Annotated in this window: 109 protein-coding genes and 2 pseudogenes (2 of these 111 cut by a window edge); 62 read left to right on the plus strand and 49 right to left on the minus strand. The window is 68.9% G+C overall.

Going from position 1 to position 113,933, the window contains the following annotated elements; genetic code table 11:
• Nucleotides 1-1,325 carry the 3' portion of an EAL domain-containing protein gene (locus tag KY500_RS10825; protein ID WP_219903406.1) on the plus strand. Its footprint begins 214 nt before the window's first position, so only the last 1,325 of its 1,539 coding nucleotides appear in the window; the start codon falls outside the window, past its left edge; the stop codon is at nt 1,323-1,325.
• Nucleotides 1,326-1,334: 9 nt separating this feature from the next.
• On the plus strand, nt 1,335-2,123 hold the full coding sequence (locus tag KY500_RS10830) for a class I SAM-dependent methyltransferase (RefSeq protein WP_219900580.1): 789 nt from the start codon (nt 1,335-1,337) through the stop codon (nt 2,121-2,123).
• Nucleotides 2,124-2,366: 243 nt separating this feature from the next.
• Here KY500_RS10830 and KY500_RS19795 read toward each other — a convergent pair whose 3' ends face one another.
• Both KY500_RS19795 and KY500_RS19310 read right to left on the minus strand, forming a co-directional pair.
• The gene (locus KY500_RS19795; RefSeq protein ID WP_255579187.1) at nt 2,367-2,540 is read right to left on the minus strand and encodes a hypothetical protein; all 174 of its coding nucleotides are present in this window, start codon (nt 2,538-2,540) and stop codon (nt 2,367-2,369) included.
• A gap of 11 nt (nt 2,541-2,551) precedes the next feature.
• Nucleotides 2,552-2,755, minus strand: a complete 204-nt coding sequence (locus tag KY500_RS19310; protein WP_255579189.1) for an HTH domain-containing protein — start codon at nt 2,753-2,755, stop codon at nt 2,552-2,554.
• Between the two features lie 430 nt (nt 2,756-3,185).
• Here KY500_RS19310 and KY500_RS10840 point away from each other — a divergent pair, with 430 nt between their 5' ends.
• The 7 genes from KY500_RS10840 to KY500_RS10870 all read left to right on the plus strand — a co-directional run bounded on the left by KY500_RS10840 (nt 3,186) and on the right by KY500_RS10870 (nt 11,555).
• Nucleotides 3,186-4,031, plus strand: a complete 846-nt coding sequence (locus KY500_RS10840; RefSeq protein WP_219900581.1) for a hypothetical protein — start codon at nt 3,186-3,188, stop codon at nt 4,029-4,031.
• Nucleotides 4,032-4,296: 265 nt separating this feature from the next.
• Nucleotides 4,297-5,364 (plus strand): LacI family DNA-binding transcriptional regulator, encoded by a 1,068-nt coding sequence (locus tag KY500_RS10845; protein ID WP_255579191.1) that lies wholly within the window; start codon nt 4,297-4,299, stop codon nt 5,362-5,364.
• A gap of 153 nt (nt 5,365-5,517) precedes the next feature.
• A complete protein-coding gene (locus KY500_RS10850; protein WP_219900582.1) occupies nt 5,518-6,783 on the plus strand; it encodes an ABC transporter substrate-binding protein in 1,266 nt (421 codons plus the stop codon).
• 11 nt (nt 6,784-6,794) lie between these two features.
• Entirely contained in the window at nt 6,795-7,748 is a 954-nt protein-coding gene (locus KY500_RS10855; RefSeq protein ID WP_219900583.1) for a carbohydrate ABC transporter permease, read from the plus strand.
• Nucleotides 7,745-8,638 (plus strand): carbohydrate ABC transporter permease, encoded by an 894-nt coding sequence (locus tag KY500_RS10860; protein ID WP_219900584.1) that lies wholly within the window; start codon nt 7,745-7,747, stop codon nt 8,636-8,638. Before KY500_RS10855 ends, KY500_RS10860 begins: the two co-directional genes overlap by 4 nt.
• A 46-nt stretch (nt 8,639-8,684) precedes the next feature.
• Nucleotides 8,685-9,977 (plus strand): family 1 glycosylhydrolase, encoded by a 1,293-nt coding sequence (locus KY500_RS10865; protein WP_219900585.1) that lies wholly within the window; start codon nt 8,685-8,687, stop codon nt 9,975-9,977.
• A gap of 54 nt (nt 9,978-10,031) precedes the next feature.
• The gene (locus KY500_RS10870) at nt 10,032-11,555 is read left to right on the plus strand and encodes an alpha-N-arabinofuranosidase (protein ID WP_219900586.1); all 1,524 of its coding nucleotides are present in this window, start codon (nt 10,032-10,034) and stop codon (nt 11,553-11,555) included.
• A gap of 112 nt (nt 11,556-11,667) precedes the next feature.
• Here KY500_RS10870 and KY500_RS10875 read toward each other — a convergent pair whose 3' ends face one another.
• The 8 genes and pseudogenes from KY500_RS10875 to KY500_RS10910 all read right to left on the minus strand — a co-directional run bounded on the left by KY500_RS10875 (nt 11,668) and on the right by KY500_RS10910 (nt 18,878).
• Nucleotides 11,668-12,648 (minus strand): ornithine cyclodeaminase family protein, encoded by a 981-nt coding sequence (locus KY500_RS10875; RefSeq protein ID WP_219900587.1) that lies wholly within the window; start codon nt 12,646-12,648, stop codon nt 11,668-11,670.
• Nucleotides 12,645-13,859: an amidohydrolase family protein gene (locus tag KY500_RS10880; RefSeq protein ID WP_255579192.1), complete on the minus strand. Its 1,215-nt coding sequence runs from the start codon at nt 13,857-13,859 to the stop codon at nt 12,645-12,647. The genes KY500_RS10875 and KY500_RS10880 overlap by 4 nt, the downstream gene beginning before the upstream one ends.
• The gene (locus KY500_RS10885; protein WP_219900588.1) at nt 13,856-15,400 is read right to left on the minus strand and encodes an ABC transporter substrate-binding protein; all 1,545 of its coding nucleotides are present in this window, start codon (nt 15,398-15,400) and stop codon (nt 13,856-13,858) included. Before KY500_RS10885 ends, KY500_RS10880 begins: the two co-directional genes overlap by 4 nt.
• A 65-nt stretch (nt 15,401-15,465) precedes the next feature.
• Nucleotides 15,466-15,606 (minus strand): hypothetical protein, encoded by a 141-nt coding sequence (locus KY500_RS19800; protein ID WP_370626934.1) that lies wholly within the window; start codon nt 15,604-15,606, stop codon nt 15,466-15,468.
• A gap of 195 nt (nt 15,607-15,801) precedes the next feature.
• Nucleotides 15,802-17,093 (minus strand): annotated as a pseudogene (locus KY500_RS10895) (ATP-binding cassette domain-containing protein); the annotation flags it as partial.
• Nucleotides 17,090-17,599 carry an ABC transporter permease gene (locus KY500_RS10900; RefSeq protein ID WP_219900591.1) on the minus strand — a complete coding sequence of 170 codons (510 nt, stop codon included), beginning with the start codon at nt 17,597-17,599 and terminating at the stop codon, nt 17,090-17,092. The pseudogene KY500_RS10895 and the gene KY500_RS10900, both read right to left, overlap by 4 nt.
• Nucleotides 17,596-17,964: a hypothetical protein gene (locus KY500_RS10905; RefSeq protein ID WP_219900592.1), complete on the minus strand. Its 369-nt coding sequence runs from the start codon at nt 17,962-17,964 to the stop codon at nt 17,596-17,598. Before KY500_RS10905 ends, KY500_RS10900 begins: the two co-directional genes overlap by 4 nt.
• Nucleotides 17,961-18,878 carry an ABC transporter permease gene (locus tag KY500_RS10910; protein ID WP_219900593.1) on the minus strand — a complete coding sequence of 306 codons (918 nt, stop codon included), beginning with the start codon at nt 18,876-18,878 and terminating at the stop codon, nt 17,961-17,963. Before KY500_RS10910 ends, KY500_RS10905 begins: the two co-directional genes overlap by 4 nt.
• Nucleotides 18,879-19,055: 177 nt before the next feature.
• Between KY500_RS10910 and KY500_RS10915 the strand changes: the two genes are divergently transcribed.
• Nucleotides 19,056-19,766: a GntR family transcriptional regulator gene (locus tag KY500_RS10915; RefSeq protein ID WP_219900594.1), complete on the plus strand. Its 711-nt coding sequence runs from the start codon at nt 19,056-19,058 to the stop codon at nt 19,764-19,766.
• 64 nt (nt 19,767-19,830) lie between these two features.
• Nucleotides 19,831-21,066, plus strand: coding sequence for an acyl-CoA dehydrogenase family protein (locus KY500_RS10920; protein WP_219900595.1), 1,236 nt, complete (start codon nt 19,831-19,833; stop codon nt 21,064-21,066).
• Between the two features lie 131 nt (nt 21,067-21,197).
• Here the strand turns inward: KY500_RS10920 and KY500_RS10925 are convergent, their stop codons facing one another.
• From KY500_RS10925 to KY500_RS10950, 6 genes are all read right to left on the minus strand, one after another.
• Nucleotides 21,198-23,453, minus strand: a complete 2,256-nt coding sequence (locus KY500_RS10925) for a glycoside hydrolase family 3 N-terminal domain-containing protein (protein WP_219900596.1) — start codon at nt 23,451-23,453, stop codon at nt 21,198-21,200.
• Nucleotides 23,450-24,514, minus strand: coding sequence for an ABC transporter permease (locus KY500_RS10930; RefSeq protein WP_219900597.1), 1,065 nt, complete (start codon nt 24,512-24,514; stop codon nt 23,450-23,452). The genes KY500_RS10925 and KY500_RS10930 overlap by 4 nt, the downstream gene beginning before the upstream one ends.
• 1 nt (nt 24,515) lies before the next feature.
• Nucleotides 24,516-25,511: an ABC transporter permease gene (locus KY500_RS10935; protein WP_219900598.1), complete on the minus strand. Its 996-nt coding sequence runs from the start codon at nt 25,509-25,511 to the stop codon at nt 24,516-24,518.
• Nucleotides 25,508-26,320: an ABC transporter ATP-binding protein gene (locus tag KY500_RS10940; RefSeq protein WP_219900599.1), complete on the minus strand. Its 813-nt coding sequence runs from the start codon at nt 26,318-26,320 to the stop codon at nt 25,508-25,510. Before KY500_RS10940 ends, KY500_RS10935 begins: the two co-directional genes overlap by 4 nt.
• On the minus strand, nt 26,317-27,141 hold the full coding sequence (locus tag KY500_RS10945; RefSeq protein ID WP_219900600.1) for an ABC transporter ATP-binding protein: 825 nt from the start codon (nt 27,139-27,141) through the stop codon (nt 26,317-26,319). Before KY500_RS10945 ends, KY500_RS10940 begins: the two co-directional genes overlap by 4 nt.
• Before the next feature lie 74 nt (nt 27,142-27,215).
• The gene (locus tag KY500_RS10950; RefSeq protein WP_219900601.1) at nt 27,216-28,871 is read right to left on the minus strand and encodes an ABC transporter substrate-binding protein; all 1,656 of its coding nucleotides are present in this window, start codon (nt 28,869-28,871) and stop codon (nt 27,216-27,218) included.
• Nucleotides 28,872-29,022: 151 nt separating this feature from the next.
• On the opposite strand from KY500_RS10950, the gene KY500_RS10955 reads away from it, so the two are divergent.
• Both KY500_RS10955 and KY500_RS10960 read left to right on the plus strand, forming a co-directional pair.
• A complete protein-coding gene (locus KY500_RS10955) occupies nt 29,023-29,673 on the plus strand; it encodes a TetR/AcrR family transcriptional regulator (RefSeq protein WP_219900602.1) in 651 nt (216 codons plus the stop codon).
• A gap of 65 nt (nt 29,674-29,738) precedes the next feature.
• The gene (locus KY500_RS10960; RefSeq protein WP_219900603.1) at nt 29,739-30,113 is read left to right on the plus strand and encodes an HNH endonuclease; all 375 of its coding nucleotides are present in this window, start codon (nt 29,739-29,741) and stop codon (nt 30,111-30,113) included.
• A gap of 21 nt (nt 30,114-30,134) precedes the next feature.
• On the opposite strand, the gene KY500_RS10965 is transcribed toward KY500_RS10960, so the two are convergent.
• Entirely contained in the window at nt 30,135-30,833 is a 699-nt protein-coding gene (locus KY500_RS10965) for a YafY family protein (RefSeq protein WP_219900604.1), read from the minus strand.
• 73 nt (nt 30,834-30,906) lie between these two features.
• On the opposite strand from KY500_RS10965, the pseudogene KY500_RS10970 reads away from it, so the two are divergent.
• Nucleotides 30,907-31,646 (plus strand): annotated as a pseudogene (locus KY500_RS10970) (alpha/beta fold hydrolase).
• A 94-nt stretch (nt 31,647-31,740) separates the two neighbouring features.
• On the opposite strand, the gene KY500_RS10975 reads toward KY500_RS10970, so the two are convergent.
• Together KY500_RS10975 and KY500_RS10980 are read right to left on the minus strand one after the other, a co-directional pair.
• Nucleotides 31,741-32,727 carry a DDE-type integrase/transposase/recombinase gene (locus KY500_RS10975; protein WP_255579195.1) on the minus strand — a complete coding sequence of 329 codons (987 nt, stop codon included), beginning with the start codon at nt 32,725-32,727 and terminating at the stop codon, nt 31,741-31,743.
• Between the two features lie 35 nt (nt 32,728-32,762).
• Complete coding sequence (locus KY500_RS10980) at nt 32,763-33,212, minus strand: hypothetical protein (protein ID WP_219900606.1); 450 nt, start codon at nt 33,210-33,212, stop codon at nt 32,763-32,765.
• A 327-nt stretch (nt 33,213-33,539) separates the two neighbouring features.
• Here KY500_RS10980 and KY500_RS10985 point away from each other — a divergent pair, with 327 nt between their 5' ends.
• From KY500_RS10985 to KY500_RS11010, 6 genes are all read left to right on the plus strand, one after another.
• Nucleotides 33,540-34,022, plus strand: coding sequence for a hypothetical protein (locus tag KY500_RS10985; RefSeq protein ID WP_219900607.1), 483 nt, complete (start codon nt 33,540-33,542; stop codon nt 34,020-34,022).
• 155 nt (nt 34,023-34,177) lie between these two features.
• On the plus strand, nt 34,178-35,221 hold the full coding sequence (locus tag KY500_RS10990; RefSeq protein ID WP_219900608.1) for an iron-containing redox enzyme family protein: 1,044 nt from the start codon (nt 34,178-34,180) through the stop codon (nt 35,219-35,221).
• Nucleotides 35,218-35,514, plus strand: coding sequence for a CDGSH iron-sulfur domain-containing protein (locus KY500_RS10995; protein ID WP_219900609.1), 297 nt, complete (start codon nt 35,218-35,220; stop codon nt 35,512-35,514). Before KY500_RS10990 ends, KY500_RS10995 begins: the two co-directional genes overlap by 4 nt.
• Nucleotides 35,515-35,813: 299 nt before the next feature.
• A complete protein-coding gene (locus KY500_RS11000) occupies nt 35,814-36,164 on the plus strand; it encodes a GntR family transcriptional regulator (RefSeq protein WP_219900610.1) in 351 nt (116 codons plus the stop codon).
• 3 nt (nt 36,165-36,167) lie between these two features.
• The gene (locus KY500_RS11005) at nt 36,168-37,139 is read left to right on the plus strand and encodes a hypothetical protein (RefSeq protein WP_219900611.1); all 972 of its coding nucleotides are present in this window, start codon (nt 36,168-36,170) and stop codon (nt 37,137-37,139) included.
• Between the two features lie 484 nt (nt 37,140-37,623).
• Nucleotides 37,624-38,532 carry a DUF3137 domain-containing protein gene (locus tag KY500_RS11010; RefSeq protein ID WP_219900612.1) on the plus strand — a complete coding sequence of 303 codons (909 nt, stop codon included), beginning with the start codon at nt 37,624-37,626 and terminating at the stop codon, nt 38,530-38,532.
• A gap of 70 nt (nt 38,533-38,602) precedes the next feature.
• Here KY500_RS11010 and KY500_RS11015 read toward each other — a convergent pair whose 3' ends face one another.
• The 3 genes from KY500_RS11015 to KY500_RS11025 are packed head-to-tail and all read right to left on the minus strand — an operon-like array spanning nt 38,603 to nt 41,428.
• Nucleotides 38,603-39,205, minus strand: a complete 603-nt coding sequence (locus KY500_RS11015) for a DNA-binding response regulator (RefSeq protein ID WP_219900613.1) — start codon at nt 39,203-39,205, stop codon at nt 38,603-38,605.
• Nucleotides 39,202-40,479, minus strand: coding sequence for a sensor histidine kinase (locus tag KY500_RS11020; protein WP_219900614.1), 1,278 nt, complete (start codon nt 40,477-40,479; stop codon nt 39,202-39,204). Before KY500_RS11020 ends, KY500_RS11015 begins: the two co-directional genes overlap by 4 nt.
• A 4-nt stretch (nt 40,480-40,483) precedes the next feature.
• Nucleotides 40,484-41,428 carry an alpha/beta fold hydrolase gene (locus KY500_RS11025; RefSeq protein ID WP_219900615.1) on the minus strand — a complete coding sequence of 315 codons (945 nt, stop codon included), beginning with the start codon at nt 41,426-41,428 and terminating at the stop codon, nt 40,484-40,486.
• Between the two features lie 406 nt (nt 41,429-41,834).
• Here KY500_RS11025 and KY500_RS11030 point away from each other — a divergent pair, with 406 nt between their 5' ends.
• Nucleotides 41,835-42,656, plus strand: a complete 822-nt coding sequence (locus KY500_RS11030) for an alpha/beta fold hydrolase (RefSeq protein WP_219900616.1) — start codon at nt 41,835-41,837, stop codon at nt 42,654-42,656.
• A gap of 221 nt (nt 42,657-42,877) precedes the next feature.
• Here KY500_RS11030 and KY500_RS11035 read toward each other — a convergent pair whose 3' ends face one another.
• Together KY500_RS11035 and KY500_RS11040 are read right to left on the minus strand one after the other, a co-directional pair.
• Nucleotides 42,878-43,540 (minus strand): HAD family hydrolase, encoded by a 663-nt coding sequence (locus tag KY500_RS11035; RefSeq protein WP_219900617.1) that lies wholly within the window; start codon nt 43,538-43,540, stop codon nt 42,878-42,880.
• Nucleotides 43,537-44,502, minus strand: a complete 966-nt coding sequence (locus KY500_RS11040; RefSeq protein WP_219900618.1) for a TIGR03557 family F420-dependent LLM class oxidoreductase — start codon at nt 44,500-44,502, stop codon at nt 43,537-43,539. The genes KY500_RS11035 and KY500_RS11040 overlap by 4 nt, the downstream gene beginning before the upstream one ends.
• Nucleotides 44,503-44,851: 349 nt before the next feature.
• Between KY500_RS11040 and KY500_RS11045 the strand changes: the two genes are divergently transcribed.
• The 5 genes from KY500_RS11045 to KY500_RS11065 all read left to right on the plus strand — a co-directional run bounded on the left by KY500_RS11045 (nt 44,852) and on the right by KY500_RS11065 (nt 50,450).
• Nucleotides 44,852-45,880 carry an iron-siderophore ABC transporter substrate-binding protein gene (locus KY500_RS11045; protein WP_219900619.1) on the plus strand — a complete coding sequence of 343 codons (1,029 nt, stop codon included), beginning with the start codon at nt 44,852-44,854 and terminating at the stop codon, nt 45,878-45,880.
• Complete coding sequence (locus tag KY500_RS11050; RefSeq protein ID WP_370626797.1) at nt 45,877-46,926, plus strand: FecCD family ABC transporter permease; 1,050 nt, start codon at nt 45,877-45,879, stop codon at nt 46,924-46,926. Before KY500_RS11045 ends, KY500_RS11050 begins: the two co-directional genes overlap by 4 nt.
• Nucleotides 46,927-47,002: 76 nt before the next feature.
• Nucleotides 47,003-48,064 (plus strand): FecCD family ABC transporter permease, encoded by a 1,062-nt coding sequence (locus KY500_RS11055; protein WP_370626798.1) that lies wholly within the window; start codon nt 47,003-47,005, stop codon nt 48,062-48,064.
• Nucleotides 48,061-48,870 carry an ABC transporter ATP-binding protein gene (locus KY500_RS11060; protein ID WP_219900620.1) on the plus strand — a complete coding sequence of 270 codons (810 nt, stop codon included), beginning with the start codon at nt 48,061-48,063 and terminating at the stop codon, nt 48,868-48,870. Before KY500_RS11055 ends, KY500_RS11060 begins: the two co-directional genes overlap by 4 nt.
• Nucleotides 48,871-49,391: 521 nt before the next feature.
• The gene (locus KY500_RS11065; RefSeq protein ID WP_219900621.1) at nt 49,392-50,450 is read left to right on the plus strand and encodes a magnesium and cobalt transport protein CorA; all 1,059 of its coding nucleotides are present in this window, start codon (nt 49,392-49,394) and stop codon (nt 50,448-50,450) included.
• A gap of 70 nt (nt 50,451-50,520) precedes the next feature.
• Here the strand turns inward: KY500_RS11065 and KY500_RS11070 are convergent, their stop codons facing one another.
• Nucleotides 50,521-50,907 (minus strand): VOC family protein, encoded by a 387-nt coding sequence (locus KY500_RS11070; protein WP_219900622.1) that lies wholly within the window; start codon nt 50,905-50,907, stop codon nt 50,521-50,523.
• Between the two features lie 159 nt (nt 50,908-51,066).
• On the opposite strand from KY500_RS11070, the gene KY500_RS11075 reads away from it, so the two are divergent.
• The 6 genes from KY500_RS11075 to KY500_RS11100 all read left to right on the plus strand — a co-directional run bounded on the left by KY500_RS11075 (nt 51,067) and on the right by KY500_RS11100 (nt 57,956).
• Complete coding sequence (locus tag KY500_RS11075) at nt 51,067-51,369, plus strand: hypothetical protein (protein WP_219900623.1); 303 nt, start codon at nt 51,067-51,069, stop codon at nt 51,367-51,369.
• An 88-nt stretch (nt 51,370-51,457) separates the two neighbouring features.
• Complete coding sequence (locus KY500_RS11080) at nt 51,458-52,735, plus strand: hypothetical protein (RefSeq protein WP_219900624.1); 1,278 nt, start codon at nt 51,458-51,460, stop codon at nt 52,733-52,735.
• Nucleotides 52,736-52,905: 170 nt separating this feature from the next.
• Entirely contained in the window at nt 52,906-53,415 is a 510-nt protein-coding gene (locus tag KY500_RS11085; RefSeq protein WP_219900625.1) for a hypothetical protein, read from the plus strand.
• A gap of 791 nt (nt 53,416-54,206) precedes the next feature.
• Entirely contained in the window at nt 54,207-54,611 is a 405-nt protein-coding gene (locus KY500_RS11090) for a hypothetical protein (RefSeq protein WP_219900626.1), read from the plus strand.
• 85 nt (nt 54,612-54,696) lie between these two features.
• The gene (locus KY500_RS11095) at nt 54,697-55,461 is read left to right on the plus strand and encodes a DUF2510 domain-containing protein (RefSeq protein WP_219900627.1); all 765 of its coding nucleotides are present in this window, start codon (nt 54,697-54,699) and stop codon (nt 55,459-55,461) included.
• A 161-nt stretch (nt 55,462-55,622) separates the two neighbouring features.
• The gene (locus KY500_RS11100) at nt 55,623-57,956 is read left to right on the plus strand and encodes a bifunctional diguanylate cyclase/phosphodiesterase (RefSeq protein WP_219900628.1); all 2,334 of its coding nucleotides are present in this window, start codon (nt 55,623-55,625) and stop codon (nt 57,954-57,956) included.
• 297 nt (nt 57,957-58,253) lie between these two features.
• Here the strand turns inward: KY500_RS11100 and KY500_RS11105 are convergent, their stop codons facing one another.
• Nucleotides 58,254-58,826, minus strand: a complete 573-nt coding sequence (locus KY500_RS11105) for a dihydrofolate reductase family protein (RefSeq protein ID WP_219900629.1) — start codon at nt 58,824-58,826, stop codon at nt 58,254-58,256.
• A gap of 225 nt (nt 58,827-59,051) precedes the next feature.
• Between KY500_RS11105 and KY500_RS19315 the strand changes: the two genes are divergently transcribed.
• The 3 genes from KY500_RS19315 to KY500_RS11115 all read left to right on the plus strand — a co-directional run bounded on the left by KY500_RS19315 (nt 59,052) and on the right by KY500_RS11115 (nt 60,312).
• Entirely contained in the window at nt 59,052-59,288 is a 237-nt protein-coding gene (locus KY500_RS19315) for a hypothetical protein (protein WP_255579201.1), read from the plus strand.
• Between the two features lie 6 nt (nt 59,289-59,294).
• On the plus strand, nt 59,295-59,615 hold the full coding sequence (locus KY500_RS11110) for an LLM class flavin-dependent oxidoreductase (RefSeq protein ID WP_255579937.1): 321 nt from the start codon (nt 59,295-59,297) through the stop codon (nt 59,613-59,615).
• A gap of 208 nt (nt 59,616-59,823) precedes the next feature.
• Nucleotides 59,824-60,312 (plus strand): DUF2809 domain-containing protein, encoded by a 489-nt coding sequence (locus KY500_RS11115; RefSeq protein WP_219900630.1) that lies wholly within the window; start codon nt 59,824-59,826, stop codon nt 60,310-60,312.
• Nucleotide 60,313: 1 nt separating this feature from the next.
• On the opposite strand, the gene KY500_RS11120 is transcribed toward KY500_RS11115, so the two are convergent.
• From KY500_RS11120 to KY500_RS11135, 4 genes are all read right to left on the minus strand, one after another.
• Nucleotides 60,314-61,114, minus strand: coding sequence for a nuclease-related domain-containing protein (locus tag KY500_RS11120; RefSeq protein WP_219900631.1), 801 nt, complete (start codon nt 61,112-61,114; stop codon nt 60,314-60,316).
• 536 nt (nt 61,115-61,650) lie between these two features.
• Nucleotides 61,651-62,373 (minus strand): helix-turn-helix domain-containing protein, encoded by a 723-nt coding sequence (locus tag KY500_RS11125; RefSeq protein WP_219900632.1) that lies wholly within the window; start codon nt 62,371-62,373, stop codon nt 61,651-61,653.
• Nucleotides 62,374-62,378: 5 nt separating this feature from the next.
• A complete protein-coding gene (locus KY500_RS11130; protein WP_219900633.1) occupies nt 62,379-62,825 on the minus strand; it encodes a VOC family protein in 447 nt (148 codons plus the stop codon).
• A gap of 102 nt (nt 62,826-62,927) precedes the next feature.
• On the minus strand, nt 62,928-63,719 hold the full coding sequence (locus KY500_RS11135; RefSeq protein WP_255579203.1) for a GntR family transcriptional regulator: 792 nt from the start codon (nt 63,717-63,719) through the stop codon (nt 62,928-62,930).
• Nucleotides 63,720-63,907: 188 nt separating this feature from the next.
• Here KY500_RS11135 and KY500_RS11140 point away from each other — a divergent pair, with 188 nt between their 5' ends.
• The gene (locus KY500_RS11140) at nt 63,908-65,119 is read left to right on the plus strand and encodes an MFS transporter (RefSeq protein WP_219900634.1); all 1,212 of its coding nucleotides are present in this window, start codon (nt 63,908-63,910) and stop codon (nt 65,117-65,119) included.
• Nucleotides 65,120-65,339: 220 nt separating this feature from the next.
• Here the strand turns inward: KY500_RS11140 and KY500_RS11145 are convergent, their stop codons facing one another.
• Together KY500_RS11145 and KY500_RS11150 are read right to left on the minus strand one after the other, a co-directional pair.
• On the minus strand, nt 65,340-65,924 hold the full coding sequence (locus KY500_RS11145; protein ID WP_219900635.1) for a flavin reductase family protein: 585 nt from the start codon (nt 65,922-65,924) through the stop codon (nt 65,340-65,342).
• Nucleotides 65,921-66,511, minus strand: coding sequence for an NADPH-dependent FMN reductase (locus tag KY500_RS11150; protein ID WP_219900636.1), 591 nt, complete (start codon nt 66,509-66,511; stop codon nt 65,921-65,923). Before KY500_RS11150 ends, KY500_RS11145 begins: the two co-directional genes overlap by 4 nt.
• Nucleotides 66,512-66,828: 317 nt before the next feature.
• On the opposite strand from KY500_RS11150, the gene KY500_RS11155 reads away from it, so the two are divergent.
• The 7 genes from KY500_RS11155 to KY500_RS11180 all read left to right on the plus strand — a co-directional run bounded on the left by KY500_RS11155 (nt 66,829) and on the right by KY500_RS11180 (nt 73,981).
• Complete coding sequence (locus KY500_RS11155) at nt 66,829-67,617, plus strand: alpha/beta fold hydrolase (protein ID WP_219900637.1); 789 nt, start codon at nt 66,829-66,831, stop codon at nt 67,615-67,617.
• Between the two features lie 68 nt (nt 67,618-67,685).
• Nucleotides 67,686-68,699, plus strand: coding sequence for a LacI family DNA-binding transcriptional regulator (locus tag KY500_RS11160; protein WP_219900638.1), 1,014 nt, complete (start codon nt 67,686-67,688; stop codon nt 68,697-68,699).
• Between the two features lie 156 nt (nt 68,700-68,855).
• On the plus strand, nt 68,856-70,562 hold the full coding sequence (locus tag KY500_RS11165; protein ID WP_219900639.1) for a glycoside hydrolase family 13 protein: 1,707 nt from the start codon (nt 68,856-68,858) through the stop codon (nt 70,560-70,562).
• Between the two features lie 42 nt (nt 70,563-70,604).
• On the plus strand, nt 70,605-71,516 hold the full coding sequence (locus KY500_RS11170) for an ABC transporter substrate-binding protein (RefSeq protein ID WP_255579204.1): 912 nt from the start codon (nt 70,605-70,607) through the stop codon (nt 71,514-71,516).
• Nucleotides 71,477-71,974, plus strand: coding sequence for a hypothetical protein (locus tag KY500_RS19320; protein ID WP_255579205.1), 498 nt, complete (start codon nt 71,477-71,479; stop codon nt 71,972-71,974). The genes KY500_RS11170 and KY500_RS19320 overlap by 40 nt, the downstream gene beginning before the upstream one ends.
• A 136-nt stretch (nt 71,975-72,110) precedes the next feature.
• The gene (locus tag KY500_RS11175) at nt 72,111-73,082 is read left to right on the plus strand and encodes a carbohydrate ABC transporter permease (RefSeq protein ID WP_219900640.1); all 972 of its coding nucleotides are present in this window, start codon (nt 72,111-72,113) and stop codon (nt 73,080-73,082) included.
• A complete protein-coding gene (locus KY500_RS11180) occupies nt 73,067-73,981 on the plus strand; it encodes a carbohydrate ABC transporter permease (RefSeq protein ID WP_255579938.1) in 915 nt (304 codons plus the stop codon). The genes KY500_RS11175 and KY500_RS11180 overlap by 16 nt, the downstream gene beginning before the upstream one ends.
• Before the next feature lie 7 nt (nt 73,982-73,988).
• Here the strand turns inward: KY500_RS11180 and KY500_RS11185 are convergent, their stop codons facing one another.
• A complete protein-coding gene (locus KY500_RS11185; protein WP_370626799.1) occupies nt 73,989-74,525 on the minus strand; it encodes a methyltransferase domain-containing protein in 537 nt (178 codons plus the stop codon).
• A gap of 206 nt (nt 74,526-74,731) precedes the next feature.
• Between KY500_RS11185 and KY500_RS11190 the strand changes: the two genes are divergently transcribed.
• Nucleotides 74,732-75,145: a hypothetical protein gene (locus KY500_RS11190; protein WP_219900642.1), complete on the plus strand. Its 414-nt coding sequence runs from the start codon at nt 74,732-74,734 to the stop codon at nt 75,143-75,145.
• A gap of 217 nt (nt 75,146-75,362) precedes the next feature.
• Here the strand turns inward: KY500_RS11190 and KY500_RS11195 are convergent, their stop codons facing one another.
• A complete protein-coding gene (locus KY500_RS11195) occupies nt 75,363-76,205 on the minus strand; it encodes a pyridoxamine 5'-phosphate oxidase family protein (RefSeq protein ID WP_219900643.1) in 843 nt (280 codons plus the stop codon).
• Between the two features lie 99 nt (nt 76,206-76,304).
• Between KY500_RS11195 and KY500_RS11200 the strand changes: the two genes are divergently transcribed.
• The 12 genes from KY500_RS11200 (at nt 76,305) to KY500_RS11255 (ending at nt 90,029) form a co-directional block, all read left to right on the plus strand.
• Nucleotides 76,305-77,807, plus strand: coding sequence for a PLP-dependent aminotransferase family protein (locus KY500_RS11200; protein ID WP_255579209.1), 1,503 nt, complete (start codon nt 76,305-76,307; stop codon nt 77,805-77,807).
• A 278-nt stretch (nt 77,808-78,085) separates the two neighbouring features.
• The gene (locus KY500_RS11205; protein WP_219900644.1) at nt 78,086-78,628 is read left to right on the plus strand and encodes a flavin reductase family protein; all 543 of its coding nucleotides are present in this window, start codon (nt 78,086-78,088) and stop codon (nt 78,626-78,628) included.
• A gap of 3 nt (nt 78,629-78,631) precedes the next feature.
• A complete protein-coding gene (locus tag KY500_RS11210) occupies nt 78,632-79,522 on the plus strand; it encodes an ABC transporter ATP-binding protein (RefSeq protein ID WP_219900645.1) in 891 nt (296 codons plus the stop codon).
• A gap of 5 nt (nt 79,523-79,527) precedes the next feature.
• The gene (locus KY500_RS11215) at nt 79,528-80,394 is read left to right on the plus strand and encodes an ABC transporter permease (RefSeq protein WP_219900646.1); all 867 of its coding nucleotides are present in this window, start codon (nt 79,528-79,530) and stop codon (nt 80,392-80,394) included.
• Between the two features lie 129 nt (nt 80,395-80,523).
• Entirely contained in the window at nt 80,524-81,621 is a 1,098-nt protein-coding gene (locus KY500_RS11220; protein WP_219900647.1) for an ABC transporter substrate-binding protein, read from the plus strand.
• Between the two features lie 200 nt (nt 81,622-81,821).
• Nucleotides 81,822-82,904, plus strand: a complete 1,083-nt coding sequence (locus KY500_RS11225) for an LLM class flavin-dependent oxidoreductase (protein ID WP_219900648.1) — start codon at nt 81,822-81,824, stop codon at nt 82,902-82,904.
• Nucleotides 82,901-83,608: a cysteine hydrolase family protein gene (locus KY500_RS11230; protein ID WP_219900649.1), complete on the plus strand. Its 708-nt coding sequence runs from the start codon at nt 82,901-82,903 to the stop codon at nt 83,606-83,608. Before KY500_RS11225 ends, KY500_RS11230 begins: the two co-directional genes overlap by 4 nt.
• On the plus strand, nt 83,605-84,960 hold the full coding sequence (locus KY500_RS11235; protein ID WP_219900650.1) for an NtaA/DmoA family FMN-dependent monooxygenase: 1,356 nt from the start codon (nt 83,605-83,607) through the stop codon (nt 84,958-84,960). Before KY500_RS11230 ends, KY500_RS11235 begins: the two co-directional genes overlap by 4 nt.
• On the plus strand, nt 84,957-86,636 hold the full coding sequence (locus KY500_RS11240) for an MFS transporter (RefSeq protein WP_219900651.1): 1,680 nt from the start codon (nt 84,957-84,959) through the stop codon (nt 86,634-86,636). Before KY500_RS11235 ends, KY500_RS11240 begins: the two co-directional genes overlap by 4 nt.
• A 569-nt stretch (nt 86,637-87,205) precedes the next feature.
• Nucleotides 87,206-87,883 carry a response regulator transcription factor gene (locus KY500_RS11245; RefSeq protein ID WP_219900652.1) on the plus strand — a complete coding sequence of 226 codons (678 nt, stop codon included), beginning with the start codon at nt 87,206-87,208 and terminating at the stop codon, nt 87,881-87,883.
• Nucleotides 87,876-89,255, plus strand: a complete 1,380-nt coding sequence (locus tag KY500_RS11250; protein WP_219900653.1) for a cell wall metabolism sensor histidine kinase WalK — start codon at nt 87,876-87,878, stop codon at nt 89,253-89,255. Before KY500_RS11245 ends, KY500_RS11250 begins: the two co-directional genes overlap by 8 nt.
• A 183-nt stretch (nt 89,256-89,438) precedes the next feature.
• The gene (locus KY500_RS11255) at nt 89,439-90,029 is read left to right on the plus strand and encodes a PepSY domain-containing protein (RefSeq protein ID WP_219900654.1); all 591 of its coding nucleotides are present in this window, start codon (nt 89,439-89,441) and stop codon (nt 90,027-90,029) included.
• A 51-nt stretch (nt 90,030-90,080) separates the two neighbouring features.
• Here KY500_RS11255 and KY500_RS11260 read toward each other — a convergent pair whose 3' ends face one another.
• The 7 genes from KY500_RS11260 to KY500_RS11290 all read right to left on the minus strand — a co-directional run bounded on the left by KY500_RS11260 (nt 90,081) and on the right by KY500_RS11290 (nt 99,928).
• The gene (locus KY500_RS11260; RefSeq protein ID WP_219900655.1) at nt 90,081-90,620 is read right to left on the minus strand and encodes a hypothetical protein; all 540 of its coding nucleotides are present in this window, start codon (nt 90,618-90,620) and stop codon (nt 90,081-90,083) included.
• A gap of 123 nt (nt 90,621-90,743) precedes the next feature.
• Entirely contained in the window at nt 90,744-91,949 is a 1,206-nt protein-coding gene (locus tag KY500_RS11265; protein ID WP_219900656.1) for an NmrA family NAD(P)-binding protein, read from the minus strand.
• Between the two features lie 118 nt (nt 91,950-92,067).
• Nucleotides 92,068-94,167, minus strand: a complete 2,100-nt coding sequence (locus KY500_RS11270) for an alpha-galactosidase (RefSeq protein WP_219900657.1) — start codon at nt 94,165-94,167, stop codon at nt 92,068-92,070.
• Between the two features lie 411 nt (nt 94,168-94,578).
• Nucleotides 94,579-95,910 (minus strand): ABC transporter substrate-binding protein, encoded by a 1,332-nt coding sequence (locus tag KY500_RS11275; RefSeq protein ID WP_219900658.1) that lies wholly within the window; start codon nt 95,908-95,910, stop codon nt 94,579-94,581.
• Nucleotides 95,911-96,006: 96 nt separating this feature from the next.
• Nucleotides 96,007-96,927, minus strand: coding sequence for a carbohydrate ABC transporter permease (locus tag KY500_RS11280; RefSeq protein ID WP_219900659.1), 921 nt, complete (start codon nt 96,925-96,927; stop codon nt 96,007-96,009).
• Nucleotides 96,924-97,865 (minus strand): carbohydrate ABC transporter permease, encoded by a 942-nt coding sequence (locus tag KY500_RS11285; RefSeq protein WP_219900660.1) that lies wholly within the window; start codon nt 97,863-97,865, stop codon nt 96,924-96,926. Before KY500_RS11285 ends, KY500_RS11280 begins: the two co-directional genes overlap by 4 nt.
• The gene (locus tag KY500_RS11290; protein WP_219900661.1) at nt 97,862-99,928 is read right to left on the minus strand and encodes a beta-galactosidase; all 2,067 of its coding nucleotides are present in this window, start codon (nt 99,926-99,928) and stop codon (nt 97,862-97,864) included. The genes KY500_RS11285 and KY500_RS11290 overlap by 4 nt, the downstream gene beginning before the upstream one ends.
• A 190-nt stretch (nt 99,929-100,118) precedes the next feature.
• Here KY500_RS11290 and KY500_RS11295 point away from each other — a divergent pair, with 190 nt between their 5' ends.
• From KY500_RS11295 to KY500_RS11305, 3 genes are all read left to right on the plus strand, one after another.
• Nucleotides 100,119-101,141 (plus strand): LacI family DNA-binding transcriptional regulator, encoded by a 1,023-nt coding sequence (locus KY500_RS11295; RefSeq protein WP_219900662.1) that lies wholly within the window; start codon nt 100,119-100,121, stop codon nt 101,139-101,141.
• A gap of 346 nt (nt 101,142-101,487) precedes the next feature.
• Nucleotides 101,488-101,757: an acylphosphatase gene (locus tag KY500_RS11300; RefSeq protein ID WP_219900663.1), complete on the plus strand. Its 270-nt coding sequence runs from the start codon at nt 101,488-101,490 to the stop codon at nt 101,755-101,757.
• A gap of 113 nt (nt 101,758-101,870) precedes the next feature.
• Complete coding sequence (locus KY500_RS11305) at nt 101,871-102,641, plus strand: Pr6Pr family membrane protein (RefSeq protein ID WP_219900664.1); 771 nt, start codon at nt 101,871-101,873, stop codon at nt 102,639-102,641.
• Between the two features lie 105 nt (nt 102,642-102,746).
• On the opposite strand, the gene KY500_RS11310 is transcribed toward KY500_RS11305, so the two are convergent.
• From KY500_RS11310 to KY500_RS11340, 7 genes are all read right to left on the minus strand, one after another.
• Nucleotides 102,747-103,016 carry a hypothetical protein gene (locus KY500_RS11310; RefSeq protein WP_219900665.1) on the minus strand — a complete coding sequence of 90 codons (270 nt, stop codon included), beginning with the start codon at nt 103,014-103,016 and terminating at the stop codon, nt 102,747-102,749.
• A 323-nt stretch (nt 103,017-103,339) separates the two neighbouring features.
• Nucleotides 103,340-104,788: an NAD(P)/FAD-dependent oxidoreductase gene (locus KY500_RS11315; protein WP_219900666.1), complete on the minus strand. Its 1,449-nt coding sequence runs from the start codon at nt 104,786-104,788 to the stop codon at nt 103,340-103,342.
• A gap of 199 nt (nt 104,789-104,987) precedes the next feature.
• Nucleotides 104,988-106,640 carry a class I SAM-dependent methyltransferase gene (locus KY500_RS11320; protein WP_370626800.1) on the minus strand — a complete coding sequence of 551 codons (1,653 nt, stop codon included), beginning with the start codon at nt 106,638-106,640 and terminating at the stop codon, nt 104,988-104,990.
• Between the two features lie 332 nt (nt 106,641-106,972).
• Nucleotides 106,973-108,136 carry an NAD(P)/FAD-dependent oxidoreductase gene (locus KY500_RS11325; protein WP_219900668.1) on the minus strand — a complete coding sequence of 388 codons (1,164 nt, stop codon included), beginning with the start codon at nt 108,134-108,136 and terminating at the stop codon, nt 106,973-106,975.
• Nucleotides 108,129-108,869 carry a methyltransferase domain-containing protein gene (locus tag KY500_RS11330; RefSeq protein WP_219900669.1) on the minus strand — a complete coding sequence of 247 codons (741 nt, stop codon included), beginning with the start codon at nt 108,867-108,869 and terminating at the stop codon, nt 108,129-108,131. The genes KY500_RS11325 and KY500_RS11330 overlap by 8 nt, the downstream gene beginning before the upstream one ends.
• 4 nt (nt 108,870-108,873) lie before the next feature.
• Nucleotides 108,874-110,133, minus strand: a complete 1,260-nt coding sequence (locus tag KY500_RS11335) for a type III polyketide synthase (RefSeq protein WP_255579213.1) — start codon at nt 110,131-110,133, stop codon at nt 108,874-108,876.
• 90 nt (nt 110,134-110,223) lie between these two features.
• Entirely contained in the window at nt 110,224-111,060 is an 837-nt protein-coding gene (locus tag KY500_RS11340) for a phosphatase PAP2 family protein (RefSeq protein WP_219900670.1), read from the minus strand.
• A 117-nt stretch (nt 111,061-111,177) separates the two neighbouring features.
• On the opposite strand from KY500_RS11340, the gene KY500_RS11345 reads away from it, so the two are divergent.
• From KY500_RS11345 to KY500_RS11355, 3 genes are all read left to right on the plus strand, one after another.
• Nucleotides 111,178-111,405 carry a hypothetical protein gene (locus KY500_RS11345; protein ID WP_219900671.1) on the plus strand — a complete coding sequence of 76 codons (228 nt, stop codon included), beginning with the start codon at nt 111,178-111,180 and terminating at the stop codon, nt 111,403-111,405.
• A gap of 211 nt (nt 111,406-111,616) precedes the next feature.
• Complete coding sequence (locus KY500_RS11350; protein ID WP_219900672.1) at nt 111,617-112,069, plus strand: Hsp20/alpha crystallin family protein; 453 nt, start codon at nt 111,617-111,619, stop codon at nt 112,067-112,069.
• Between the two features lie 168 nt (nt 112,070-112,237).
• Nucleotides 112,238-113,176: a phosphodiesterase gene (locus KY500_RS11355; RefSeq protein ID WP_219900673.1), complete on the plus strand. Its 939-nt coding sequence runs from the start codon at nt 112,238-112,240 to the stop codon at nt 113,174-113,176.
• On the opposite strand, the gene KY500_RS11360 is transcribed toward KY500_RS11355, so the two are convergent.
• On the minus strand, nt 113,106-113,933 hold the 3' end of the coding sequence (locus KY500_RS11360) for a stealth family protein (protein WP_219903414.1). The gene runs 888 nt beyond the window's last position; the window shows 828 of its 1,716 coding nt (coding positions 889-1,716); its start codon lies off the right edge, out of view — the gene reads right to left on this strand; it ends in the stop codon at nt 113,106-113,108. The genes KY500_RS11355 and KY500_RS11360 overlap by 71 nt on opposite strands.

Below are 113,933 nucleotides of genomic sequence, written 5' to 3' on the forward strand. Positions count from 1 at the left end.
TGCGGCGAACTCAGGCCGAGCTGGAACAGATGGCCAAGTCTGATGACCTCACGGGACTTGCGAACAGGACCCTGCTCAACGAGCGAATCCACGAGGCGATCCAGGCCAGCACGGACAGTGGGAGACCTCCGGCTGTGCTGGTGCTGGACGTGGATTCTTTCAAGGCCGTGAATGACGCTCTGGGCCACGAGGCCGGTGACGCCGTGCTGATCGAGGTTGCCCGACGCCTCCAACGCGCCGTACGGCCCGTCGATACCGTGGCGCGTTTGGGCGGGGATGAGTTTGCCATCCTCGTCACAGACGCCACGGAAGAGGAGGTCTTGACTATCGCGAACCGGGTGTCGGCTGAGCTTCAGGACAGCGTGCGGGTCGGAACCGAAACCGTCTGGGCGATGGCCAGCATCGGGGTGCGCATCGGCACGCCGGGCCATCCAACCGAGTCGCTGATTCGGGATGCGGACATTGCCATGTATCAGGCGAAGGCGCGGGGCCGCAACAACGTCCAGCTGTTCCACCCCGACATGCTCGACAGCGTTCGGGAACGCTCCCGCATCACGGCCGAACTTCGTAACGCCGTTACCGGCGGCGAGCTGGCACTGCGTTACCAGCCGGTGGTCGAATTGGCCTCAGGAACAGTCATCGGTTTCGAAGCCCTCGTTCGGTGGCAGCATCCGGTGCGCGGACTCATCATGCCGGACAGCTTCATTCCCATCGCGGAAGAAACCGGTCTGATCCTGGAATTGGGACGTTGGGTGCTTCATGAAGGCGTCGCCCAGTTGAGGCGCTGGAGCGAAACCGAGCCTGAACTGACTGACTTCTGCCTACACATCAATCTTTCCGCCGCCGAACTGCTTCGCAGCGACCTGCTGGAAGATGTCAAAGAGACGCTCGCGTCGAATCATGTGGCTCCGCCGCGATTGGTTCTAGAGATCACCGAGACCGTCTTGATGTCGAAGGGAACGGCGGAAGAACAAGTCTTGGGCCAGCTGCGAGATCTCGGGGTGGGGCTGCAAATCGATGACTTCGGCACCGGCTATTCGTCCATTAGCTATCTCCGAACGCTTCCAGCAGACACGGTCAAAGTCGACCGTTCCCTGATTCAGGACATGGCATCGGACCCTCAGCAGCAAAAATTCGTTGCTGCCATTCTCCAACTGATTTACTCGGCGGGCCTGAAGGCGATCGTGGAAGGCATTGAGACCGCCGAACAGGCGGTTCTCCTGCAGACCATGGGCTGCCTGTACGGACAAGGCTATTTCTATGACCGCCCGCTACCGCCCGAGACGGTTCTGGGACGGCTCAGGAGTCTCGCGCACCGTCAGTAGAGTGAGAGCATGTCAGAGCTGTGGGAGCGGATGCTACTTGTCCCGTCGGTCGTGCGCCTCACCTCCCGGGCACCGAAGGACCCATCAGCCGCGTGGGACGGCTACTGGCGCGGAATTCACACCACCGGCCGTTCGGGCGACGTGCTGTGGGACTCCGGCTCCCAGACCGAGCACGAGCAGTACACCGACGCCCTTAAGAGCAATTTCGATCCGGCTCTTCCCGTCATCGACGTGGGGTGTGGCAATGGAACCCATACCCGCTGGCTTGCTGGTCTGTTCCCGAGGGCTATCGGCATTGATGTATCCATCGGCGCCATCGAGCTAGCTCGACGGGAAGCCACAGATCTTCCTAACGTTGAGTTCCTGGCCATGGATGCAACGGAAACAGGCGTTGGAAAGCACCTGCTGGAGTTAGTAGGGCCTGCCAACGTTTTTGTGCGCGGAGTTTTCCACGTGCTGAAACCAGACCAGCAAACCAGCATGGCTGCCAACCTACGCACCGTTGTCGGAAACACCGGCCGAGTGTTTCTTGCCGAAACCAACTTTCCCGGAAGCAGTCTTGCCTACCTGCAACAGCTGGGCGCCACGCGGCGACGCATGCCACGGCAGTTGCAAAGGGCCCTGGAGAACCTGCCCCGGCCCGGCCATTTTGGTACGCAGGAACGGCAGAGTACCTTCCCTGACTCGGACTGGCAGTTGATCGCCGACGGGCCGGCACAGATCGAAGTGACTCCCATGAACGCCAGCGGCCGATCGCAGTATGTTCCGGGATATTTCGCTCTACTGGCCGGCGCGTAGGTCGGGTTAGGCGTCGCAGGCGACGGTGACCGCGGATGTGCCCACGTCGATGACGATGAGGCAGACGCCTGGCTGGCGAGCAAGAGGCCGGCCCGGTCAGACCGCAATTCGCGGCAGTGACAGCGCGGGGCACCTAGAGTGAACAACATGGGGCGGAAACGGGGACTTCGCTGGGTTGGCGTGGTCGGGATTCCGCTCGCCACGCTGTTGGGCGGATGCACGATGACCTCGAATCCGGCTCCGTCACCAACGGTCGCCGCTTCCGGCTCTCCGACCGCTTCCGGAGGCGTCGAATCCTCTGAGCATGGCCACCAGCAGCTTGCGGAGGGCCATGCTGCCCGTTTGGTGGAATGGCGTGCCCGACAAACCACGCAGCGCAATCGCGACGGCAACGGCTTCGTCGGGGCTGAAGTTCACCGGCGGTAGGGTCATCGCCGCGTCGAGGCAGTAGCCGCCGGTTCGCCCCGGCTCCGCCCACACCGGCACCCCGGTCTGCTGAGTGCGCTGATATCCCGTTCGACGGTGCGGGTGCTCACCTCGAACCGGTGGGCCAGCCAGGTGGCGCTGCGGGGCCGCGGGGCGATCGCGCGCAGTTCTTCCACGATCGCGTAGATCCGGTCGGTGCGATTCATGTGGTTCGACCATACGGGTAGTGCGGGTGGCGACGGATGACTGCACGCCGGGATCGACCGCCGACACCTCCGCCCGGTGGCACGCCGAACTCGCCGAGGTGGTTGAGCGGGTCGTGGCTGTCGGGACAGGAAGGACCATGGGGCACTCGTCTCCGAGTTGCTCAGGCCGTGAAGGGTAGTTGTCGAAGCGCGGCAGAACCGTGATCGAACACGGCTGATTGGCGTGCACCGAACCGATGACGCGATCCTGAGCACACCCCGCCCTGAGGGATGTGGCCGCCAGTTCACCCCCCGTCATCGAGAGCGACGACGAACCGGCATGGCGCCATTCCGAACTGGCCGCAACTGTGTCATGCTCGGCCAGAGGGGTGCCTCGCCGGCAGCCCCGGCTAACGCAATGCAATGGGGGAAGAACGTGCGTAAAAATTCAATGCTGAAGCTCGGAGCCAGCCTCGTCGCCGTGTCGGTGTTCCTCGGTGGTGCGGGACCCGCCACCGCGGCCCCCGCCGAGGTAACACCGCCTGAACCGGCAGCGACTGCACCGGCAACGACTGCACCGGCAGCACCCGAGGCACCCGAGGCACCCGAGGCACCCGAACCGCTCTACAAGATCGCCTACGAATCGACGATTTACGAGTTCATCCTCGGCGAGAACGGCCGCCGCGAGGCGGTGCCGTTGAGCTACGAGAAGTGGCGAGACGTCTACAAGTTCCAGACCCCGGCCGACTCGCTGACGGACTTCGTGAAGTATCCATGGTCACCCACCGTGTACGCGGTCACGTTCTGGCCCGGCGGCGAAAGCTACTGGATGTGGGACCGGCTCCTCTTCGACCAGTGGGTCACCGCCGGCAAGCCCACTCCGCGTAACGCCGGCTGGATCGCGGACAGCTACTTCTACAAGTGGGGCACCTCCGACGAGCTCTTCGTCGAAGGTCCCGACGGAGTGAACCACAAGCTCACCTATGCGGAGTGGGCGGAATCCGGTCTTCGCGCTTTCGCGGTACGTGGCAACGAGGGGTATCTCAAGTTGACCTGGGCGCCCGAGTTGGCGCGCATGTCCGATCTCGGCACAGGCGCCGGCCGCCCAATGGGTTACGACGAATGGCAGGCCGAAGGCTTTCCGACACCGTCCACACTGCGGCGGATACCCGGAGACACGTTCTATTCCTTCCGAGGCGACCCCACCATCTGGTACGCCGGTCCGGGCATGAACCGCCCGGTAACACTGCGGGAATGGCAGGCGGCCGGCTCGCCCGCCCCGACGGTACGCGGCTAGGGCTCCGGGGAGCGTGTGCGACTGAGCAGCTAGTTCTTCGCCGCGGGCCCCGCGAGCCGCACCATTCAGCAGCTACTGCCCTGGCCTGCGCGAGCCGGCCTGGTCGGCGCACTCAGCTGAGCCGGCACCCCTGGGCGCACAGAAACGTCTATCTACCTAACCTTTCCCATCCAAGAGAAACCAGCGCCCCCGCTCCGCACGGGCCCCCAGCGTGAGGTACGGTCAAGATGAAACCGTGAAACGGCGTGGGGAATGGGGAGCAACGGTGAAAGACAAGAGCTCTTCTGCGACCATGCAAGACGTCGCCCGCCTCGCCGGGGTCTCGGTCAAGACCGTCTCCAACGTGCTGTCGGGCTACGAACACGTCAGCACCCGCATGCACGACAAGGTCATGAGCGCCGTCACCGAGCTGAACTACGAGATCAACATCTCGGCCCGCAACCTGCGGTCGGGGCGCACGAAGGTGATCGGGCTCGCCGTGCCGGAGCTCAGCCAGGCGTACTTCGCCGAACTGGCGGATGCCGTGATCCGGGCCGCGAAGGCGCACGACTACACGGTGCTCATCGAGCAGACCAGCAGCGACGACGACGAGATCGCCACGGTCGCCGCGATGCGCCGGCACGCCATCGACGGCCTCATCTTCAGCCCCCTCGCGCTGGGGCCCGGCGACGTCAGCGGCCTGTCCGTGGACTTTCCCGTGGTGGTCTTGGGCGACTGGGTCGAGGGCAGTCCCGCCGACCACATCACGCTGCCCAACACCGCCGCGATCCGCACGGCCACCGACCACCTCCTCGACCTGGGGCGGCGCCGCATCGCCGTGATCGGGGCGCATCCGGAAGGGCCGGTCGGCACCAGTGCCCTGCGATTCACGGGCTATGCGGAGGCGCTCACCGCCCGCGGGCTCGAGGTGGTGCCGGAGCTGGTCGCCGACGTGCCACTGTGGCACCGCTCCGATGGGGCGGCGGCGGTAACCCAGATGCTGGCGGCCGGCACGCGTTTTGATGCCCTGGTCTGCTTCAACGACGCCCTCGCCCTGGGTGCCATGAGCGCCCTGCAGCAGGCGGGCCTGCGCGTGCCAGAAGATGTGGCCGTGGTGGGCTTTGACGACATCGAAGACTCGCGTTTCTCCACCCCCGCCCTCACCACCATCTCCCCCGGCCGCGACGAACTGGCCCGGCTGGCCGTGGATCGCGTGCTGGCGCGCATCAATACCGGCGATGACACGTCCGACTCCGTGCACGTGGAGGTGGGCTACTCGCTCGAGGTGCGTGCATCCACCGCGCCGACGCCCGCACTGGCCACAACCGCGCCGCCCATGCTCGCCCACAACTGAGCCCACCGACCACGCTCTGTCACAACTTGGCTTTTGGTGTTGACAGGGTGCGCACGGTGCCGTACCTTCAAATTTACATCGATGTAAATTGCATCGAAACCCCCTTACAAGAGCTTCCCGACAACGCCGTGGGAAGCAGATAGCAGGTACCCAGTGAAGAAGCTGATGGCCGCCTTTGCGGTCTCCGCCGTCGTCGTCTCCGGTCTCACCGGATGCGCCGCCCCCGCCCCCGCCGCCAGCGACGGGCCCATCGCCCTGACCTTCTGGCACGGCTACACCGAAGCCGACGGCGACGTGCTCAACGGCATCGTCGACGACTTCAACGCCTCGCAGAGCGACGTGGTGGTCACCCCCCAGACCAAGACCTGGGCCGTCATCGACGACACCCTCCTCACCGCGCTCTCCGCCAGCGAAGGCCCCGAGATCGTGGCCATGCCGGCCGAGCGCCTGCCCGTCTACGCGTCAAAGAAGGCCCTGGTCAACCTGGACAACTTCTACGCCGATGACACCAGCAACACTGCTGAGTTGAACACCGAGGCCGTCGCCATGGAAACCGTCGACGGCTCCAAGTACGGCGTTCCCACCGGCTTCGTGCCGCTGTCGGTCTTCTATGACAAAGACAAGCTCGCCGCCGCCGGCATCACGACCTTCCCCACCACCTGGGACGAGTGGGTTGCCGCGGCCAAGGCCACGACAGTCGACGCCGACGGCGACGGCACTCCCGAGCAGTACGGCATGGCGCTGCCCGACCACGGCACCGTCGGCAACGGCGTCTGGGCCAGCCTCTTCGAAGGCGGCGGCGGATCGATCACGAACGACGACGGCACCACGGCCACCGTGGACTCGGCCGCCAACATCGACACCCTCACCTACTGGGCCGACGCGGTGCAGAAGGACAAGATCTCGCCGACCGGCCTGGACGGCATCGACGCCGACGCCCTCTTCACCTCGGGCAAGGCCGTCATGCACATCGGCGGGCCCTGGATGACAGGACTGGCCACCGACGCGGGCATCAACTACGGCATCGCGGCCATCCCGGCCGGCCCCGACGCCCAAGCGGCCTCAGCGATCGGCGTTTCGATGGCCGTCACCGAGCAGGCCTCCGCGGCCGAGCAGGCCGCCGCGGAGAAGTTCCTGGCCTACTTCAACAAGAAGGACGTCGCCACCGCCTGGTCGCTGGGCTCCGGCTGGCCGGCGCTCCGCACGGATGTGACTCCGGAAGACGTGAACTCGAACGCCACCGTCGCCGCTCTCACGGAGTTCTCCGACACCAGCCGGGCACTCCTGCCCGGCGTCGTCAACAGCACCGATGTGCTGACCGCCGTGGACGAAGCCACCCAGAAGGCCCTCGCCGGCGGCGACCCCGCCGACCTCCTCACGGCCGCCCAGGCAGCCGTGCAGCAGGCGCTCGACAACTAAGCGGGAATCCGATGACGACTTCAACTGTGCAACGGCGCCGCCCCTGGCGCCCGCCCGGCCAGCTCGGCGGCCGGCGACCGCTCAACGACGGCTTCCGCCGCCGGGCCGTCGTCGTCGGATTCCTGGCCCCGGCCCTGATCATCCTCACGGCCTTCGTCGGCTGGCCGATGCTCTCGGCCCTCCGGCTCTCGTTCACCGACGCCAGCGGCTTCGGGCAGGAAACCTGGGTGGGCCTGGCCAACTACGCGCGGGTCTTCACCGATTCGAGCATCCTGCAGTCGATCGGCAACACCGCGTTGTACGCCGTGATGTTCACACCGATGGCCCTGGTGGTGGCACTGGTGCTGGCCCTCGCGATCAACAGCCCGCAGCTGCCGTTCCGCGGGTTCTTTCGCACCACCTTGTTCTTGCCGTTCATCGTGTCGTTGGCTGTGGCTGCGTTCGCCTGGTCGTACCTGCTCGACCCGCAGATCGGCCTGCTGAACTACTGGCTGCAGGCCGTCGGCATCCGCATCGGCAACGTTCTGGAAGACCCGGCGCTGGCCATGCCCACCGTGGTGCTCGTGGCCGTGTGGAAGAGCTTCGGTTTCTACATGGTGATCTTCCTGGCCGGCCTGCAAGACATCCCCAAGAGCCTGTACGAAGCGGCGGCGCTCGACGGCGCGAACGGATGGCGTCGGTTCACGAATGTGACCTTCCCGATGCTCAGCAACACCATGGCGTTCGTGGTGGTGATCGCCTTGATTGCGGCGCTGCAGGCCTTCGACCAGATCTACGTACTCACCGGCGGCGGCCCGTACCGCAGCACCCAAACCATCGTGATGGAGATCTATCAGTCCGGGTTCAAGGACCTCGAACTCGGGTTCGCCTCCGCGCTGTCGTACGTGTTGCTGGTGGCCACGCTGCTGCTCAGTCTCGTGCAGTTCCTGTTCTTCGGTCGGCGTGGAGAGGACACCAGCTCATGACCAGCACCCTCAGCCGCCCGGCACCCCCCGCCCCGGCATCCGCCCCACGCACGGTACGCCGGCGCCCTCCACGGGTCAGCCTCACCCGGGCGCTCTACTTCGTCGGGTTCCTCGTCGTGACCCTGGCCATCATGCTGCCCGTGATCATCATCGTGTTGACGGCGTTCAAACCGGCCTCCGAGGTCAACGCCTACCCGCCCACGCTCGCACCCACGGTGTGGACGCTCGACAACTTTCGGGCGATCTTCTCCGAGCTGCCCTTCGCGCGGCTGATCGGCAACAGCTTCGTGTTCGCCGGCGGGGTCACCCTGTTCGCCCTGGTCTTCGACTCCCTCGCCGCCTACGCGCTGGCCCGCCTCGATTTTCGCGGCAGCAAGGTGCTCCTGATCGTCATCATCGCCAGCCTGATGATCCCGTTCCAGGCGACGCTGATCCCGATCTACCAGCTGGTCTCCGACCTGGGCTGGGTGAACACCTTCGCCGGGCTGATCCTGCCTCGTGCGGCGGATGCGTTCGGCATCTTCTTCCTGCGGCAGTTCTTCCTCTCGCTCCCCCGCGACCTCGACAACGCGGCCCGCATCGACGGGGCCTCCGAGTTCCGGGTGTTTCGGAGCGTGGTGCTGCCCAACGCCATCCCGGCGCTGATGACCCTGGGCATCTTCACCTTCGTCAACAACTGGAACGACCTGCTCTGGCCGCTGGTGTTCACCACCGAGACCGACCACGGCACGATCACGTCGGGCCTGACCCTTCTGACCGGCCCCGGCGGCATCATCCCGCAGGGCGTGATGATGGCCGGCGCCCTCATCGCCGTGCTGCCGCTGGCGATCCTCTTCCTCCTGGTGCAGCGGCGCTTCATCGAAAGCGTCGCCAGCAGCGGCCTGAAATAGTTCACGCCGCCATCCCATCACTTCTCTTCTCACTGAATCGAGCACCATGACCTGGTTTGACGACGGCAGACTGCACTTCGCAGTCGGCATCGAGGACACCTTCGTTCCGCAGTCCCGCCCCGGCGAGCGCGCCATCGACGAATACGAACTCACCGAGCACTACGCGCAGTACGCCGGCGATCTGCAGCTGGCCACCGAGGTGGGCGCCGAGATGGTGCGCTGGGGCGTGCCGTGGCATCGGGTGGCCGCCGACCGGGGCCGCTGGGACTGGTCGTGGGTGGATGGCGTGATGGCCCGCTTCAGCGAACTGGGCCTCCGGCCCGTGGTCGACCTGCTGCACTACGGCACGCCGCTCTGGCTCGATGGCCAGTTCTCACACCCCGACTACCCCGACCACGTCACCGAGTACGCCCAGCGCTTCGCGGAACGCTACGGCGACGTGGCCACCGACTACACCCCGGTGAACGAACCCGTCATCCACGCCCTGTTCTCGGGCGAGTACGCCTACTGGCCGCCGTACCTCTCGGGCCCCACCGGCATGGTGTCGATCGCGACCGCCCTCGCCGAGGGGTTCGTGAAGACCCAACGGGCCATCGCCTCGGTGCTCGGCGACCGGGCGACCTTTGTGCACGTGGATGCGGGCATCCGCTACTCCGGCGACCTGGACGCCCCCGAGCACGCCGACACCGTGGCCCGGCTGCGACACCAGGGGTTTCTCGTGGAAGACCTGGTAACCGGCGCGGTCGGGCCGGGGCATCCGCTGCTCGGCCAGCTCGAGCGCGGAGGCGCCGACGACACCCTGCTCGACTGGTTCCGGGCCAACCCGGTACGGCCCGACGTGATGGGGGTCAACTACTACCCGCTGCACTCCACCGAGGTCTTCGAGGCGGGCATCCACCACAGCGGCGGGTTCGCCGACCCGCGCCCCTACGAAGACACCGGCACCGAGGGACTCAAAGAGGTGCTCACCACCTGGGCCGACCGCTACGGCGCACCGGTCATGCTCACCGAGACCAGCGTCACCGGGTCGGTGGACGAGAGGCGCCGCTGGTTGGACGCCTCCGTGGGCGCGCTGCACGAGCTCAAGGCCGACGGCGTCAACGTTGTCGGTTACACCTGGTGGCCGTTGTTCGACATGTACGAATGGACCTGGCGGCACACCGAGGCTCCCCGCGCCGATCATCTGTTGACGATGGGGCTGCATGACCTGGTCGAAACGCCGTCGGGGCAGCTCGCCCGCCGACGCAATCCGGTGGCCGATTCGTTCCAGCGACACGCGACCGAAGCCCGGCTCGTGGCCGCCGGTTCGTCGATGGATGCGGCCGACGTCGTCGCCTGACACTCCTCCTCTTTCACTCCCCTCTATTCATTGCCCTGACGAAACGGATCTGCGATGCCGCACGCCCATTTGACCCTGAACCCGCGCACCTCCATCGGCGCCATCGACCGGCGTTTGTTCGGTTCGTTCATCGAACACCTCGGCCGCGCCGTCTACGACGGCATCTACGAACCGGGCCACCCCACCGCGGATGAAAACGGGTTTCGCACCGACGTCATCGAGCTGGTGCGGGAGCTCGGCGTCTCCACCATCCGCTACCCCGGCGGCAACTTCGTGTCGGGGTTCCGCTGGGAAGACAGCGTCGGCCCGGTGGAGCAGCGGCCGACCCGGCTCGACCTGGCGTGGCACTCCACCGAGTCGAACGAGGTGGGCCTGCACGAGTTCCAGAGCTGGCTCGACGCCGTGGGCAGTGACCTGATGCTGGCCGTCAACCTGGGCACCCGCGGCACCGCCGAGGCTCTGGACCTGCTGGAGTACGCCAACCTGGCTCGGGGCTCCGCACTAGCCGAGCAGCGGCGGGAGAACGGGCAAGACGCCCCGTTTGATGTGCGGATGTGGTGTCTCGGCAATGAGATGGACGGCCCCTGGCAGATCGGCCACCGCTCGGCGGATGACTACGGCAAGCTCGCCTCGCAGACGGCGAAAGCGATGCACGCCTTCGACCCCGACCTGCAGCTGGTGGTGTGCGGGTCGTCGAGCTCGACAATGCCCACCTTCGGCGAATGGGAGCGGGTGGTGCTCGGGCACACCTACGACGACGTCGACTTCATCTCCTGCCACGCCTACTACGAAGACCTCGGCGACCGGGCCAGCTTCCTGGCCTCCGGCGTGGACATGGACCGCTTCATCGAACAGGTGGTGGCGACCGCCGACCACGTCGGCGCGGTGCGTGGCAGCTCCAAGCGCATCCAGCTCTCCTTCGACGAGTGGAACATCTGGTACAACACCCGCTTCGAGAACGTGGACAAGATCGCCGGCGTCGACAACTGGCCCACGGCACCGCGCCTCCTCGAAGACGTTTACACCGTCACCGACGCCGTGGTCTTCGGCAGCCTGATGATCTCGCTGCTCAAGCACGCCGACCGGGTCACCAGCGCCTCGCTGGCCCAGCTGGTCAATGTGATCGCACCGATCATGACCGAGCCCGGCGGGCCGGCCTGGCGGCAGACCACGTTCTTCCCGTTCGCGGCCACCTCGGCGTCGGCCGTCGGCCGGGCCGTCGACGTGCAACTGGAGAGTCACTCCTACGAGACCGCGCGGTACGGCACGGTGCCCGTGGTCGACGCCGTCGCGGCCTGGAACGACGAGACCGACAGCGGAGCGGTGTACCTCGTGAACAGATCGGAGAACGAGGTCACCGAGGTGACCATCGACCTCACCCACCTCGGCGACGCCGTGTCCGTCAGCGCTCAGACCCTGAGCGACCCGGACCTGAACGCAGCCAACACGCTCACCGACCCCGACCGGGTTCGCCCCACCGCCAACCGGACCGTCGTGCTCTCCGCCGGCATCGCCACGATCACCCTGCCCGCCGTGTCGTGGACCGAGATCCGGGTGAGCACGCTGCCGGGCGAGTAGCGTTCACCAGCTGACCGGCGACCCACCTCGTGGGGGGAGATGAACTGGGTACGGCCTTGCCGAACAGCGACAGCTGCTCGTGCAAGGCCGTACCCGTTACTGCGTCGCGCCCTCAGCCGTTCAGATCGAGCTCCACGCCGACGCCTCGAGCCCGTGCCTCGCGCACCAGCAGGTCGGCGATCGCGAGGTCTTGCGCGCCGATGCCCACCGAGTCGAAGAGGGTGATCTGCTCGGCACTCGTGCGGCCGGGGCGGAGGCCCGCGAGCACCTGGCCGACGGATCCGACCACATCCTGCAGGGTGAGTGCGCCCTCCGCCACGGCCAGCATGAGGTCGCCCGATTTGGTCTCGGCTGTGGCCATGTCGTCGACCCACACCGAAGCCCTGGCCATCGTTGCCGAGTCGACCTCGCGTTCGTCGGGCCGGGGGCGGGCGCCGACGACGTTGAGGTGCTGGCCGGGCCGAAGCCAGTCTCCGCGGATGATCGGGGTGACGGAGGGGGTGAGGGTGCAGATCGCATCCGCCTGGGCGAAGACCGACGCACACTCCTCCACCACCTCGATGGCACCGTCCCATTCGAGAGAGTCGGCGAGGGCCTGCGCGCGCACCGAGGTGCGCGACCAGATGACCAGCCGATTCCAGTCCCGCACTCCCCGCAATGCTTCCACGTGCTCGCGGGCGAGCCCGCCGGCCCCCACCAGGCCAAGCACACGGCTGTCTTCGCGGGCCAGGGCGCGGGTGGCGACAGCGCTGGCCGCGGCGGTGCGCACCCGGGTGGGCACGCCGCCGTGCAGCAGGGCCACCGGGGCGCCATCTTCGCGGTCGAGCACCACGATCATCGAGCGCTGGGTCGGCAGGCCCCGGGCGGAATTGTCGGGCACGTCGGCGAGCAATTTGACCGCGGCGGTACCGGTGGTGTCCGACAGCGCCGCCATGAGAATGTAGCGGCCGGTGGTCGCCTCGGTGGCCATGGAAGTGGGCGGCGGCTGGGTGGCCGCGCCCCGGGCGATGTCGGCGAAGATCTGCGCCACGGCCCGTTCGGTGGCCGGCCGGTCGACCAGGGCTTCGAGCTGGGAGGCGGTGAGCACGATCATGCGGCGGCCGTCAGCTCGAGGCCGTCGGCCACAACCGCGCCGCGGAACAGCACGGTGCGGTCGGGCAGTCGGTCCATCACCGCACTGGTGACGGTCTCGCCGGTGATGAGCTGGAGGTCGGCGGGGTCGCCGACCGAGACTCCGGGCCGGTCGAGGTGCCCCCGCAGGGCCGGGGCGGTACCGAGCACCGAGCGTCCGCCGATGGTGGCCACCGCGACGCAGTGCTCGATGTCTTCGTACCGACGGAAGTTGTTCGTGAACGCCAGCTGCCAGGTGCGGTCGAGCATGTCGGCGTTGCCGTACGGCGACCAGTAGTCGCGCTGGCCGTCCTCGCCGAGTCCCAGCCGGATGCCGTGTTCGGCGAGCAGCAGGGTCGGCAGCGGCGTCGCGGGGGCGATGGTCGCCCAGGCGATGTCGAGTTCGGCGAACTGCTCGAGCAGGGGAACCAGCTGGTCCTGGGGAAGCTCGCCGAGGCCGTAGCCGTGTGAAATGGTGACCCGGCCGGTCATGCCGTGGGCGCGGGTGCGTTCCACGATCAGTTCGGCCGAGAACTTGGCCAGTTGGTCGGGCTCGTGCAGGTGGATGTCGATGGGAGCGTCGAAGCGTTCGGCCAGCGAGAAGACCAGGTCGAGATGCTGTGCGGGGTCACGGTCGAGCAGGCACGGGTCGATGCCCCCGACCACGTCAGCGCCCTGGCGCATGGCCTCTTCGAGCAGTTCGAAGGAGCCCTCCTCGCGCAGCAGACCGGCCTGCGGGAACGCGATCACCTCCACCGTGGCCCGATTGTGGTGCGCCTCCTTGGCCGCGAGCACGCCCTGCAACCGTTCGAGGCCCGCATCCACGTCGACCTGGGCGTAGCTGCGCACGCTGGTGGTGCCGTGCGCGATCATGCGGGCCAGGGTCTCGGTGGTGCGCTCGGAGATCGAGGTCTCGGCGCCGCGCCAGTTGGCCCGGTCGTTGAGCATCATGCCCCAGACGCCCGGCGCACCCGTGTGTTCGCGGAATGGCAAGCCGATGCGGGTGGAGTCGAGGTGCACGTGCACGTCGGCGAAGGACGGGAGCAGGATGCGGCCCCGGCCCTCGATCAGCGTCTCTCCGGTCTGCGGAGCGGTGCCGGGTGGGAGGACCTCGGCGATGACTCCGTCGACCAGTCGGATGTCGGCCGCGGCGCCGCCCCAGGGGCGGGCGTCGGTGATCAGCGCGCGACTCACTTGAAGCTCGTCTGGGTGAAGTCGAACAGGCCGTCGGCGCGGGGCGTCCAGTTGAGGTCGGGGTCGGCGGCATAGTTGTTCATCGGCACGTAGAGCGGCACGTAGTAGCCCTGCTCGTTGCTGTAGCTGAGCAGTTCAGAGAACACGTCGAGACGGCTGGCGCCCTCCACGCCGCGCTGCTCGGCGGCCAGTTCAGCGGTGCGGGGGTCCTGCGCGTAGTTGTTGTTGCCGGCCGGCTCGTACAGGTCAGTGAGCGGCAGGTCGCCGTCCACGGTGGAGGGCGCCCAGGTGTTCAGGTAGATCCCCTGCATCTCCCGGCCGCGCACCTTGAGGGTGTGTGACTGCTGGTCGGCGCCGCGCAGGTCGATCGTGAAGCCAACATCCTCGAGCGAGGCCTGAATGGTCTGGGCCACATCGGCCGAGAGCGGGATACGACCGTCGGTCGCGTAGTCGAACGGAATCGGCTCCCCGGCGTACCCGGCCTCGGCGAGCAGTTCGCGGGCCCGGTCGGGGTCGTAGCCGGAGTCCGTCACCTCGTCACTGTAGCCCTCAACGGCGGGGGCGAGGGTCGTGCTGGCGGGCTCGGCGAGCCCGGAGAGCAGGCCGTCGGTGATGGCCTCCTTGTCGATGGCGAGACCAATGGCTTCGCGGATGCGCACATCCGTCAGCACACCGCTGGTGGAGTTGACGCCAAGGAAGACGACACCGTTGGAGAGTGCGGAGAACACCTGGGCGGAGTCCTGGCTCTCCACCGACTCCACCTGGGTCGGGCCGATGGGAGCCACGTCGAGGCTGCCGGAGAGCACGCCGTTGACCCGGGACTCGTCGGAAGAAACCGGCTGCAGAGAGATCGACTCGATGGCCGGTGCCTTTCCCCAGTAGTCGTCGTTGCGCACGAGGTCGTAGGAGACGCCGGTCTGGATCTTGTCGAAAACGTAGGGGCCCGAGCCGATCGGGGCCTGCGCGAAAGCGTCGGCTCCCATCTCCTGGTAGGTGTCGGCGGGCACGATCGAGATCAACGAGGTGTTGCGGGGAAAGGCCGAGAACGGCGAGTTGAGGGTGAAGCGCACCGTGAGGTCGTCGACGGCTTCGACCGAGGCGACCGAGCTGAGGTAGGCGAAGTTCTCACCGGTGGGGTCGGCGAGGATGGTTTGGTAGGAGAAGGCCACATCCTCGGCAGTGATGGCCTCACCGTTACTGGCGGTGACGCCCTCCTGCAGGGTGAAGTCCCACTGGGTGAGGTCGTCGTTGGGGGTCCACTCGGTGGCGAGTTTGGGGGCGAGCTCACCGTCGGCGGTGATCGTGACGAGCTGGTCGAAGGTGTGGAAGAACACCGACAGCACCACCAGGGCGCCGGACTTGATCGGGTCCATCGAGGTGGGGTCGGTGGGGATGGCGGCGACGATGCGCGTCGGGGTGTCGCCCGAGCCGGCGTCGCCGCTGTCGTCGAACCCGCCGGCGCACCCGGAGAGCATCAGGGTTCCGGTGGCGGCGAGCGCGCCGATGCTGAGCATCCGGCGGCGGAAGGTGGATGTGGGCATGGGGATCCTCATTTCGGTGGGTGACACAAGGGATTCGAAGGGTGGGCTGTGGGCGGTTGTGGGGGTTACGCGGCGGCCGTGCGTGCGGTGCGGCGCGGCCCGTCGAGTCGCGGTACCGCGGCGAGCAGTTGGCGGGTGAACGGATGCTGCGGGTCGCTGAAGATCTGCGCCGTCGGCGCCTCCTCCACGACCCGGCCGTGCTGCATGACGATCACCCGGTCGGCGATGCTGCGCACAACCCCGAGGTCGTGCGAGATAAAGAGGTAGCCCAGGCCGTGCTCGCGCTGCAGGGTGTCGAGCAGGGTGAGCACCTGGGCCTGGATGGAGACGTCGAGCGCGGAGACGGGTTCGTCGAGCACCAGCAGGCGGGGCCGCAGGGCGAGAGCGCGGGCAATACCCACCCGCTGCCGTTGACCGCCGGAGAGCTGACCGGGCAGCCGCTTGGCGTAGGACTCGTCGAGGCCGACGTCGGCGAGCAGCGCCGCGACCGCGACGCGGTTGTAGGCGCGGCGGATGCGCAACGGTTCCGCCACGAGCTCGTGCACGGTCAGTCGCGGGTCGAGCGCCGAGTACGGGTCTTGGAAGACGATCTGGGCGAGCTCGCGCTGTGCAGCCGAACGGCCCGCGAGTTCGGAGCGCACGGGACGCCCCCGACCACGACAGTGCCCGCTGCGGCGGGCTGGATGCCGAGCACGGCTTTGGCGAGCGAGGACTTGCCGCAGCCGGATTCCCCGACCACCGCCACGGTCTCCCCGGCCATGATGCGTACCGAGACGCCGTCGACGGCGCGCACGGGGGTTTTGCGGCCGGACACCCTGTAGTCGACGACGATGTTCTCGGCGACCAGTGCAGCCGCTTCGCCCGTGCGCACCGCGGGGGTCGCCCGTTCCTTCTCGGCGGGCATCGCGGCCATGAGGCGTCGGGTGTAGTCCTCGGCCGGGGCCGCGAGGACCGCGCGGGTGACACCGGTCTCGACGACCCGGCCGTGGTGCATGACGGTGAGTCGGTCGTTGTTCTCGGCGACGAGGCCGAGATCGTGGGTGATCAGCACGAGGGCCGACCCGGTGCGGTCGCGCACCTCGGCGAGGAGGTCCATGACCTGCGCCTGCACGGTCACGTCCAGAGCGGTGGTGGGCTCGTCGGCGATCAGGAGCAGCGGGTCGTGCGCGATGGCCATGGCGATCATGGCGCGTTGACGCATGCCTCCCGACCACTGGTGGGGGCGGGTGGCGGCCCGGTCGGCGGCGTCGCGCACGCCCACCGAGGTGAGCAGGTCGATGGCGCGCTGGCGGGCCGCGCGGCGGCTGAGGCGCGGGGCGTGCACCCGCACGGCCGAGGCCACCTGGGCGCCGACGGCCCGCAGCGGGTCGAGGGAGGACATCGGGTCTTGGAAGACCATGGCGGCGGTGCGTCCGCGGAGGGCGCGGAGTTCGCGCTCGCCAGCCCAGACATCCGCCTCGACGTCGACGAGCACGCGGTCGTCGAGAACGATGCGGCCACCGGTGACGCGGGTGCCGACCGGCAGCAGGCCGAGGGCGGCGAGCACGGTGAGGCTCTTGCCCGACCCGGACTCCCCCACGACGCCGAGGGACTCCCCGCGGTCGACGTGCAGCGAGACGCCGTCGACGAGGGTGCGCGGGTTTTCCCCGTCGGTCTCGATACGCAGGTTGTCGATCCGCAGAACGGCGCTCATCGCATTCCTCCCTTTCGCAGCAGGCCGCCGCGGGTTTCGGCCGTGAATTGCTGGCTCAGAAACTGCACGCCGCCGACGGCGAGCAGCATCATCAGGCCGGGCAGCAGGGCCAGCCAGGGGTCACCGGCGAGGTGACGTTGGCCGTCGAAGATCATCGAGCCCCAGCTGGGCACGGGCGGTTGCACGCCGAGGCCGAGGTATTCCAGTGATGACGTGATGAGCACGATCGTGGCGACGTCGGTCGCCGCGATGATGAGGGTGTGCGGCCACACGTTCGGCACGATGTGCCGGGTGAGCACCCACACGGAGTCGGCGCCCTGGGTGAGCGGGGAGACCACGAAGTCTTGTCGGCGGAGGGCCGCGGCGATGTTGCGGGTGACCCGGGCGTAGCCGACCCACCAGGTGCAGCCGAGCACCAGGATGGTCAGGCCGGCGCTGGGTCGCAGCACCGCGCAGATGGCGATGAGCAGCAGCACGACCGGCATCGCCAGAGTCACGTTGCTCACCAGGGTGATGAGCGCCTCGAGGCGGCCACCGTAGTACCGGCGAGGATGCCGACCAGGCTACCCAGCACGGCATTCATGATCACGATCAGCACGGTCATGCCCAGGGTCACGGCCGAGGCGAGCGCGAGGCGGCTGAGCAGGTCACGGCCGAGCGCGTCGGTGCCGAGCGGATGCGCCGGGTCGGCAAAGGGCGGCAGCAGGGCCGCGCGCAGGTCCTGGCCCATCGGGTCGAAGCCGGGCAGCAGCGGCACGATGGCGGTCAGCAGCAGCACCGTGCCGAGCATCAGCGCGCCGACGATGGCGCCGGGGCGTGGCCGCCACCGTCGCACCACGGGGGCGGTGGCCAGGGTGAGTGAGGTGGTCATGCGGCCGCCGTCCGGGTGTCGATGCGGCGCACGAGCACGTCGACCGCGGTGTTGACGATCACGAAGGCAAGGGCCACGAAGACCAGGCCCGCCTGCACGATCGGGAAGTCACGCTGGCTCACCGCGTCCGTGAGCAACTTGCCGAGTCCGGGCCAGGCGAAGACGACCTCGACGACCACGGTGCCGCCGAGCAGACCGCCGAGGTTGAGGCCGGCCATGCCGAGCACCGGCACGATCGCGTTGGGCAGCATCCGGGTGAACAACACTGTGGAGCGGCGTTGGCCCTGGGCGATGGCGGTGCGCACGTAGTCCTGCCCGGCTTGCTCGCTGAGCGCGGCATCCAGCAGGCGCAGGTACATCACGAACTGGCCGGTGGCCAGGGTGATCACTGGGAGCACCAGGCTGGCGTAGCTGGTGCGACCCAGCGACGGGAGGGCGCCGAGCAGAACCGAGAACACCAGCACCAGCAGAAGGGCGAAGAAGAAGTCGGGCACCGATTGGCGGAGCGCTCCGGCCCAACCGACGATCGCCCGCAATACCCGGCTTCCGGTGAGCTGGATGGTCAGGGCCAGGGCGACCGCGAGGGCGAGGCCGATCAGGAAGGCCCAGAACGCGAGTTCGATGGTGGCGGGCACGCGCTGGAGAACGAGACCGAGGGCGGATTCGCGCAGGCGGTAGGAATCACCGAAGTCGCCGGTGACGAGGCCGACGAGAGTGTCGAGGTACTGCACGAGGAGGGGGCGGTCGAAGCCGAGCGAGGAATTGAGCGCCGCGACATCGGCCTGGGTCGCGTTGTCGGGCAGGAGCAGTGCACCGGGTTCGCCGGTGGCACGGCCGAGCACGAAGGCGATGGTCACCACGGCGAGCACTGTGGCGACGGCGAGGGCCAATCGGCGGGCGATGAATAGGAGCACGTCACCGACGCTAGGTGACGCTCTGCCCGGTATGGGCTGGTGTAACACGCTCGTCACATACTTCTTACGTCAGCGTCACTTTCGCATACCAAATCACCCTTAATTCAGTTTGAGTTGCCTCAAACACCATGTTTGGTATTCCAAATACGACGTTGCGGACGTGCCAGAATGGTGACCATGAGCCTCGAACAGACCCCAGCGCGCATCGCCAACGTGCTGCGTGAGCAGATCATCACGGGCGAGCTGACGATGGGGTCCAAGCTCAACGAGCGCGAGATCGCCGAGCGCCTCCAGGTGTCGCGCATTCCCGTGCGTGAGGCCCTGCCGATCCTCGAATCCGAGGGGTTCATCAGCACCCAACCGCGGCGCGGAGCTGTCGTGCACGCGCTCACGCTCACTGACGCCGTGGAGCTGTTCGATCTGCGCCGTCAACTCGAACCGATGGCGTCGGCCTTCGCCGCACGACGGGCCGCCGAGGGCGCCGATGTCGGACCGATGCTGGCCGCCCTCCGCACCGCCCGTGGCGCCATCACCCCGGTCACGGCGCTGGACGCTCTCGACGAGGGCGCTCCACCCTCAACCCGCAATTCCGACCTGCACGAGGAGATCATCACCCTCGCCGATCACGCCCTGCTGCAGCGCGTGACCAAACTCATGAGCGGGCGCGTTCGCTGGCTCTTCCGGCTCACCCCTCAGCGCGACACCACGGCCATGTGGGTCGAACACCGGGAGATCGTCGACGCCATCGTCGCCGGGCAGGCCGACGTCGCCGAACTCCTCACGGCGGCCCACGTCGAGCGCGGACGCTTCGAGTCGATGCCGCTGCTGGCCGAGCTGCTGCCCTCCGCGGCGCCCGCGGCACTCCGGAGACGGCGGAAGGCGAGCTAGCCAGGCCAGACACGAACCGTCATCTCCGAGCGCGCAGCGGGGCCGCTCACCTAGTGTCCTTCCCATGACCACGCTCACCTCCTCCCCCGTTGCCGCCGTCGATTACGCCAGCTTGGCCCTGCGATTTCGCCCCATCTTCGCCCGGATCGCCGCCGGCGCATCCGCTCGGGAGCAAGACCACCAATTGCCCGACAAGCAGATCAGGGAGCTCACGGCGGCGGGGTTCGGGGCGCTGCGCGTGCCCGTCGCCGACGGCGGCCTGGGCGCGAGCCTGCCGCAGTTGTTTCGGCTGCTGACGGAACTCGCCGCGGCGGACTCGAACATTCCGCAGGCGCTGCGCGGGCATTTCGCGTTCGTCGAGGACCGGCTCGTGGCCTCCGGGCCCCAGAGAGACCGGTGGCTGGCCCGGTTTGTGACCGGCGAGATCGTGGGCAACTCCTGGACCGAGGTGGGCGCCGTCACCATCGGCGACGTCATCACCCGGGTACGCCCGAAGGTGGGCGGCAAGCCCGGCGAGCTGGTCGTGAACGGAACGAAGTACTACTCCACCGGCAGCATCTTCGCGGACTGGATCGACACCTTCGCTCAGGTGGGTGACACCGGGAAGAACGTGATCGCCGTGGTGAACGCGCACCAGCCCGGCGTCACACACAGCGACGATTGGGACGGCTTCGGCCAGCGCACCACCGGCAGCGGCACCAGCACCTTCGTGGATGCCGTGGTGGCAGAGGAGAACGTGATCGACTTCGACACCCGGTTCAGGTACCAGACCGCGTTCTATCAGGCGGTGCTGCTGGCGGTGCTGGCCGGCACGATCAAGGCCGCCGAGGTGGAGATCGCCGCCGAGGTGAAGGCCCGCACCCGCATCTTCTCGCACGGCAACTCGCAATCCTTCGCCACCGACCCGCAGATTCTGCAGGTGGTGGGCGAGGTATCCGCGCAGGCTTTCGCCGCCGAGGCGATCGTGGAGAAGGCGGCCTGGGCGTTGCAGGGGGCCTATGAGGGTGCGCTCCTGGATGATCTGGTCGAGGAGGAACGCCTCAACGACCTGGCCGAGCTCGCAACCGCGCAAGCCCAGGTCGTGCTGGTGGCACTGGCGACCCGAGCCACCTCCGACATCTTCGATGCGCTGGCCGCCTCGGGGGTGTCGACGTCGAAGAACCTCGACCGGCACTGGCGCAACGCCCGCACCGCGGCCAGTCACAACCCGTGGGTGTTCAAGGCGCGCATCGTGGGCGACTACGCCGTAAACGGCACCCCGCCCACCCGGATCTGGTCGATCGGGGCCGCGCCGAAGTAACGCATCCGTTCGGGCCGGTCGGCAGCGGATGGGCGGCGCACGATTATGAGGACATAGTTCGGTTGGGAGGATACTTTTGGCCGCTTCCCTCCTCTTAACCGAACTATGTCCCCCTAACGCTCTGACCCGGGTTACTCCTCGGCCACCGTGAACGCGGCCCCGAGCAAGACGCCGTCGCGGGACGACGGGCCGACCAGGAGGGTGAACTCCCCCGGTTCCACCACACGGTTGCCCGCTGCATCCACGATGCTGCAGTCGGCCACGGGCAGGTCGAGTCGCACCCGCACGCTCTCCCCCGGCGCCACCGACACCTGGCGGTAGGCCTTGAGCTCCTTGTCGGTCCAACTCACCGACGTCACGACATCCCGCACGTAGACCTGCACGGTCTCCAGCACCGGGCGGGTGCCGGTGTTCTGCACCGTCACGTGCGCCACGATCGTGTCGGCCGTGGTCAGCGACGTGTGCTCGAGCTCCAGGTCGGCGTACTGCACCGTGCTGTAGCTGCGGCCCTCGCCGAAGGCCCAGGCGGGCGACTGGGTGAGGTCGGCGTAACGGTCGCCGTGCTGGCCGCGCAGCTGGTTGTAATAGGTGGGCTGCTGGCCCACGTGGCGGGCGAACGAGAGGGGCAGCCGGCCGGAGGGCTCGACAGCGCCCACGAGGATCTCGGCGAGCGCGCGGCCGCCCTGCATACCCGGGTTCGCCGTCCACAGCACGGCGGCGGCGTGCTGAACGGATGCCGGCAGCACCAGTGGCTTGGAGGCCAGCAGCACCACCACGACGGGTGTCCCCGTGGCGATCAGGGCGTCGAGCAGGGCGATCTGCCCGCCGATGAGCTCGAGTGTGGCCGTGGAGCGGCCCTCGCCGACGAGTTCGATCCGGTCGCCGACCACGGCCACCACGACATCCGCGTCTCGGGCCGCGGCCACGCCCTCGTCGATCAGCGCCTGGTCGGGCTCGCACGGCACCACATGCGGCGGGAGGGGCTGCCCGTCGGGGAAGGTGCCCCCGGCCGCCTCGAGGGTGAGGATGTCGGCGCCGCGCGCGTGGGTGACCGTGAAGGTGTCGGGGGCGATCCCACGGATGCCGTCGAGCACCGTGGTGATCATCTCGCGGGGCTGCCCGTCGAGCCAACCCACCTGGCCGGAGCCGCCGGCCCAGTCGCCCAGTTGGGTCTGGGCGTCGTCGGCCAGCGGCCCCACCACGGCGATCCGGGTGCGGGTGGCCGCAGACAGCGGCAGCAGCCCGTCGTTCTCGAGCAGCACGATCGAGCGGCGGGCCATCTCGAGGTTCAGCTCGGCGTGCTCGGCGGTGCCCACGACGCCGGTCAGGTCGGCCTGGGGCCCGCGCGGGTTCTCGAACAGGCCGAGCTCGAACTTGAGGGTGAGGATGCGGCTCACGGCGGCGTCGAAGGCATCCGCCGCCAGAAGCCCCTGTTCAACGGCGGCTTGGGCGCCCTCGTAGAACTTGGGGGTGGTCATGATCATGTCGTTGCCGGCCCGCACGGCCGCGGCCGCCGCGTGGGTGTAATCGGGCTGCACCTTCTGTTCCCACACCATGCGGCCCACGTTGTCCCAGTCCGTGATGAGGGTGCCGGTGTAACCCCACTCGCCGCGCAGCACCTCACTGAGTAGCCAGTCGTTCACGGTGATGGGAACGCCGTCCATGCTCTGGTAGCCGAGCATGAACGAGCGGCAGCCCTCCTTGGCCACCCGTTCGAACGGCGGCAGGAACCAGGAGCGCAGCTTGCGACGGGAGATGTCGGCTTCGGTGGCGTCACGGCCGCCCTGCGTCTCGGAGTAGCCGGCGAAGTGCTTGGCGGTGGCGAGAATGGCCGTGGGGTCGGCCAGGCCGTCGCCCTGGTAGCCGCGCACCATGGCCGAGGCGAGTTCGCCGATGAGGAACGGGTCTTCGCCGAAGGTCTCGTTCACCCGGCCCCAGCGCAGGTCGCGGGCGATGCAGAGCACGGGTGAGAAGGTCCAGTGGATCCCGGTGGCCGCCACCTCGACGGCGGTAGCGCGGGCGACCCGCTCCACCAGGGCGGTATCCCAGGACGCGGCCATGCCGAGCTGGGTCGGGTAGATGGTCGCGCCCTCGTGGAATGAGTGACCGTGGATGGCGTCTTCGGCGATGAGCAGCGGAATGCGCCAGCGGGTCTGGGCGGTGAGGTCGTTCGCACGCCGGATCAGTTCGGGTGAGGTGTGCAAAACCGAGCCGGCGTGCTTCTGCAGCACGTGGTCGTCGAGCTCTTCCCGGGCGTCGAGCTGCAGCATCTGCCCGATCTTCTCCTCGAGGGACAGCCTGCCGAGCAGGTCGGCGACTCGCTCGGGAACCGGGCGGGACGCATCCTGGTAGGGCAGGGTGTCGGTGAGTGTCGGGGAAATCGTCATGGTGTCTGGGGTGCCTTCTTCTGGGGTGCAGTCTCAAGTGTGGGGGTGCGCACGACGGTCATCGCGTCATTGACGTCGAGACCCTTCTTCTTCATGGCGCGGGCGCGCTCGCCGGCCGAGCGCAGGCGGGGGTTGACGTACTCGTCGATGCCGAAGTTGATCAGCGACAGAGCCACGCCGAGGATGGCGATGCACAGCCCGGCCGGGATGTACCACCACCAGAAATCGGGGAAGGCGCCATTCTGCTGAGCCCAGAACAGGATCGTTCCCCAGTTGAGGTTGGAGATGGGGATCACCCCGATGAAGGCCAGCGTGGTCAGGCCCAGCACGGCCGCGGTGACGGTACCGACGAAGCTCGACGCGATGATCGCCATGAGGTTGGGCAGCATCTCCACCAGGATGATGCGGTGCAGCGGTTCACCGTTGGCCCTGGCGGCCTGGATGAAGTCGCGGTTGCGCAGCGACATGGTCTGCGCGCGCAGCACCCGCGCTCCCCAGGCCCATCCGGTGGCGGCCAGCACCGCGGCGATGAGGATCAGCGGCGGGTTCTCGAACTGGGAGGCGACGATGATGATCAGCGGCAGCCCGGGGATGACGAGGAACACGTTCGTGATCGCGGACAGCGATTCGCTGCGCCAACCCCGGGTATACCCGGCGACGACGCCCATCAGCACGGCTATGGCGGTGCCGATGATGCCGGCCAGGAACCCGACGATGAGCACCCCACGGGTGCCGTAGATGAGCTGGCTGAGGATGTCTTCGCCCATGTGGGTGGTGCCCAGCAGATGGGTGAACGACGGCGCCTGCCGAAGCGCCGTGAAGTCCTTCTCGAGCGCGCCATACGGCGCGATGACGTCGCCGAGGAGGGCCACGACGACGAAGACGCCGAGGATGACGATGCCGGTGAGCGACTTGGGGTTGCGGAACATCGCGAAAGACATCAGCAGCTGCGACCAGAAGGTCTTCTTCTGCGGCACCTGGCGGGACACCGGGGCGCGCATGGTGGAGGTCTCGGGGGCGCCGAGACTGGCCGGGCCGGTGGGGATTGTCGGGATAGTCATCTCAGGCCTCCGTCTGGCGTGTGCGGGGATCGAGGATGGCGTAGGCGACGTCGGCAAGGATGTTCGCACACAGCACCGCCATCGTGATGATGAGGAAGACACCCTGCATGAGCGGGTAGTCCTTGGCGTTGGTGGCATCCAGCAGAAGCTTGCCGATCCCGGGGTAGGAGAACACCATCTCCATCACGATGGTGCCGCCCACGATGAAACCGATCGACAGCGCGAAGCTGGACAGCTGCGGCAGCATGGCGTTCCGGGCGGCGTAGTTCCAGAGCACCCGCCGGTTGGGCATGCCCTTGGCCTGCGCCACGGTGATGTAGTCCTCGTCGAGCACTGTGAGCATCATGTTGCGCATGCCCAGGATCCAGCCGCCGAGCGACGCGATCACGATCGTGATCGCGGGCAGCGCGCCGTGGGCGATCACCTGGCCGATGAAGTCGGCGGTGAGCTCGGGCGAGGCGCCCTTGTCGTAGGCGTGCGAGGCGGGGAACCAGCCCAAAGTGGACGAGAAGACGGCGATGGCGATGAGCCCGAGCCAGAAGTAGGGCACGGTGCTGAAGAAGGTGGAGATCGGCACGATCACATCCGCTTTGCTTCCGCGACGCCATCCGATCAGGGCACCCGTGGCCGTGCCGAGCATAAACGACACGATGGTGGCGATGCCGACCAGGCCAAGGGTCCACGGCAGGGCCGAGGAGATGACCTCACCGACCGGGGCGAGCCCGTTGGAGAAGGAGCGCCCGAGGTCACCGCTGAACAGGAGCCCCCAGTAACTCGTGTACTGGTCCCAGACCGAGCTGTTGTCGTCGAGGCCGAAGAGGATGCGCAGGGAGCGTTCGGCCTCGGGGCTGATCTGGCCGGCGTTCCGTTGCATGTACGCGGTGACGGGGTCTCCCGCCATCATGCGCGGCAGGAAGAAGTTGATGGTGATCGCCGCGAACGCCGTGAACAGGTAGAACGCGGTGCGGCTGGCGATGAAACGCACGGGGATCTTCATGCGACACCTCCCTCGGGGCGGCTGGCTGCGGCCGCGAAGTGCTTCTCCGGGTCGGGCGAGGCGCTGCGCAGCTCTCGGGTGTATTCGTGTTGCGGGTTGAGGATCACGTCGTCGGCGGGGCCGTGTTCGACCACACGGCCGTGGTGCAGCACCATGATCTGGTCGCTGAAGTGCCTGGCGGTGGCGAGGTCGTGGGTGATGTAGAGCACGCCCAGTCCTTCTTCGCGCTGCAGGTCCGCGAGCAGGTTGAGCACGCCGAGGCGAATCGAGACGTCGAGCATCGACACCGGCTCATCGGCGACGAGCAGCGCCGGCCGGGAGGCCAGGGCGCGGGCGATGGCGACGCGTTGGCGTTGTCCGCCGGAGAGTTCGTGCGGGCGCCGGTCGATGACCGCACCCGGGTCCAGGCGCACCCGTTCCAGGAGGCGCCGTACCTCGGCCTCGATCTGGGCCTTGGGCACGACGTTGTCGAGCTGCAGGGGACGCTCGAGGTGGTACCGGATGGAGTGGTACGGGTTCAGCGACGCGAACGGGTCTTGGAAGATCATCCGCAGGGTCTGCCGGTAGCGGCGGAGCCCCTTGCCGTGGCGCGGGATGGGCTGGCCGTTCAGCAGAACCTGCCCGCTGGTGGGGGTCTCCAGCTGGGTGAGGATCTTGGCGATGGTGGACTTGCCGCTGCCGGACTGGCCGACCAGGGCGATGGTCTCGCGGTCGTGCAGGGTGAAGCTCACGTCGTCGAGAGCGAGCATCGAGGAGGCCCCGCGCACCCGGTAGCGTTTGGACACGTTCACAAACTCGAGCGTGGTCATCTAACCAGCACTCCCCTCTCGCCGGTGAGGCGGGGAAACGACGCCAGCAGCGTCTTGGTGTACTCGTGTTGCGGGTGTTCCCAGAGCTCGCGCGCCGGGGCCAGCTCGATGATCTCGCCCTCCCGCATCACGGCGATCCGGTCGCTGATCTCCAGGAGCAACGGCAGGTCGTGGGTGATGAAGATCACCGAGAACCCGAATTCGTGCCGGAGCTGGGAGATCTGGCGCAGGATCTCGCGTTGCACCAGCACGTCCAGGGCCGTGGTCGGTTCGTCCATCACCATCAGCTGCGGGCGGAGGGCCAGTGCCATGGCGATCATCACGCGTTGGCGCATGCCGCCGGAGAGCTCGTGCGGGTAGGAGCGGATGCGATCCCGGCCGACGGCGACGAGCTCCAACAGCTGCTCGCAGGCGGCGCGGCGCTCCCGCCGGCTGAGGTCGGGTCGGTGCACCCGGAAGACGTCGTCGAGCTGGGCGCCGATGGTGGTGACGGGGTTGAGGGCGTTCATCGCGCCCTGGAACACCATGGAGATCTTGTCCCAGCGGAATCGGCGCATTTCCTCGACGTCGAGGGCGTTGATGTCGATGTCGACCCCGGAGGCGTCGTGGAAGGTGACGCTGCCCCCGGTGATGACGGCTGGTGCCCGCAGCAGGCGCTGGAGGCCGTAGGCGAGGGTGGTCTTGCCGCATCCGCTCTCGCCGGCGAGGCCAAGGATCTCACCGCGGTGCAGTTCGAGGGTGATGTTCTTGACCGCCTTGACGGGCGGGTCGACGTCGTACTCGATCGAGAAATCGCGCACGGTGAGCAGGGGGTCTGACATGGGGGTCGTCGCTTTCGTGAAGGTCGGCGATTCAGGGGCGGATGCGCGTGCATCCGCCCCGTCGTCGATTCGAGCTACTTGGCCGGTGTCAGTTTGGTGAGGATCAGCGGCACGGTGACCTGCACGGGGTCAGCGGTGGCGTACTGGTCGTCTTCGCTCGGCCAACCCACGTAGTTGCGGGTGTTGTACTCCCCCAGCACCGGGTGGGTGCCCACCGGGATCACCGGGACGTCTTCGACGAAGATGGTCTGGATCTCGTCGAGCGCCGCGGTGCGCTCCTCATCGGTGGCCGCGGTGGCGTAGGTGTTCAGCAGTTCGGTGGCCCGGGGGTTCTCGTAGCGGCCGTAGTTGAAGTCCACGTTCTCGCCCGTGAGCAGCCAGCGGCCGTCCATGCTGTCGGAGTAGAGGTCGTACGGGGTGGTGCCACTGTCGGTCCAGTGCATGATGGCGTCGAAGTTGCCGGAGCGCTTGTTGGCCCACCAGGTGTCGGCGTCGGGGGTGTTCACCTTGGCGTCGGCGCCGAGGGTCTTGGTCACCTGGTCGGCGATGAGGCTGATGCCGGTGACGTAGTCGTTCCAGCCCTGCGGCACCTCGAGGGTGAACGAGACGGGTTCGCCGTCGGGGTCGATCAGGGCGTCTTTGGCCCAGGTGTAGCCGGCGTCTTCGAGGATCGCCCGAGCACCGTCGACGTCGATGGAGAACTCCTCGCCCTCGTACTCGGGAGCGATGTACTTGTCACCGACGGGAGTGGGCATGCCGGTCACCGACGACAGTTCGGGGCCGGCCTTCTCGCGGGCGATCTCGGTGTGCGCCGCACGGTCGAGCACGATGTTGACCGCCTGGCGGAAGGCGACGTTGTTGAACGGCTTCTGCTGGTGGTTGAGGAAGAGCACGTCGGGGGCCAGCACGTTGGCGGCCCAGAACACGTTGTGCTCGGAATCCTTGTCGACGAAGGCGCTCTGCACGTTGGGGATGAAGGCCTGCGCCCAGTCGGCGTCGCCGTTGGCGAGGGCCGTGGTGAGCGCGGTGTTGTCGTTGTAGGAGACGTAGTACAGGGTGGGGACGGCCAGGTCGCCGCCCCAGTAGTCGTCGCGGGCCGTCATGGTGACCGACTGGCTGCTGAAGCTCTCCAGGGTGTACGGGCCGGTGCCCACGGGGTTGGGGTTGGTCTCGGTGGTGGGGTCGGCGATGTCGGCCCAGATGTGCTCGGGGACCATGGGGATGTGCAGCACCTGGGCCTGTTTGACGAACTTCGACTCGGCGAAGGTGAGCACGACGTTCTCGCCGTCCTTCACGATGTCGGTCAGCTGCAGGTTGCCCGTGTCGAGCGCGGGGGTGTTGCGGATGAGGTTGAAGGAGAACACGATGTCGTCGGCGGTGAAGTCCTCGCCGTCGTTCCAGGTGACGCCGGTTCGCGGGGTGACCGTGAGCTGCGTGTAGTCGTCGTTCCACACGACCTTCTCGGCCAGCCAGGGAGTGGTCTCGTTCTCGCCGACGGCGTTCACCATGGCGAGGGGCTCGAAGATCACGTTCTTGTAGCCGAGCTTGTTCGCCGAGGAATCACCAACCCAGGGGTTGTTCGACTCCGTGGGGATGGCGCCGTCCGGCTTCGCGATGGTCAGTGCCGCTCCGGACTCGGGCTGGGACGTATTGCCCGTGTTCGCGCTGCAGCCGGTGAGGGCCAGAGCCGCCACCATGCCGATCCCGATGAATGTGGATTTAAGCCTCATTGCTTCTCCTTTGATGATGCACCGCCATGGTGCCCATTCCGAGTTAACTTACTTGCTGGTAAGTAAGTAATTAGGACAGACGTTACCAACAAGTCAGTAACATGACAAGTGTGTGGTTTCACACAACAAATTCACCGTCGAAGGGAGTGCCGTGACCAACGAAAACACGGGCCATACCCCCCGCCCCAGACCTGCCACCCAGCGCAAACGCACCGAGATTCTCGACGCCGCAATCGACATCTTCGGCAATCGCGGCTACGCGAACGGCACCCTCGCCGACATCGCCGAGCAGGTGGACATCACCCACGCCGGGGTGCTGCACCACTTCGGGTCCAAGCAGAATCTGCTGCTCGAGATGCTCGCCTACCGCGACCAGACCGACGTCGCCGACCTGGACGAACAGCACATCCCGGATGGGCCGGAGCTCTTCCTGCATTTGGTGCGCACCGCTGTCGCGAACTCGCGCCGGGCCGGTATCGTGCAGGTGTACACGGTGCTATCCGCTGAGTCCGTCACCGATGATCACCCGGCACGCTCGTTTTTCGAGGGCCGGTACTCGACGCTGAGAGGCGAGGTCGCGGAGGCGTTCCGCGTGTTGTGCGCGCAGGAGGGCGTCGCGGAGCCGTCGACGATCGACGCCGCCTCGGCGAGCATCCTCGCCGTGATGGACGGACTGCAGCTGCAGTGGCTGCTGCATCCGAAGGAGATCGAGCTGGCCGAGGCCAGCGAGTTCGCCATTCGGGCAATCGTCAACGCCGTGCTGCGGCCGGGCCCGGAGCTGTCCGACTACTCCCGGCACTGACGCCCGTCGCTCGCAGGCGACGGCATCCGCATGGTGGTGGCGCGCGGCCGGAGTACCGTTGAGCCGTGCCCCCTCGCCGCAAGTTCTCCGCTGCTTCACCCGCCGCACGTGCGCGCTACGCGAAGCGACGGAAGGGGCGGCTCGCCCGCGTCGACAACGACCTCACCTCCTCGGAGTGGGCCGACCTCCTCGCCGCCTGGGGAGGATGCGCCTATTGCCACGTCGAGAGCCCAGCCCTGCAGCGGGACTGCATCATGCCGATCTCCCGCGGTGGCCGGTACACCCTCGAGAACGTGGTGCCCGCCTGCCCGTCCTGCAACGCGAGCAAACACAACAACGAGGTCACCGGGTGGCTCCGCCGCAAAAAGCTCGACGAGCGCGCGTTCCTGGTCCGGTACGCGACAATCCTGCCCACTCTTCTGCCGGCAGATCAGGGCTGACCTGGACGCCCGGCCCCCACTTCACTCTCCGCGCGCATGCACCGGTCTGGCATTGGCCGGGGGCTCTCCAACTTCTTGAATGGTGTGGCCGCTACAGGCCGCCGTGGTGACGCTGGCCCGCTCGATGCGCGACACGGTGAACCAGCGCATTGCGGTGCGCAGTCGGCACCACCCGACCAGGTACCACTGGCCGTTCGTTGAGGCGAAGAGCACGGGTTCCACGTCACGCAGGGTGGTGGTCCCGTCTCCCGCTGTGTAGCGAAGACGGAGCACTCGCTGCTCGGCCATCGCCTCCTCCAGTGCCGACCTGATCGCGCGCGACGAGGAGGGAGGCCGGTTGACCCACACCCGGCCGGCCAACTCGTCGGCTCGTGCTCGGGTTCGGGGGTCGAGCACGTCCAGGATCTTCTGGATGCCGGCCGCGGCCAGATCGGCGTAGGGGGCATCCGGCGCCGCAGACACGGCCGCCAGGAGCGCCACGGCCTGGGCTGAGGACAGGCTGACCGGCGGCAGGGATGCGCCGACGGCCAGTCCGTAGCCGCCGCCTGGACCTGGACGGGACCAGAGCGGCGCGCCGCTGCTCTCCAGCGCGGCGAGGTCTCTCTTGACCGTGCGCACGGATATGTCGAACTCTCTCGCCAGCCTCTCGGCCGAGCACCCCCGTGAGCCGTTGCGGCGTAGCATCTCGGACAACGCATGGAGTCGCTCTGTTCGCTTCACCGTTCGGTCCGCAGTAAATTCATGACATAAATAGTGACATACACCTGCCGGTAGCGCCTACAAAGGTAGAGACATGACACCTACAACGAGCAGTCCCACCATCGTTCTCCTCGCCGGCCACTGGCTGGCGCGTGGGCGTGGGATGAGGTCCTTGACCACGTGAAAACCGACCGCACTCGAGCACTCGCGATGACACTGCCCGGCCTCGACGGGGACGATCCCGCTCGGGCGACGAAGACCCTCGACGACCAAGCCGCAGCGATCCTGGACCTGCTCGCGCGACTCGGGGTCTCCGATGATCAGCCCGCGATCCTCGTTGCCCACAGCGGGGCGAACGCCCCCGTCAGCCTCGTGCTAGACCGGCACCCCGAGCTTGTGCGGCGAGTGGTGTGGGTCGACTCCGGACCTGTGGCCCCGGGAAGCGTCTTCGCCCCCGACCTCCCCGAGGAAATGGAGGAGCTTCCGCTGCCTCCCTTTGACGTGCTCGCCCAGCAGGCGAGCCTCGACGGGCTGAGCGCAGAGGTCCTCGAGCGCTTCCGGGCCCGGGCGGTTCCTGAGCCCGGCCGCGTGCTTCGTCAGCCCGTCGAGCTCACGAACGACGCCCGGCGCACAGTGCCGACCACTCTGATCTGCTGCTCGATCCCGAGCGCGCAGATGCTGGAGCTGGCCCGGGCGGGCCATCCCATGTTCGCCGAGATCGCGAACCTCGAGCACCTCGACGTCATCGACCTGCCGACGGGCCACTGGCCGATGTGGAGCCGGGCGGGCGACCTCGCCGAGGCCATTCGGTCGGCGGCGTCTCGCACCGACTGAACCCGGGTGGGGCGGCCGGCCCGCGGGGCGCCGCACATCCGTCGGGGCTTCGCTGCGCCTCGTGTGGCTGGATGCGCCCGCTATACGGTATTTGTCAACCTGTTTGAGACAGGTTGGGTTTGGGTTTTTGGCGGGGGTCGTTGATGCATACCCGGCCCGGTAGGGCCGGGGGCTTGGGGTGTTGGGCGTAGCGTTCTGGATGCGTTCGGAATGCGGTGTTGAGGACTTGGCTTCTGCGGCGGGTCACTCGGTCGGTGCGGCCGTAGTGAACGTCGTTGGGGGTGTTCCAGGCGATGCCGGAGTGGCGGTGGTTCTGGTTGTATTCGTGGAAGAACCAGTCGAAGTAGGCGCGGGCGTCATCGGTCGTGTCGAAGATCTCAGGGAACGCGAGATCGTATTTCGCGGTCTTGAATAACGCTTCGCTGTAGGGGTTGTCGTTGGAGACTTTGGGCCGGGAGAAGGACTTATCGACGCCGAGTTTCTCCAGCAGTAAGGACACCGGTGTGCTCACCATCGCAGCACCGTTATCCGAGTGCAGAGAGTTCGGCGCGACGCCGTGGTTCGCGGTGACCGCTTCTTGGATCAGTTCTTCGGCGAGGTCACCATCCTCGTAGGCCTCCAGCCGCCAGCCCACGACGCGACGGGAGTAGATGTCCATGATCACGTAGAGGTGGAAGTAGCGGCCCCGGATCGTGGTCTTGAGCTTGGTGATGTCCCAGGACCACACCTGTGACGGGGCGGTCGCGACCAGCTCGGGGATCTTCTTCGGCGACCCCTCAGCCTGCCGGCGGCGCTCGTGGACCTGCCCGGCCGCGCGGGCGACGCGGTACCAGGAAGACTTCGACGCCAGGTAAACACCCGCATCCCAGGCCCGGTAAAAGGCTTGGCAGATCGAGAAGCCCTCATACTCAGGGGTGTTGATCAGCGCCAGGATCTGCGCGCTCTCCGCAGTGGAGAGCGTGGCCGGCTGGTGCCGGTCCTTCTGCGGGATCGGCGCGGCCAGGCGGGCGCGGGGGCTGCGGTGCCGATAGAACGATGCCCGCGAGTAGCCGACCAACGCGCAGGCCCGCACCACCGGCATCCCCACCGCAGTCAGGTCGACGACTGTTTCGAACGCTACTCGGTGGGTTTCGGCTTCCGAAACGCGGCCGGGATCGCTGGCTCGTCCGGCAGCGGCGGGGTGCGGATTTGTGAGCTCTTGGCCAGCGCGGACAAGAGCTCTGAGGCTTTTCCCAACACTTCCACCGCGCTCTCGGACTGCTCCAACTGGGCTTTGAGGATCGCGTTTTCCTTCTGCAATCGCAGAAATTCGATCCGTTCCTGTTTCGTCAACACGTACTTAGTCTGCCGCTGTTCCGTCTCGACCAGCAGGCCCTGCCGCTTCTCCTGACTCCACCGCGACAGCGACCTAACGTCGATGCCGACTCGGCGACAGAACGCGGACTTCGCGCCGATCTCCGCGCCCGTCGACGCGTACTGCTCCCACTGCGCAAGAATCGCGAGGCGCTCAGCAGACGTGAAATGATGCTTCCGAGTAAGCCGGGTTTGGACTTCTGACATTTCCATTTGGATGTCCTCTTCCCCGCCCTCAGCCGGCCCGTGATGAAACGATGATTTGTCTCACCACAGGCTGACACTCAGGGTATAGGGGGCGCATCCAGCCACACGGGGCGCACTGAGTAGGCCTGGAAGCACGACCGCCGCAATGGTCGCCCGTTCGAGGCAGCGGTCGCTAACCCGATGCGGTGGTCCGGCAATCTCGCCGCCAAGTGGCCTTGGGGGCGACCTCGGAAGCTGGGAAGGTTGTCAGGGCCGGGGCATCCGAGCGCCGTCATTCGATCGGCAAGCCGATGACCCGCCCGGCACATCGCGCCTCAACCACTGGAGAGTCCCTTGTCGACGAACGACCCGCAGCAGGCACCAACCGACTTCGACTTCATCCTCGGGGACTGGACGGTTCGGCACGAAAAGCTGGACGGCATCTTCAGCAGCGCCGCCACCTGGACCACCTTCGACGGGCGCTCTTCCACGCGCTCCATTCTGGGCGGGTTCGGCAACCTCGAAGACAACATCCTCCAGCATCCGGCGGGTGACTTTCGGGCCGCCGCCCTCCGTTCCTACTCGGCGGCGGATGCCGAGTGGTCGATCTGGTGGCTCGACGGCCGCAATCCGACCGCTCTCGATACGCCCGTGCGCGGGGCGTTCGCCGACGGGATCGGCACCTTCCTGGCCGAGGACGTGCTGCACGGGGTGCCCATCCGTGTGCGCTTCATCTGGGATGCGACCGGAGGAGAGCCCACCTGGCAGCAGGCGTTCTCGAACGATGCCGGGCTGTCGTGGGAGACGAACTGGCGGATGACGTTCCGGCGCGCTTAGGCGGCCATGGCCGGTCGGTAGCGCTCTGACGTCCAGACAATCAGGCACGCGGCGCGCGGTGCGGCGCCAGTGTCGGTGGCCGCGTGTAAAGTCGGCCATCTTGGCGGCGCAGCCACCCGGGCGCGCCCAGCCAGCCGACTAGCGAGGTAACGCACATGCGACTCCCCACTTCCCGAGGCCCGGTCAGCGGCGCCCTGCTCGAGCTCCTCGACGGCTCCCCCACCGCCGCCGACACCGGTCTCACCGCGGCCTTGCGTGAGCGCACATCCGCCGCGCTGGCCGACACGGCCGACATCGTGCAGGACGACGACCTGCAGACCGCCCTGTTCCTGGCCTACGAGCTGCGTTACAGCGGCCTGCACGGCATCGACGACGACTGGGAATGGCACCCCGAGGTGCTCGCCCTCTGCGGCGCGATCGAAGCCCCGTTTGAACAGGCGCTGCGCGAACGCGCATCCGTTACCGACCTGCCCGAACCCGGGGTGGAGAACGTCGCCGCGGCACTGTTCGAGTTGACCGGATCCGACAGCGGCCCGAGCGTCTCTCGTTACCTGGCGAAAAAGGCCACGGACGAGCAGGCGCGGGAGTTCCTTATCCTGCGCTCGATCTACCAGCTCAAGGAGGCCGACCCGCACACCTGGGCGATCCCGCGCCTGCGCCGCCACGCCAAAGCGGCCCTCGTGGAGATCCAGGCCGACGAGTACGGCGGCGGACGATTCGACCGGATGCACGCCGAGCTGTTCGCCCGCACCATGCGCGGCGTGGGCCTGGACGCAACCAACGGCCACTATGTGGACGTGGTGCCGGCGATCACGCTGGCCTCGAGCAACATGATGACCATGTTCGGCAGCCACCGGCGCCTCCGCGGCGCCATCGCCGGGCACCTGGCCGCTTTCGAGATGACCTCGTCGCTGCCCAACCGGCTCTACGGCAACGGGTTCCGGCGGCTGGGCTACGACGCCGACGTCACCTTCTACTTCGACGAGCACGTCGAAGCGGATGCGGTGCACGAGCAGATCGCCGCCCGCGACCTGGCCGGGTCCCTCGCCACCGACGAGCCCGAGTTACTCGTGGACGTCTTCTTCGGTGCCGCGGCCGGACTCTATGTGGACGGCCTGGCCGGGGCGCAGCAGATCGACGCCTGGACGGCCGGCACCTCGGCCCTGCGGGCGCCGCTGAATGCCGCGGTGACCGCATGAGCGAGCCCGACGCCCAGCCGGCGACCCGGTGGGACGACCAGTGGGACGAGTACCCCGACACCGGTGCGACCGAGCCGGTGAGCATCACCGCCTACCCGAACGGTCCGTTGCTGGTGCGCGGACCGTTCGAGATCCTCACGCCCACGGGCGAGGTGATTCCGCCGCGACGGAAGACCGTGGCGCTCTGCCGTTGCGGGGTCTCCTCGCTCAAGCCGTTCTGCGACGGCAGCCACAAGGCGATCGGGTTCCGCACGGAGCAGGAGCCGCCGGCTCCGCAGCCCCCGTTGTCTTGAGCCGCTGGCGTGCCGGCGTCGCGTTCCGGGGATCTGACCGAAGCCCATAGCCTGGCCGACGCTGATCGTTGTCGTGCGCGGCGGGCCCCCTGGTCAGGTCGATTCGACTCGGAGGCGGCGAGGACGAGCCTCCTCCCCCGTCGCTGCCCCTCGTGCGGGCGATCGCGCCCGCTACAGCGGGCGCCATCACCGGCATCAGGTGCAGTCACGGCGCCTGGGCGCTGTTCGCGCGCAACCGGCACCGGCGGCGCGCCGCTCACGTCCGTGGCAGGCGGCATTGTTCTAGTAACATTACAAACATGTTGTTTCGTGTTGACCAGGCGTCGTCGGTGTCCCTTGCCGACCAATTGGCCGTGCAGGTCCGCGCGGCGGTGGCCGACGGTTCACTGCCGCCGGGCACCCGGCTGCCGCCGGCCCGCGAACTGGCCAGCGCCCTCGACATCAACATGCACACCGTGCTGCGCGCCTATAAGCGACTGAGGGACGACGGTCTGTTGGAGATGCGTCAGGGCCGCGGCGCCTGGGTGCGCGCGGATGCGGGCGCCGGCACGGTGCGCCTAGCCGAGCTGGCCGACGCGCTGCTCGCGGAGGCCCGAAAGCTCGGCGTGACCCTGCCGGATGTGTTGACCCTGATCCAAACGAGAGGCTGAGCCATGCCAGACCAGACGACCATCGACGCGGCCCCGGCGCTCGACCCGCGTGCCACCGGGCGCGACAGGCTCGCGGTAGGGTTGCTGTGGCTGCCGGTTGTCACCGTGACAGTGACGGCGCTGCAGTGGTACGACCGACTTCCGGAGGAATTGCCCCGGCAGTGGAACGGCACCGAGGTCACGTCCACGTCGCCGAAGGCACTCATGCTGGCGATCACCGGCGGCATCGCCCTGCTCGCCGCGTTGGCCGGGCTGGCCGCGCTGTCCCGCCGCACCGCCGACATCCGTCGAACGCTGCTGCTCGTCGCGGGTTGTGCTGCCGGACTGGGCACGGGCATTTGGCTGGTGACGGCCGGGCTCGTTCTGGTGACCGGATCGCCGGAACCCGACGCGGGCGGCTGGCCGCTGCTCGGTGTGCTGGCCGGCGCGTTCGGGTTGATTCCCTTCCTGCTGTCGCCGCGGCGCCCGTTTGAGCCGCAAGCGTACTCCCCCGTGTCGGTACCGCTGGGGGCGAGCGAGACCGGCGCTTGGTTCACTACCGTGAACGTGCCGCTGCTGCTCTGGAGCGCCGGCATCCTGGGCCTGCTCACGGTGGGTATCGCGGTGCTCAGTGTGGCGCTCGGTGGGCCGGGATCCGGCGGCGCGGTGACGGTGGGGGTGGTGGCACTGTCGTGCCTGGTCTTCGGCCGGGTGCGAGTGAGCGTGGACCGACGCGGACTGCGGGTGATGTCGGCGCTGCTCGGGCTGCCGTTGCGGCGCTTGCGGCTCGACCAGATCGTGTCGGCGCGCGCCGAGACCATTGCGCCGATGGAGTGGGGCGGCTGGGGCTACCGGATCATGCCCGGCCGGTCTGCCATCGTGGTCGCCCGCGGTCCCGGCCTCGTTGTGGAGCGCACCAACGGCACCCTGTTCGCGGTGACGCTGCCCGAGCCGGAGCTCCCGGCGGCGCTGCTCACGACACTCGCGGCGCGCTGAGCGCATCCGCATCGGGTGCGTGCGCGGCGCCCCGGGCGTCGCCCACAAAACGTTTCCGAGGAAAAAGTGAGTTTAGAAGGACCCTGCGCGCGATTTCGTCCTCTTAAACTCACTTTGTCCTCCTCAACGTGTGCTCGACGAACTTGAGCGGCGCGGCGAGCGCATCCGCTGACCGGGCGTTACGCTCAGACGAAGCCGATTGTCGGCGATCAGCGCACACGTGGGGTGGACGGTTGCAAATACGGAGTACAGCACGGCGAGCCTGCAGACCGCAGCGCTCACCGAGCGGGTGAAGCGCCGGGACGTGCGGGAGTTCTACCGACCGTTCGCAGCTCGATATCCAACGGTGCGAAACCGGTACCTCCGGGTGCAGCGGGGGGCCATGTTGTTCGGTAGCAGTGTGGCGCTCCTCGGGACGCTCCTCATGGCCTTGGGCTCAATCCGTGAAATTTACGTCGGCGGGCTCAACGGTGACGGAGATCTCGTGCCGATGGCACTCAACGGCGTGTGGATACTCGGCCTCGGCATCCTGTTCACGTGGTCCTTCAGGCGCCTGTCGACGCGTCGGGGCACTCCGAGCAGGCACTACAGGCTCGCCCGGTTCGCGGCCGACAATGGCCTGAGTTACGAGTCCGGGCCGGTCATCGTGACGCATGTGAAACCCTGGGCGGACCGCGGCGTCCTCAGGCTCACCCGGGTGATGCGGCCCGTCTCGCAGCGCTCGATCGAATTCGCCAACTATGAGCTGCGTGCTGGAGCGGCCGGCACCGGTGGTGCCCGGTTCGGCGGTTTCTGCGCGGTTAGGCTGAGCACCCGCCTGCCGCACATCCTGCTGCGCGCCCAGGACGGCCCGGCCGACCAATTCACGCTGGCGGCGCTGCCCGATCGCGCGCAGCGGCTCTCCCTGGAGGGCGACTTCGACGACCACTTCACCCTGTATTGCCCCGAGGAGTACGAGCGGGATGCGCTGTACCTCTTCACGCCGGATGTGATGGCGCGCCTGATCGACCGTGTGCACGGGTTCGATGTCGAGATCATCGACGACTGGCTGTTTTTCGTGAGCAGCCGAGACGTGGTCACTCTCGACCCTCTCGCTTGGCAGGGACTCTACGATGCGGTGGCCGCTCTGAGCGACAAGATCGGCCGGTGGGAGCGCTGGCGAGATGACCGACTGCCGTCGGTGCCGAGAGTGCCGGCCAGTGCCGATGCGGTTGCCGAGAATGCCGCCGGGCTGATCGCTCGCGGGGTGAAGCCCAGCGCGGCCGGTTCGCGGCGGGTCGCCAAGCCGGGCCGGCGGCTGAGGATGCGCCTCGCGGCCGGTGACCTCATCGGGATGATCGCATTCGGATTGCTGATGATCGGCGCCGTGGTGACGATCTTCTACTCACTCTGATCCCCACGCCGGTGAGTGGCCTGGTGCTCCTAGTGCACGCGGCCCGGAAGACGGCGTTCGACGGGGATCGCTAGATCCAGCCCTGCTCCCACGCGGCCGCCGCGGCCGCCGTGCGCGAGTCGGCGGCAAGCTTGGCCATGGCCGCGGAAATGTGGTTGCGCACCGTCCCGTGCGCGAGGCCGAGCTGCTTGGCGATGTGCCGGGTGGCCAGGCCGTCCCGGGCCAGCCGGAGCACGTCCACCTCGCGGGGCGTGAGCGGGTTCTCCTCCTCGGTGAGCGCCGCGGTGGCCAGACGCGCGTCGATGTACCGCTCGCCAGCAGCAACCGAACGGATGATCGTGGCCAACTCCGACGCCGGGGTGGACTTGGGCACGAAGCCGCGCACCCGGGCGGCGAGCGCGCGTTTCAGGGTACCGGGCCGGGCATGCCGGGTGACGATGATGACCTGCGTGTCCACCAGGCGCAGCAGCCGGTGGGCGGCATCGATGCCGTCGAGCCGGGGCATTTCCAGGTCGAGCAGCATGATGGTGGGGCGGTGTGCGATCGCCGCCGCCACCGCTGCCTCCCCGTCGGCGACGTCGGCGACGACCTCGAGGTCGGGTTCGAGCGAGAGCAACGCCACGAGGGCTCCGCGGATGAGTTCCTCGTCATCGGCGATCACCACCCGGATCATCGGCCGGCCTCCCGTCCGGTCGGTGCTGCGGCCGGGACTCGGCCGTCGGCGGGCATGCCGTGGTCAGGAGTGCAGGCCTGCGCCGGGTCGGGGGCGGCGGCATCCGTCGTGGGCACCCGCACCACCAGCGTGAAGATATCGTCGGTGCGGGTGGTCTCGACCGTGCCGTGTTGCCCGGCGACGCGATGGGCAAGGCCAGAGAGGCCCGTTCCGCCGGGCCGCACGGCTCCGGCAGCGTTGTTGCTCACCGTCAACCGGTACTCCTCCGTATCCGCGAGCACCAGCTCGATCGTGGCCTCGGTGGCCCGACTGTGCCGGAGCACATTCGTGGCCGCCTCCCGGATCGCGACGGCGAACACGGCACCCATCGCGGTGGGCATGCCGGGCGTTTCGATGCGGGCCTCGCAGCGGATGCCCGCGGAGCGCAGCACCGCCGCGGCGTTCCGCACCTCCACGGCCACGGTGACCGTGCGGTAGTCGTTCACGACCGCGCGGGTGTCGTCGAGGGCCGCTTGCGCGATCACCCGAATGTCGGCGATCTCGCGGGCGGCCTGCTCGGGACGTGCGGTGAGCAGCCGTTCGGCCAGCTCGCTCTTCAAGGCGATCACCTGCAGGTTGTGGCCCTGGATGTCGTGCAGGTCCGTGGCGAACCGGAGTCGCTCCTTCGCCACCGCGAGCTCGGCCGCGGTCTGCCGGGCCTGCTCCAGCCGGAGCACCACCTGCAACGCCCAGACCGCGCTCAATGGCATCAGCGTGAACAGCGCGAGGGTGCCGAGCACGATGAGGTCGGCCGTGTCGTCGGTGCCGGCCGAGGCGACGCGGGCTGGGGAGGCGAGGAGGCCGATCAGACCGCCGCCGACGATGACCGCGTTGGTGCCGAGCACCACCGCAACTTTCCACCATCCGTGCACCAGACAGCTGAGCACCCCGCCGGCCAACGCGAACAGGAACGCCCAGCCCCACCCCGCGAACGGGGCCGGCACCGCCAGCAGCCACGCCACGCCGCTGGCACCGATCAGGGCGAGCACGAGCGGATGCGTGGGCGCGGCCTCGCCCGACACCCGGAGTAGCAGCGGAATGGCGGCAAGCGCGGCGGCGACGGCGGCCAGTGTGAGCGCCGAGAGCAGGATCATCCGCGGCGTCGGGGGCAGGTTGACCCCCAACAGAAGCTGCACGAAGCCGCCGACGAGCACCACGACCCCGAGCGTCAGCACGGTGGAGCGGCGCATCATGCGCAGGTCGGCGGTGGGCGCGGCCTGCGAGGTGGGCGTCATGGTCTCAGCGTATCGACAGCGTCGCGAGGAAGTCCGTGGTGTCGCGGGCGATCTCGGGCGAGAGGGTGTGGTGGAGGTAGTGGTCGCCGGTGAGAGGGATCACCTGGCCGGTGTCGACGCTCGCGGCCTGCTTGTCGTGCAGGGCCACCCAACCGTCCACATCGGTGTCGTTGGAGCGCACGAAGAGCAGCACCGGGAGGTCGGCGGGGAAGGTCTGCCCGCTGACCACGGCGAAGTTGGCGGGGGTGTTGTCCATCTCGTTCACGAGTGTCGGGGCCGCCGAATTCTTGCTGCTGAGCAGCTTCATCTGCGCGATGGTCTGCTCGTCGTAGGGCAGACCCAGGTAGGGGTCGGGCGCCAGGGAGGTGAGGGCCCGGGTGATGCCCAGGGTGCTCAGCGTCGAGATCAGGCCGGCCGGAATCGGCTCGCCGGCGCCGGGCTGGTCGGGCACGCTGCTGTCGATGCCGACGAACGCGACGAGTTCGTCCGCGTAGGCGGCGCTGTAGGTGAGGGCGTAGATGCCGGCGATGGAGTGACCCATCAGCACGTACCGGTCTACGTCGAGGTACTGCAGCGCCTCGTGCACCTCCCGGGTGATGTTCGCGGCGGTGCGCGGGGTGTCGGTTTGGTCGCTGAGACCGGTGCCGAACGGCTCGACCGCCACCACCCGGTAGGTGTCGTCGAGTTCGTCGATCAGGGGCTGGAAGTCGAGTCCGGGAGCGGCGGTGCCGAGTCCGGGCAGCAGCACGACGGTCTGGTCGCCGTCGCCGCTCTGCACCACGTTCATCTCTTTGCCGTCGACGGGAACCCGCTGCCCGTAGTCGGTGATCGCGGAGGCTTCGGAGGCAGTGGCGACGGCGTTGACCACGGCGGTCGTGGCCACGAGCAGCACCGGAATCGCCACGAGCACGCCGAGGGTAGTGAGCGCGATGCGCAGGGGTTTCTTCATGGGGACTCGTCTCGGTTGGCCGGGCGGCGGGGATCGCTGCGGCGGTGTGAGACCAGCCAATCAATCCCGGGTGGCGCCCGGAAGTGCCTGGGTGTCATCGCTGGCCGTGACAGGTGTCACGGTTGGGTGCGCCTGTCTCGTGGGAAAAAGTGAGATGAGAAGGACGGAATCCGGGATTCGGTCCTATTTTGCGAACTATCTCCCGATAAACGTGCGTCACAGGGCAGCTTTCCCGGATGTTGCCCGTCGCGTCGGCATCCATTCACACTCAGGGGGTGTGGAAGCAGCGGACTCCCACGTACGGTGGTTTCACCCGACCCGTGGAGCCACGCGGGCCAGCAGTTCACCGCCTCAGCAACGTTCATCTGACCGATACCGCACGTACTGCCTAAGGAGAACACGAACAATGCCTTACTTCACCACCTCAGACGGAACCGAGATCTACTACACCGAACAGGGCACCGGCCAGCCCGTGCTGCTCAGCCACGGCTGGCCGCTGTCGTCGGACGCCTGGCAGGTCGAGCTCAAGCTGCTGGCGGATGCCGGCTACCGCGCCATCGCGCACGACCGCCGCGGCCACGGGCGCTCGTCGAAGACCTACACGGGCAATGACATGGACACCTACGCCAAGGACCTTGCCGAGCTGGTCGAGTCGCTCGACCTCACCAACCTCGTGGTCGTCGGCCACTCCACCGGCGGCGGCGAGGTGGTGCGCTACGCCGCCCAGCACGGCAAGGGACGGGTGGCCAAGGTCATCACAGCCGGGGCCGTTCCGCCGCTGATGGTGAAGACCGACAGCAACCCAGAGGGCACTCCGATCGAGGCGTTCGACGGCATCCGTGCCGGGGTGCTCAAGGACCGCTCGCAGTTCTACCAGGACCTCAGCGAGGCGTTCTTCGGCGCCAACCGGGACGGGTCGAATGTGTCGCAAGGCGCGAAGGATGACTTCTGGCGCCAGGGGATGCTGGTGAACCTCGCCGCGGCGTTTGACTGCGTGAAGGCGTTCTCGGAGACCGACTTCACCGAGGACCTCAAGGCGCTGGATGTGCCGATCTTCATCGCGCACGGCGACGACGACCAGATCGTGCCGATCGCCGCGGCCGCGCTGAAGTCGGCTGAGCTGGTGAAGCACGGCACCCTGAAGATCTACGGGGGCGCCCCGCACGGTGTGTACGGCGACTACCAGGACGAGTTCGACGAGGACATGCTGGCGTTCATCGCGGAGTAGGCGTTCGGCCGGCTCGCCCCGTCGACCGAGACCGCTGGTCGAGCCTGTCGACACCCGGCGAGGCAGCCGCGTCCGCAGGTCGGCTCACGAGGTCTCCTAAGGAAGTGCGCTTCCGCCGACCACCCGGGCGCGAAGCGCCCCCACAGCTCGACAAGCTCGACCGACTAGGGGCTGGCTCGACCGGCTAGGGGCTGGCCCGGCCGCCGAGGCACGGAGCCGGGTTAGGCGCTCAGGCCCAGCTCCTCGAGGCGGTCGAGGATCTCGTCGGTGCCTCCGAAGACACTCCAGGCACCCGCGTCGGTGAGCAGATCACCGGCGATCCCGCCGGACAGCACTCCGAGCGAGCGCACCCGGGCGCGAGCCGCGGCCTCGATATCCCAGACCGAGTCGCCGATGAACAGTGCCTCGGCGGGCTCGACGCCAGCTCGCTCGAGGGCCAGCTTGACGATGTCGGGGTCGGGCTTGGCCACAGCCACGTCATCGGAGTTGGTGGTCGCGTGGATGGCCTCATCGGAATCGAGCAGATCGAGCAGGATGTTCAGCTCCTCCTCGGGCGCCGAGGCGGCGAGCACCACGATGACACCCCGCTTGGCCAGGGCCGACAGCAGCTCTCGTGCCTGCGGGAAGACGCGCAACCGGGGCGCGAGTTCCTGGTAATTCGCGGCGTGCAACTCCTTCGCCCGGCTCACCCAGTCGTCCGGCCGCTCCCCCACCAGCGACGACAGCAGTTGGCCGGCATCCTGGCCGATCGACCGGTGGATGCGCCACGCCTCGACGTCGGTGTCGAGCGTCTGGAAGGCGCGCTGCCAGGCATCGATGTGCAGGTAATTGGAGTCGACCAGGGTGCCGTCGATGTCGAAGAGCACTGCCTTCGCCGGGCTCATCGGGCACCGCCGTCGAGCAGCCGGGGCCGCAGCTCCTGCTCGAAGAAGTCGAAGAAGCCGTCTTGGTCGGGGCCGGCGTTCATGAGGGCGATGTGGTCGAAGCCGGCATCCGTGAACTGGCCGATCACCTCGAGGTGCCGCTCCACGTCCGGGCCGCAGGCGAACTGCTCACGTATGTCGTTCTCACGCACCGTGGCGGCTGCGGCCTCGAAGTTCACCGGGTTCGGCAGCTCGCTCATCACCTTCCAACCGCCCAGCGCCCACGAGTTGGTGGCGTGCGCGGCTTTCACAGCGGCGTCTTCGGTGGGCGCCCAGGCCAGCGGAGCCTCGGCGAAGAGCGGACCGGTGCCGCCGGCATCGCGGTAGCCGGTGACCAGGTCGGCCTTGGGCTCGGTGGCGAAGAGCCCGTCGCCGTGCTCGGCGGCGAGCGCCACGGACTTCGGGCCGCTGACCGCCACGGCCATGGTGGGCAGCACGTCAGGCAGGTCGAAGATGCGGGCGTCCTCGAGCTTGAGGTAGCGACCGTCGTAGTTCTGATAGCCGCCCTGCCAGAGCAGACGGATGATGTCCAGCGCTTCGTTGAAGGTGGCATGCCTCTCGTGGATGCCGGGGAAGCCGCGGCCCACGATGTGCTCGTTCAGGCGCTCGCCCGAGCCGACGCCGAGGGTGAAACGGCCGTCGGAGAGCAGCGCGAGAGTGGCCGCGGCCTGCGCGATGATCGCCGGGTGGTAGCGCACGCTGGGGCAGGTGACCCCGGTGGCGAGCTCCAGGGTGGTGGTCTTCGCGGCGATGGCGCTGAGCACGTTCCAGACGAAGGGCGAGTGGCCCTGGGCCTCGACCCAGGGGTGGAAGTGGTCGCTCATCTCCACAAAATCAAAGCCGGCCTGCTCGGCGCGTACGGCTTGGCGCACGAGTTCTTGGGGTCCGAATGCCTCGGCGATCAGCTTGTATCCGATTTTCATCCTTAAACGCTACGCAGCCGCACCGACAGGGGCAACCCCGTTGCGCAGAGCGCGGCGGGTGGGGTACGCGCAGCGGGTGCGCGTCGAACGATTATCAGGACAACGGTCGTTCTCTAGGACCAGATGTGCGATCCCGTCCCAGCAAACGCACTATTTCCCCCCACAGTGGCGCTCAGTCACCCCGCTCTGCCGTGCCCGCGGACTTGCGCGCGGACAACAACCCACTGGTAAGGTTAGGCAACCCTTACGGATGCGCCGGGCTGGACCCCTGCGCGCGGCGGAGGGGCGCGGCATCACAGCGCCGTCGGTCCACTCCCTGACCCCCTGCACCACGATCACGAGGAAAACCATGCCCCGCGCATCCGCATTTCTAGCCCTCACGGCCGCCGCCGTTCTCACCCTGGGACTCGCCGCCTGCTCGTCCCCTGCGGCCGACACCGACTCCGCCGCCGCATCCGGCGATTTCACCCCGATCACCATCGAGCACGCCTTCGGCGAGACCGTGATCGAGACCAAGCCCGAGCGCGTGGCCACCGTCAACTGGGCCAACCAAGAGGTGCCGCTGGCGCTCGGCGTCGTGCCCGTGGGCATGGCCGCCGCCACCTGGGGCGACGATGACGACGACGGAATGCTGCCCTGGGTGAAGGCCAAGCTCGACGAGCTCGACGCCGAGACCCCCGTGCTGTTCGACGAGACCGACGGCATCGACTTCGAAGCCGTGGCCGACACCAACCCCGACGTGATCCTCGCCGCCTACTCCGGCCTCACCCAGGAGGACTACGACACCCTCAGCGCCATCGCGCCGGTCGTGGCCTACCCGGAGAACGCCTGGGGCACCTCCTGGCGTGACATGATCTCGCAGAACGCCGCCGGCCTGGGCATGGTCGCCGAGGGCGACGACCTCATCGCCGAACTCGAGACCGAGATCGCCGACACCGCCGCGAAGTACCCGTCGCTCGAGGGCAAGACCGTCATGTTCCTCACCCACGTCGACGAGGCCGACCTCAGCGAGGTCAGCTTCTACACAACGCACGACACCCGCACGATGTTCTTCGACGACCTCGGCATGGTTAGCGCGCCGAGCATCGTCAAGGCCTCCGCCACCACCGACCTGTATTCGCTCACGCAGAGCGCCGAGCAGGCGGATGCGTTCAACGACGTCGACGTGATCGTCACCTACGGCGGCGCCGACCTGGTTGCCACCCTCGAGGGTGACCCGCTGCTCTCGCAGATCCCCGCGGTGGCCAACAAGTCCATCGTCAACCTCTCCGGCGACGGCCCCATGGGCACCGCCGCGAACCCCACCCCGCTGTCGATCTCGTACATCCTCGACGACTACGCGGCGCTGCTCGCCGCTGCGGCCGACAACGCGAAGTGACCCTTCTCTCCCCTGTTTCATCAGCCGCTTCGAGCGTCGCCCGTGTGCGACGCCCGAAGCGGCTGCGGTCGTTGTGGCTGCTCGCCGCGCTCGGCGTGCTCACCCTGCTGATGCTGGCATCGGTCACCATCGGCTCCCGCGAGGTCGGCTGGGGCGACATCTGGGCGGCACTCGGCGGGGCCAGGGATAGCTTCGACCGCGCCGCCGTCGCCACCCGCATCCCCCGCACCCTGCTGGCCGTCGTCGCCGGGGCCGCCCTGGGCATGTCGGGCGCGGTGATGCAGGGGGTGACCCGCAACCCGCTGGCTGACCCGGGCATCCTGGGCGTCAACGTGGGCGCGGCCCTCGCCGTCGTGAGCGGCATGGCTTATTTCGGGCTCAGCAGCGCCACCTCGATGATCTGGGTGGCCATCGTGGGCGCCGGCGCCACCGCCCTGTTCGTTTATACGATCGGCTCGCTCGGCCGCGGCGGCTCCACCCCGCTCAAGCTCGCGCTGGCCGGGGCGGCCACCTCCGCGGCGCTGGCCTCGTTCGTCACCGCCGTGGTGCTGCCCCGCAATGACATCGCCGGCAGCGTGCGCTCCTGGCAGATCGGCGGAGTCGGCGGGGCGACGATGGAGAACATCCGGGTCGTGGCGCCGTTCCTGATCGTGGGTTTCGTGCTCAGTTTCCTCTCCGCCCGGGCGCTCAACGCGCTGGCGCTCGGCGACGACCTCGCTGCCGGCCTGGGCGAACGGGTAGCCGTGGCGCGCGGCGCCGCGGCGATCGGCGCCGTCGTACTCTGTGGCGCGGTCACGGCCGTTGCCGGGCCGATCGGCTTCGTCGGGCTCGTCGTTCCGCACGCCTGCCGGCTGCTCGTGGGCGTCGACCACCGCTGGCTGCTGCCCTTCTCCGCCGTGCTCGGCGCGGCCCTGCTCACCGGCGCCGACGTGATCGGCCGCGTCATCGCCCGACCCGCGGAGATCGACGTGGGCATCCTCACCGCCCTCATCGGAGCCCCCGTGTTCATCTACATCGTGCGCCGCCGCAAGGTGCGTGAACTGTGATCACCTCGCACGGTCGACTGCCCGGTTCTGCAGCGGATGCCCGTTCCCTCGATCGACCGCGTCAGGCGGGTGCGTCGTGAGTACCGTCCTGTCCTCGGCCGGGCTGCCCGGGTCGACGGCGGAGGCCGTGGCCGAGAGCCGCGCGCGCCGCCGCATCCGTCGCCGCAGCGTGATCACCGTGCTCGCGCTGCTCATCGTGGCCGGCTACCTGGTGAGCCTCATGGTGGGGCAGACCAACTACTCCCCCGCCGATGTGCTCGGCGTGGTCTTCGGCCAGGACGTGCCCGGCGCGAGTTTCACCGTGGGCCGGCTGCGGCTGCCCCGCGCGACGCTGGCCGTACTCGCGGGGCTGTGCTTCGGTCTGGGTGGCGTGACCTTCCAGACGATGCTGCGCAACCCCCTGGCCAGCCCCGACATCATCGGCATCAGCTCCGGCGCCAGTGCCGCCGCCGCGTTCGCGATCATCGTGCTGGGCTACGGGTCCACCGCGGTCTCGATCATCGCCATCGTCTCGGGCCTCGTCGTGGCGCTGGCCATCTACGCGCTGGCGTACAAGGGCGGAGTGGCCGGCACCCGGCTCATCCTGATCGGCATCGGTGTGGCCGCGATGCTCGACAGCATGACCGCGTACGTGCTCTCCCAGGCCGCCGAGTGGGACCTGCAGGTGGCCATGCGCTGGCTCACCGGCAGCCTGAACGGCAGCACCTGGACCCAGACCCTGCCCGTGCTTGTGGCCCTGCTGGTGCTCACGCCGGTGCTGCTCGGGCAGTCCCGCAACCTGTCGATGAGCCAGCTCGGCGACGACACCGCATCCGCCCTCGGGGTTCGCGTGGAACGCTCCCGGATGATCATGATCATCGCCGCCGTGGGGCTCATCGCGTTCGCCACCGCCGCGGCCGGGCCGATCGCGTTCGTCGCGTTCCTGGCCGGGCCCATCGCATCCCGCATCGTGGGCCCCGGCGTCTCGCTGCTTGTGCCGGCGGCGCTCGTGGGTGCGATGCTCGTGCTGGTGGGCGACTTCGCCGGCCAGTACGCGTTCGGCACCCGGTTCCCGGTGGGCGTCGTCACCGGCGTGCTCGGGGCGCCGTACCTGCTTTACCTCATCATCCGCACCAACCGCGCCGGAGGCTCCCTGTGACACTCACTCATACCCTTGTGGTGGAGAACCTCACCCTCGGCTACGGCGACCGTACCGTCATCGACGGCCTCGACCTCGTCGTGCCGGCCGGGCGCATCACCGCGATCGTGGGCGCCAACGCCTGCGGCAAGTCCACGCTGCTGCGCTCGATGTCGCGGCTGCTGCCACCCCGGGCCGGGCAGGTGCTGCTCGACGGCAAGCAGGTGCACCGGATGCCCGCCAAGGAGCTGGCCCGCACGCTGGGGTTGCTGCCGCAATCGCCGATCGCGCCCGAGGGCATCACGGTGGCCGACCTGGTGGGCCGTGGACGCAACCCGCACCAGCGGATGTTCTCCCGTTGGAGCGCTGCGGACGACGAGGCCGTGGCGGCGGCACTCGACGCCACCTCCACCGCGGCGCTGGCGGACCGGGCCGTGGACGAGCTCTCCGGCGGGCAACGCCAGCGGGTGTGGATCGCGATGGCGCTGGCCCAGCAGACCGACCTGCTGCTGCTCGACGAACCCACCACGTTCCTCGACGTGAGCCACCAGATCGAGGTGCTCGACCTGCTCACCGACCTCAACCGGGCCCGCGGCACCACCATCGTGATGGTGTTGCACGACCTCAACCTCGCCGCCCGGTACGCCGACCACTTGATCGCCCTGGCGGATGGCCGCGTGCACGCGGTCGGCACCCCGCACGAGGTTCTCACGGAGGAGACCGTGCAGGCGGTGTTCGGTCTCTCGAGCAAGGTGCTCGAGGACCCTACCTCCGGCCGCCCGATGATGCTGCCCATCGGCCGCCACAACGTGGTCACGCCGGTCTAGCGGCGCGCGGGGTCTCGACAGGCTCGACCAACGTGTTGGTGGCGTTGCCCAGACTGGCTCGCGGCGGTGCTGGGCTGGCCGGTGCACCCCCTGTGGCTGAATGCGCCAGCTATAGGTGGCGCATCCAGCCATACGAGGTGCAGCGAAGCGCGGCGGATGCTCACCGCGCCACCTCTCGGCAATAGCGCCCGCTATAGGGGGCGCATCCAGCCACACGAGGTGCAGCGACGCATCCGTCGTTTTCGGGTGGTACGGTGTTCGAGGCCCAGGCAGGGCCACGACACACTTCGATCGAAGGCGGGTGAGCGGCCATGGCTGGTGATAGTCCGCGCTCCATCTCCCCTGCGGGTGTCGTCTTCGTCCTGTCTCTCTGACTTCGTCGGGAGCGGCCCGCGCTGAGATGGTGCGCCTCCTGAACCTCCCTGTGTGGGGTGGCCTCCCGTCTGTCGTCGAGTCCTGACGCGCGGTTCCTCCCCCGGCTTGCTTGCGCGCTCTCGTCGACCGACCGACGGAGTACGACCATGGCACTCATCGACAACGGCATCTATGTGACCGGGCGACGCACCGCGAGCCCGCACAGCCTCGACGAGACCTACGCGCAGTTACACGCGCATGCCGGCATGGCGTGGATCGGCCTGTACCGACCCGATGCGAGCGAGATCCGCAGCGTTGCCGACGAGTTTTCCCTGCATCCGCTGGCCGTGGAGGATGCGCTCAAGGGCCACCAGCGGGCCAAGCTCGAGCGCTTCGGTGAGACGTTGTTCGTGGTGTTGCGTCCGGCCTGGTATCTCGACGCGGAGGAGACCGTGGAGTTCGGCGAGGTGCACGTGTTCATCGGGCCGGGCTTCGTGGTGACCGTGCGGCACGCCGAGAACCCCGACCTGGCGAATGTGCGCCGGCGGATGGAGTCGAACCCGGCGCTGCTGGCCCGTGGACCCGAAGCCGTGCTGCACGCCGTGCTCGACGAGGTGGTGGATGGCTACGGGCCGGTGATCGCGGGCCTGGAGAACGACATCGACGAGATCGAGGATCAGCTCTTCGGCGGCGAACCGAACGTGTCGCGGCGCATCTACCAGCTGCTCAGCGAGGTGATCGCGTTCCAGCGGGCCACGGGGCCGCTTCGCGGCATGCTCGAGGGCCTGCTGCGCGGCTCGGACAAATACCGGGTGGACGAGGAACTGCAGCGGTCGTTCCGCGACGTGCTCGACCACGTGCTGCGTGTGGGTGAGCGGGCGGACTCGTTCCGGGTACTGCTGGAGAACGCGCTGACCGTGCACTCCACCCTGGTGACCCAGCAGCAGAACGACGAGATGCGCCGGCTCTCGGAGGCGAGCCTGGCCCAGAACGAGGAGACCCGGAGGCTCTCCGAGGTGGGTCTGGAGCAGAACGAGGAGGTGAAGAAGATCTCCGCGTGGGCGGCGATCCTGTTCGCTCCCACCCTGGTGGGCACGATCTACGGGATGAACTTCGACACCATGCCCGAGTTGCACTGGCAGTTCGGCTACCCGCTGGCCGTCGCCGCGATGGTGCTGATGGGGTTCGGGCTCTGGGGCATCTTCAAGCAGCGCCGCTGGCTTTAACCCTCCAGGCATCGCTGACCGGGCGGCCGCTGACGGATGCGCGCGCGATGGAGTCCGCCCCGGTTCGGCCTCAGACCGGGCTGACCAGCTGGATCAGGTTGCCGCAGGTGTCGTCGAACACCGCGGTGGTCACCGGGCCCATCTCCGTCGGCGGCTGGGTGAAGCGCACTCCGAGCGCCAGCATCCGTTCGTATTCGGCGGCGACGTCATCGACGGTGAACTGGGTGAACGGGATGCCGTCGGCCACCAGCGCTTCGGTGAACGGCTTCACGGCGGGGTGGCCGTTGGGTTCGAGCAGCAGCTCGGTGCCGTCGGGGTTCTCCGGCGACACCACCGTGAGCCAGCGGTCAGCCCCCAGGGGGATGTCGTGCTTCGTGGTGAATCCGAGCACCTCGGTGTAGAACTGTTGCGCCTTCGCCTGATCGTCGACGAACACGCTGGCCATCTGAATCCTCATGTCGTTCCCTCTTCCTGTTCAGGCCTCACTGGGGCTAAGTGGTGCACTGGTGCACGCGCGGTTCCACTCTGACGGATGCCGGTCCGACTCGGCAAGGCCGCTCGACCCGGCGCTCGGGGCCTGAGCCAGCCGCACGGCCCGCACAGTAGCCTGGGCACCATGACCGTTGAGAACAGCGCACCGGAGGCGACCTCCGCGCCCCGCTACTCCGGCAAGGCGGTCCTCGCGTTTCCGGTCGGACTGGTCGCGGTGTTCCTGCCGGCGCCGTTCAATATGCTCCTCGGCGGTATCGCGGTGCTCATCGCCGGGGCCGCACGGCGGGAGCTGCGGCAAGACGAGACCCTGCGCGGCACGGCGTTCTCGCTGCTGGGCGTGCTGCTCGGCGCGGGCGTGCTTCTCGTGCAGGTCGCCCCTCTGGTGTTGGCGTACGGGATTCTCGCGCTGAGCAACCTGGTTCCCTGAGCCGGCACCCGCCGCTTCAGCCCGACCGCTACCCTCGAGAGGGGGTCGGGTGTCGGTGCCCGAGCACACGGGGGTGGGACGGATGCCGGTGACCGAGCACAGCACAACGACGTTCCGCACCCGGGCGCTCACGGAGCGGGTCACCCGCCGCGCCGTGCGCCGGTGGTACCGTCCGTTCGCCGAGCAGCATCCCTCGGTGCGGAGCCCGCTCACTCCGGCCCGCCGGGTGGCCGCCTTCGTCGGTGGTGGCGCCGCGGTCATCGGCCTGCTCGCCCTGGGCACGGGCGTGGCGCAAGAGGTCGACGCGGGCAGGCCGGACATGGTCGGGCAGCTGCTGGGCATCTCGGTCATCGGCGGCCTGCTGCTGATCGCGGGCATCGTGCTGGCCTGGTTCTACGTCCGCACGACCGCCCGCCGGGGCACCCCGACGAGGCACTATCGGCTGGCTCGGTTCGCGGCCCAGAACGTCCTGACCTATCGGCCCGGACCGGTCTCCGGTGCACACATCACCCCGTGGGCCGACCGCGGGTCCCTCTCGCTCACCCGCGTGATGCGCACGGCGTCACGGCGCCCGCTCGAGTTCGCGAATTACGAGCTGCGCACCAGCCCGGCCGGCAGCCGGAACACGCAGTTCGGTGGTTTCTGCGCTGTGCGACTGAGCACATCCCTGCCGCACATCATTCTGCAGGCGCGGGGTGGCGCCCTATTCTCAGCGGCGACACTGCCCGCCAGTAGCCAGCGCCTCTCGCTGGAGGGCAACTTCGACGACTACTTCACGCTGTACTGCCCCACCGAGTACGAGCGGGATGCGCTGTACCTCTTCACCCCCGACGTGATGGCCCGCCTCATCGACCGGGTGCGTGGCTTCGACGTGGAGATCATCGACGACTGGCTGTTCTTCGTCACCAGCCGCGACGTGGTCACCCTCAATCCGGCGACCTGGCAGGGGTTGGCGGACGCGACATCCGCGCTCAGCGACAAGATCGGCCGGTGGGAGCGTTGGCGGGACGACCGACTGCCGGAGGTTGCGCCCGACTCGACCGTGGGCGCGGATGCCGGCGCACAAGCTGGCGCGGTGGGCGCGGATGCGGGCGCACAGGCTGGCGCGGTGGGCGCGGATGCCGGCGCGCAGGCTGGCGCGGTGGGCGCGAGCTCGACCGTGGGCGCGACTACCGAGGCGCCGATTGGTATCGCTGGCACGGGCTTGGCCGTGGGCGCTGGGGCGCCCGCTGGTGTGACTGCCGCGACGGCCACGGTCGCCAAGCCCGGTCGTCGTTTGCGGATGTCCCTGGGCGCGCGGGCACTGATCTGGGCGGTGCCCGTTGTGGTGCTGCTGGTTCTCGTTGTGCTGGCCAATCTGCTCTAGGCACCGCCTAGCTCAGGCGCCGGACCGCCGGATTATCAGGACTTCGGTCGAAAAATAGGACGCAATTCGCGAGTGCGTCCCATTAATCTCACTTTCTCCCAGGAACCGGACTCGGTTTCGCCCCGGACGGGGTTCTGGTGCGGGCCCGGGCGCGCCGCTAGCCTCGGCGGGTGTCGACCACGCCCCCTGCGCAGACCGCTGCCGAGCACCTGCCGCTGGTCTTTCACGGGCCACCCGGCTGGCCCACGCCCACCCTCGAGTGGGTGAACACCCACCTGGGCTGGCAACCGCCGCCGGGCTGGGTGCCCGTACCCGGCTGCCCGCACTCACCGCCGCGCTGGATCTTCTGGAGCCGCAACGATGTGGCCTGGGGGCGGATGGCGCGCCCCTACCTCCGCCGCGCCCGCTTCAACGCACAGGCCGGCGTGGTGCTCTGCGTGCTCTTGGGCTGGTTCACCGCTGTCGGGCTTGCCGGTGGGAGCACTCCGCTCTGGCCCGTCCTGCTCCACCTGGCCGGCCTGATCACCGTGGGTATCAAGACCTGGCAGGCCCACGCCCGGGTGCGGCAGATCGAGGCCGACCTGCTCATGGGTGTGCGGGAGGCGGCCGAACAGCTCAAGGCCGAGTCGGATCGGGCGCACTACGCGCGGTACCTGCGTTCGGCCGGAGACGCCGGATGACGCGGCTACCGATGTCCCCGACCGCCGCCTCGGCCGTGCTCAACGTGGGTCTCGCGGCGACGCGGCACGAGGTGGACCGGGCCTTTCGGGCGCGGGCGCGCCTCTGTCACCCGGACCGCTTCGTTGGGTCCTCGGCAGCCGAGCAGGCGGCCGCGAGCACCGAGTTCATCCGGGCCTGCGACGCCCGGGACGTGCTGCACAACCGGATGCGCGCCGCCGCCGTGGAGGAAGCGCGACGGACCGCCGGCTCGGGGCGCCATGCCGGCAGCAGCACGACGTCGCCAGGAGCGACACCGCCGGGCACGACACGTCCCCACTCATCGGGAGCGACCTCGTCGGGAGCAACACCGCCAGGAGCGACACCGCCGGGCACGACACGTCCCCACTCATCGGGAGCGACCTCGTCGGGAGCAACACCACCGGGAGCGACGCCGCCCGGAGCGACCCGGCCGTCACAGGCCGGCGCGCGCCCGCGATCTGGCCCGGCGACCCCACCGCCGCTCACCTTCGCCGACTTCGTTCGGGCTCGGGATGCCGCGTCTTGGGCGTACCTGAACCCGGCCCGCCCGCCCCGGGGCTGGCCGGCCCCACCCCAGTCCGGCCCGAAACAGGGTGGCCGGGCAGACGGCGGCCGTGCGCAGAGCACTCAGCCGCCCAGCCCTCGATCGCAGCCGGCCGGAGCACAGAACGGCTGGCCCAGCGGGCCGCGGGACTGGGCTCCCCCGGCTCCGCCCGGAGCCACCGGCGCACCCTGGCGCCCCGCGCCCCGGCGTTCCCGCTCGCCGTGGCTCGTGTTCTTCCTTCTGGTGGGGGTGCTCGGGGTAGGAGCGTACCTGGCGATGCTGCTGAGCAACCAGCTCTCCCCCGGCATCACCCAGGCGCTGGCCCCGCCGGCGGTGGAGAGCGCTGTCGGCACCGACCTGCTACTGGAGGCATCCGTGCTGCCGGTGGTAGACGATGCGACCCTGATGGCAAACTGCACCTCGGAATTCGGCTGTTGGGTCTGGTCGGTCACGACCCGGGCGGACTGCCCCGTCGCGACCGTCACCGTGGGCTTCTCCGACACCCCCGACGGCGTGGCCACCCGCACGACCACCAGGCAAGTGGCAGCACAAGGGGAGGTCCCGTTCCTGATCGTGGAGGAAGGCGTCAGCACGGCGGCGGAGTTCGCGGGCATTCAGACCATCACCTGCTGACCAGCCCCGCCCCGCACTGGGGTGAGCGCCCGGCGCCCGCGGCGGCCACTCTGGAGGGTGGGCAGACGCCCGATCGGGGGATCAGGTGGGCGAGCATCCGGGATACGTGGCTCCGGCCGGTTGGTATGTCGACCCCGGCGACGACGGCCAGCTGCGCTGGTGGAGCGGCCTGGACTGGACCGACCACTGCGCGCCCATGGTCGAGCACCGACCCGAGCCCGACCCCCGGCCATCCGTCGACGCCGACCCGGACCGCCCGCTGACCCGGCGCGAGCGTCGCCAGCTGGACGAACAAGCGGATGCCACGCGGGCGCTGCCGCCGCCGGTGCCGCGGATCGCGCCGATCACCAGCTACGGCTGGGACCGGGAGTCGGACCCGACGGAGGACCGGTTCGGGTACCGCCTGCCCGTGCAGCCGTCCGATCGGGAAATGCCCGCCGACCGTTACCTGGACATCCCCAGCCGCTGGAGCAGCGCATCCGTCTGGCTGATCGCCTTCATGCCCTGGATCTCGGTGCTCTCCGCATTCGCGGCGCTCATGCTGGCGGCGGTGTCGCCGGCCGCCTGGTGGTGGCAGCTGGGCGCCGTGTTACTGCCGTTCCTGCTCACCCTGGCGGCGGCTCAACGGGACGTGCTGCGGCTGCGCATCTGGCGGCATCGCATCGTCGCGCACTGGGCCTGGTCGCTGCTCGGCGCGCCGGCGTACCTCATCGCCCGCACCGTGGTCTTGCGACGGAATGCCGGGCTCGGGTCCGCCCCGCTGTGGGTGTGGCTGGTGAACCTGCTGCTCGCGTCGGGCGCCGTGGTGTTGGTGCTGACGCTCGTGGGGCTTCGCTACCGGGTCTCCTGAGGAACCGCCGACATCCGGCTCGGCGCGTGGGGTCAACGCAGCGCGAAACTGAGCGGCGCGGGACTAAACACTGAGCGCGACTCACTGCTACGTTCAACGAACATGTCGGCGCGCACCCAGCCACTCTTGCCGACAGTCGAGCACGATAAGGACACACTCGAATGGTCGCAGTCGCCCACATCGGCACGGCACACAGAATCCGCCAGGCCGGACCGACCGCCCACGGACTCAGCCTGTGGCGCCGGCCCGCCGGCATCCTGCAGGGCACCCGCTGGCTATTCACCTGGCTGGGGCTGCTGTCGCTGGCGTTCAGCGTGCCGGCGCTGCTGCCCATGGTCACCGTGAGCCCGCTGGCGTTGTTGCTGGCGGCCACATCCGTTCTGGCGTTGGTGGGGTCCTGGGTCTACGGGTTCCTTCGGCAGCAGGTTCCGTTCGCGCTCGAGGTGGTCGACGCCGTCGCGCTCACCGCGTTCGCGTTGGCCGGGCCGGTGCCCTCGGCGGCGGCCCCGCTCATCTTCGCTGCCGCGTGGCTGCGTACCCTCTACGGGTCACCGTGGCGGTCGGTGGCCCGCGGCGTGCTGTACTCCGCGGCGGTGCTGGCCGTCACGGCGCTCTGGCCGACGTTGTCCGCCCACGCCACCCTGCCCGACTGGACCAGGCAGGGCGGCACCCTCTCGATCATGCTGCTGATCATCCTGGTGTCCGGGCAGCTGCGCAGCGGTCTGCAGGCTCATGACTGGGCCATCGAACGCGACAAGGCACTCACCGAGACCGGCGCCCGGCTGCTCGGCATCACCGATGCCGCCCAGATCCGCGCCCTGGCCTGGGCCACCGCCACCGAGCTCGGCCAATGCACCCCGGGGCTCCGCGTGCTCAAGGTCGTGAGCACCGGCGACGCGCTGCAGGTGGAGACCCTCACGGGCGACTTCGCCACTCCGCCATCGACTTTGCCGGCCGCAGTGCTGCGGACCACCGGCTCCGATCAAGCCGTGCAGATCGTGCGCCCCGGCCCGCTCAACGACGCCGTCGGAGCCGCCCTGATCTGGGAGGGCGTGCCGCTGACCGAGCAGGACCAGGACGCATGGCTACTCGTGGGCGCGCCCAAACGCATTCCCGAGGGCACCATCACCTCGGTGCGCAGCCTGGTGAACCAGGTGAACCTCGCTTTGCGCAACAGCCAGTCGCACCACCAGCTCACCGCGCAGGCGCTGCGGGATACCCTGACCGGGCTGGACAACCGGCTCTCGTTCACGAACCAGTTGGGCGTGCAGCTCGCCCGCCACAACGCATCCGGCGGCCTGCACGTTCTGTTTCTCGACCTCGACGACTTCAAGGACGTCAACGACCAGCTGGGACATCGGGCCGGCGACGCCGTGCTCACCGAGGTGGCCGAACGGTTGCGGCACTGCACTCGGCCGGAGGACATCTGCGCCCGGCTCGGCGGCGATGAGTTCGCGGTAGTGCTCACCGGCACCACGGATGCCGCAGCCGCCGCGATCGCGCAGCGCATGGTGGACTCGCTTGCGGCACCGATCGTCGTGAACGGGCGCCCCTGCCGGGTGGGCGCCAGCGTGGGTGTGGCCACCGCCACCCCCGACATCGACCTGGACGAGTTCGTCCACCAGGCCGACGTGGCGATGTATGCCGCGAAGGCGAACGGCAAGGGCCAGGTGCAGCTGTACCAGCCGGGCCTGCTGCAGAACGAGTCGACGCTGGTGTCGTTCGAACGCCAGCTGGGCCGGGCGGCCGGCGGCGGCGAGCTCGTGGTGCACTATCAGCCGATTGTGTCGCTCACCGATCTGCACTGCATCGGCGCCGAGGCGCTCGTGCGCTGGCAGCACCCGGAGCGCGGGCTGTTGCGGCCGGCGGAGTTCATTGGGCTGGCGGAGTCCACCGGCGCGATCCTCGGAGTGGGCGCGTTCGTGCTGCGGCGCGCCTGCACGGATGCGGTGACCTGGCCGGAGTCCCGGCCGGGCGTGCCCATGACGGTGCAGGTGAACGTCTCGGCGCGGGAGCTGGAGTCCGACCACTTCGTGGAGTCGGTGCTCTGGTGCCTCGCCGACAGTGGGCTGCCCGCCGAGCGGTTGGTGCTCGAGCTCACCGAGACGGTGGTGCTGGAATCGATCGCGGCCGTGGAGCGGCTGCGGACCCTCGTCACGCACGGTGTCCAGATCGCCATCGACGATTTCGGCACCGGATACTCGTCGCTGGCAACGCTGCGGTCGCTGCCGATCACCGTGGTCAAGCTCGATACGAGCTTCGTGGCCGGGGCGCTGAGCAACCCGGTGGACCACACCGTGGTGGAGGCGATCGTGCAGATGACCGCGAAGCTGGGCATCAGCACCATCGCCGAAGGTGTGGAGCGGCTTGACCAGCAGGAGCTGCTCGCGCGGATCGGCACGGATGCGGCTCAGGGGCACCTCTACTGCCGGGCGGTGCCGTTGCCCGAGCTGCGGGACTGGCTGGCCCACATGGACCGGGGCCACCTGCGCTAGGCGCACCGTTCAGCGGGGACGTTCGCTGAGCGCACCGCTACTGCCGCTGGTCGAGCATGTCGAGACCCCGAGAGCCGACTTGTGAACACACCTCACCAGGTTTCGACAAGCTCAACCAGCGAAACAGGGCGCCAAGTTTCGACAAGCTCAACCAGCGAGACAGGGTGCCTGGTTTCGACAAGCTCAACCAGCGAGACTCAGGCCAATCCTGCGTCTCAACCATCTCGTCGGTCGAGCCTGTCGAGACCCCGCAAGCCGCCGGTTATCGCGCCACATCGGCTCGACGAACGTGATCAGCTAGTCGGACGGGAGCACCTCGTAGGTGGACTGCATGAATCCGGCGCCGAGTTCCCGGCTGTCCACGTGGCGGAGCGGCACGTCCGCATCCAGCGGGCCAAACAGCGGGATGCCCGACCCGAGCAGTACGGGCGCCCTGGTGATGGTGATCTCGCGGATCAGGCCGGCGCGGAGGAAGCTCTGGATGGTGCGGCCGCCGTCGACATACACCCGGCGGAGCCCCTCATCCTGCAGGGTCGAGATCACCTCGGCGAGGGTGGCGTGCACGGTCGTGTCGGGCTCCTGCTGGGCATCGAGCTGGCGCAGCAGGGTGCGGCTGAGCACGAGCACACGTTTGCCGGCGTAGGGCCACTCGGGAAAACCGCGCACGGTGTCGAAGGTAGCGCGGCCCACCACCATGGCGTCGATCCCGGCGAAGAACTCGTCATAGCCGGTCTCGCCGAGGGCATCTCCGGCCGCGGTGAGCCAATCCACATCCCCGTTCTCGCGGGCGATGAAACCGTCGAGGCTGGTGCCGATGAAGACGCAGCCGATCACGGGCGCGTCGGGGCTGGAGGACTCGGTGTTGCTCATGCCAGCACGGTAGCAGCGGCCGCCGACATGGTCGAGAGGTTCGGCTCGGGGCCGGGGCGTGCCATGAACGCCCGGCGGGGAACCGCACGCGGTGCCGTAGGGATGCCGACGAGGGCGGATGGTTCTCCTGTCGTTCCGAGACGACCGGCCGACCGCCAGCCCGCCCGGCCGCAGGCCTGATCTTGCGGGAAGGAGACCCACCATGGAGGGCGACTCTGGCGACCGTTGAGTTTCGGAACCGTCATCACGCCGTCCGGAGCCGACCCGGCCGGCACGGTGGCGCTGGCCGTGGCCGTGGCCTTGGCCTTGGCCTTGGCCGTGGCCTTAGCCGTGGCCGTGGCCTTGGCCTTGGCCGTGGCCGTGGCCTTCGCCGTAGCCGTAGCCGTGGCCACTGAGCGGGCCGGGCGCGCCCTCGTCACGTCTCAGGGCCATCCCTACCGACCCCGTTTTCTTGACGCCTGAACCCCGCTGACCGGGGTCGCCGCCCACACCACACGCGTGCAGTTGACCAAGGATGTGCACAATCTGCCGCTCCGGCCACCCGCGGTGCTCACCCGGACAGCCGCATCTCTCGACCTGCTCACCGGCGGTCGGCTTGCTCTGGGGCTGGGCACGGGAAGGTGCTGGGACGCCATCGTGGCCATGGGCGCCGACGGGCTGGCACCGCTGGCGCTCGACGACGGCATCGACACGTTCCTCGTCGCTACCGACGACTCGAGCGCCATCGCCCGCCTCGGTGAAACCGTGGCACCGGCCACTCGCGCGCTCGTGGACGCGGCCCGTCTCTGAGCGGCACACAGCGGCCACTCCGGCCGTCAGCGTCGACTTCCGCTCGACCGAGGCTCGACGATGGGGCCTGGAACCCGGGAGCGCGGGGAGCTCGACCCGGGTGCCGCGCGCGTCAGCCGTCCCGGTCGGGGTCTGCCGCCCTCGAGCGCAACACATTCGTAACCCAGAGCGGTGTCTGACGGGCCCCTGCACACGATACGGTGTGGCTATGGGACGCAAGATCGGCCTGTCGGACCTCGGCAGCGTGAGACCGATCTTCGGCATGGGCGACGAGCGCGACAATCCGCTCCTCGAGCCGGCCCCGGTCGAGCCCACCCGGGAGCAGGTCATTCTGCGGCGTCGCCTCACCCTGGCCGCGGCCGCCGTTATGATCCTGGTCACCGGGCTCGTGGTGACCTACGCGACCGTCGGTTTCGCGGGTGATCTGGTCGGCGACGCGCTCTACGCGGTGCTGATTTTCCTGATCGTGTCGTTCATCTTTGTTCGGATGAACAGCTGGCGGGTGGCCGTCATCGCGATCCTGATCTGCACGGGCATCGAGCTGTTCCAGCTCACCGGCCTGCCCGTGGAGATCGCCGCCGTGTTTCCCCCGGCGCGTTTTGTGCTCGGCACCGCTTTCGACCCCGTCGACCTGGTTGCATACATCATCGGGGTTCTCGTGGCGGCCGGCGTGACCACCTGGCGCCGGCTGGACTGAGTCAGCCGCCCAGCATCGCTTGCTCGATCAGCAGGGCCGCGGTCACCGCGCCGCCGCACAACCCCAGCGATGCCACGATCGACCAGCTCACCCGGCGGATGCGCGCGCGCCGCACCTGGCCGTCGAGCGCGGCAAACCGGGCCATGACGTCCTCGGGCGCGGGGCTCGGGTGCTCCCGCCACGTGGCAGGGCTGTCCAGGATCACGACAGCCTCGGCGATCTCGTCATCGCTGAGCACCGGCTGCAGCTTGAGCAGCCACCGGCGAAGCACCCGGGCGTCAAGCACCTTCACCTGCACGGGCCTGTCACGGAAGGTGATCTGCTTGGGGTCCACCAGTGCGATGACGGGTTGCACGGGCGCGAGCAACGGCATCCGTTCACGTAGCACGGTGGTGACCCGCTCGGCCTCGTGTTCGGCGGCGGGCAGGTAGGCCTTCTTGTGGCCGGAGACCATCACGGTGCGCGCGCCCACCCAGATGTGCTTGCCGCAGTGATGTTTGGTGTTGATGGTGAAAATGCCGCCGGGGCCCACCAGGATGTGGTCGATGTCGGTGTCGTTCTTGCCGATCGGCACGGCGTGGAAGGCGGTCCAGTCGGGCGGCAGGGCGGCGAGCACCTTGCCCACGGTGATCTCGCCCTGCGCGCCCAGGTACCAGCTCACGCTCTCGGGGCACAGCGGCGACTTGCCGAAAAGCCGGGCCACCGGGGTGCGCGGCGGCACCGCGCCCTGGCGAGACAGAAGGTGTTCGATGACCAGCTGAGCTGCGATGCGGTTGCGCATGGCGGGGGGATGCAGGGTCACTAGTCTCCTTCGGGCGTGCCCGGACACGGCTGCGCCCGGGAGTATCGCGTGGACGGGGCGGTCGTGCAGGGACTGCCTCCACAGTGTGCGCCGCTTCGGGGCGTGCAAACCATCCGGGGAGCAGTGCGGGCGTAGCGCCCACCGCGTTCGGTGGTCTGAGGTTAGCGAGAGCGAAGGCCCTGGCGGCACCCCCACTTTGGGTGTGCTCGCACACCGGATGGCCGTGGTCGCGGCGTGGGCGCGGCAATCCCGCGCCGCGACGCACGACTGTTGCCCGATCGGACATTTGGTCCCGGTGCGCCGGGTGCAGATGTCCGTTTTAGGACCGGTTACACCGGGCCGGATGAGCGGCTCGGCAGGACTGGCAGGAGGGCGAACCTCAGTCCGGGCGCGGGGCACCGGGCATCCGCGCGCCCGGTCGTGAGCTGCGCGGGTGCGGCGCCGCTTCGCCCCCGGCGCGCCACCCGCACAGCGGCGCTCGGCCCGCGAATCACCCCGCCGGACCGCTCGCGCGCTGGGCGCCGGGCGGGGACCGCTCAGGCGGCCAGGTGGAAGGTGCTCGCGAAGCGTGTGAGCAGGGCGCGGCGGCCGCGCAGCACCTCGACCACGCCGGTTTCGATCGCGCGTTCCGGGTCCAGCTCCCCCAAGATGAGCCGACGGATGCCCGGCCCGGCCGCGAAGGCGAGGTCGACGGGGACGCCCCCGCGTGTCACGTCGAGGGTGGCGCCCCCGCGTGTCACGTCGAGGGTGGCGCCCCCGCGTGTCGCGTCGAGGCTCGCGTCCCCGCGCGTGATGTCGAGGGTGGCGCCGTCGACCCGGATCAGTAGCTTGGCTTCCCCGAATCGGGCCGCGTAGGCGGTGGCCGGCAAGGTCTCCGCCACGTGCGCCCGAAACGCGGTGCGCAGGTCCATCGTCATCGAGTCGGGCGTGATGACCTGCTCGGCGCGCGGATCGCCCAGGGCCTTGAAGCCCCAGGCCCCCAGCGCGAGCACCACCGGCTCGAGCTCGCGGCCGTAGGGGGTGAGTTCGTAGACGATCACACGTGAGTGCGGCACCCGGCGGATGATTCCTGCCGCCTGCAGTTCCTTCAGCCGGGCCGCCAGAACATTGCTCGGGATCCGGGCGAGTCCCGCGGCGAGTTCGCCGTACCGGCGCGGACCGACGAGCAGGTCCCGCACGATGAGCAGCGCCCAGCGCTCACCCACGAGCTCAAGTCCTCGCGTGACACCGCCGTACTGACCGTAGTCGCGTGCAGCCATGGACCTCAGTCCTGCGCAGTCGGCTGCTGGGCCGCGAAAGCTTCGGGGCCCTGTGCGGCGGCCACCGGATCCATCCAACCGAACTCGAGGAGGTTGCCATCGGGATCGGTGAGCTGGCGCTGGTACATGAAGCCGTAGTCCGAGGCCGGCTGGGGTTCGGAGCCACCGGCGGCGATCCCGTCGGTGACGGACTTGTCCACCGCCTCGCGGCTGTCCAGGAAGATCGCGGTCGACGCCGTAGGGTGCACAGCCGGGTCGCCGATGGGCAGCTCGGTGAAAGTCTGGAAGTACTCGCGCACCAGGATCATGAAGTAACTGTGGTCCTCTTCGACGACGACGCACGCCGCATTGTGGTCCGAGAAGGCCGGGTTGATGGTGAAGCCGATAGCCGTGTAGAACGCCTTCGCGCGCTCCAGGTCGGTCACGGGCAGGTTGACGAACATTGAGGGCATGATGAGCTCCTTCGTGGGTGTCCCGGTGGGGTGTCCGTTGCTGCCAGCGATACTTGCAAAAAGCAAGTGACCTGTCAAGGGTCCGCGTCAGGACGCGGGACGTTAGTGCATGACGCCCGCCGGCGCATCCGCCACGATCGCCACACCGTGCCCGCGCAGTCGCCGGCTATCGGCGGCGAGCGCGGCGAGCAACCGGTCGTTGGTGCCACGGATGTGGTCGGTCAGCAACCCGGCGGCGGTGTCGGCATCGCGGGACTCCAGCGCGTCGAGCACCGCGCGGTGCTCCCGCCACGCCTGCTCGCGGGCGGCCGGGGTGCGCACCTCGAGCCACCGGGTGCGGGCCAGCCGGGTCATGGCATTGCGTACGGCGTCGACCATGACGGGGTTGCCGGAGAGCCGGCTGAGCTCCACGTGGAAGTCGCCGCCGGCGCGCACGCCCTCCTCCGCGTCTCCGTGATTGCTCACCCGCACACCCTCCTCGGCGTCGCCGTCCCCGCCGGCCGGCGCATCCCCCACGTCGACGCTCTCGGCCCGCACGGGACGCGCGGCATCAAGCACCGCGGCCAGAACGGCGATGTCATCGTCGGATGCCCGCACGACTGCCAGACGCACGGCGGCGGCCTCCACGGCTTCGCGAAGTTCGGCCAACGCGCCGATCTCGGCGAGGTCGATGGGCGAGACGATCCAGCCGCGGCCGTCGCGCTGCACCAGCCCTTCGGCGTCGAGCCGGCCCAGGGCGGCGCGCACGGGCGTGCGGGACGCGTCGAAGCTGGCCTCCAGGCCGCGCTCGGTGAGCCGCTCCCCCGGCGCGAGCTGCAGCGACAGAATGGCCGCCCGCAACCGGTCGTACAGCTGCACGGTCTGCGAACTGGCCCCGATCGACGTCATCATCATTCCCTTCCTCGACCCCCGTCCCCTCCCGCGAACTGTGACTTAAGCACCGGAAATCCCGAGATTTGGGGGCTTTACTCACGGTTCGCGGATGGGGTGGGCTTGCGCTGGTGGCACCCGGGAGCGTGCGCATCGATTTGGTATACCACCATGGTGTACCAGAAGATTAGCAGGAACCCCGAGGAGCCGCCATGACCGCCAGCCCGACCACCGACACGCAAACCGTCAGCGCTCGCGCCTGGGTCGTGCTCGCTCTCGGGGTGGCAGCGCAGACCGCCGGCACGGTCTTCGTGAGCGCCCCGGCGTTCCTCATCCCGCTGCTGCACACCGAGCGCGGCCTCACCCTGGCCCAGGCCGGGTTGCTCGCCGCGATCCCCACCTTCGGCATGGTGCTCACTCTCATCCTCTGGGGCGCCCTGGCCGACCGCATCGGCGAGAAGTGGGTGATCGCCGGCGGGCTGCTGCTCACGGCGCTCGCGGCCGGCGGCGCCATTGTGTCCGAGGGCTATGTCGCGCTGGGTGTGTTCCTCTTGTTGGGTGGCATGGCGTCAGCGAGCACCAACTCCGCTAGCGGACGCATCGTGGTGGGTTGGTTCCCCAAGCACAAGCGCGGGCTCGCCATGGGCATCCGCCAGATGTCGCAGCCACTCGGTGTCACGGTCGCCGCCGTCACCATCCCGGTGATCGCCGCGGCCTCCGGGGTGGGCGCCGCGCTGGTCGTGCCGTTCGCGCTCACCGCGGTACTGGCTCTCGCCTGCGCCATCGGCCTGGCCAACCCGCCCCGCGTCGCCCAGCCGGTGGGCGCCCCGGTCGCGCCGGCGCGCAACCCGTACCGCACCAGCGGTTTCCTCTGGCGCATTCACGCGGCATCCGTTCTGCTGGTGGTGCCGCAGTTCACCATCTCGACCTTCGGGCTGGTCTGGCTGGTGAGCGATCAGGGCTGGGATGCGCTGGCCGCCGGCGTGCTCGTGGGCGCCGCGCAGTTCGTAGGCGCGATCGGGCGCATCGTAATCGGTGTGGTCAGCGACCGGGTGGGAAGCCGGGTGCGGCCGCTGCGCTGGGTGGCGGTGAGCGTGGCGAGCGTGCTGCTCGTGCTGGCCGCGGTGGATGCCGCGCACTGGGGAGCCGCCGCCGTGGTGTTCGTGCTCGCGACCACGGTGACCGTCGCGCCGAACGGCCTGGCGTTCACCTCGGTGGCTGAGATGGCCGGGCCTGGCTGGTCGGGCAAGGCCCTCGGAGTGCAGAACACCGGCCAGTTCATCGCGGCATCCCTGGTGGGTCCGCTCATGGGTGCCCTGATCGGCGTGGTCGGCTACCCGCTCACCTTTGCGGTCGCAGCGATCTTCCCGGCGCTGGCGGTGCCGGTCGTGCCCCGCGCCCACGCCGAGCACGACCACCTCTAGAGCGGCGGATGTGGCGGCGCGCGGCGGCCGCAGCCGGCCGGATACGCGTTGCCAGCGCGGCGGCAGCATCCACAAGTTGCCGGAAAGCGCCCCGTCAGCGCCCGCGAGGGGCACTATGCGGCGAGTCGGCGCAGCGGCAAGTCGGCGCAGCGGCGCGGAAAAAGAACCGGCGTGGCACGAGGTGTGAGGTGCCACGCCGGCCGTTGGGGGCCGCAGCCGGTTACGCGGCCTTGGGCTCCGCGGGAACCAGGCTGCGGAACGCCGCGGAGTGGTAGATCAGCGGGTCGCGGTCGTCGCTCACCTTGAGCGACTTCACCTCGAGCAGCACGATCGTGTGATCGCCGGCGGGGGTCTCCGAGTAGATCTCGCAGTCGAGCCAGAGCGACGAGCCCTCCACGAACAGCGCACCGAGGTCGGTGGTGCGCGTGTCGATGTTGGCGAACCGGTCACCCGTGCGGGAGGCCAGCTGGTAGCACTCGCGGCCGTGGTCGCTGCCCAGGATCGAGACGCCGATGCGCTCGCCGCGGCGCAGCACGGGCCAGGTGGTGGAGCTGTTCTGCACCGAGAACAGCACCAGTGGCGGCTCGTAAGAGACCCCGACCGAGAAGGATGACGCGACCAGGCCGGTCTTTTCTCCGTCGATCACAGCGCAGAGCGCGGCCACCCCGGAGGGGAACTTACCGAACGCCCCGCGAATGAGGCTCGGGTCGCTGCTGATGACCTCCAGTCCATGCGAGTCGGTCGGTTCGAGCGCCGTGGCCAGATCGAGGTCCGCCGGGCCGTCGGTGCGGTCGCGGGGGCTCATGCGCTCACTCCGTTCGAGACGGGGGCGGATGCGTCGGACGCGGTTTCGACATCCGCTTGAGGATTCTTGCCCAGCATGCCCATCACCAGCGGCTGCAGCAGGCGGAGCACGGCGAGGTTCTCGGCGGCCCAAGCGGCCACGATCTCCTCCATCTTCTCCATCTGCCCGGTGACGAAGTAGAGGCCCTTGGTGGGCACGCTCGCGCCGAGCTCGACGAGCAGCGGACGCAGGTTGACGTCCGGGCCCATCGAGTGGCTGAGGTCGGCGCCGGTCATCACGGGGATCGCGGTGACGCCGCGCAGGCCGTTCGCCGCGTACCGGTCGAGGAAGCCCTTGAGCAGACCCGTGTAGGTGGCCTTGTAGGTAGGGGTGGCGACGACGAGCAGGTCGCTGTCGGCGACGGCCTGGTTGAGCTCGGCCATCTCGGCGGACGGCCACTCGAAGATGTGGCTCGAGTACTCGGCCAGGTCGATGACCCGCAGGTCGTAGGTACCGGCGACGAGCATCTCGTCCACCAGCGTTTCCGCAAGCTTGAGGGTGCGGCTCTGGGGCTTGGGGTTGCCCACCAGAATGGTAATTTTCAGCATCGTGTTCCTCCATCGAACCACTGGATCAGGTCTCGAATACGATGCCGGGCTACCAATCGGATGCGCCTCAGCGTGGGCGACAAACGCCCACCTGGCGGCACGGACCTGCATAGCTACGTCACCGAATTCGATGAGTGAGCCACTGAGGATTGGTGTCTCAGATGGTGAGCAACGGCTTACGTCGCATTCACTAGTGTGCGTTTGCCCCGTTGCCGCTGCGTGTCCCGGCTATTACAACTGTGTTTCGCTGTCCTGGGTATCCGCGGGGGCCGCCCGCGCTCACGAGGGCGGCCGTCGCGTGTGGTCGAATAGAACCGATGCATACTCCCCCAGCCCCGCCCGCCCGCACTGTCATCTCCCCCGACAACGTGCAGATCGCCACCTACGAATTCGGCGACCCCGATGCTCCCACCGTGCTCGCGGTGCACGGCTTCGCCTCGAGTGCGCTGGCCAATTTCCACGCCACCGGCTGGATCCGCGACCTCGTGCGCGAGGGCTATCACGTCATCGCGATCGACCAGCGCGGCCACGGCCAGAGCGACAAGCCGCACTCCTCCGACGCCTACTCGATGGACCTGCTCGTCACCGACGTGCTCACCGTGCTCGACACCTTTATGCTCGACGAGGTCGACTACGTGGGCTACTCGCTCGGCGCCCGGGTCGGCTGGCACGCCGCCCGCTTCATGCCCACCCGCATCAACCGAGCGGTCTTCGGCGGCATCCCCGACGGCGACCCGCTCACCCGGTTCCGGGTCGATGAGGCGCTCGCGTTCGTGCGCGCGGGCACCCCGGTGACGGATGTGCTCACCGGCGCCTATCTGCAGATGGCCGGCGCCATCCGTGACAACGACCTGGAGGCACTCATCGCCCTGGTCGAGGGGATGCGCGACGGCCCGCAGCCGCACGCCGCGAACGCGCCCGCACAACGGGTGCTCTTCGCCACCGGCAGCGAGGACCGCATCCTCGAGGCCTCCCGCGCCCTGGCCGAGGCCACCCCGCGCGCCGAGTTCTTCGAGATCCCCGGCCGCAACCATTTCAATGCGCCCACCTCCCGGGCGTTCCGGGACGCCGCAATTACCTTCCTGGGCCTGCCCGGCTCCGACTGAGCGGCATCTGCAGAGAAGTTGTAAAGAATATGCAAGCTATCTGCAACTAATTGCGTAAGCTCGGGCACATGTCCAGACGACTAGCCGAAGTAGCTCGCAAGGTCGGCGTCAGCGAGGCCACCGTCAGCCGGGTCCTCAACGAGAAACCGGGCGTGTCTGTGGCGACCCGACAGGCCGTGCTGTCCGCCCTCGATGTGCTCGGCTACGAACGTCCCACCAAGCTTCGCGGCGAGCGCGCGCGCCTGGTGGGTCTGGTACTGCCCGAATTGCAGAATCCCATCTTTCCCGCCTTCGCCGAGATCATCGGCGGCGCACTGGCTCAGAACGGGTACACCCCGGTTTTGTGCACCCAGACGGCGGGCGGCATCACCGAAGCAGACTACGTCGAACTCCTCCTGCAGCAGCAGGTATCCGGGGTGATCTTCGTCGGCGGGGCATATATGCAACAGGACGGTTCCCACGAGCACTACGGTCGGCTCCGGGATCTGAACCTGCCCACGGTCCTCGTCAACGCGCCCATCGACGACTTCGGTTTTGCGACGGTGTCCTGCGACGATACGGCCGCCATCGACCAGGCCTTCGCCCACCTGACCGAACTCGGTCACACCCGGATCGGCTTGCTTCTCGGCCCGCGCGACCATGTTCCGTCCCAGCGCAAGTTGGCGGCCGCGCTGGACGCTGTGGCCAGAACCGGCGGTGCGCTGGAAGACTCTCATGTCGTCCATTCCTTGTACTCACTCGAGGCCGGGCAGGCCGGGGCGACCAGGCTGGTTCGGGCCGGCGTGACCGCAATCGTCTGCGCCAGCGACCTGATGGCCCTCGGCGCTATCCGCGCCGTCCGGCGAGCGGGGCTCAGCGTCCCCCGGGATGTGTCGGTCATCGGCTTCGACGACTCGGCATTGATGTCGTGCGTCGAGCCACCCCTCACCACGATTCGTCAACCCATCGAGCACATGGGCCGCATGATCATGGAGCTGCTCATCCGCCAGATCAAGGGCGATTCCGCGTCCACTGAGGAGTTCTTCTTCGAACCCGAACTCGTGGTGCGGGCGTCGACGAGTAGGCCTCACCTGCAGGGATGACGACAGCTCAGGCGCGCAACCGGCGCAAATCTACGCAAGCGGCTTGCTTCTTGTAGAAAAATTGCATCATCCTGTCAATAAAGCTACGTTTCAGTTGTTGCCACCGTAGGTAACGAAGGTTGCCGCAGAGTCGGCCGATTGAGACGAGTACGAGCAGTGACGCTTCCCGCCGCATCCACCTACCGCACCCTCGCGGACTCCGACGACCTCTGGTGGCGAAGCGCTGTCATCTATCAGGTCTACGTGCGCAGCTTCAGCGACGACAACGGAGACGGCACCGGCGACCTCGCCGGCGTTCGCAGCCGACTCGGCTATCTCAAGCAGCTCGGCGTCGATGCGCTCTGGTTCAACCCCTGGTATCCGTCGCCCCTGGCCGACGGTGGTTACGATGTCTCGGACTACCGGAGCATCCACCCGTCTTTCGGCACCCTGGGTGAAGCCGAAGCGCTCATTCAGGATGCGCTCGCGCTCGGCATCCGCACGATCATCGACGTCGTCCCCAACCACGTCTCCGACCAGCACCCGTGGTTCCAGGCCGCCCTGGCCGCCGGGCCGGGCTCCCCGGAGCGCGAACGTTTCTGGTTCCGTCCCGGCCGCGGCCCCGACGGAGACGAACCGCCCACCCGTTGGCCCTCGAACTTCGCCGGCGACACCTGGACCCGAACCGTCAACCCCGACGGCAGCCCCGGCGAGTGGTACCTGCACCTGTTCACCCCCGAACAACCCGATCTCAACTGGACCCACCCGGACGTGCACCGCGAGCACGAGGACATCCTCAAATTCTGGTTCGATCGAGGCGTTGCCGGGGTCCGCATCGACTCGGCCGCCCTTCTGGTGAAGGATGCGAACCTGCCCGAGGTTCCGCTGACTCCCGCTCCCGGTGAGCACCCCAACACCGACCGCGACGAACTCCACGACATCTACCGCAGTTGGCGTGCCATCGCGGACTCCTATGAGGGCACCAGGGTGCTCGTCGGCGAAATCTGGTTGCCCGACGTGGAGCGCTTCGCCCGCTACCTGCGTCCGGACGAGCTGCACACCGCCTTCAACTTCGATTTCCTGGCCCGCCCCTGGAACGCGGCCGAGCTTCACGAATCGATCGAGACCACCCTCTCCGCTCACGCCCCCGTCGGTGCTCCGAGCACATGGGTGCTCTCCAACCACGACGTCACCCGGCCGGTCACCCGCTATGGACGTGAGGACACCACGTTCGCCTTCGCCAGCAAACGGGCCGGCACCCCGACGGACCTGGCGCTGGGGCTCCGCCGATCCCGAGCCGCGGCGTTGATCACCGCAGCGCTGCCCGGCTCGCTCTACATCTACCAAGGCGATGAGCTCGGCCTGCCGGAGGTGGAGGACATCCCCGCTGAACTCCTGCAGGACCCGATGCATTTCCGGTCTCTCGGCATCGATCCCGGCCGTGACGGATGCCGGGTACCGCTCCCCTGGTCCGGCACCGCGCCGCCCTTCGGCTTCAGCCCCGCCAACGCGTCGACCTCGCCCTGGCTCCCGCAGCCGATCGGGTGGCGGGAGCTGACGGCCGAGGCCCAGCAGTCCGATCCGACGTCCATGCTGCGGCTGTACCAGAGCGCCCTGCGCATCCGGGCCGAGGAGCCCGACCTCGGCGACGGCCGGTTCGCCTGGCTGAGCGGAGCCCCCGACGTGCTCACCTTCACCCGCGGCGACACCTTCCTCCTGGTAGCCAACCTGTCGGCGCACCCGGTCGACCTCCCCGACCACCAGCGTGTCCTGCTCACGAGCGAGACGCTCGTCAACGGAATGCTGCCCTCTGACTCCACGGCCTGGCTCGAGGTCCTTCCCAGCGCCACCGAGAACTCCGACCGTCCTCATCACTCGGCCTGAGCCACCTGCACATCCTCACTCACATTACGAAAGGCACGGACAATGAAGTCACCAGCAAAGATCGTCACCCTTGTTGCGGTCACACTCGCGGGAGTCGGGCTGCTGTCCAGCTGCGCCGCCGACGCGGCCGATAGCGACGGCACGACCACCATCAAGGTGGTCAGCCTCATCCCCGGCACCGAGCAGGCCGCGTTCGATGCGTTCGACGCCCAGGTCGCCCAGTTCGAAAAAGCCAACCCCGACATCAACGTCGAGGGCGTCGAGTATGAGTGGAGCGCGCCGACGTTTGCCGCACAGCTGGCCGGCGGCACCCTTCCCGACGTGTTCCGCATCCCGCTCACCGACGCCAAGACCCTGATCGCCAACGGTCAACTCGCCGACATGACCGAGCAGGTGGAAGCGCTCCCCTACTTCGACACCTTCAACCCCAGCGTGCTCAGCAACGCACAGGATGCCGACGGCAACATCTTCGGCGTGCCGCGCGAGGCGTACGGAATGGGTCTGCAGTACAACCGGGCACTCTTCGAAGAGGCCGGTCTGGACCCGAACGCCCCGCCCACCACCTGGGAGGAAGTGCGGGAGGACGCCAAGATCATCTCCGAGAAGACCGGCCAGGCCGGCTACATGCAGATGACCCAGAGCAACACCGGCGGCTGGCAGCTGACCGCGGCCACGGTGGCCCGCGGCGGCAGCATGGAAGAGGTCGCTTCCGACGGCACGGTCACGGTGACGGCCGACAACTCGGCCACCAAGGAAGCCCTGGAGTACCTGAAGGACCTGCGCTGGACCGACAACTCTATGGGCAGCAACTTCCTCTACGACTGGGGCACCATCAACCAGGCGTTCGCCGCCGGCCAGATCGGCATGTACACCGGCGGATCGGACCTGTTCACCTCGCTCACCGGGAGAGCAACATGGATGCGGCCGACTACGGCCTCACCGCAATTCCGCTGACGGATGCGAAAGGCGCGGGCGTACTCGGCGGCGGAACACTCAATGTTGTCAACGTGAAGGCCGACGACGCTGTGAAGGACGCGGCCATGAAGTGGATCGCCTTCTATGACCTCAACAAGCTGGTCGACAAGGACGCCGCTCTCCAAGATGCCAAGACCCTGGCCGACACCGACCAGGCCGTGGGAACCCCCGCGCTGCCCGTTTTTGATCAGGCCACCCTTGACCAGTCCCGTGAATGGGTGAAGGACTACATCAACGTGCCCCAGGACCAGGTGGCGTACTTCGCCGAAGGCAACGTGGGCCGCACCATCGTGGGCGAGCCGTCCTCGCACACGCAGGAACTCTACGGCGCTCTCGACACCGCCGTGCAGTCCGTGCTGACCGACAAGAACGCTGACATCGACGCCCTGCTGGAGACCGTCAACAAGACCATCCAGCCCCTGGTCGACGCCGATTGACCCGCATTCTCTGAAAGATCCGATTTGACCGGCGGGGATGCCGCATCCCCGCCGGTCGCACCGGCAACGCTCCTCTCTCCGGAGCATTCGCACGCTCCCCACCTTCTTCGGCCCACCCCGCTCACGAAAGACGACCATGACCACACTGGATGAACGCCCCTCGGTAGTGGATCCGCCCCGACCGTCTGCGCCCGTGCGCCAACGACGCCGACCGTCCAATCCGCGCACCTGGCTGCGCAATGGCGGACTCAGCAACTTCCTGTTCCTGGTGCCCATGTTGCTGATCTTCGGCATCTTCTCCTGGTACCCCATCGTGCAGTCCTTCGTGATGAGCTTCCAGAAGACCAATCTCGTCACCGCGCCGAGCTTCGTGGGGCTGGACAACTTCGTCAAGGTGTTGCACGACCCGCTTTTCTTCACGGCGGTGCAGAACACGGCCTGGTTCGCTGTTCTCGCCCTCCTCTTCGGCTATCCGATCCCGCTCATCGCCGCAGTTCTCATGAGCGAGGTGCGCCGGGCCAAAGGCCTGTTCAGCGCCTTGGCGTATTTGCCTGTCGTGGTGCCGCCGGTCGTGGCCGTACTGCTCTGGAAATTCTTCTACGACGCCAGCCCCACCGGGGTCTTCAACAGCCTTCTCGCCATCGTGGGCATCGGCCCGCAGCCGTGGATCCAAAGCATCACCGCGGCCATGCCCTCCCTGGTGCTCGAGGCCACCTGGGCCGGTGCCGGCGGCACCATCATCATCTACCTCGCCGCACTCACCGGCGTGGCACCGGAGCTCTACGACGCGGCCGAGGTGGACGGCGCCTCCATCTGGCAGAAGATCTGGCACATCACCCTGCCGCAGCTGCGCGGCATCCTGCTCATCACCCTGATTCTGCAGGTCATCGGCACGGCCCAGGTGTTCCTCGAACCGTTCCTCTTCACGGCGGGCGGGCCGGCGAACTCGACCATCACCGTGTTACTCCTGATTTACCGTTACGCCTTCCAAAACAGTCTCGGCGGTGACTACGGCGCCGCCACAGCACTGAGCCTCATGCTCGCGCTCTTCCTCGCCGTCCTGTCCGTGGTGTACTTCCGCCTCACCAAGTCCTGGAGCCAGAATTGAGAAAGCCAAAGATCCAGGATCCCGAAGACCGCGGGATCGTCTCCGTCGCCGACTGGACCAAGCCGCGCATCCGCCGTACCATGCGCGCCAGTCACGCCGTACTCCTTGTCGTGCTGGCGGTGTCAGGGTTGGGCCCGTTGCTCTGGCTCGGCAAAGCCGCACTCACGCCCACGCAAGACACTCTGCGCACACCGTTGGCCATCTTCCCCAACGGCATCGAGTGGCAGAATGTGGTCACCGCGTGGTCCACCATCCACCTCGACGTGCAGTTCGCCAACACGCTGTGGGTGGCGGCCGGCTCATGGGCCGTGCAGATCGTCGTGGCGACCACGGCCGGCTATGCCCTCTCGATCCTGCGGCCCAAGTACGCCGGCGTGCTCAATGCCCTCGTGCTCGGCACCCTGTTCGTGCCGAGCGTCGTGCTGCTGGTGCCGCTGTACCTGACGGTGCTCGACGTGCCCTTCCTGGGGATCTCGCTCATCAACACGTTCTGGGCCGTGTGGCTGCCCGCCGGCGCCAGCGCGTTCAACGTGCTGCTCGTCAAGCGATTCTTCGACAATCTGCCGCGAGAGGTCTTCGAGGCCGCACGAACTGACGGCGCGACCTCATTCCGGTTGTTCTGGTCGATCGTGCTCCCCATGTCCAAGCCGATCGTGGGAGTCGTCTCGGTGTTCGCGATCATCGCGGCCTGGAAGGATTTCCTCTGGCCGTCGCTCGTTCTGATCGACCCGATGGTTCAACCGCTCTCGGTACGGCTCCCCGCGCTGCAGCAGAGTATCGAACTCGGGGTGTACCTCGCGGCTCTCGCAATCTCCAGCATCATCCCGATCCTGTTGTTCCTGGTCTTCCAACGCATGTTCCTGCGCGGCGCCGGGCTGGGCGGAGCTGTCAAGGGGTAGCAGCCGGCTAGCTCGGCTTGACGGCCTTGATGATGGCGCCGTGCATCTGCGGCGCCACCTCGTGGGTGAACTCCACGCCGACGTCGGTGAAACCCGCCGTTCCCAGCGCCACCCGGTACTCCTGATCGGAAAGCGCTCCGGCGATGCAGCCCGCATACGAGCCCCGCTCAATGCGCTCGGCCTCGCTGAGCTGGTTCTCGGCCACCACATCGGAGAGACCGAGGCGTCCGCCCGGTGCGAGCACCCGGAACATCTCGCGGGCGACGGCGTTCTTGTCGGCCGAGAGGTTGATCACGCAGTTGGAGATGATCACGTTCACCGTCGCATCCGGCAGCGGGATCTCTTCGATGAAGCCCTTGAGGAACTCGACGTTCGTGGCGCCGGCCTTGGCGGCGTTCGCGCGAGCCAGGGCCAGCATCTCGTCGGTCATGTCGAGGCCGTAGGCGAATCCGGTTGGGCCCACCCTACGGGCCGAGAGCAGCACATCGATGCCGCCGCCGGAGCCGAGGTCGAGCACCGTCTCGCCGGGCAGCAGGTCGGCCACGGCGGTGGGGTTGCAGCAGCCGCCCCCTCCGGACAAATGGTCCCGGTGCGCCGGGACCTTTTGTCCGCAGCGGGACCTGTTGCGGCAACCCTTCGCGTGCGAACGCCAGCGCCCCGTCCGCCCGGCACCATCCCGGCGGCGAGAGCGCACCGCAGTGGGCCGTACACTGAGCCATCGAGACCAGCAGCAGCGAGAGGACCAGCGGTATGACGGACATCGGAGCCACCGGGCGCATCCAGCCCGAGTCGACCGAGCACGCCATGCTGCGCGCCCTCGGCGAGCGCCTCGGCGTCGGCGTCGAGTCGCGTACCCTCACGGTTCCGGGCGGACTGCGCGTCGAGGTGGAGGGAATCGACCCCGCCGCGAGCGTGCTCGTACAGCTCGTGGCCAACACGGGCACCCCTAAGTCCTCGCATCGCAACAAGGCCATCGCCGACATGCTCAAGCTGGTCTGGCTGCGGGGCGTGCTACCGACGCGGCCGCGCCTGGTCATCTGCATCAGCGAGCCGCTGGCGCGCTTCTTCACCCCGGCGTCATGGCCGAGCGCCGCCGCGGCCGATATGCACGTGGATGTCTACATCTTCCGGCCGGATGCACCGCTGGAGCTCCTCACCCGGTGAGCCCTGGCCTCCGGAACACCGCCCGGGCGCTCAGTGGGGAACTTCGCACGGTTGACGGGCCGCCGCACTGTGCAAAGTTCCGAACTGAGGGGACAACGCACGTTCGGAGACGCTCAGCGGGGCGGGATCCGGCGATGACCGTCCGTGACGGTGGCCCTGACCGTGCAGACGACCCCGACAGCAGCCAGGGCGACCAGGCCCGCGAAGAAGAAGACGATCATCCGGCCGCGTTCCTTGGCTCGGTCTGCCCGGACTCGATGCGGGCCACATCCCCTGATTCGGACGATACAGAAAAGAGCTGAGCTGCGTACGCCAACGCCGCGCCCGACACCGGGGTGCCAGCCGGGGTGAGCTCCGAGGTCTCCGGCGCCGCGGCCGTCACCCGCAGCGGCAGCACCCCGGCCCAGATCGATCGGTCGTCTCCGTCATCCACCGACTCGGAGGCGCCGTGGGCGCGCACCTTCACACTGGCCTCGTCCAGCGGCAGCCGCAGCACGAGCGTCGCGGCGAGCTCGCGCTTGGTCATCTCGCGCACCTCGGCCCAGCGCCCGGGCATCAAGTGCTCGGACACGACGCGCATGGCCTCCTCTTTGTCGGCGGCAGCGACCACCGTCGGCACGCCGAACACGACGGCGCTGCGGTAGTTCATCGAGCTCTCGAACAGCGAGCGGGCGTAGACGCGGCCGTCGAGGTGGGTCACCGTGACCGAGATCGGGGTGCCGGATGCCATCGCCCGGAAGATGCCGCTGCCGGTGGAGCCGTGCAGATAAATGGCGTCATCCCCGCGGCCGAATCCCATCGGCAGCACGAGAGGCAGGCCGTCGCGCACGATCGCGACGTGAGCGACAAGCGCGTCGTCCAGGATGCCGTAGAGCTCGGCCCGGTCGGTGCGCTGGCGCTCGGGGGCACGGGTAATGCGGGTGCGGTCGGTGACGGACAGCGTGGCGGGTGCGGTGGCGGGTGCGGCGGCGGGCGCGTCGGTTCGGGGCTGAACGACGTGCGCTTCGCTCGCGTTCGAGGCGCCGAGTTCATTGGTTCGGGGCTGTGTGGAGTGGGGCATCCTACTAGGATCAAGCGCGGAGTGGATCGGCAACAGGGCCAGTTCTGACCGCTTCGACTAGACCGGTTAACGAATGTGCCGACCGCGGGAGGAACCACGATGAACGCCCACGAGCTGCCGATCCTGCTCGACCGGGCGTCGGAGCTGCCCCTCGCCGCCCAGCTCGCCACGGCCCTGCGCCGGGCGATCCTCGACGGAGTGCTGCGCCACGACGAGGCCCTGCCGTCCACACGGACGCTCGCCACGTCGGTGCGGGTGTCGCGCGGAACGGTGGTCGCCGCCTACGACCAGCTCTCCGGCGAGGGCTACCTGCTGGCACGCCCGGGCTCGGCGACGCGGGTGATGGTGGAGCCGCCCGACGCTCTCGCCGCCGGCGTCATCGGCATGCGCGGCCCGCTCTCCTACGACCTGGCCCGGGCGCCCGGCGTTGGGGTGCCGCACACCCCGGCTTCCCCTTCCACTCCCCCGCCGATGATCGATCTGGCCCCCGGGCATCCGTCGACCCAGACCCTCGTCGACCCGGCCTGGACCGCGGCCTGGCGGTGGGCCGTTGCCGCATCGGGGCGCAGCGACTCACCGTCGCCCAGTGGAACGCTCGAGCTGCGCGCCGCGATCGCCGAGCACGTGCGGCGCGCGCGGGGCCTGGCCTGCCACCCCGAAGACGTGATCATCACGGCCGGCACCAGCGACGCCCTGGCGAGCATCGGGCTTGCCGTCGCGGCCCTGGCCGGCGACAACCAGCCCCACCGCACTCCGCGGATCGCGGTGGAGGACCCCGGTTACCCCACCGCCCGTCGGGTACTGCGCCGGGTGGGCGCTCGCCTGCAGCCGGTGCGCACCGGCGAGAACGGCCTCGACCTGGCCGCGCTCGCGGCGCTCACCCCGGCGCCGCACGCGGTGCTCGTCACACCGAGCCACCAGTACCCGCTCGGCAGCAGCCTCTCGGTGCAGGCGCGGCTCGACCTGCTCGATTGGGCCCGGGCATCCGGCGCCGTGGTCATCGAGGACGACTACGACAGCGAATTCCGCTTCGGCACCTCGCCGCTGCCGGCCCTGGCCACCCTCGATACGTCGGGCCGGGTCGCCCTCGTGGGCAGCTTCTCCAAGACGGTCACCCCGTGGATCCGGTGCGGCTACATCGTGGCCACCGGCGGGCTCGGGGCGGCACTGCACGAGGTGCGGGACGACCTCGGCCCGTCGGTGTCCGGCGTGCAGCAGGCGGCGCTCGCGCACTACCTCGGCAGCGGCGGCCTGTCCCGCAACGTTACCCGGGTGCGCCGCGAGTACGCCCACCGTCGCGCTCTGGTGATCGGCGCCCTCGGCGCGCTGCCCGGAGTGAGGCTGTCCGGCCTCGACGGCGGGCTGCACGTTGTGGTGCACCTCTCGCCGGCCATCGGGGCGGGCATCACCGGTACGGATGCATCCGCTCTTGTCGCGCACGCCGCGGCGCGCGGGGTGCGGGTCGCGTCGCTGGCCCACTACGCGGTCGTCGACCGGGGGCAGCAGGGCCTCGTGCTCGGCTACGGCGCACCGACCGACCTGGAGCTCGGGCGCGCCCTCGAGGTGCTCGCCCAGCTCCTCACGAACCCCGCCGAGAACTGAATTGCGGACATCCCGCAGGCACCTCACCTGGTCTCGACAAGCTCGACCAGCGGGATGGGTGCGCCCCGCCCGCACCTCACGAGACCTCGCTGGCCGACCCGGCGCGGGAGTTTACCTGCGCGTAACAGCAGACGGACTTTCGCGAAATCTGCGCCGCCTACTGTGAAACCCAACGGACCTCCGCGGGCCATTTGCCACTCGACTCACTCAGTCGGCTGATCACTTCACCCGCTCGCTCTCCTCCTCTCGATCTCTCGAAACGTGCCTTGGAGGCCAGCGTGCAGCAAACCGATCCCCGACCCGCCACGACGGATGTCCCAGTCCCCGTGCCCGCCGACGCCCCGGGCCCGGCCCTCTTCGACCCGGCCGAACTCCGCCGGGCCCTCGCCGGCATGGCCACCTCGGTCACCCTCGTCACCACGAACGTGAACGGCACCGCCTACGGCTTCACCGCCAACAGCTTCACCAGCGTCTCGGTGACTCCTCCGCTCGTGGCCGTGTTCCTGGCCGAGACCGCCGAGAGCTACCCGGCCTTCGCCCGCACCGACCACGTGGCCATCAACATCCTCGCCGACGACCAGGGCGACGTGGCCCGGCACTTCGCCACCAAGGGCATCGACAAGTTCTCCGCCGTCACCCTGCACGGCGACTACGACCGCGTTCCCGTCGTCACCGGCGCCCAGGCCTCACTCCTGGGCCAGGTGCACGAACGCTGGACCGTGGGCGACCACCTCATGATCATCGTGCAGGTCGACGAGGTCATCCGCACCGAGCGCATCCCGCTCGTCTATCAGAACCGCGAGTTCAGGAAGCTGGTCTGAGCAATGACCCTCACCTCCCCGACCCTGGCAACCGCACCCGCCAGCACCGCCGACTCGATCTCGATCCGCGGCGCCGTCAAGATCTACGGCTCCGGGCCCAGCCAGCACGTGGCGCTGCAGAACGTGGACGTCGACATCAAGCGCGGCCAGTTCGTGAGCATCATCGGCCCGTCCGGCTGCGGCAAGTCCACCCTGCTGCGCCTCATCGCCGGCCTCGAAACCGCCGACTCCGGCACCGCCGAGGTCTTCGGGGTCACCCCCGAGCGTGCCTGCGCCGCCAAGATGATCGGCCTGGTTCCCCAGGCTCCCGCCCTGCTGCCGTGGAAGGACGTGCTGGGCAACGTGAGCATGCCCGCCAAGGTCAACCGCCGCGCGGACAAGCTGCGCAGCCGCATCCACGGGCACCTCGCCCGCCCGGCGCCCGACATGCTCGACCTGCTGGGCAAGGCGGGGCTGACGGATGCGGTGCACAAGCTGCCCGCGCAGCTCAGCGGCGGCATGCAGCAGCGCACCGCCATCGTGCGGGCGTTCGGCGTGCAACCCGACGTGCTGCTCATGGACGAACCGTTCTCCGCGCTCGACGAATTCACCCGCGAGTCGATCCAGGAGCAACTGCTGGACATCTGGGACGAGAACAAGACCACGGTCGTCTTCGTCACCCACTCGGTCTCCGAGGCGGTGCGGCTCTCCGACAAGGTGCTCGTGATGTCGGCCCGCCCGGGCCGGATCACCGCATCCGTGGACATCACCCTGCCGCGCCCGCGCAGCCAGGCGATGCTCAAGACCGCCGAGTTCCACCACTTCGAAGACGTCATCCGCGATCACCTGCAGACCGCCTGGCAGGAGAACCCGATCACCGGGTCCACCCCGATCCCGGCAGGAGCCGTCCAGTGAGCGTCATGACCGAACCCGCAACGATCCAGGAGAGCCCCGTGACGGCACCCGTGGCCGCGCCTGCCGAGAAGTCCGCCAAGAAGCCCGGCCTGCCCAAACAGCTCGGCTTCCTGCGCCCGGCCTACTGGCTGCCGCTCGCGGTGCTGCTGGTCGCTCTGGGTTTCCTGTGGACCATCACCGCCGCCGACAGCCCCTACCTGCTGCCGCCGCTGGCATCGGTGGGCGAGGCGCTGGCCGCCAACCCCGGTTTCTATCTCAGCAACGCCTGGGCCACCCTGGCTGTGGCGCTGGTGGGACTGGCCATCGGCTTCGTCGCCTCGTTCGTTCTCGCGGTGCTGGTCTCCGAACTACCCATCGCCCGCCGGGCCATCATGCCCATCGCCGTGGTGCTCAGCGTCACCCCGCTCGTGGCCATCGCCCCGGCCCTGGTCGTGGCGTTCGGTTTCGGCCCGGAGCCCAAGCTCATCGTGACCGCGCTGATCTGCTTCTTCCCCATCCTCATCAACGTGGCCACCGGCCTCCGCTCGGTCTCGCCCGCGGTGCTGCAGGTCTTCACCACCCTGCACGCGTCCCGCCTCGAAATGCTCTGGCACGTGCGGATGCCCAGCGCCCTGCCCTACCTCTTCACCGCCCTGCGCGTCGTGTTCCCGCTCTCGATCATCGGCGCCGTGGTCGCTGAGCTCTCCGCCCCGGGCGCCGCCGAGGGCCTGGGCACCGTGATCAGCGTCGCCTCCTCCAACAACCGCCTCGCCGTGGTCTACGCGGCCATCCTGTGCCTGGCGATCATGGGATCGCTGCTGCTGCTCATCATCACCGCCATCGAGGACCGCGTGCTGCACTGGCACGAGTCCCGCCAAGGCGCCACGAGCTGACGCCCCCGAACCTTCCCTGCCGCCACACCCGCAGCATCCGCACCACAGCCCCGTTTCACGCGTACCCGTTTCACGCACCACCTCCCGCATCACCCGTCCCCTCTTCCCCCACCGCACCAGGAGACCGCTATGCCCATTCGCCCCACCCACGCGTTGGCCGCCGTTGCCATCGCCGCCCTCGCCCTCGGCCTCGCCGCCTGCAGCCCGGCCGACGACGACGCCGCGTCCACCGACACGGCCGCCGCCGGCAGCGCCATCTCGGCCGACCGCTGCGAGCTGAACAAGGCCGCCGGCACCATCAACTTCCTCACCGGGTACCAGTACCAGGCGTCGGTGTCGATCCTCAACATCATCGCCGCCGACCAGCTGGGCTACTTCGACGCCCTCTGCCTCGACGTGGACATCCAGCCCGGCACCGGAGACACCAGCCAGAACGCCCAGCTGCTCGCCTCCGGCCAGGTCACCATCACAAGCGTCGACGAGCAGAACCTCATCACCGCGCAGGACAACGGCATCGACGTCACCGGCATCGCCACCTACTCCAACGTGGGCCTGGAGATCCTGATGACCGGCACGGACGTGACCGACCTCACGCAACTGGACGGCACCATCCTGGGCCAGAAGGGCAACCTGCCGCCGGCCGTCGGCGCCATGCTCACCAACGCCGGAGCCGACCTGTCCAGCATCCAGCAGGTCGTCGTGGGCTACGACCCGTCGATCCTGCCGCGCGGCCAGGTGGACTCCCTCACCGGCTTCATCTCCAACGAGCCCAACCTGCTCGAGGCTGCCGGCGAAGACGTAACCGTCTGGCGCCCCTACGACTTCGGTGTCGCCGGGTCGCTGGGCAGCCTGGCCGTGAACAACGAATTCGCCGCCGATAACCCCACCGCCGTCGAGGACTTCCTGCGCGCCAGCCAGCACGCCTTCGACTACTGCGGCAAGAACGGCGAGGAGTGCGTCGGCTTCGCTGCCGACCTCTCCGGTGAGGGCTTCGACGCCGCGCACAACCTCAAGGTCTGGACCACCGAGTACAACATCGTCACCGAGAACCAGGCCACGGATGCCCCGATCGGCCTGATCGACGTCGACAACGTCACTGCCGAGTCCGGGTTCCTCGTGGACAGCGGCCAGATCGCCACGGCGCCGGCCGACCCCACCGCCTACTTCGACAACAGCTTCATCGAGGCGATCTACGACGGCACCACCCTGATCTGGCCGGCCCCGTAACCCGGCTGACCGCAGCGCCGCGCTGAGACGCGGCCCGGCAGCACTGGTTTGCGGACATCCCCCTTCGTTTTCGCGAACGATGGCGGGATGTCCGCAAACGGCGCAATCACCATCCCCGCACCACGTCCGTCTCGGCCCTCGCCGTCTCCGTCGCAGCCTCCCGAACGGTGCTCCACCACAGCAGAGAAAGAGTGTTCCCCATGTCAGCACGCGAGTACGGCGTTTTCCTCCCGATCGGCAACGGCGGCTGGCTGGTGTCCACCACCGCGCCGCATCCAGACGGCAGCTACGAGTACAACAAGACCACCGCGGTGCTCGCCGAGCAGGCCGGCCTCGACTTCGTCATGTCGATGGCCAAGTGGCGCGGCTTCGGCGGCTCGACCGACCACTGGGGCAACACCCTCGAGTCGATGACCATGATGGCGGGCCTGGCCGAAGCCACCGAGAAGGTGAAGATCTGGGCCACCGTGCACGCCAACATCCACAGCCCCGCCATCGCCGCCAAGATGTTCGTGACGCTCGACCAGATCTCGAACGGCCGCGCCGGCATGAACATCGTCTCCGGCTCGTACGCCGACGAGTTCGAGCAGATGGGGCTCTGGGACGCCACCATGTCGAAGGAGGCCCGCTACCAGATGGTGGAGGACTGGACCCGGGCCGTCACCCGGCTCTGGACCGAGGACTCTGTGACCATGCAGAGCGAGACGTTCACTCTCACCGACTGCGTCTCCCGGCCGCACCCGCGCGTGCAGCCCACCCTGATCAGCGCCGGCCGCTCGCCGCGGGGACGCAAGTTCCAGGCCGAACTCTGCGACGGAGCGTTCCTCTCCGGCGACACCATGGAGGAGCTGCGCGAGTCCTCCCGTGACGTGCACGACCAGGCCGCGGCGCTCAATCGTTCCGTGAAGACCTACGCCATGCTCACCGTGGTGATGGGCGACACTGATGCCGCCGCCCAGCGACGCGTCGACGTGATCGGCGCCGGCGTCGACGTTCAGGCCCTCGCCAATATGCGGGTCTCCTGGGGCATGCCGCGCGATCGCGCGACCTCGTGGACCGAGTCCGCCACCGGGCAGGACGCGTTCCAGACCCCCTACGTCGTCGGCTCGCCCGACACGGTCCTCAACCACATCAACACCGTTGTCGAGGGCGCCGAACTCGACGGCCTGATGCTGATCTTCCCCGATTACCACGCCGATCTGCCCGCCTTCGGTGAGGCCGTGCTGCCCACCCTCCGCGCTCAGGATGCCGCGCGCCGCTCGAACGGACTGGTCGCCTCGTGACCCCCGACGACGCCTTCGCGGGCCTGTCCAACCGGGCCGGCGCGCTGCTCGTCGTCGACGTGCAGCGTTCGTTCGCCGACCTGGGCTACCTCGCCGACTACGGCCTCGACGCAGCGGCCGAGGACTCTATCGCCGCAGCGATCCGCGGCACCGCGGGCCTCGTCGACGCCGCCCGCGCGGCCGGCGTGCCCGTGGTCTGGATCGAGCTGGCCTCGGACCCGGACCGCCTCTGGGGCGCCAGCAACTGGTTGCGCGGCCGCGGCTTCGACGAGCCGATGGACCACACCGAACCCTGCGTGATCGGCACCCCGGGTGCCGACTGGTACGGCCTGGAGCCGGCGGCCGGGGAACCGCGCGTGCAGAAACGGCACTACAGCGGTTTCCAGGGCACCGAGTTGCACGCCCTGCTGCAGGACCTCGGCGTGGTGTGGGTAGCCGTGGCCGGTCTCACCACCGAGTGCTGCATCGCCGCGACCGCGACCGACGCATTCCAGCTCGACTACCCGGTGCTGATCCCCAGCGATGCCACCGCCGCCTACGAGGTGCGGGTGCACGAGAACGCCCTCGAGATCCTGGCCCTGACCACGGCGCACGTGGTGACGAGTGACGAGCTGGCCGGCTTCTTCCCCGCGCCGGCCCCGGATGCGACGGCGACCGGCGTGCCCGCGGCATCCGTTCTGACCGGCTCGGCGGTGTCGGCATGACCGGCCCCGAGCAGGACCCGAAGCACCTGCACCTGGCCTTCGACCTGTCGTTCACGCACTCGGAGGGCCGCTGGGCCCGGCCGGGCTCGTGGACCGGTCGCACCTTCCCCGACGTGAAGATGTTCCAGGAGCTCGCGATCACCGCCGAGCGTGGCGGCATCGACATGCTCTTCTTCGGCGACGGCACGGGCCTGCCCGATACCTGGCGCGGCTCCCCCGACGCCGCCGTCGAGTGGGGCGTGCAGTGGCCGCGGCACGACATGAGCCCGTTCATTGCCGCGATGAGCGCGGTGACCCAGAACATCGGCTTCGGCCTGACGTATTCCTCCACGTTCATGCATCCGTTCTATGTGGCCCGGTTGCTCAATTCGCTCGACCACGTCACCGGCGGACGCATCGCGTTCAACGTCGTGGCGTCGACCCGGCGAGCGGATGCGGCCAACTACGGCTTCGACGAGCTGCTCGAACACAGCAAGCGCTACGAGCGCATGGACGAGTTCATCTCGGTGTGCCAGCAGCTCTGGGACTCGGTGGAGCCCGACGCGATTGTGATGGACCGGGCGACCGGGCGGTTCGCCGACCCGAGCAAAGTGCACGCCATCGGGCACCACGGCAACTTCTTCGACGTGCAGGGGCCGCTCACCAGCGTGCCCAGCCCACAGGGACACCCGGTGTTGGTGCAGGCCGGCAACTCACCGCAGGGCATCGCCACGAGCGCCAAGTTCGCCGATCTGATCTTCGGGTTCGGCGGCAACCTGGCCGGCCAGCAGCGGCACCGGTCGCAGCTCGACCTGCAGCTCGCCGCCAACGGGCGCAACCCGTCCGACGTCGGCATCCTGTGGGCCACCCAGCTGGTGATCGGCCGGAGCGTTGACGAGGCCACCGCGCGGAAGAAGGAGATGCTTTCCTATTGGGGTGACGAGGCGGTGGGCGCGTACCTGTCGTACAACGCCGGCTACGACTTCTCCACCGTGGGCGACACCATCGTGCTCGGGGAGCTGCAGGCCGAGATCGTGGCCGGCCACGCGTCCCCGTCGGGGTTCGTGGGGCAACTGGTGCAGGAGCTCGGCGCCGACCACTCGCTCTCCCGCACCGAGTTCTTCGAGCGCGGCTGGGAGCACGCGGTGGGCTACAACCAGACTCTCAGCGGCACGGCGTCGCAGCTGGCCGACCAGCTCGAGGAGAACTTCGCGGCCACGGGCTCCCGCGGCGGCTACATGATCGGCAACCCGCTGAGCATGCCGGCCTCCTACACCGACATCATCGACCTGTTGGTGCCGGAGCTCCGCCGCCGCGGCACCATGGGTGCGCCCTACCCGGGTTCGACGCTCCGCGCCAACCTGGCGTCGTGAGCGGCCGCGCGGGCCGGGGCCGCTCGGGCCCCGGCCCGGCCGGTGGTGGTGTTCACATCGGTGCCAACCCGGTCGGCGACGATGCTGCCATCGGCGCCGGTTCGACGGCTGCGGCGAGCGCGCCGGCCACCCGCCGCGGCCCCTCCCTCGGCGAGCAGACCCTACTGCTGTGCTGCCTGATCGGCGCCACCCAGATGACCTGGGGCACCATCGTGCCCGCGCTGCCGCTCTACGTGGACCGCTTCGGCGCGACCGCCCTGGTGCTCGGCCCGATCATCGCCGCGTTCGGTTTCGGACGGGTGCTGGCCAACATTCCCGCGGGCATCCTGCTGCGGTGGTGGAAGCCACGGCCCTATCTCTGGGCGGTGAGCCTGCTGCTCGTGGTGGTGACCGGCCTCACCGGGTTGGCCCCTACCGCCGATTGGCTGATCGGCGCCCGGGTGCTCGCCGGGGTGCTCGGCGGCGCCGCGATCACCATCGGCTTCGCGATCCTCGTCGCCGGCGCCCCGCCCGCCCGGCGCGGCCGGGTGATGGCCACGGTTACCGCGGTGCAAATGTCCGCGGGCGCGATCGGGTCGTTCCTCGGCGGTCTGGTGCTCACCTGGTTCTCGCTCGAGGTGGTGTTCCTGGTCGCCAGTGTGCCCCTCGCCCTGGTGCTCGTCTGGGATGCCGTGCGCCCCGCCGCGCACTACTGGATCCCCCGCGGCCGGTCCGCGCAGCCGGCGGAGGCGCCTCGCACGGCGGTCGAGCCTCTCGAGACCCCGACCCGCACGGTGGTCGAGCCTTCAGAGACACCTCACCAGGTCCACTTCGACAAGCTCAGTACGGCGTCGACAAGCTCGACCGACGAGATGGTCGCGACCCACACGCGGGCTGCGCCTCTCGAGACCCCGCGAGCCAACCTCCCGTCGCGCCCCACCACGCAGGCCGCGCCTGTCGAAACCCCGCGAGCCAACCTCCCGTCGCGCCCCACCACGCAGGCCGCGCCTCTCGAGACCGGCGCGACCCCGACGCTGGTCGAGCCTGTCGAGACCCCGCGAGCCAACCTCCCGTCGCGCCCCGCGGCATCCGAAACCAGCCCCTCAGCGCCCAACTACGCCGGGGTGGGCGTCGCCGCGATCGTCATCGCGCTGGCGCTGAGCTCCTTCGCCACCTTCTTCGCCCGGTTCGGCGGCGAACAAGGCCTCGTGCCCGTGGCGGCCTACGACACCGGGGGTCTCACCCCGCTCACCCTCGGCGTCGCACTGGCAGCGGCCACGCTGCTCTCCCTGGCCGCGCTGCCCGTGGTGGGCTCGCTCATCGACCGCGGCTACCGGCTCGCGGTGCTCGTGCCCGGGGTAGTCGCCTCCGCGGCCGCGCTGCTGATCTTCCCGATCGCCAACGGACCGTGGCTGTTCGCCCTGGCGATCGTGCTCTACGGGCTGGCCACCAGCGTCGCCGGCATCGTGCCCACGGTGCTCATGAGCGAGGCGGTGCCGGCCCGGCAGAGCGGACTGGTGGTGGGCATCACCCGCACAGCCGGCGACCTCGGCGCGGTCGCGGGGCCTCTCGTGGCCCTGGCGATGTACGACTCAAACGGGCTCTGGCCGGCGATCCTCGTGATTGTGGCGCTGCTCCTGCTGGCCAACCTGTCGCTGGCCCGGCTGCTCGTGCATACCCGCGGGCGCCAGAAGTAGAGCCGATTCAGCGGCGCGGCCGGGCCGCATCTGCCCGGTGCACACTCATTTCTGGAAAAAGCACGGTGGCAGAGCCCGCCAACCGTGCTTTCTCCCGGAATGGAACCCGGCCGCGCCGTGACGACGAAGGTCGATGCCGGTGCGCACCCAGCGAGGTCTCCTAAGGAAGTGCACTTCCGCCGACACCCGGGCGCGAAGCGCCCCCACAGCTCGACAGGCTCGACCACCGCGCGGGGCACAACACACAAACAGGTCACGAGGCCTCGACAAGCTCGACCAGCGATCGGGGCACGACACACAAACACGTCACGAGGCCTCGACAGGCTCGACCAACGAGCGGGGCACGACACGAAGACACGTCGCGGGATCTCGACAGGCTCGACCGACGATCGCGCGGCACACAAGCAAGTGCCGCCGCGCGCTGCCGCACAGGGCAGGGCGGTTTCAGCTTGCCTTCAGCGGCATCCGCCAGACTGAGCCGCATGCCCGCGGCAACAGCGGCGAACCAACACGACAATACCGACACGACAATACCGACACGACAATACCGACACGACGATGGGGGCCGGATGCGAGTGCTGGTGGTGGAAGACGAGGTGCGGCTGGCGACCGGGCTCAAGCGTGGCCTCGAGGCCGAAGGCTTCGCGGTCGACGTGGCCGGCACTGGGCCCGATGGGCTCTGGCTGGCCCGCGAGACCGAGTACGCGGTGATCCTGCTCGACATCATGCTCCCGGGCCTCAGCGGCTACCGTGTCTGCGAGACCCTGCGCGCCGAGCAGAACTGGACCCCGATCCTCATGCTCACCGCCAAGGACGGCGAGTGGGACCAGATCGAAGCGCTCGACACCGGCGCCGACGACTACCTCACCAAACCGTTCTCCTCCGCGGTGCTGCTGGCCCGGATGCGCGCGCTGATCCGTCGCGGCGCCACCGCCAGGCCCACCGTGCTGCGGGCCGGCGACCTGCACCTCGACCCGGCCACTCGCCGGGTCAGCCGCGGCGAGACCGTCGTCGACATCACCTCCCGCGAGTTCGCCGTGCTCGAGTACCTGATGCGCAACCGGGGCTCCGTCGTGAGCAAACGCGATGTGCTCGACAACGTCTGGGACTTCGATTTCGAGGGCGACCCCAACATCGTGGAGGTCTACGTGCGGCACCTGCGCAACAAGGTGGACCGCCCGTTCGACCGGGCCGCGATCGAGACCCTCCGCGGCGCCGGCTACCGGTTGGCGGCCGACGGTGGCTGAGCGCCGCGACCCCCGCGGCCGGTCGCTCCGCGGCCGCATCACCCTGGTCTCCACCGCGATCGTGGCCGCCACCCTTGTGGTCGGGGCGCTCCTGTTCGTGCTGGTGCTGCGCACCGTGCTGCTCGACGAGGTGAACAACGCGGTCGACCGGGACCTCTCCCAGCTGCAGACCACCCTGGAGGACACCGGCACGACAACGGGCTTCGACGTCGATGACGACGAGATCTTCGTACAGGTCACCGACGCATCCGGCGCCCTGGTGACCGGCAGCGAGACGCTGGACGGCACGCCCATCGCGCTGGAGAAAGACAGTGACGCCCAGGTCGTGCGGCTGCCCGGCGAGGATGCCGCCTACCTCGTGGCGGTCGATGAAGACAACAACGTCACCATCGCCGCCGGTCGCAGCCTCGAGACCATCGACGAATCGGTGAGCACGGTCGCCTGGCTACTCGCCGCTGCGGTGCCGCTGCTGCTCGGCGTCGTGGCCCTGCTCACCTGGATCGTGGTGGGCCGCGCCCTGGCGCCGGTCGAACGGATGCGCCGCGAGGTCGACGCCGTCACCGCCACGAACCTCGACCGGCGGGTGGCCGATCCGGGCCGCGGCGACGAGATCGGCCGGCTCGCCCGAACGATGAACAGCATGCTCGACAGGCTCGACACCTCGCAGCGAACGCAGCGCCAGTTCGTGTCGGATGCCTCGCACGAGCTGCGCTCCCCGCTCGCGTCCCTGCGCCAATACGCCGAGGTGGCCCAGGCCCACCCCGACCGGATGAGCCTGGGCGACCTCTCGGAGGCGGTGCTCGACGAGGGCGCCCGGTTGGAACGCCTGGTGCGTGGGATGCTGTTGCTCGCGCAGGTCACCGAACGCTCTCTGCAGGCCACCGGCCGAGCCGTGGACCTGGACGACCTCGTGCTCGCCGAGGCGCGCCGGCTGCGCGACACCATGGCGCTCACGATCGACGCCACGGCCGTCGGCGCGGCCCGGGTGCACGGCGACGAGAACCTGCTCGGGCAGGTGGTGCGGAACCTCGTGGACAACGCCGCCCAGCACGCAGTGGGCCGGGTGAACCTGTCCGTCGGGGTCGCGGCCGGCCAGGTCGTGCTTGTGGTGGAGGACGACGGGCACGGGATACCGGCCGAGGAACGGGACCGGGTGTTCGAGAGGTTCGTGCGGCTGGACGAGTCGCGCGCGCGCGCCTCCGGCGGCACCGGCCTGGGGCTGGCAATCGTGCGGGAGACCGTGCAGGCACACGGCGGTACCGTGCTGGTCACCGCGGGTGACCTCGGCGGCGCCCGGTTCGAGGTGCGGCTGCCCTCGGCCGACGACGGCTCCCAGGCTGGCCCCGACGTCCACGCCCCGCGCCCGGAGTGACGGGCAGCACGCCCGACGGCGGCCCGGCGGCCGGCGGCGACGCATCCGGCGGACTCGGCTGACACCCCTCTGGTCGCTTTCTGAAACCGGCTTCAGCGGGCTTCAGCCTGGCTTCAGCACCGCCCCGCCAGAGTAGGGACACAGCCGCGCACCGCGTGGACACACTCGACCAAGGGACACCTCGTGAAGAAGAAGACCATCTGGATCACCTCCGCCGCCGTCGCCGCCGTAGTCGTGGCCGGGGGCGCCGGGCTGGCTATCGCCGACCCGTTCGACTCCGACGCCCCGCTCACCGGAAGCGCCCTCGTCACAGCCAGCGCCGCCGCGCTCGACGCTGTGGGCAGCGGCACGGTCACCGATGCCGAGACCACCGATGACAACACCGTGCAGGCCTACGAGGTCGAGGTGACCTTCGCCGACGGCACCGACGTCGACGTGGCCCTGGACAAGTCGTTCGCCGTGCTCTGGGTCGACGGCCGGCCCACGGCCGGCGCCACCGCGGTCCCGACCGACGGCTCCCCCAGCACCGGAACCGACGGCAACGGCGGCTCCGAGCTCGCCCCGCTCACCGAGGCCGACCGGTCGTCCGCGTCGGAGGCTGCCCTGGCCGCGCTGACGCCCGGCATGGTGGGTACCGTCACCGAGGTTGAGCGCAGCGACGACTTCGATCACGCCTACGAGGTGGAGATCACCCTCGACAACGGCCAGGACATCGACGTCGAACTCGGCGCGGACTTCGCGGTCGTCAAGATCGACGACGCACCGGCTGCCTAGTCGCGTACCCGCGGCCGGCTGGGCCGCGCAGCATCGGGGTCTGCTGGCGGTTCAGGCCACGTGGTCGGCGAAGCGGGCCAGCATCGTGGTGCCGCGGCGCGACGGTTGCGGGCTTGTCAAGGCACCGGGCAAGGTTCCCGCCAGGCTGGGTAACGCACCCGGCAGTGTTCCCGGCGCGCTTCCCGGCTTGGCCTCCGGCAGGCTGCCTTCCCCATCGGCAGACCGGCGGTCCAGGGCCCGAGCGCGGAGCAACGAGATGAACAGGCGTGCCACGGCGGCCACCAGGGCCAGCGGAGAACAGACGAGCAGCAGCCCGACGCCCACCGAGGCCAGCCGGGCCAGCACCGCCGCATCCGAACCGATGCCGACCAGTCCCAGCTGCAGGAGCAGGAACCCGGTGGCGGCCACGACGAAGGAGAGCACGAGTGCGGTGACGAGGGCGGGGACCGCGGAGCGCTCCCGGCGCAGCATCAGGTTCACCGCGTCGATCACGAACGAGACGGCGAACGGCAGCACAGCGCAAAGCAGAACGACGGCCGGGTAGGCGGCGAGTTCGCCGAACATTTCCGCGCCCGTAGTCAAACCAGCCATGTGGCCCCATCCCCTCAGCACCTGCTGCGCGGGTCAGCGACCCAGTGATGACCGTACCAATCGAGGGCCCCCCGGACGGGCATCCGCTGTCCCCCACTTCGGGTCCCCCGCGTTCGGGGAGCGCTACAGCCAGGAGTCGCGGTGGTCCTCGATGAAGCGGCGCACGGTGGTGGCCGGCCGGCCGGTCAGCCGGCGGATGCTGCGGTTGGGCAGCCGCAGCGCGCGCAGCCGCACCGACCGGAAAAGTGCCGCCTGCCGGGCAATCTCGACGGCTGAGCCGCCGAGCCCGGCCAGCCGCTGCTCGAAGTCGGCCTCGGTCGTGGGCGCGTAGCGGATCGGCCGGTCGAGCACCTCGGCGAGCAGCTCCGCGAGTTGCGTGTACCCGAGAGCCTGCTCACCGGAGAGCGCGTAGGTCTTGCGCAGATGGCCGGGCTCACCGAGCACCCGGGCGGCTACGCGGGCCACGTCCCGCGCGTCCACGAAGGCCACGTGGGCCCCAGCGGCCGGCAGGGCGATCTCACGGCGCCGGCGGATGTCGTCCCGGTAGGTGGTGTTCAGAGTCTGCAACACCACGTTGGGCCGCAGCACCGTGTAGGGCGTGCGAGTGCGTTTGAGGTAGCGCTCCACATCGTGCTGGGGCGACCGGGCCTGTAGCGGCACACCCTGCTGCGACAGGAACACGATCTGTCGCACCCCGCTCTCCATCGCCGTGTCGATGAAGGGGATCAGGGTGCGGCCCACGTCGCCGACGGTCGGCGGCAGCACTAGGAACACCCGGTCCGCCCCGCCGAGCGCGCTCGCCCAGGTGCTCCGGTCGGCGAAGTCGAACGCCCGCACCGTAGCCGCCTGGGCCCCGGCGGGCAGGGCGGATGCGACGGTCTGGCCCGGAGGCCCGGCCGCCGGCAGCGCCCCCGGCCGGCCATTCGCCGCGGTCGCCGCCGGCCCAGCCGCGGTACCGGGCTTGCGGGTGGGGTTCTGCAGGGGTTTCTGGTTGGGCGCCCGCGGCGGTTTACCGAGGGGCCGACCCGGGCCAGGGCCCTCCGGCCGGCCGCCACCGGCTCGGCCTCCGACGCCACTGGCGCCGCCGCTGCCGAACCCGCTGCCGGCGGCGGCACCGCCTGCAGGATGGGAGGCTCCCCCGGCGGAGATTCCGCTCGCGCGCCGGGCGCCGTCGGCGATCCAGGCGCGCGGGTCGCGCATCCCCGCTACCACGGGCTCACCGGCCTCGACGAGGGCGTCGACGACGGCCCGGCCGATGGTGCCGGAGGCGCCGGTGACCAGAACCCCCGGGGTACGCCGCGACGACGGGGCAGTGCGGGCGTCGGTCATGTCCCTTACGTTAGCGCCGCGAGAGCCCTCACCAGCTCGCGAAGGCGGGCGTGTGGCTACCGCAGTGCCACGAAGCAGCCCTACGGCAGCTTTCGCGAAAACGGGCGGGCAGTGCGGGTCAGACCGCGTCGAGGGTGAACAGGGCGGCCTGCTCAGGGGTGAGCAGCGGGGCGGGCAGGCCCACCCGGGTCAGCACGGCGCCCGTGAGCACCAGCTCGGGGGCGCCCTCGGCCAGCCAGGCCGGTGGCACGGTCTGCATCGTGTGCGGCGCCGGCCCCACGAGCAACGCCTGCACCCGGTAGCGCCGCTCGGGGTCGAGCCCGGCGAACCGGATCGGCGCGGGCAGCGCTGCCCGGGGTGCGGCCAGTGCGACCTGCGCGAACACCGCTGAGGACGCATCCGCCGCGACGACCCCGTGCAGTTCGATCGCCGGGTCGGACCCATCGGTGTGCACCACGACCCCGCCGTGCAACAGGGCGCGGCGCTCCTTGTACACGGCGATCCAGGCGGCGATCTGGTCGAGCTCCGCGGGGCTGGCCTGGGTGAGGTCCCACTCGATGCCGGCGCTGCCGAACAGGGCCGTGGCCAGCCGGAACCCCAGCGCGGAGGTGCGGCCGGTGGTGTGCGCGGTCGCGGCGCCGAGGTGGCCGCCGAGGTACTCCGGCGGCACGAGCACGCTCGTGTACCGCTGGATCTGCTGGCGCTCCAGCGGGTCGTTGGTGTCGCTGGTCCAGACCCGGTCCACCCGTTCGAGGATCCCCAGGTCGATGCGTCCGCCGCCGGAGGCGCAGGACTCGATCTCCAGGCCCGGCTGCGCGGCCCGCACGGCGTCGATGAGCCGGTACAGCGCGGCGGTCTGCCGGTGCGCTGAGCCGCCGAGCAGGTCCCGGTTGTGGTCCCATTTGAGGTAGCTGATCGGGTATTCCACCAGAAGCGCCGTGAGGCGTTCGAGCAGCCAGGCGAACGCGTCGGGGTTGCCGAGGTCGAGCACCCGCTGGCCGCGCCAGGTGGGGGCGGCGGCGGAGCCGAGCAGCCAGTCCGGGTGCGCGCGGGCCAGGTCGGAGTCGGGGTTGACCATCTCGGGTTCCACCCAGAGGCCGAAGTCGAGGCCGGCGTCGGTGACGCGCCGCACCAGCGGGTGCAGACCCTCAGGCCACTTGGCGGCATCCACGAACCAGTCGCCGAGCGCACGCTGGTCGTCGGTACGGCCGGAGAACCAGCCGTCGTCGAGCACAAAACGCTCCACGCCCACCCGGGCGGCGGCATCGACGAGCCGGCCGAGGGTCTCCAGGTCGTGGTCGAAGTACACGGCCTCCCAGGTGTTCAGCAGCACCGGGCGCGGCCCGCGCACGGTGGACCAGGAGCGGATCCACGGGTGCAGGCGTGCGCTGAGCCCGTCGAGGCCGGCGTCGGAGTAGACCGCGACGGTCCACGGACTGGTGTAGCTCTCGCCGGCGGCGAGGCTGAGCTCGCCGGGCGTGAGCAGTTCGCCGGCGCCGAGCACGGCGTAGCCGAGCGCACTGCGTTCGGCCCAGACCCGCTTGTCGCCGCTCCAGGCCAGGTGCACGGCCCATACCTCGCCGTGCCGGAACCCGAAACCGGGCGTGCCGGCCACCGTGAGATAGGAGTCGTCGTGGCCGGGCCGGCCGTGCCGGGACTCCCGGCTCCACACGCCCTGGCCGAGGGTGCTGCGCTGCGGGCGGCGTTCGTGGCTCCACAGCCCGGTGAAGTCGAGGATCTCCCCCGCCCGGTCGGGCACCGGCAGGATTGCGTCCAGGCCGGCGAGCTCGAAGCCGCTGTCGCCGGAGTTCGTCAGAGTGTGCCGAAGGCGCAGCACACCCTGCACGGTCAGTTCGAGTTCGGTGGCGACGCTGACGGATGCGGCCGCATCCACCAGCTCGACCGTCACCGCGTTCGCGCCCCGCACGTGCACGTCGACGAGCGCGAGGGCCAGGTCGGTGTGTCCCTCCCCGGGGCGGAACCCCCCGAGGCCGGGGCGTCCGCTCCAGCCCTCGTGCAGGGTCGGCAGTAGGGAGAGCCTGAGCGGCGAGTCGATCGAGCTGGGGCCCACGGGCGGCACGCTCGCCGCGGCGAGAGTCTGCAATTCGGGGTCGGTCAGCTCGCCGAGGTCGGCGCCCCAGTGCACGATCACCGGGGCACCCGGCCCGGTGGCGTCGAGAACGAGGCTGGTGCCGGAGGCGCGGAGGTGGGAGATCATGACACTACTTCTTTCGATGGTTATGGGGGAACGATAGTGCGTGAGTCGGGTGCTCCTGCCGAGCTGCTGCCCCGGGCTGCGCGGGAAGCACGCCGCTGCGCGGGTCATGCGCCACCCCGGCCCGGCACCTGCACGGCGCCGTGCCGAGCAACGCGGGTCACGCGCCGCAACGCGGGCAGCACGCCGCTGCGCGGGTCATGCGCCACCCCGGCCCGGCACCTGCACGGCGCCGTGCCGAGCAACGCGGGTCACGCGCCGCAACGCGGGCAGCACGCCACCCGCGAAACGGCGCCACACCCGCGCACCGCCGGTGAGTCACCCTCGCGCGGCGTAAGCGCGGCGCACACGCACCGCACCGCCCGGCGCGAAACGCGCCGGGCGGTACGGGTGACTCAGGCGATCAAGCGGTGGCTACTCCTTGACGGGAATGGACTGCGCCTGCAGGGCCTTGATGGTGGCGCTCTGACCGGTGGTGAGGGCCTCGGCGAGGGTGCCGTTGCCACTCACTGCGGCCTTGAAGCCGTCCGAGACGTCGTTGTACGTCTGCGTCATGGTCGGACCCCAGACGAAGTCGCTGGAGACCTCGCCGGATGCCTTCGCGAAGACGTCGTAGATCGGCTGGTTGCCGTAGAACTCCACGCCTTCCTTGAGCACGGGGAGGTCGAGTCCGTCCTTGGCGGCCGGGTACAGGTTGGCCGACTCGTTGAGCATGGTGAGCGACTCGCTGGAGCTGTTCAGCCACAGGGCGAACTGCGCGGCTTCGTACGGGTGCTTGGAGCCGGTGAACACTGCGGTGGACGAGCCACCCCAGTTGCCGCTGGCCTCATCGCCGGCTTCCCACTGCGGGGAGGCCGCGACGGCCCACTTGCCCGCGGTGTCGGGCGCGCCGCTGGCGATGGAGTTTGCACCCCAGGCTGCGGAGTTCCAGGTCCAGGCGGCGCCGGTGTTGTAGGCGTTGTCCCACTCGGTGGTCCACGGCGGCTGGGTCGAGACGAGGTCCCGGTCGATCAGGTCCTGCCAGTAGTCGGCGACCTTGATGGACTCGTCGCCGGTCAGGTCGACGTTCCAGTCGGTGCCGTCGTTGCCGAACCAGGTGCCGCCGGCCTGCCAGACGAGTCCGGCGAACTGGTTGATGTCACTCTGCGAGAAGTTGGTGATGTACGAGCCCGTGGCGCGCACCTGCTCGGCAGCCGTGGCGAACTCATCCCAGGTGGTGGGGATGGCGATGTTGTTCGCGGCGAAGAGGTCGGCGCGGTAGAACATGGCCATGGGGCCGGAGTCCTGCGGGATCGCGTAGACGGAGTCGTCTTCGTTGAAGCTGACCTGGCCCCAGGTCCAGTCGACGAAGTCGGACTTGGCGTCCATGACGCCGTCGCAGGAGGCGAGGTTCATCAGGCCGTCCTGCACGCGGAAGTTGGGCAGCGCGTCGTACTCGATCTGGCCGAGGTCGGGCGCGTTGCCGGCCTCGAGCTGGTTGAAGAAGTTGGCGTAGGTGCCGCCGTTGCCGTTCGGGCCGGTCTGCACGGCCACCTGGATGTCGGGGTTGGCCTTGTTCCAGACGTCGACGACGTCTTCGATGCCGGGGATCCACGACGTGAAGGTCAGGTTGACCTTGCCGTCGGAGGGAGCACAGTCGGCAGCATCGGCGCTGCCACCGGTCGATGCGGCGGTGGAGCAGCCGGTGAGGGCTACCGTCGCAGCGGTGAGCAGGGCAACAGTGGCCGCTCTCTTCGTGATTCGCATTGTTTTCCTTTGTTGGGTTTTCGCTGAAAAGGAGTGGTGCAAGGTGGTGCGGATGGTGCGGGTAAGGCTGGTCGTACGGTCGAGAAGTTGAGGAGGTTACTTGACGCTGCCGGCGCCGAGGCCGTTGCGCCAGAAGCGCTGCAGCAGCAGGAACAGGATGATGAGCGGGATGATCGACAACAGCGCGCCGATAAGCACATAGCCGCGCAGTTCGGGGATCTGGTTGACCTGGGAGTTCCAGGCGTAGAGGCCCAGGGTGACCGGGAACAGGGTCTCGTCGCGCAGCATGATCAGCGGCAGGAAGAAGTTGTTCCAGATGGCCACGAACTGGAAGAGGAACACCGTGACCAGGGCGGGGAACATCAGCTTCACGGACACGGTGAAGAAGGTGCGCACCTCGCCGGCCCCGTCGAGGCGGGCGGCCTCGATCAGTTCGTCGGGCACACTCGCCGCGGCGAAGATGCGGGTGAGGTACACGCCGAACGGGCTGACCAGGCTGGGCAGGAACACCGCCCAGAACGTGTTGGTCAGGCTGACCTGGCTGAAGATCAGGAACAGCGGCAGCGCCAGCGCGGTGGCGGGCACGAGCACCCCACCGAGCACGATGTTGAAGAGCAGTTCCCGGCCCGGGAAGCGGTACTTCGCCAGGGCGTAGCCGGCCATGCCGGCGAACAGGGTGGCCAGCAGGGCGCCAGCGCCGGCGTAGAGGGCGCTGTTGAGCATCCACTTGAGGAAGACGCCGTCACGGTAGGCGACCAGGTTGCCGATGTTGGCGAACAGGTTGAAGTCGGCGAACCAGAGCGGGTTGGTGCTGGTGAACTGGCCGCTCGACTTGGTGCCGGCGATGAACAGCCACCAGATCGGGATGAGGAAGTAGAGCGTGAAGACGAGCATCACGGTCATCGCACCGACGCGGGCGAGCGGGCTCTCCTTGGGCCCCTTGGGGGCGGGGTTGGCGGCGTTCCTGGCGCGCTTGGAGGCGCGGGAGACGGCCGGAGACTCGGTGAGGGCGCTCATTTGCCTTCCTTCCGCTGGGTGAACTTGAGGAACGAGAACGAGAGCACGAAGGTGGCCAGGGCCAGCACCACGCTGAAGGCCGCGGCGAGGCTCACGTTGGGGATCGAGGAGGTGGAGTAGACCATCAGGTTCGGGGTGAACGTGCTGGTCACCGCGGAGCTGAAGGTGCGGAACACCTGCGGCTCGGCGAGCAGCTGCAGGGTGCCGATGATGGAGAAGATGCCGGTGAGCACGATGGCGGGCATGATCAGCGGGATCTTGATCGACCAGGCGATGCGGAACTGGCCGGCGCCGTCGAGGCGGGCGGCCTCGTAGATCTCGGTGGGGATGGCCAGCAGGGCCGAGTAGATGATGAGCATGTTGTAGCCCACGTAGACCCAGGTGACGACGTTCGCGATGGCCCAGAGCACCAGGTCGGCGGAGAGGAAGCTGATGTTGCTGGTGAGCGCTGTGAACGGCGACAGGTTGGGCGAGTAGAGGAAGCCCCACATGATCGCGGCGATGACGCCAGGAACGGCGTAGGGCACGAAGAACGCGAGCCGGAAGAAGCGCTTGCCACGAAGCAGCGGGCTGTCCAGCAGCAGTGCGAAGAGCAGCGCCAGGCCGAGCATCACCGGGACCTGCACCACGCCGAAGGCGAGCACCCGGCCGATGGACTCCCAGAACGGGCCGTTCTGGAACACGGCGATGTACTGCGTCAGGCCGCCGAAAACCTGGGTGGCCTTGCCGAAGGTGCCGTCCCGCTCCACCACGAGCAGCGACTGGTAAATCGCGTACCCGATCGGGATCAGGTAGAACAACGTGAACAAGACGGCGAACGGCACGATGAAGACGGCGATCGCCCTCGGGTGCGCCACCTTGATCTTGCGGGGCTTCGGTGCCGGGCTGCGGGGTGCCGCGCTCCGGGCATCCGCGGCCGGAAGGGCTGGTGCGCTCATGATGCGGTGTCCTCTCTGAGAACGCGCACGGCTCCGGCCGGTACGCGCAGTGTGCGGGAAACGTCGGCGCCGGTGACGAGCTCGACCCCCGCCGCGCTCACCTCCACGTCGGTGTCGCCGTGGTTGATGATGAAGCGGTATGAGCGGTCGGCTGCGGCGCGACGGATGACCTCGACGAGGCCGTCGCCCTCCGGGCCGACCGCGGTGACGCGGGCCTGCTCGGCGATGGTGCGCAGCAGGTCGCGGTAGGCGTCGGCGTCGGGCGCGGTGGCCAGGTACCAGGCGGCACCGGCCCCGTGCGCGTTGCGGGTGACGGCGGGGACGCCGGCGAGGGGCCCGGCGGCGTAGCTGGCCAGGGCCTCGGCACCTCTCAGGCGCAGCCGTTCGCTCCACAGGGTGCCGGTAGCGGCGGCGGACAGCCCGGCCGGGCCGCCGTCCAGAAGCACAGGATGGCCGGGGGCCAGCGGGGAGAACTCCTCCACCGTGACGCCGAGCAGGTCGCGGAATGCGCCGGGGTAGCCGCCGAGGCGCACCCGGTCGTCTTCGTCGACGATGCCGCTGTAGAAGGTCACCAGGGCGTGGCCGCCCGCGGCGACAAACCCGGCGAGGTTCTCGGCCTGGTGATCGGTGACCAGGTACAGCGCGGGCACCACCACGAGGTTGTACGCGCTGAGGTCGGCATCCGGGGAGACGATGTCGACCGTGACGCCGAGCCGGTGCAGCGCGGTGTAGGCGGCGTGCACCTGCTCGAGGTACGTCACCGACTGGGACGGGCGGGACTCGTTGTCGCCGGCCCACCAGGCTTCCCAGCTGAACAGGATCGCGGCATCCGCCACGACACGGGTGCCGATCACCTCGTCGAGCTTGTCGAGGGTGGCGCCCAGTTCGACCACCTCACGCCAGAGCACGGTGTCGGTGCCGGCGTGCGGCACCAGGGCGGAGTGGAACTTCTCCGAGCCCTGCTGCGAGGCGCGCCACTGGAAGTAGCAGATGCCCTCGGCGCCGCGGGCCACGTGGGAGAGCGAGTTGCGGGTCATCTCCCCCGGTGTCTTGGCGATGTTCAGCGGCTGCCAGTTGACCGCGCTGGTGGCCTGCTCCATGAGCAGCCAGCCGTCGCCGCCGGCGAGCCCGCGGGTGAGGTCGGCGGCGAAGGCCAGTTCGGTGGTGGGGTCGGCGAGCCGGTGGTCGAGGTAGTGGTCGTTCGCGACGACGTCCACGGCGGATGCCCAGGACCAGTAGTCGAGGTTCTTGATGTGCGCGGTGACCATGAAGTTCGTCGTGACCGGCACCTGGCTGTGGCGCCGGATGACGGCCTCTTCGGCCTTGTAGTAGCCGAGCAGCTCGTCGGAGCTGAACCTGTGGAAGTCGAGCACCTGGCCGGGGTTGCGGCTGGAGAGGGTGAGCCGGGGGGTGTGCACCTCGGCCCAGGCGCTGTAGCGCTGGCTCCAGAAGCTCGTGCCCCAGGCGGTGTTGAGCGCGGCGATGCTGCCGTACTTCTGCTCGAGCCAGCGGCGGAACGCGGCGGCGGTGTCGTCGTCGTAGCAGAGCGCGTTGTGGCAGCCGAGCTCGTTGGAGACGTGCCACAGGGCCACGGCCGGGTGGGCGCCGTACCGCTCGGCGACCTTCTCCACCAGGCGCAGCGCGTGCTCGCGGAAGACCGGGGAGCTCGGGCACCAGGCCTGGCGGCCGCCGGAGTAGCGGGTGGTGCCGTCTTCGGTCTCGGGCAGGATCTCCGGGTGCAGCGTGGTCAGCCACGGCGGCGGCGATGAGGTGCCGGTGCCGAGGTTCACCCGGATGCCGTGGGCGTGGAGCAGGTCGACGATGGTGTCGAGCAGGGTGAAGTCGTAGACGCCGGGCGCGGGCTCGAGGTTGGACCAGCCGAAGATGTTGATCGCCACCAGGTCGACGCCGGCCTGCTGCATGAGCAGCACATCCTCGGCCCAGACCGCTGGACCCCACTGCTCGGGGTTGTAGTCGCAGCCGTAGGCGATGCCGTTCTGCACGAACGGGGTCGTCCGGGTGACCTGGTGCGTCACAACCGGGGTGGCTGGTGGGGTGTTCATGTGCTCCTGCTTGGACGGGGGGTGTGGTGCCGGTCCGGCGGCCGGCCCTGACGGGCCATCCTCGGTCTGACGTTCTGTGAACGTGCACAGATCGGGGAGCAAATGACTCCTCATTGAGTGTCTGTGAACGTACACAGAGTAAGTACAGCGCGGCACAGATGTCAAGCCGGACGACCGGTACAGTTATCGAATGGTGACAATTCCGGGCCGGCGCAAGCGCGCGACGATCCACGATGTCGCCGCGGAGGCGGGGGTCTCCCGCGGCACCGTGAGTCGGGTCGTCAACAACGAACCCTACGTGTCGGCCGAGGCGCGCATCGCGATCGAGGCGGCCATCGAGAAGGTCGGCTACGTACCGAACACGGCCGCCCGCAACCTCGTCATGCAGCGCTCGCAGGCCGTGGGCCTCGTCGTGCACGAGCCGCACTCCCTATTCCTCGAAGACCCGAACATCGGCGAGATCCTGCTCGGCGCCAACAGCGCGCTCTCCCGGGCGGACTACCAGATGGTCAGCTTGGTGATCGAGTCCGACCGCGACACCGAACGGGTGGCGCGCTACCTCAGCGGCGGCTTCGTCGACGGTGTCGTCGTCGTCTCCGCGCGAGAACAAGACCCGATCACACGCGTTATCGAACGCCTGGACCTACCCGCGGCCTTCGTCGGGCATCCGCAGGACCTGCGCGACCTGCCGTACGTGGGAATCAACAACCGGGCCGCCGCCCGGGCCATCACCGAGCGCCTGATCGGCACCGGACGCCGCCGCATCGGCATGATCGCCGCCGCCCTCGACCGTGACTCCGGCTCCGACCGCCTGGCCGGGTTCACGGATGCACTGGGCGACCGGTTCGACCCCGATCTGGTGGCCCCGGTGCCGCTCTACACCTACACCGATGGCCGCGACGGCATGCGGGCCCTGCTGGCCAAGGACCCGCTGATCGACGGGGTATTCGCGGCGTCGGACGTCATCGCCGCGGGCGCCCTCAACGCGCTGCGCGAGGCCGGCCGGAGCGTGCCGAGCGACGTGGGCATCGTGGGCTTCGACGACAGTGCATGGGCCCTCCGCTGCCAGCCGCTGCTCTCCACGGTTCGCCAGCCGGCCAACGGCCTGGGCCAGCGCGCGGCCGAATCGGTGCTCAGCCAGCTCCGCGGCGAGGCCCCGGAGCTTGGCGGCATCCTGCTCGACACCGAGATCGTCTGGCGCGACTCCGCCTGACCGGCCGCGGCCAATCACGCCAGCGCCCCCGATCGTCGCCCAATCCTGTCAACGCCCCCGATCGCTGGTCGAGCCTGTCGAGACCCGGTGAGCCGGCTCTCCGACGCACGTCACCAGGTTTCGACAAGCTCAACCAACGCACGCAAGGTCAACCACACGCCGGTCGAGCCCGTCGAGACCCCGCGAGCCGACTCCCCGACGCACGTCACCAGGTTTCGACAAGCTCAACCAACGAGCTGGGCGCGCGCTCGTTCGCGGCGCTACTGGTCCCGATGCGGACAACTCACGAAAGGGGCGGGGTGCGCGCGGGGTTGTCGGGGCAGGCGGGGACGCGCAGAATAGTGCCGTGAGTCGCAAGCGGGTGATCGTCAACGGGATGGTGCAGGGCGTGGGCTTCCGGTACTACACCGAGGCGCAGGCCAGTTCGCTCGGCCTCGGCGGATACGTGCGCAACCGGTCCGACGGAGCCGTGGAGACCGAGATCGAGGGCGACGACGAAGCCGTCGAGCGGATGCTCACCTGGCTGCACCGAGGACCGGGCTCGGCGAGCGTGGAATCTGTGCAGGTGACGGACCTGACCGAGCACGGCGAGGCGAGCTTCAGCATCCGCATCTGACCGGGCCGCCCGGGGCGTCTGAACGCGCGGTGAAGGGCGACTGAACGACCGGTAGACCGCGACCGACGGGGCGGTGTCCGCGGGCGACCGGCTCTCTGGCGTAGCGTGGGAGCATGGGCGCGCAGGCATCCGGTCCCGGCCGGACGGGACCAACGGTGCGCGACTCCCCCGACACCCAGGGGGAACCGAAGGCGCGTAAGCCGTTGCCCGCGCGCCGACGCCTGACGCTGCGTGCCGGTTACGGCTACGGACGGCTGGTCCTGGCCATCGCCGGCATCGTCGGGTTGGTCGGCAACTACGAATATGTACTGCTGTTTCCGACCTTCGCCGCGTACAACGTGTTCACCTATTTCACGGTGCAGAGCGCCATCGCCGCGGTCGTCGCGTTCATTCTCGGCGCCGTCGTGGCGTTCCGGCACGAGAAGGATCCGCAGTGGCTGGACATCTTCCGAGCCCTCGTCACCACCTACATCATCGTGTCTGGCATCGTCTTCCTCACCATCGTCATCCAGTCGTCGTCACGCGATTACACGATCGAGGTGCCTTGGCCGAGCCAGGTGCTGCATTTCTACATCCCCACGCTCGCGCTGCTGGACTGGCTGACGGACACCGGCAAAGCCCGGCTGTCCTGGCGCTTCCTGCGCTGGATCCTGCCGTACCCCTTCGTTTGGGGCATCTTCACGCTCGTGCGCGGATCCTTCGTGGGCTGGTACCCGTACTTCTTCCTCGACCCGGCCCAGGTCAGCGGCCCGCTCGAGACGGTGCTCTATTGCCTGATCGCGGTGGCCCTGTTCCTCGCCATCGCCTCGCTGCTTGTGGCCACGTCCAGGCTCAGCTGGCGGCCCCGCTCGCGCGGTGACCGCAGCTCATCCGTGCCCAACTAACCTCGGCAGGCGAGACCGGCGGTCTCGTGCAACCGACCGGTGCGGTAGACCCCGGCTGTGGCGGCGCATCACGCGGATGCGCCGCCGGCCGGCCGGCATCCGCCGCTAGGCCTCGACGGGAACGAAAGTGTACTGGCTGGTGAGGTGTTCGGTTTCGCAGATGCCGCAGTAGAGCACGCCGGAGGCCTGCATGGCCGACACCCGGGGCGAGCACTGGATCACCTTGGGGCCGCAGCACGGCGAGATCACCATGAAGGCGCCCGGCTCGGCGGCGGAGTGTCCGCTCAGGCTGCGATGGTGATGGCTGCCCTCGCAGGGCAGATTGATGTCGAAGTCGAGTAACGACATCGAATCAAGATTGGTCAGGATATACATGGTTCACACGGTCAATCAGGAGGGGCACTGGCCGCGGAGCTGGGAACGTCGGGATTGCGACCACACCCGACGGCCGACGGCGGAAGACACTGTGTTCGCTGTGCCGAACCTGACGGAACGGCACCACTGAACTGACCCGACCGCACTCCGTCGGCGCGTGTGATCGGCAAACGACTGGATCATCCCCGTGGGGCGTCCCTGGACGGACGGCCCCTTCACCGACTAGACGTTTCGGTGAGCTTACACGCCTATTATGAGTTTTGCTCGCTTAGCTTTTCTAGCGACAGAACCGCTGTGCCCGTCGCCTCCGGTAGAAGGCCCGGTCAGCCTGCGGGACTCGGGGTGGCACTGGTGGTCGGCAGCGCCGCGAAAGGCTCGAGGCTGCGCAACGCGGCGTCGGTGAACTCGGTGTTGCCGGACTTCGCCAGCTTCAATGCCTGGTCTCCGCTGACAAAACCGACCAGGACCGGCTCGTTCGTGAGCGGCATCATGTTCACCCACACCCGGAAGGCGAGGGTGTCGTCGCCCACGGTGGTCCACAGGGCCGCCTCGGTGTCCCAGAACGGTTCGTCGAAGCGCAGCCAGATTTTGTCAACGGTGCCCATCCCCAGCGCGGCGATCGCCCCGCGGTGCGCGAACGGCAGCGCGGGGTCGAACTCGATCACGTCGCCCTGCAGCACGCCCAGCGGCACGGTAACGACGGCGCGGTCCACGGTGAGTGACTCCCCGGTGCCCAGGCGCAGGCTCACGGATGCGTCGGTGTAGGCCACCCGGGTCACCACACTGGAGTAGAGAACGTCGAGGTCGGCGGCGTCCTCCTTGAGCAGTCCGCCATAGCCGCCGAGTACGATGCGCACGTCGGCGGCGGCGGAGGCCTGCGGGGTGGGGGTGTACCAGCCGGACATGTCGTCGGCGGGGGCACCGGACTCCAGGGAGGTGGACGTGGCGAGCTGGTAGTCCAGCCAGTCGGCGTCGGAGACGCCCGCATCGCCATCCGTCTGGGAGAGAGTGGCCGAGCCGGTTGCGACGAGGGCCTTGGCCAGGGAGGTGTCCTGAGCCTGGGCGGCGGCCCAGGTGAGCGCGGCCGTGACGCTGTCGGCGCCGACCGTCGACACCTCGGTCACGGCGCCGGCCGCGGTGCGTGCCTCCGGCGTGAGCGGGAAGGGGGCGTGCGAGATCTCCAGGCCGGTGAGTTCCTCGTCGAGGGAGCTCGTGTCTGCGCCCACGATGAACGACGGGCCGAGTTCCACGGGCACGGGCCAGGCGTCGTCGGTCACGGTGTCGATGCGGCCGCCGAGCCGGTCGCGCGCCTCGACCACCAGCACCGAGAATCCGGCGTCGGCGAGCTGCCGAGCGGCGGCGAGGCCGGCCGCGCCGGCGCCGATCACGGCCACCCGCTCCCCCGGCTCGGCGGCAGACTGCAGCAGCCGGGCGGCGCGCTGGCCGGCATCCCTGGCGCCCTGCACCGTGCCCGGCGCGTCGGCGGAGACCGCCTCACCGGCGAAGAAGAGCCGGTCGAGAACGGGTTCGGCGAGGTCCTCCCGCTGCTGGGGAGTGGACGACACTGCGGCGAAGCTGTAGGAACCGCGGGCGAACGGGTCCTCGGACCAGGAGCTGCGGAGCATCCCCGCCGGTTGCGGCACGAGGGACGGTGCGGGCGTGGCGGTGGGGCTCGGCGGGCCGGTGGGAGTGGGCTTGGGCGGCACGCATCCGCTGAGTGCGAGCAGCGACAGTCCGGTGAGGGAGCTGAGCAGAAAGGTCCGTCGTTCCATAGCTGCACTCGCGTCACCGGCGGCTGACGCACTCCTCTCGGCCCCTCGAAGTGGTACCACTCACGCTACCTCAGGCCGGGGCCGCCGGGCTTCGGCCGCGACCCGGCGCGTCCGGCGGGCACCTGGTCCCCGTGCGGACACGTGCACCCGGCGCACCGGGTGCAGATGTCCGCATCGGCAACAGTTGAGCCCCGGCAGGTCAGGCGCCCGAGCCGGCCGCGGGCGGCTCGAGGAAGCCGTCGTCGAGCAGGGCGCGCACGCGCGGCAGCAGCTCGGCGCGGAGGGCCGTGGCGTCGGCCTCGAGCAGCTGGGCGATGGCATCGATGATCGCACCCACCGGCAGTTCGCCGTCGCAGGCGCCGATCAGGGCGGCCTGGGCCGTGTCCAGCGGCACCGACCGGCCGAAGCCGCCGCCCTGGTGCAGAGTCATCAGGGTCGGATCCTCCTGTCCGGGCCAGAAGTGCCGCTCCTCGGTGACGTCCGAGCCCACCGTGAGGGTGCTGCGCGACAACGAATCGTCGTCGAGCCCGGCCTGCCAGTAGTGGGCCGCCAGGCACTCGGCGAGATGGCTGCCGATGCCGGCCGCGTTGTGGCCGAGCGCCTCCGGCAGCCGTTCGAGGCGCAGCAGGCGGGGCCGCACATGCCCGGAGTGGCGCGCCGGCGCATCCGTGGCCGGGCGGCGCAGCAGCATGTAACCGAAACCCACCTGGCGCACCCCGCGGGCCTCGAAGTCGTCGAGCCAGGCGCCGTAGAGCCGATCGAAATCGGGGGTCTCCGGGCGGGTGCCGCCGTCACGGATCCAGGTTTCGGCGTAGCCGGTGGGCGCCTGCACCTCCCGTTCGATGATCCAGGCGTCCAGCGGGGCGGATGGCGCGTCGCCCGCGCCGTCCTCGGGGTACGGCGCGTCGATCCAGCCGGTCAGCCGGGCGAAGGCGTCGGCCTCGTCGTGGTACTCCCAGTTGCCGAGCAGCTGGGCGACGCCACCCGGCGTGAGGTGGGCGGCTGCGCCACGCACCACGGCCTCCACGAGGGCGTCGCCGACGAGGCCACCGTCGCGGTACTCGTAGCTGGGCACGCCCTCCACCCGCGGGGTGATCACGAACGGCGGGTTGGAGATGATGTGGTCGAACCGCTCACCGGCCACGGGTTCGAACAGGCTGCCCAGCCGGAACTCGATGTTCTCGACCTGGTTCAACCGGGCATTCAAGGCCGCGAGCTCGAGGGCCCGCTCGGAGATGTCGGTGGCCACCACCCGGGCGGCGTGCCGGGAGGCGTGCAGCGCCTGGATGCCACATCCGGTGCCCAGGTCGAGCGCGCTCTCGACCGGGGCGGGGATCATCAGCGCGCTGAGGGTGAGCGAGGCGCCCCCCACGCCGAGCACGTGGTTCTCGCCGAGCGGATGCCCGAGGGCCAGTTCGCCCAGGTCAGAGGTGATCCACCAACTGCCGGCCCCGTGCGCGTCGACGAAGCTGTACGGACGCAGGTGAACCAGCGGCTCCACCTGCCGAGGCCCGGTGTGCACGGTGGGATTCTCGGCGGTGCCGGCGTGTGCGTGGTGGGCGCCGACGAGGCCGAGCGTCTCGGCGCCCGCCACACCGAGGGTAGGCAGGGCGGTATCCAGCTCGTCCCGCTCCACAGGCAGGCCGAGCACGAAGAGCTGGGCAAGCACCACATTGGGCTCGAGCACAACCAGGCTGCCGCGCAGCCGGGCGAGCGCCCGGAGAGCCGGCACCCGCTGGTTGCGGTGCAGCGCCGCATCGGCATCGATACCCCACAGCCCGGTCAGAGCGGTCACCGAGAAGTTGGCGGCGGTGAGGTCGGCGCGGAGCTGGTCGATCAGAGGTGCAGTCACCCCTCCATTCAACTGCACCCCCGGCATCCGGGCAGACCCCGCCCCAATACGATGGTCGAGCCTGTCGAGCTGTGGGGGCGCTTCGCGCCCGGGGTGGTCGGCGGAAGCGCACTTCCTTAGGAGACCCCGCGAGCGTGTCCACCGGCCTCCAAACCGGGTCACCAGGTCTCGACAAGCTCGACCGACGACGGGGCACGACCCGCAGACCAGGTCACCGGGTCTCGACTAGCTCGACCAGCGAGACATGCTCGACCAGCGAGACGCGCTCGACCAGCGAGACACGCTCGACCCACGAGACGGATCGAGGCACGGGTGATGAGCGGTCGGGGCGGTCAGAGCCAGCGCATGGTGAACGCGCGGGAGAGCAGTGCGTTCAGGGGTGGCAGCGCGAGGGCGCGCACCAGGGCGTTGCGCGCGCGCAGCCGCAGCCCGCTCACCGGCCGTCCCATGGCCATGTTGAACCCGGCCTGCCGCACGGCCATGCGGGCGCTGCGGCGCCGTCGCCGGTCGTAACCGGCCAGGGTCACCGACGCCTCGATGGGTTGGGCAAGGGCGTGTTTGAGCGCCGGCGCGAGCGCCACGGCGTCGAGCCAGCCCAGATTCATGCCCTGCCCGCCGATCGGGCTGATCTCGTGCGCCGCATCCCCGGCCAGGAGCACCCGCCCGTGCACCATGGTCGACGCGAGCCGCTGCCGCACCGAGAACGAGCTGGGCACGGACTCCGAGGGCGGCAGACTCACGCCCGTGCGCTGCTGGATGAGCGCGGTCAGCTCGTCGATGGACGCATGCGGTTGCAGGGTGGGCGTCGCCGCCACCCAGCGACGCCGGCCGCCCGGTAGCGGGAACGATTCGACGACACCGCCCTCCTCGAAGAACAGCACCGCCTCGTCGCCGTGTTCGCCGGTGTCGGGGTAGTCGGCCATGAGGTAGGTGCCCACGCCGCCCAGCGCACGGGATTCGATGCCCACCGCGTCGCGCAGGGCTCCGCGGGCGCCGTCGGCGACCACCACGTACCGGGCCTGCGCCACGATCTCCTGCCCGCCGTCGTCGGACTCCGCCTCGGCTCCGCTGGGCTCGGCGAGCACGTCCACGTGGTCACCGCGGTCCTGCAGCATGCCCACACCCACTCCCGAGCGCAGTCCCCCGGGCTTGAGCGCCGCGAACCGTTCCCGTAGCACGGCCTCTGTCTCGTGCTGCGGCAGGGTCACCACAAATGGGAACCGCCCGGCGACCTGCGCGAACGACAGCCGGCCGAGGGTGCGGCCGCCGCTCTGCACGCTGCCGGACTCGATGCGCACGGCCCGGCTGAGCACCTCCTCGGCCACGCCGGCTTGCCGCAGCACCCGCATCGACGGCGGATGGATACCGATGGCCTTGGCGTGCATCGACGGCTCGGTCCGCCGTTCGAGCACCTCCACGTCCACCCCGCGTTCGGCCAGCAGGCAGCCCAACAGGATGCCCACGGGCCCGCCGCCCACCACGATCACGTCACGCATGGGCTCGCCCCGTCTGCCGCGCCGTGGTCATCGTCACCGGCTGCGCACTCCAGCGCAGCATCAGCCGGTAGGGCACCTCCCGGTTCACGGTCCAGCCAGGCGGCACCGACGCGGCCAGCTCCGCGTGGGTGAAGCTGCGCCGGATCGACGTCAGCCCGTCGTCGCGGATGAACGAGCGCCGGAAGAACGGCCAGGTGCCCAGCCCGAAGCCGAGGTACGCCAGCGGCGCCCGCTCGATGTCGCCGTGCAGCACCAGGGCTCGGCTGAGGCGTTCGGAGTCGACCAGCAGCCCGCCGAGTTCGCCGGCGCTGAGGTGGTGCAGCACATGGTTGGACAGCACGATGTCGAACCGCTCCCCCGCCGCGACGAGGTCGAAGCTCAGCGCCCGTCGGAACGTGAGCCCGGGCAACGACGGTTGGCTCGTGGCGTAGTCGTGCGCGCGGGCATCCGGGTCGATGCCCGTAACGGCCAGCCGCAAGCCGTCCCTCGCGGCCCAACGGGCCAGCGAGCGGGCCACGTCGCCGCCGCCGGAGCCGATGTCCAGCAGCGTGCGCGGTACCTCGGCCGAGAGCAGCGGTCGGATGTCGTGCCGGTAGGTGTGCCGAAGGCCGGACACGACGGCGTTGACGTACCGGAAGTTCGCGTAGGTGCGGCGCAGCATGTCGGGGTCGCAGTCCGGATCGTCCATGATCTCGGCGGCATCCACCGCCCGGTCCCGCAACGAGAAACGCACGGCGTCAGCCGCGCAGCACGGTCATCAGGCTCGACTCCACGGTCAAGCCCGGTCCAAACGCCATGGCGCAGACCCTGTCCCCGCTGGCGGCGTTCTCCTGTTCGAGAATCGCCTTCATCACGAAGAGGATGGTGGCGCTGGACATATTGCCGTTGGTGCGCAAGGTCTCCCGCGAGGGCACCAGCTGCGCCTCGGTGAGACCGAGTTTGGCCTCGGTCTTGTCGAGGATGCTACGCCCGCCCGGATGGATCGCCCAGTGCGCGATCGCAGTACTCAGTGGGGAGCCGGGAGCCGCGGCCGTGAGCACCTGGCCGGGTTCGCTGGTCGAGCTCGTCGCCGCCTGGGCCGACGCGTCCCGTGCCTGAGCCGCGACCGCGCCGGCTTCCGCGACCACCCCCGCCGCCAGGGCCCTGGTGAGCGACTCGTCCCGGCCGAACAGCGGCGCGAGCGCCGACTCGATGTGCTCGTCGATGATGTGCGGCACGTAGGAGCTGAGGATCATCTCGAACCCCTCGTCGCCGATCTTCCAGGCCATGTCCCCCTCACCCACGGGCGTGATGACGGTCTCGAAGTGGTCGAGGTTGAGGGCGTTCTCGCCTGCGGCCGGTTGGCGGCTGCTCACGATGCCGGCGGCCGCACCATCCGAGAAGAGGGAGGAGGCCACGATGGTGTCGGGGTCGCTCGAGGTGCGCAGGTGCAGCGAGCACAGCTCGGCGCTCACCACGAGCACCACGGCGTTCGGGTCGGCCTCCACGAACTGCTTGGCCGTGCGCAGCGCCGGCATGGCCGCGTAGCAGCCCATGAAGCCCAGGTGGTAACGCTGCGTCGACGGCGCCAGGCCCAGCTCGCGCACAAGCATGTAGTCGGGGCCGGGCGCGTAGAAACCCGTGCAGGACACGGTCACGACGTGGGTGATGTCGGAGGCCTCCAGGCCTGGGCATGCGTTGATGGCCCGGCGGCCGGCCTCCACGAAGAGCTTCGTGGCCTGCTCGATATAGAGCTCGTTGCGCACCTTGGTGCCCGGCACGAGCAGTCGTTGGGTGGCGGCGTCGAAGAACTGCGGCTCGGCCACTGTGGAGTCGAGGGTGAGTTCCTCGATCACGGTATGCCGGGTGTCAATGCCCGACAGGTTGAAGGATGCCGTGACCAACCGCTGTGCCAACCGGCTCAGGTCCGGTTGGGCGGCGAAGATATCCCGTACCTGTTCCTGCACAAGAACGGTGGGCGGTACAACGGTCTGGAGCGCTCTCAGCGTGACGGCCATGCCCCAGTGTTACACGCACTTTCGTGGGCGCACACCCCCCTGTCCCGGCGCGGCGCGAACGGATGCGTCCGCCCGGGTCCGGCCCGACGGTCAGGGCAGCCGGTCGAACAGCCGGGTGGCGGTGATGGCCAGGGCGAAACCCACGGCCACGATGGCGGTGACCGCGCCGAGGTAGGCGGCCGGGGCGGCCGAGGTGCCGAACGCACCGGTCGCGCCGATCCCCACGGCCACGGCGGTGACGATCGCCGCCAACACGGCGATCCAGGTTTGCAGGCGCAGGCCCACCCGCGCGGGGGTGGGGGTGCGGGCGCCGCGTTGGCGGCCGCCGGACCGGGTGAGCACGGCGCCGCCGACGCAGCCCCAGAACGACACCACGAGGAGGGCGGCGATCACATCGCTGGGCCGGTGCCACAGGCTGACCAGGGTGGAAACCCCCGCCGCCACGGCGAAGGCCGCGCCGATGGTGCCCGCCAGCCACCGGGTGTGCGGGCTGGCCACGAGGAACACCACGAGCGCGGAGGCAGCAGCCACCGTCGTATGCCCGGACGGGAATGAGTTGGACACATACCCCTCCACGCCGAGATCCGGCCGGGTAAGGACGATGTTCTTGAGAAGCTGGGTGGTGATCACCGCGGCCGTGGCGCTACCGACGGCCACGAGCAAGGGGAACCAGGCGCGTCGGACGGCGGCGATGGCGAGGCTCACGATCGCACCGACACCGACCATGACGGACGGGATGAGGTCGAGCAGGCTGAGGGTGACCGTGGTTCCCGTCGTGCCGTCCTCGGCTCCGTTGAACGCCAGCTGGTCGACGGCCTGGCCGGTCTCGTCACGGACGAAGAACAGGTACAGCGCGAGGAATGCGACGGCGCAGAGCACGGCGGCGCTCACGTATCGAGCAGGGGTGAGGCGGGAGGGCGAAGACACCCTCTACTGTCCCACGCGAGCATGGGTGAACCGTGATAGGGCGGTGCACAAGTAGTGAATGCGCCGTCATCCCAGCCACCCCCTTGACAGGGGATGCCGACGGCGTAGCGTCGGAATATGTTCAGTAAGAAGACGAAGCAGGGGCGCGCCGACCGCGCGGCCGTGCGGCGTCGAGAGCCCGACGACCCCCGCGACCGCGGCGGCTTCCCCGGGCTGGAAGGCGACTTCGAATCGGAGCGCCGGCGCGCAGAGACCGCCAGCAACAAGCACGGCGAACCGTACGAGCACGGGGAGGGCGAGACCCCGGTGCTGCCGTCCACGACGCCCGGCCTCACCCACCCCTGACCGCTAGGCGGTGGCATTCTCCCGGAGCGCATCCGGTGGTTCACCGTGCCCGCGGGCGCGGCTGAGACTTCGCTGGAAGCGCCCGTGCACGGGTTGCGAGGCGGTCATTCGCGACAAATAATAGTTGTAGTTGAGTCGACTCGACTCAAGTTTGAAACCCCCGGCCGGACCAGCAGGTCCGCGCCGACGTATCGAGGAAAGTGAGTTGAACATGGCCATGAATTACGATCCCTTCCGCGAACTGGATCGCGTCGCCGGTGCCCTGATGGATGTGCGCGGCCCGCGGGTGATGCCCATGGACCTGTACCGGTCCGGTGACGTGTATGTACTGGATGCCGACATGCCCGGCATCGATCCCGGCTCCGTCGACATCGATGTGGACGGGCAGCTGCTCACCATCCGGGGCGAGCGCACCCTGGCCAGCCACGACAACGTGAAGTGGCTCACCCGGGAGCGCACCGCCGGGTCGTTCCTGCGCCAGTTGAACCTGGGGCAGGGCATCGACCTCGACAACATCAGCGCGAAGTACGCCAACGGCGTGCTGTCGGTGACCATCCCGGTGAGCGAGGCGGCCAAGCCTCGCAAGATCGAGGTGAGCACCGAGAACGCCGACCGGCCGGAGACCCTGACGGTGAAGGAAGGCGAGAAGCACCTGAAGAAGTAAGCCGCCGGACACGCCCGGTGGAGCCATGGGCCCGGAGGGAATTCCCTCCGGGTCCTGTCTTTTCGCGTGTTGTACACGCTATGTTCATATTTCTCTGATCGACTGAATTTGTAGCATCCGCAGCGCAATCCCCGTAAAGTGCCTAAGTACCAAACGAATGGAAGCTCCGTGAGCATTCGAACGGCCGAATACCCCAGGCCGGATTATTTCCTTCTCCACCTCAGCGACACGCACCTGCTCGCAGACGGCAACCGTCTGTATGGCAGCGTAGACAGTGCCGCACACGTTCAACGGTTGTTTGCGGGTGTGGAGGCGTCGGGCAGCAAGCCGGATGCCATCATCATCACCGGCGATCTGGCCGACAAAGGCGAACCCCATGCCTATGCGCAACTGCGCGGCATCGTGGAGCCCGCGGCCGAACGACTCGGCGCCAAGGTGCTCTGGGTGATGGGCAACCACGACAACCGGGCGAACTTCCGCACCGAGTTGCTCGGCCAGGAGCCCAGCCTCGCGCCGATCGACCACGTCGACTACGTCGGCGGGCTGCGCATCATCACCTTCGACACCACGGTTCCGGGCAGCCACTACGGCGAGATCTCCGAGCGCCAGCTCGAGTGGCTCAGCGAACAGCTCAGCTTCCCGGCGCCGGACGGCACCATCCTCGCCATGCACCACCCGCCCGTGCCGAGCATGCTCGACCTGTCGGTGTCGGTGGAGCTGCGCGACCAGGCCAGCCTCGCGCAGGTGCTGCGCGGCACGGATGTGCGCAGCATCCTGGCCGGGCACCTGCACTACTCGTCCACCGCGACCTTCGCCGGCATCCCCGTGTCGGTGGCCTCGGCCACCTGCTACACGCAGGACCTCAACGTTCCCGTCGGCGGCACCCGGGGCCGCGACGGCGCCCGGGCGTTCAACCTCGTGCACGTCTACGCCGACACCGTGCTCCACTCGGTGGTGCCGCTGGGCGAGTACGAAGCGCTCGACTACATCGACCCGGCCGAAAGCGCCCGGCGGCTGGCGGCATCCGGCATCGAGATCATGCCTGCTGGGTCTCTGCCCGCGTACCGCGAGCCGCCAATGACCAGGCCGATCCCGGTTCTGCGCTGACGTCGCCCGCCATCGCGGCGGAGCCGGTGCCGAGCACGCTCTCGATAAGAGTGTCCTCGCCGTGCTGGCTCTCCGCGATGACACTCTCGCGCTCCCACGGCGCCACGATCGGGAAGTAGCGTTCGAGGAAGTCGGTGACGGCCTCGGTGCGCACCTCGTCGGAGATCTCGGGGAAGCTGCCATCGTTGAGGCAGAACATGTCCTGATCGCGACGCTTGAGCAGCTTGCTCATCTGGCGCAGGGCCAGCTTGAGGGTGGTCTCCACGTAGAGCGAGCGCGCCTGGGTCTGCTCCACCGCCCGGCCGGTGGCCAGGGCGTAGTAGTGGTACAGCGAGTTCGTCACCGAGATGTCGGTGGCAGAGCGGAACCGGCTCTTCATGGTGCGGGTGAAGTCGTCGGGGAACTCCGCCTCCATCTCCTGCATGACGCTCTTGCGCAGCGGCGCGGCAGTGTGCTCCAGGTGCCGGGTGGTGACCTTGCCGAACTTCTCGCGCAGCAGCGCCCGGTTCACCCGGGCGGCGTTCTCGAACCCGCTGCGGGTGGGGTCGTTCTCGCCCAGGCCGATGCGGGTGGGAGCCTCGATGAACTTGGTGATACCGCCGGGCGAGAAGAACAGCTCCGGACCGATCGGCCGGCCGAAGAACATGTCGTCGTTGGAGTAGAGGAAGTGCTCCGCGAGCCCGGGGATGTGATGCAGCTGGCTCTCCACGGCGTGAGAGTTGTGCGTGGGGAGCCCGCTGGTGTCGGGAAAGAAGTC

It is taken from the genome of Cryobacterium sp. PAMC25264 (assembly GCF_019443325.1).
Taxonomy (GTDB): Bacteria; Actinomycetota; Actinomycetes; order Actinomycetales; family Microbacteriaceae; genus Cryobacterium.

Coding starts and splice junctions, on each gene's coding strand:
- KY500_RS10830 (WP_219900580.1), top strand. CDS start 1,335: ATGTCAGAGCTGTGGGAGCGGATGCTACTTGTCCCGTCGGTCGTGCGC.
- KY500_RS19310 (WP_255579189.1), bottom strand. CDS start 2,755: ATGAATCGCACCGACCGGATCTACGCGATCGTGGAAGAACTGCGCGCG.
- KY500_RS10840 (WP_219900581.1), top strand. CDS start 3,186: ATGCTGAAGCTCGGAGCCAGCCTCGTCGCCGTGTCGGTGTTCCTCGGT.
- KY500_RS10855 (WP_219900583.1), top strand. CDS start 6,795: ATGACGACTTCAACTGTGCAACGGCGCCGCCCCTGGCGCCCGCCCGGC.
- KY500_RS10860 (WP_219900584.1), top strand. CDS start 7,745: ATGACCAGCACCCTCAGCCGCCCGGCACCCCCCGCCCCGGCATCCGCC.
- KY500_RS10865 (WP_219900585.1), top strand. CDS start 8,685: ATGACCTGGTTTGACGACGGCAGACTGCACTTCGCAGTCGGCATCGAG.
- KY500_RS10870 (WP_219900586.1), top strand. CDS start 10,032: ATGCCGCACGCCCATTTGACCCTGAACCCGCGCACCTCCATCGGCGCC.
- KY500_RS10875 (WP_219900587.1), bottom strand. CDS start 12,648: ATGATCGTGCTCACCGCCTCCCAGCTCGAAGCCCTGGTCGACCGGCCG.
- KY500_RS10885 (WP_219900588.1), bottom strand. CDS start 15,400: ATGCCCACATCCACCTTCCGCCGCCGGATGCTCAGCATCGGCGCGCTC.
- KY500_RS19800 (WP_370626934.1), bottom strand. CDS start 15,606: ATGCAGCACGGCCGGGTCGTGGAGGAGGCGCCGACGGCGCAGATCTTC.
- KY500_RS10905 (WP_219900592.1), bottom strand. CDS start 17,964: ATGACCACCTCACTCACCCTGGCCACCGCCCCCGTGGTGCGACGGTGG.
- KY500_RS10915 (WP_219900594.1), top strand. CDS start 19,056: ATGAGCCTCGAACAGACCCCAGCGCGCATCGCCAACGTGCTGCGTGAG.
- KY500_RS10920 (WP_219900595.1), top strand. CDS start 19,831: ATGACCACGCTCACCTCCTCCCCCGTTGCCGCCGTCGATTACGCCAGC.
- KY500_RS10925 (WP_219900596.1), bottom strand. CDS start 23,453: ATGACGATTTCCCCGACACTCACCGACACCCTGCCCTACCAGGATGCG.
- KY500_RS10930 (WP_219900597.1), bottom strand. CDS start 24,514: ATGACTATCCCGACAATCCCCACCGGCCCGGCCAGTCTCGGCGCCCCC.
- KY500_RS10935 (WP_219900598.1), bottom strand. CDS start 25,511: ATGAAGATCCCCGTGCGTTTCATCGCCAGCCGCACCGCGTTCTACCTG.
- KY500_RS10940 (WP_219900599.1), bottom strand. CDS start 26,320: ATGACCACGCTCGAGTTTGTGAACGTGTCCAAACGCTACCGGGTGCGC.
- KY500_RS10945 (WP_219900600.1), bottom strand. CDS start 27,141: ATGTCAGACCCCCTGCTCACCGTGCGCGATTTCTCGATCGAGTACGAC.
- KY500_RS10950 (WP_219900601.1), bottom strand. CDS start 28,871: ATGAGGCTTAAATCCACATTCATCGGGATCGGCATGGTGGCGGCTCTG.
- KY500_RS10975 (WP_255579195.1), bottom strand. CDS start 32,727: ATGCCGGTGGTGCGGGCCTGCGCGTTGGTCGGCTACTCGCGGGCATCG.
- KY500_RS10980 (WP_219900606.1), bottom strand. CDS start 33,212: ATGGAAATGTCAGAAGTCCAAACCCGGCTTACTCGGAAGCATCATTTC.
- KY500_RS10990 (WP_219900608.1), top strand. CDS start 34,178: ATGCGACTCCCCACTTCCCGAGGCCCGGTCAGCGGCGCCCTGCTCGAG.
- KY500_RS10995 (WP_219900609.1), top strand. CDS start 35,218: ATGAGCGAGCCCGACGCCCAGCCGGCGACCCGGTGGGACGACCAGTGG.
- KY500_RS11000 (WP_219900610.1), top strand. CDS start 35,814: ATGTTGTTTCGTGTTGACCAGGCGTCGTCGGTGTCCCTTGCCGACCAA.
- KY500_RS11005 (WP_219900611.1), top strand. CDS start 36,168: ATGCCAGACCAGACGACCATCGACGCGGCCCCGGCGCTCGACCCGCGT.
- KY500_RS11015 (WP_219900613.1), bottom strand. CDS start 39,205: ATGATCCGGGTGGTGATCGCCGATGACGAGGAACTCATCCGCGGAGCC.
- KY500_RS11020 (WP_219900614.1), bottom strand. CDS start 40,479: ATGACGCCCACCTCGCAGGCCGCGCCCACCGCCGACCTGCGCATGATG.
- KY500_RS11025 (WP_219900615.1), bottom strand. CDS start 41,428: ATGAAGAAACCCCTGCGCATCGCGCTCACTACCCTCGGCGTGCTCGTG.
- KY500_RS11030 (WP_219900616.1), top strand. CDS start 41,835: ATGCCTTACTTCACCACCTCAGACGGAACCGAGATCTACTACACCGAA.
- KY500_RS11035 (WP_219900617.1), bottom strand. CDS start 43,540: ATGAGCCCGGCGAAGGCAGTGCTCTTCGACATCGACGGCACCCTGGTC.
- KY500_RS11040 (WP_219900618.1), bottom strand. CDS start 44,502: ATGAAAATCGGATACAAGCTGATCGCCGAGGCATTCGGACCCCAAGAA.
- KY500_RS11045 (WP_219900619.1), top strand. CDS start 44,852: ATGCCCCGCGCATCCGCATTTCTAGCCCTCACGGCCGCCGCCGTTCTC.
- KY500_RS11065 (WP_219900621.1), top strand. CDS start 49,392: ATGGCACTCATCGACAACGGCATCTATGTGACCGGGCGACGCACCGCG.
- KY500_RS11070 (WP_219900622.1), bottom strand. CDS start 50,907: ATGAGGATTCAGATGGCCAGCGTGTTCGTCGACGATCAGGCGAAGGCG.
- KY500_RS11075 (WP_219900623.1), top strand. CDS start 51,067: ATGACCGTTGAGAACAGCGCACCGGAGGCGACCTCCGCGCCCCGCTAC.
- KY500_RS11100 (WP_219900628.1), top strand. CDS start 55,623: ATGGTCGCAGTCGCCCACATCGGCACGGCACACAGAATCCGCCAGGCC.
- KY500_RS11105 (WP_219900629.1), bottom strand. CDS start 58,826: ATGAGCAACACCGAGTCCTCCAGCCCCGACGCGCCCGTGATCGGCTGC.
- KY500_RS11115 (WP_219900630.1), top strand. CDS start 59,824: ATGGGACGCAAGATCGGCCTGTCGGACCTCGGCAGCGTGAGACCGATC.
- KY500_RS11125 (WP_219900632.1), bottom strand. CDS start 62,373: ATGGCTGCACGCGACTACGGTCAGTACGGCGGTGTCACGCGAGGACTT.
- KY500_RS11130 (WP_219900633.1), bottom strand. CDS start 62,825: ATGCCCTCAATGTTCGTCAACCTGCCCGTGACCGACCTGGAGCGCGCG.
- KY500_RS11135 (WP_255579203.1), bottom strand. CDS start 63,719: ATGATGATGACGTCGATCGGGGCCAGTTCGCAGACCGTGCAGCTGTAC.
- KY500_RS11140 (WP_219900634.1), top strand. CDS start 63,908: ATGACCGCCAGCCCGACCACCGACACGCAAACCGTCAGCGCTCGCGCC.
- KY500_RS11145 (WP_219900635.1), bottom strand. CDS start 65,924: ATGAGCCCCCGCGACCGCACCGACGGCCCGGCGGACCTCGATCTGGCC.
- KY500_RS11150 (WP_219900636.1), bottom strand. CDS start 66,511: ATGCTGAAAATTACCATTCTGGTGGGCAACCCCAAGCCCCAGAGCCGC.
- KY500_RS11155 (WP_219900637.1), top strand. CDS start 66,829: ATGCATACTCCCCCAGCCCCGCCCGCCCGCACTGTCATCTCCCCCGAC.
- KY500_RS11160 (WP_219900638.1), top strand. CDS start 67,686: ATGTCCAGACGACTAGCCGAAGTAGCTCGCAAGGTCGGCGTCAGCGAG.
- KY500_RS11170 (WP_255579204.1), top strand. CDS start 70,605: ATGAAGTCACCAGCAAAGATCGTCACCCTTGTTGCGGTCACACTCGCG.
- KY500_RS19320 (WP_255579205.1), top strand. CDS start 71,477: ATGGATGCGGCCGACTACGGCCTCACCGCAATTCCGCTGACGGATGCG.
- KY500_RS11175 (WP_219900640.1), top strand. CDS start 72,111: ATGACCACACTGGATGAACGCCCCTCGGTAGTGGATCCGCCCCGACCG.
- KY500_RS11190 (WP_219900642.1), top strand. CDS start 74,732: ATGACGGACATCGGAGCCACCGGGCGCATCCAGCCCGAGTCGACCGAG.
- KY500_RS11195 (WP_219900643.1), bottom strand. CDS start 76,205: ATGCCCCACTCCACACAGCCCCGAACCAATGAACTCGGCGCCTCGAAC.
- KY500_RS11200 (WP_255579209.1), top strand. CDS start 76,305: ATGAACGCCCACGAGCTGCCGATCCTGCTCGACCGGGCGTCGGAGCTG.
- KY500_RS11210 (WP_219900645.1), top strand. CDS start 78,632: ATGACCCTCACCTCCCCGACCCTGGCAACCGCACCCGCCAGCACCGCC.
- KY500_RS11215 (WP_219900646.1), top strand. CDS start 79,528: ATGACCGAACCCGCAACGATCCAGGAGAGCCCCGTGACGGCACCCGTG.
- KY500_RS11220 (WP_219900647.1), top strand. CDS start 80,524: ATGCCCATTCGCCCCACCCACGCGTTGGCCGCCGTTGCCATCGCCGCC.
- KY500_RS11225 (WP_219900648.1), top strand. CDS start 81,822: ATGTCAGCACGCGAGTACGGCGTTTTCCTCCCGATCGGCAACGGCGGC.
- KY500_RS11235 (WP_219900650.1), top strand. CDS start 83,605: ATGACCGGCCCCGAGCAGGACCCGAAGCACCTGCACCTGGCCTTCGAC.
- KY500_RS11245 (WP_219900652.1), top strand. CDS start 87,206: ATGCGAGTGCTGGTGGTGGAAGACGAGGTGCGGCTGGCGACCGGGCTC.
- KY500_RS11260 (WP_219900655.1), bottom strand. CDS start 90,620: ATGGCTGGTTTGACTACGGGCGCGGAAATGTTCGGCGAACTCGCCGCC.
- KY500_RS11265 (WP_219900656.1), bottom strand. CDS start 91,949: ATGACCGACGCCCGCACTGCCCCGTCGTCGCGGCGTACCCCGGGGGTT.
- KY500_RS11270 (WP_219900657.1), bottom strand. CDS start 94,167: ATGATCTCCCACCTCCGCGCCTCCGGCACCAGCCTCGTTCTCGACGCC.
- KY500_RS11275 (WP_219900658.1), bottom strand. CDS start 95,910: ATGCGAATCACGAAGAGAGCGGCCACTGTTGCCCTGCTCACCGCTGCG.
- KY500_RS11280 (WP_219900659.1), bottom strand. CDS start 96,927: ATGAGCGCCCTCACCGAGTCTCCGGCCGTCTCCCGCGCCTCCAAGCGC.
- KY500_RS11285 (WP_219900660.1), bottom strand. CDS start 97,865: ATGAGCGCACCAGCCCTTCCGGCCGCGGATGCCCGGAGCGCGGCACCC.
- KY500_RS11290 (WP_219900661.1), bottom strand. CDS start 99,928: ATGAACACCCCACCAGCCACCCCGGTTGTGACGCACCAGGTCACCCGG.
- KY500_RS11295 (WP_219900662.1), top strand. CDS start 100,119: ATGGTGACAATTCCGGGCCGGCGCAAGCGCGCGACGATCCACGATGTC.
- KY500_RS11305 (WP_219900664.1), top strand. CDS start 101,871: ATGGGCGCGCAGGCATCCGGTCCCGGCCGGACGGGACCAACGGTGCGC.
- KY500_RS11310 (WP_219900665.1), bottom strand. CDS start 103,016: ATGTATATCCTGACCAATCTTGATTCGATGTCGTTACTCGACTTCGAC.
- KY500_RS11315 (WP_219900666.1), bottom strand. CDS start 104,788: ATGGAACGACGGACCTTTCTGCTCAGCTCCCTCACCGGACTGTCGCTG.
- KY500_RS11325 (WP_219900668.1), bottom strand. CDS start 108,136: ATGCGTGACGTGATCGTGGTGGGCGGCGGGCCCGTGGGCATCCTGTTG.
- KY500_RS11335 (WP_255579213.1), bottom strand. CDS start 110,133: ATGGCCGTCACGCTGAGAGCGCTCCAGACCGTTGTACCGCCCACCGTT.
- KY500_RS11345 (WP_219900671.1), top strand. CDS start 111,178: ATGTTCAGTAAGAAGACGAAGCAGGGGCGCGCCGACCGCGCGGCCGTG.
- KY500_RS11350 (WP_219900672.1), top strand. CDS start 111,617: ATGGCCATGAATTACGATCCCTTCCGCGAACTGGATCGCGTCGCCGGT.